The organism is Thalassovita litoralis (assembly GCF_900182725.1).
GTDB lineage: Bacteria > Pseudomonadota > Alphaproteobacteria > Rhodobacterales > Rhodobacteraceae > Thalassobius > Thalassobius litoralis.
The window spans coordinates 1-110983 of record NZ_FXTO01000004.1; the positions used below are offsets into that span (position 1 = coordinate 1).

At 59.1% G+C, this 110983-nt stretch carries 117 protein-coding genes, 1 tRNA gene and 2 pseudogenes (1 of these 120 cut by a window edge); 69 read left to right on the forward strand and 51 right to left on the reverse strand.

The annotated features are described in order from the left end of the window. Positions 1-173 precede the first annotated feature (173 nt). The 7 genes from FN828_RS04845 to FN828_RS04875 all read left to right on the forward strand — a co-directional run bounded on the left by FN828_RS04845 (position 174) and on the right by FN828_RS04875 (position 7167). Positions 174-857: an adenylate kinase gene (locus tag FN828_RS04845; RefSeq protein ID WP_142492281.1), complete on the forward strand. Its 684-nt coding sequence runs from the start codon at positions 174-176 to the stop codon at positions 855-857. A 66-nt stretch (positions 858-923) separates the two neighbouring features. Beyond that, on the forward strand, positions 924-1196 hold the full coding sequence (locus FN828_RS04850) for a DUF4212 domain-containing protein (RefSeq protein ID WP_142492282.1): 273 nt from the start codon (positions 924-926) through the stop codon (positions 1194-1196). Between the two features lie 5 nt (positions 1197-1201). Next, positions 1202-2929: a sodium:solute symporter family protein gene (locus tag FN828_RS04855; protein WP_142492283.1), complete on the forward strand. Its 1728-nt coding sequence runs from the start codon at positions 1202-1204 to the stop codon at positions 2927-2929. A 181-nt stretch (positions 2930-3110) separates the two neighbouring features. Continuing rightward, complete coding sequence (locus tag FN828_RS04860) at positions 3111-4934, forward strand: DUF294 nucleotidyltransferase-like domain-containing protein (RefSeq protein ID WP_142492284.1); 1824 nt, start codon at positions 3111-3113, stop codon at positions 4932-4934. Positions 4935-4961: 27 nt separating this feature from the next. Further along, on the forward strand, positions 4962-5465 hold the full coding sequence (locus tag FN828_RS04865) for a hypothetical protein (protein WP_142492285.1): 504 nt from the start codon (positions 4962-4964) through the stop codon (positions 5463-5465). Beyond that, positions 5462-6874 (forward strand): 3'-5' exonuclease, encoded by a 1413-nt coding sequence (locus FN828_RS04870; RefSeq protein WP_142492465.1) that lies wholly within the window; start codon positions 5462-5464, stop codon positions 6872-6874. Before FN828_RS04865 ends, FN828_RS04870 begins: the two co-directional genes overlap by 4 nt. 98 nt (positions 6875-6972) lie before the next feature. Next, on the forward strand, positions 6973-7167 hold the full coding sequence (locus FN828_RS04875; RefSeq protein WP_142492286.1) for a hypothetical protein: 195 nt from the start codon (positions 6973-6975) through the stop codon (positions 7165-7167). A 9-nt stretch (positions 7168-7176) separates the two neighbouring features. Here the strand turns inward: FN828_RS04875 and FN828_RS04880 are convergent, their stop codons facing one another. Further along, positions 7177-7887: an RlmE family RNA methyltransferase gene (locus tag FN828_RS04880; RefSeq protein WP_142492287.1), complete on the reverse strand. Its 711-nt coding sequence runs from the start codon at positions 7885-7887 to the stop codon at positions 7177-7179. A gap of 73 nt (positions 7888-7960) precedes the next feature. Beyond that, a complete protein-coding gene (locus FN828_RS04885; protein ID WP_142492288.1) occupies positions 7961-9073 on the reverse strand; it encodes a Ppx/GppA phosphatase family protein in 1113 nt (370 codons plus the stop codon). A gap of 239 nt (positions 9074-9312) precedes the next feature. On the opposite strand from FN828_RS04885, the gene FN828_RS04890 reads away from it, so the two are divergent. The 5 genes from FN828_RS04890 (at position 9313) to FN828_RS04910 (ending at position 13279) form a co-directional block, all read left to right on the forward strand. Further along, on the forward strand, positions 9313-9609 hold the full coding sequence (locus FN828_RS04890; protein ID WP_142492289.1) for a virulence factor: 297 nt from the start codon (positions 9313-9315) through the stop codon (positions 9607-9609). 26 nt (positions 9610-9635) lie between these two features. Continuing rightward, positions 9636-10562, forward strand: coding sequence for a methylenetetrahydrofolate reductase (locus FN828_RS04895; RefSeq protein ID WP_142492290.1), 927 nt, complete (start codon positions 9636-9638; stop codon positions 10560-10562). Between the two features lie 109 nt (positions 10563-10671). Further along, the gene (locus FN828_RS04900; protein ID WP_142492291.1) at positions 10672-11100 is read left to right on the forward strand and encodes a hypothetical protein; all 429 of its coding nucleotides are present in this window, start codon (positions 10672-10674) and stop codon (positions 11098-11100) included. A gap of 77 nt (positions 11101-11177) precedes the next feature. After that, a complete protein-coding gene (locus tag FN828_RS04905) occupies positions 11178-12251 on the forward strand; it encodes a methyltetrahydrofolate cobalamin methyltransferase (protein ID WP_142492292.1) in 1074 nt (357 codons plus the stop codon). Between the two features lie 95 nt (positions 12252-12346). Further along, positions 12347-13279 (forward strand): glucokinase, encoded by a 933-nt coding sequence (locus FN828_RS04910; protein WP_185958937.1) that lies wholly within the window; start codon positions 12347-12349, stop codon positions 13277-13279. Here the strand turns inward: FN828_RS04910 and FN828_RS04915 are convergent. Then, a complete protein-coding gene (locus tag FN828_RS04915; protein WP_142492294.1) occupies positions 13276-13884 on the reverse strand; it encodes a response regulator in 609 nt (202 codons plus the stop codon). The genes FN828_RS04910 and FN828_RS04915 overlap by 4 nt on opposite strands. Before the next feature lie 184 nt (positions 13885-14068). On the opposite strand from FN828_RS04915, the gene FN828_RS04920 reads away from it, so the two are divergent. Beyond that, the gene (locus FN828_RS04920) at positions 14069-14590 is read left to right on the forward strand and encodes a molybdopterin-dependent oxidoreductase (protein WP_142492295.1); all 522 of its coding nucleotides are present in this window, start codon (positions 14069-14071) and stop codon (positions 14588-14590) included. 33 nt (positions 14591-14623) lie between these two features. Beyond that, positions 14624-17152, forward strand: coding sequence for an ATP-binding protein (locus FN828_RS04925; protein ID WP_142492296.1), 2529 nt, complete (start codon positions 14624-14626; stop codon positions 17150-17152). A gap of 61 nt (positions 17153-17213) precedes the next feature. Here the strand turns inward: FN828_RS04925 and FN828_RS04930 are convergent, their stop codons facing one another. The 3 genes from FN828_RS04930 to FN828_RS04940 are packed head-to-tail and all read right to left on the reverse strand — an operon-like array spanning position 17214 to position 21036. Then, entirely contained in the window at positions 17214-18272 is a 1059-nt protein-coding gene (locus FN828_RS04930) for a CaiB/BaiF CoA transferase family protein (protein WP_142492297.1), read from the reverse strand. Continuing rightward, a complete protein-coding gene (locus tag FN828_RS04935) occupies positions 18269-19483 on the reverse strand; it encodes an acyl-CoA dehydrogenase family protein (RefSeq protein ID WP_142492298.1) in 1215 nt (404 codons plus the stop codon). The genes FN828_RS04930 and FN828_RS04935 overlap by 4 nt, the downstream gene beginning before the upstream one ends. Then, on the reverse strand, positions 19483-21036 hold the full coding sequence (locus FN828_RS04940; RefSeq protein WP_142492299.1) for an AMP-binding protein: 1554 nt from the start codon (positions 21034-21036) through the stop codon (positions 19483-19485). Before FN828_RS04940 ends, FN828_RS04935 begins: the two co-directional genes overlap by 1 nt. Positions 21037-21146: 110 nt before the next feature. On the opposite strand from FN828_RS04940, the gene FN828_RS04945 reads away from it, so the two are divergent. The 5 genes from FN828_RS04945 to FN828_RS20450 all read left to right on the forward strand — a co-directional run bounded on the left by FN828_RS04945 (position 21147) and on the right by FN828_RS20450 (position 25462). Further along, positions 21147-22094 (forward strand): LysR family transcriptional regulator, encoded by a 948-nt coding sequence (locus FN828_RS04945; RefSeq protein ID WP_142492300.1) that lies wholly within the window; start codon positions 21147-21149, stop codon positions 22092-22094. 88 nt (positions 22095-22182) lie between these two features. After that, positions 22183-23148, forward strand: coding sequence for a Bug family tripartite tricarboxylate transporter substrate binding protein (locus FN828_RS04950; RefSeq protein ID WP_142492301.1), 966 nt, complete (start codon positions 22183-22185; stop codon positions 23146-23148). 2 nt (positions 23149-23150) lie between these two features. Further along, entirely contained in the window at positions 23151-23597 is a 447-nt protein-coding gene (locus tag FN828_RS04955) for a tripartite tricarboxylate transporter TctB family protein (RefSeq protein WP_142492302.1), read from the forward strand. 39 nt (positions 23598-23636) lie between these two features. Further along, a complete protein-coding gene (locus tag FN828_RS04960; protein WP_235891402.1) occupies positions 23637-25130 on the forward strand; it encodes a tripartite tricarboxylate transporter permease in 1494 nt (497 codons plus the stop codon). A gap of 167 nt (positions 25131-25297) precedes the next feature. Then, a complete protein-coding gene (locus FN828_RS20450; protein ID WP_185958938.1) occupies positions 25298-25462 on the forward strand; it encodes a hypothetical protein in 165 nt (54 codons plus the stop codon). A 170-nt stretch (positions 25463-25632) separates the two neighbouring features. On the opposite strand, the gene FN828_RS04965 is transcribed toward FN828_RS20450, so the two are convergent. From FN828_RS04965 to FN828_RS04980, 4 genes are all read right to left on the reverse strand, one after another. After that, positions 25633-26979: a ferredoxin reductase family protein gene (locus tag FN828_RS04965; protein WP_142492303.1), complete on the reverse strand. Its 1347-nt coding sequence runs from the start codon at positions 26977-26979 to the stop codon at positions 25633-25635. A 166-nt stretch (positions 26980-27145) separates the two neighbouring features. Further along, entirely contained in the window at positions 27146-28333 is a 1188-nt protein-coding gene (gene arsJ, locus FN828_RS04970; protein ID WP_235891413.1) for an organoarsenical effux MFS transporter ArsJ, read from the reverse strand. A gap of 68 nt (positions 28334-28401) precedes the next feature. Continuing rightward, a complete protein-coding gene (locus FN828_RS04975) occupies positions 28402-29409 on the reverse strand; it encodes an ArsJ-associated glyceraldehyde-3-phosphate dehydrogenase (protein WP_142492304.1) in 1008 nt (335 codons plus the stop codon). 3 nt (positions 29410-29412) lie between these two features. Then, entirely contained in the window at positions 29413-30255 is an 843-nt protein-coding gene (locus FN828_RS04980) for a metalloregulator ArsR/SmtB family transcription factor (protein WP_142492305.1), read from the reverse strand. Positions 30256-30394: 139 nt separating this feature from the next. Between FN828_RS04980 and FN828_RS04985 the strand changes: the two genes are divergently transcribed. The 8 genes from FN828_RS04985 to FN828_RS05015 all read left to right on the forward strand — a co-directional run bounded on the left by FN828_RS04985 (position 30395) and on the right by FN828_RS05015 (position 34358). Next, positions 30395-30691, forward strand: a complete 297-nt coding sequence (locus FN828_RS04985; protein ID WP_142492306.1) for an ArsR/SmtB family transcription factor — start codon at positions 30395-30397, stop codon at positions 30689-30691. After that, positions 30688-31749 carry a permease gene (locus FN828_RS04990; RefSeq protein WP_142492307.1) on the forward strand — a complete coding sequence of 354 codons (1062 nt, stop codon included), beginning with the start codon at positions 30688-30690 and terminating at the stop codon, positions 31747-31749. Before FN828_RS04985 ends, FN828_RS04990 begins: the two co-directional genes overlap by 4 nt. A gap of 12 nt (positions 31750-31761) precedes the next feature. Beyond that, complete coding sequence (locus FN828_RS04995; protein WP_142492308.1) at positions 31762-31998, forward strand: thioredoxin family protein; 237 nt, start codon at positions 31762-31764, stop codon at positions 31996-31998. A gap of 12 nt (positions 31999-32010) precedes the next feature. After that, positions 32011-32136: a hypothetical protein gene (locus tag FN828_RS20965; RefSeq protein WP_268987198.1), complete on the forward strand. Its 126-nt coding sequence runs from the start codon at positions 32011-32013 to the stop codon at positions 32134-32136. Positions 32137-32255: 119 nt separating this feature from the next. Next, on the forward strand, positions 32256-32606 hold the full coding sequence (locus FN828_RS05000) for a hypothetical protein (RefSeq protein ID WP_142492309.1): 351 nt from the start codon (positions 32256-32258) through the stop codon (positions 32604-32606). 300 nt (positions 32607-32906) lie between these two features. Next, a complete protein-coding gene (locus FN828_RS05005) occupies positions 32907-33161 on the forward strand; it encodes a type II toxin-antitoxin system RelE family toxin (RefSeq protein ID WP_142492310.1) in 255 nt (84 codons plus the stop codon). 5 nt (positions 33162-33166) lie between these two features. Then, positions 33167-33523: a helix-turn-helix transcriptional regulator gene (locus tag FN828_RS05010; protein ID WP_142492311.1), complete on the forward strand. Its 357-nt coding sequence runs from the start codon at positions 33167-33169 to the stop codon at positions 33521-33523. A gap of 52 nt (positions 33524-33575) precedes the next feature. After that, positions 33576-34358 (forward strand): YdcF family protein, encoded by a 783-nt coding sequence (locus FN828_RS05015; RefSeq protein WP_142492312.1) that lies wholly within the window; start codon positions 33576-33578, stop codon positions 34356-34358. 3 nt (positions 34359-34361) lie between these two features. Here FN828_RS05015 and galU read toward each other — a convergent pair whose 3' ends face one another. The 3 genes from galU to nusG form a co-directional block, all read right to left on the reverse strand. After that, positions 34362-35186 (reverse strand): UTP--glucose-1-phosphate uridylyltransferase GalU, encoded by an 825-nt coding sequence (galU, locus tag FN828_RS05020; RefSeq protein WP_142492313.1) that lies wholly within the window; start codon positions 35184-35186, stop codon positions 34362-34364. A gap of 15 nt (positions 35187-35201) precedes the next feature. Further along, the gene (gene galE, locus FN828_RS05025; protein ID WP_142492314.1) at positions 35202-36218 is read right to left on the reverse strand and encodes a UDP-glucose 4-epimerase GalE; all 1017 of its coding nucleotides are present in this window, start codon (positions 36216-36218) and stop codon (positions 35202-35204) included. Between the two features lie 69 nt (positions 36219-36287). Further along, positions 36288-36800: a transcription termination/antitermination protein NusG gene (gene nusG / locus FN828_RS05030; RefSeq protein ID WP_142492315.1), complete on the reverse strand. Its 513-nt coding sequence runs from the start codon at positions 36798-36800 to the stop codon at positions 36288-36290. Positions 36801-37016: 216 nt separating this feature from the next. On the opposite strand from nusG, the gene FN828_RS05035 reads away from it, so the two are divergent. The 4 genes from FN828_RS05035 to FN828_RS05050 all read left to right on the forward strand — a co-directional run bounded on the left by FN828_RS05035 (position 37017) and on the right by FN828_RS05050 (position 39646). After that, the gene (locus tag FN828_RS05035) at positions 37017-38567 is read left to right on the forward strand and encodes a recombinase family protein (RefSeq protein ID WP_268987199.1); all 1551 of its coding nucleotides are present in this window, start codon (positions 37017-37019) and stop codon (positions 38565-38567) included. Between the two features lie 70 nt (positions 38568-38637). Continuing rightward, positions 38638-39051 carry a ParB N-terminal domain-containing protein gene (locus FN828_RS05040; RefSeq protein ID WP_221930529.1) on the forward strand — a complete coding sequence of 138 codons (414 nt, stop codon included), beginning with the start codon at positions 38638-38640 and terminating at the stop codon, positions 39049-39051. Positions 39052-39068: 17 nt separating this feature from the next. Continuing rightward, positions 39069-39260, forward strand: coding sequence for a hypothetical protein (locus FN828_RS05045; protein WP_142492316.1), 192 nt, complete (start codon positions 39069-39071; stop codon positions 39258-39260). Continuing rightward, positions 39257-39646: a hypothetical protein gene (locus tag FN828_RS05050; RefSeq protein ID WP_142492317.1), complete on the forward strand. Its 390-nt coding sequence runs from the start codon at positions 39257-39259 to the stop codon at positions 39644-39646. Before FN828_RS05045 ends, FN828_RS05050 begins: the two co-directional genes overlap by 4 nt. A 372-nt stretch (positions 39647-40018) precedes the next feature. On the opposite strand, the gene FN828_RS05055 is transcribed toward FN828_RS05050, so the two are convergent. Next, positions 40019-40108, reverse strand: a tRNA-Ser gene (locus FN828_RS05055). A gap of 134 nt (positions 40109-40242) precedes the next feature. Here FN828_RS05055 and FN828_RS05060 point away from each other — a divergent pair. The 8 genes and pseudogenes from FN828_RS05060 (at position 40243) to FN828_RS05095 (ending at position 47123) form a co-directional block, all read left to right on the forward strand. Continuing rightward, positions 40243-41079 carry a DUF2059 domain-containing protein gene (locus FN828_RS05060; RefSeq protein ID WP_142492318.1) on the forward strand — a complete coding sequence of 279 codons (837 nt, stop codon included), beginning with the start codon at positions 40243-40245 and terminating at the stop codon, positions 41077-41079. Positions 41080-41104: 25 nt separating this feature from the next. Further along, positions 41105-41926 carry a hypothetical protein gene (locus FN828_RS05065; protein WP_142492319.1) on the forward strand — a complete coding sequence of 274 codons (822 nt, stop codon included), beginning with the start codon at positions 41105-41107 and terminating at the stop codon, positions 41924-41926. 199 nt (positions 41927-42125) lie between these two features. Further along, positions 42126-42497 (forward strand): annotated as a pseudogene (gene rplU / locus FN828_RS05070) (50S ribosomal protein L21); the annotation flags it as partial. Positions 42498-42516: 19 nt separating this feature from the next. After that, on the forward strand, positions 42517-42786 hold the full coding sequence (gene rpmA / locus FN828_RS05075; protein ID WP_142492320.1) for a 50S ribosomal protein L27: 270 nt from the start codon (positions 42517-42519) through the stop codon (positions 42784-42786). A 319-nt stretch (positions 42787-43105) separates the two neighbouring features. Next, positions 43106-43645: a GNAT family N-acetyltransferase gene (locus FN828_RS05080; RefSeq protein ID WP_142492321.1), complete on the forward strand. Its 540-nt coding sequence runs from the start codon at positions 43106-43108 to the stop codon at positions 43643-43645. Positions 43646-43693: 48 nt separating this feature from the next. Beyond that, positions 43694-44734, forward strand: coding sequence for a GTPase ObgE (gene obgE, locus FN828_RS05085; protein WP_142492322.1), 1041 nt, complete (start codon positions 43694-43696; stop codon positions 44732-44734). After that, complete coding sequence (gene proB / locus FN828_RS05090; RefSeq protein ID WP_142492323.1) at positions 44722-45828, forward strand: glutamate 5-kinase; 1107 nt, start codon at positions 44722-44724, stop codon at positions 45826-45828. Before obgE ends, proB begins: the two co-directional genes overlap by 13 nt. 35 nt (positions 45829-45863) lie before the next feature. Beyond that, on the forward strand, positions 45864-47123 hold the full coding sequence (locus FN828_RS05095; protein ID WP_142492324.1) for a glutamate-5-semialdehyde dehydrogenase: 1260 nt from the start codon (positions 45864-45866) through the stop codon (positions 47121-47123). 2 nt (positions 47124-47125) lie between these two features. Here the strand turns inward: FN828_RS05095 and FN828_RS05100 are convergent, their stop codons facing one another. Beyond that, on the reverse strand, positions 47126-47722 hold the full coding sequence (locus FN828_RS05100; RefSeq protein WP_235891403.1) for a histidine phosphotransferase family protein: 597 nt from the start codon (positions 47720-47722) through the stop codon (positions 47126-47128). A 26-nt stretch (positions 47723-47748) separates the two neighbouring features. On the opposite strand from FN828_RS05100, the gene FN828_RS05105 reads away from it, so the two are divergent. The 3 genes from FN828_RS05105 (at position 47749) to FN828_RS05115 (ending at position 49650) form a co-directional block, all read left to right on the forward strand. Continuing rightward, positions 47749-47931 (forward strand): DUF3553 domain-containing protein, encoded by a 183-nt coding sequence (locus FN828_RS05105; protein WP_142492325.1) that lies wholly within the window; start codon positions 47749-47751, stop codon positions 47929-47931. A 115-nt stretch (positions 47932-48046) separates the two neighbouring features. Beyond that, positions 48047-48826 (forward strand): GNAT family N-acetyltransferase, encoded by a 780-nt coding sequence (locus FN828_RS05110; RefSeq protein WP_142492326.1) that lies wholly within the window; start codon positions 48047-48049, stop codon positions 48824-48826. A gap of 32 nt (positions 48827-48858) precedes the next feature. Continuing rightward, complete coding sequence (locus FN828_RS05115; RefSeq protein ID WP_235891404.1) at positions 48859-49650, forward strand: lysophospholipid acyltransferase family protein; 792 nt, start codon at positions 48859-48861, stop codon at positions 49648-49650. A gap of 56 nt (positions 49651-49706) precedes the next feature. On the opposite strand, the gene mnmA is transcribed toward FN828_RS05115, so the two are convergent. Continuing rightward, positions 49707-50846, reverse strand: coding sequence for a tRNA 2-thiouridine(34) synthase MnmA (mnmA, locus tag FN828_RS05120; RefSeq protein ID WP_142492327.1), 1140 nt, complete (start codon positions 50844-50846; stop codon positions 49707-49709). A gap of 121 nt (positions 50847-50967) precedes the next feature. Between mnmA and sciP the strand changes: the two genes are divergently transcribed. From sciP to FN828_RS20970, 5 genes are all read left to right on the forward strand, one after another. Continuing rightward, entirely contained in the window at positions 50968-51246 is a 279-nt protein-coding gene (gene sciP / locus FN828_RS05125; protein ID WP_142492328.1) for a CtrA inhibitor SciP, read from the forward strand. A gap of 97 nt (positions 51247-51343) precedes the next feature. Beyond that, positions 51344-52063, forward strand: coding sequence for a response regulator transcription factor CtrA (gene ctrA / locus FN828_RS05130; protein ID WP_142492329.1), 720 nt, complete (start codon positions 51344-51346; stop codon positions 52061-52063). A gap of 81 nt (positions 52064-52144) precedes the next feature. Beyond that, the gene (gene ligA / locus FN828_RS05135) at positions 52145-54556 is read left to right on the forward strand and encodes an NAD-dependent DNA ligase LigA (RefSeq protein WP_408033795.1); all 2412 of its coding nucleotides are present in this window, start codon (positions 52145-52147) and stop codon (positions 54554-54556) included. After that, positions 54553-56643, forward strand: coding sequence for an ATP-dependent DNA helicase RecG (gene recG / locus FN828_RS05140; RefSeq protein ID WP_142492330.1), 2091 nt, complete (start codon positions 54553-54555; stop codon positions 56641-56643). The genes ligA and recG overlap by 4 nt, the downstream gene beginning before the upstream one ends. A 104-nt stretch (positions 56644-56747) precedes the next feature. Continuing rightward, entirely contained in the window at positions 56748-56870 is a 123-nt protein-coding gene (locus tag FN828_RS20970) for a hypothetical protein (protein WP_268987200.1), read from the forward strand. A 204-nt stretch (positions 56871-57074) separates the two neighbouring features. Here FN828_RS20970 and FN828_RS05145 read toward each other — a convergent pair whose 3' ends face one another. Further along, complete coding sequence (locus tag FN828_RS05145; protein WP_142492331.1) at positions 57075-57527, reverse strand: iron-sulfur cluster assembly scaffold protein; 453 nt, start codon at positions 57525-57527, stop codon at positions 57075-57077. A gap of 66 nt (positions 57528-57593) precedes the next feature. Between FN828_RS05145 and hisI the strand changes: the two genes are divergently transcribed. Further along, the gene (gene hisI / locus FN828_RS05150; protein WP_235891405.1) at positions 57594-57953 is read left to right on the forward strand and encodes a phosphoribosyl-AMP cyclohydrolase; all 360 of its coding nucleotides are present in this window, start codon (positions 57594-57596) and stop codon (positions 57951-57953) included. Positions 57954-58065: 112 nt separating this feature from the next. On the opposite strand, the gene gluQRS is transcribed toward hisI, so the two are convergent. After that, on the reverse strand, positions 58066-58944 hold the full coding sequence (gluQRS, locus tag FN828_RS05155; protein ID WP_142492333.1) for a tRNA glutamyl-Q(34) synthetase GluQRS: 879 nt from the start codon (positions 58942-58944) through the stop codon (positions 58066-58068). Then, the gene (trmFO, locus tag FN828_RS05160; protein WP_142492334.1) at positions 58944-60287 is read right to left on the reverse strand and encodes a methylenetetrahydrofolate--tRNA-(uracil(54)-C(5))-methyltransferase (FADH(2)-oxidizing) TrmFO; all 1344 of its coding nucleotides are present in this window, start codon (positions 60285-60287) and stop codon (positions 58944-58946) included. Before trmFO ends, gluQRS begins: the two co-directional genes overlap by 1 nt. 108 nt (positions 60288-60395) lie before the next feature. Between trmFO and FN828_RS05165 the strand changes: the two genes are divergently transcribed. Continuing rightward, positions 60396-60581, forward strand: a complete 186-nt coding sequence (locus tag FN828_RS05165; RefSeq protein WP_142492335.1) for a hypothetical protein — start codon at positions 60396-60398, stop codon at positions 60579-60581. Here the strand turns inward: FN828_RS05165 and FN828_RS05170 are convergent. Continuing rightward, complete coding sequence (locus tag FN828_RS05170) at positions 60575-61885, reverse strand: cytochrome-c peroxidase (protein WP_235891406.1); 1311 nt, start codon at positions 61883-61885, stop codon at positions 60575-60577. The two genes, FN828_RS05165 and FN828_RS05170, sit on opposite strands and share 7 nt — an antisense overlap. Positions 61886-62039: 154 nt before the next feature. Continuing rightward, positions 62040-62834 (reverse strand): annotated as a pseudogene (locus tag FN828_RS05175) (enoyl-CoA hydratase); the annotation flags it as partial. Between the two features lie 48 nt (positions 62835-62882). Between FN828_RS05175 and FN828_RS05180 the strand changes: the two are divergent. Then, on the forward strand, positions 62883-63302 hold the full coding sequence (locus tag FN828_RS05180; RefSeq protein ID WP_142492337.1) for a PaaI family thioesterase: 420 nt from the start codon (positions 62883-62885) through the stop codon (positions 63300-63302). An 85-nt stretch (positions 63303-63387) separates the two neighbouring features. Here FN828_RS05180 and FN828_RS05185 read toward each other — a convergent pair whose 3' ends face one another. Further along, on the reverse strand, positions 63388-63621 hold the full coding sequence (locus FN828_RS05185) for a DUF1127 domain-containing protein (RefSeq protein ID WP_142492338.1): 234 nt from the start codon (positions 63619-63621) through the stop codon (positions 63388-63390). Between the two features lie 96 nt (positions 63622-63717). Between FN828_RS05185 and FN828_RS05190 the strand changes: the two genes are divergently transcribed. The 3 genes from FN828_RS05190 to rpsI all read left to right on the forward strand — a co-directional run bounded on the left by FN828_RS05190 (position 63718) and on the right by rpsI (position 66216). Then, positions 63718-65094, forward strand: a complete 1377-nt coding sequence (locus FN828_RS05190) for an aminotransferase-like domain-containing protein (protein ID WP_142492339.1) — start codon at positions 63718-63720, stop codon at positions 65092-65094. 171 nt (positions 65095-65265) lie between these two features. Next, entirely contained in the window at positions 65266-65727 is a 462-nt protein-coding gene (gene rplM / locus FN828_RS05195; RefSeq protein ID WP_142492340.1) for a 50S ribosomal protein L13, read from the forward strand. A gap of 3 nt (positions 65728-65730) precedes the next feature. Beyond that, complete coding sequence (gene rpsI / locus FN828_RS05200) at positions 65731-66216, forward strand: 30S ribosomal protein S9 (RefSeq protein ID WP_142492341.1); 486 nt, start codon at positions 65731-65733, stop codon at positions 66214-66216. 157 nt (positions 66217-66373) lie between these two features. Here the strand turns inward: rpsI and FN828_RS05205 are convergent, their stop codons facing one another. The 10 genes from FN828_RS05205 to FN828_RS05250 form a co-directional block, all read right to left on the reverse strand. Then, positions 66374-67003: a TorF family putative porin gene (locus FN828_RS05205; protein ID WP_142492342.1), complete on the reverse strand. Its 630-nt coding sequence runs from the start codon at positions 67001-67003 to the stop codon at positions 66374-66376. Between the two features lie 272 nt (positions 67004-67275). Then, positions 67276-67902 (reverse strand): TetR/AcrR family transcriptional regulator, encoded by a 627-nt coding sequence (locus FN828_RS05210; protein WP_142492343.1) that lies wholly within the window; start codon positions 67900-67902, stop codon positions 67276-67278. Next, complete coding sequence (gene ppk2, locus FN828_RS05215; protein ID WP_142492344.1) at positions 67895-68764, reverse strand: polyphosphate kinase 2; 870 nt, start codon at positions 68762-68764, stop codon at positions 67895-67897. The genes FN828_RS05210 and ppk2 overlap by 8 nt, the downstream gene beginning before the upstream one ends. 50 nt (positions 68765-68814) lie before the next feature. Then, on the reverse strand, positions 68815-69780 hold the full coding sequence (locus FN828_RS05220) for an alpha/beta fold hydrolase (RefSeq protein ID WP_235891407.1): 966 nt from the start codon (positions 69778-69780) through the stop codon (positions 68815-68817). A gap of 9 nt (positions 69781-69789) precedes the next feature. Then, complete coding sequence (locus FN828_RS05225) at positions 69790-70743, reverse strand: homoserine O-succinyltransferase (protein WP_142492345.1); 954 nt, start codon at positions 70741-70743, stop codon at positions 69790-69792. Positions 70744-70786: 43 nt separating this feature from the next. Further along, the gene (locus FN828_RS05230; RefSeq protein WP_142492346.1) at positions 70787-71647 is read right to left on the reverse strand and encodes an ATPase; all 861 of its coding nucleotides are present in this window, start codon (positions 71645-71647) and stop codon (positions 70787-70789) included. A 48-nt stretch (positions 71648-71695) separates the two neighbouring features. Then, positions 71696-72622 carry a DMT family transporter gene (locus FN828_RS05235; protein WP_456243321.1) on the reverse strand — a complete coding sequence of 309 codons (927 nt, stop codon included), beginning with the start codon at positions 72620-72622 and terminating at the stop codon, positions 71696-71698. Between the two features lie 98 nt (positions 72623-72720). Next, on the reverse strand, positions 72721-73593 hold the full coding sequence (locus FN828_RS05240; RefSeq protein WP_235891408.1) for a DMT family transporter: 873 nt from the start codon (positions 73591-73593) through the stop codon (positions 72721-72723). A 108-nt stretch (positions 73594-73701) separates the two neighbouring features. Further along, entirely contained in the window at positions 73702-75273 is a 1572-nt protein-coding gene (gene guaA, locus FN828_RS05245; RefSeq protein WP_142492347.1) for a glutamine-hydrolyzing GMP synthase, read from the reverse strand. A gap of 81 nt (positions 75274-75354) precedes the next feature. Continuing rightward, positions 75355-76623, reverse strand: coding sequence for an OmpP1/FadL family transporter (locus tag FN828_RS05250; protein ID WP_185958939.1), 1269 nt, complete (start codon positions 76621-76623; stop codon positions 75355-75357). A 331-nt stretch (positions 76624-76954) separates the two neighbouring features. Here FN828_RS05250 and FN828_RS05255 point away from each other — a divergent pair, with 331 nt between their 5' ends. After that, the gene (locus FN828_RS05255; protein ID WP_142492349.1) at positions 76955-78499 is read left to right on the forward strand and encodes a trimethylamine methyltransferase family protein; all 1545 of its coding nucleotides are present in this window, start codon (positions 76955-76957) and stop codon (positions 78497-78499) included. Here FN828_RS05255 and FN828_RS05260 read toward each other — a convergent pair. Next, entirely contained in the window at positions 78492-78803 is a 312-nt protein-coding gene (locus tag FN828_RS05260) for a DUF6477 family protein (protein ID WP_142492350.1), read from the reverse strand. The genes FN828_RS05255 and FN828_RS05260 overlap by 8 nt on opposite strands. A 236-nt stretch (positions 78804-79039) precedes the next feature. Here FN828_RS05260 and FN828_RS05265 point away from each other — a divergent pair, with 236 nt between their 5' ends. Further along, complete coding sequence (locus FN828_RS05265; RefSeq protein ID WP_235891409.1) at positions 79040-80176, forward strand: DUF6456 domain-containing protein; 1137 nt, start codon at positions 79040-79042, stop codon at positions 80174-80176. Positions 80177-80201: 25 nt separating this feature from the next. Here the strand turns inward: FN828_RS05265 and FN828_RS05270 are convergent, their stop codons facing one another. Next, complete coding sequence (locus FN828_RS05270) at positions 80202-80918, reverse strand: VIT1/CCC1 transporter family protein (protein WP_142492351.1); 717 nt, start codon at positions 80916-80918, stop codon at positions 80202-80204. Positions 80919-81134: 216 nt separating this feature from the next. Between FN828_RS05270 and FN828_RS05275 the strand changes: the two genes are divergently transcribed. Continuing rightward, the gene (locus tag FN828_RS05275) at positions 81135-82067 is read left to right on the forward strand and encodes a LysR substrate-binding domain-containing protein (RefSeq protein WP_142492352.1); all 933 of its coding nucleotides are present in this window, start codon (positions 81135-81137) and stop codon (positions 82065-82067) included. 116 nt (positions 82068-82183) lie between these two features. On the opposite strand, the gene FN828_RS05280 is transcribed toward FN828_RS05275, so the two are convergent. Beyond that, positions 82184-82735 (reverse strand): peroxiredoxin, encoded by a 552-nt coding sequence (locus FN828_RS05280; protein WP_142492353.1) that lies wholly within the window; start codon positions 82733-82735, stop codon positions 82184-82186. A gap of 255 nt (positions 82736-82990) precedes the next feature. Between FN828_RS05280 and lipA the strand changes: the two genes are divergently transcribed. Next, a complete protein-coding gene (lipA, locus tag FN828_RS05285) occupies positions 82991-83941 on the forward strand; it encodes a lipoyl synthase (RefSeq protein ID WP_142492354.1) in 951 nt (316 codons plus the stop codon). 15 nt (positions 83942-83956) lie between these two features. On the opposite strand, the gene FN828_RS05290 is transcribed toward lipA, so the two are convergent. From FN828_RS05290 to hpt, 4 genes are all read right to left on the reverse strand, one after another. Beyond that, positions 83957-84838, reverse strand: coding sequence for a c-type cytochrome (locus FN828_RS05290; protein ID WP_142492355.1), 882 nt, complete (start codon positions 84836-84838; stop codon positions 83957-83959). Positions 84839-84847: 9 nt separating this feature from the next. Then, on the reverse strand, positions 84848-85315 hold the full coding sequence (locus FN828_RS05295; RefSeq protein ID WP_142492356.1) for a c-type cytochrome: 468 nt from the start codon (positions 85313-85315) through the stop codon (positions 84848-84850). 93 nt (positions 85316-85408) lie between these two features. Next, positions 85409-85585 (reverse strand): hypothetical protein, encoded by a 177-nt coding sequence (locus tag FN828_RS20455; protein ID WP_185958947.1) that lies wholly within the window; start codon positions 85583-85585, stop codon positions 85409-85411. 3 nt (positions 85586-85588) lie between these two features. Further along, positions 85589-86134 (reverse strand): hypoxanthine phosphoribosyltransferase, encoded by a 546-nt coding sequence (gene hpt / locus FN828_RS05300; RefSeq protein WP_142492357.1) that lies wholly within the window; start codon positions 86132-86134, stop codon positions 85589-85591. A 70-nt stretch (positions 86135-86204) separates the two neighbouring features. Between hpt and FN828_RS05305 the strand changes: the two genes are divergently transcribed. Further along, a complete protein-coding gene (locus FN828_RS05305; protein ID WP_142492358.1) occupies positions 86205-86660 on the forward strand; it encodes a type II toxin-antitoxin system RatA family toxin in 456 nt (151 codons plus the stop codon). A gap of 84 nt (positions 86661-86744) precedes the next feature. Here FN828_RS05305 and FN828_RS05310 read toward each other — a convergent pair whose 3' ends face one another. From FN828_RS05310 to FN828_RS05325, 4 genes are all read right to left on the reverse strand, one after another. Then, positions 86745-87923, reverse strand: a complete 1179-nt coding sequence (locus tag FN828_RS05310) for an ammonium transporter (RefSeq protein WP_142492359.1) — start codon at positions 87921-87923, stop codon at positions 86745-86747. Positions 87924-88089: 166 nt separating this feature from the next. After that, positions 88090-88563 carry a CinA family protein gene (locus FN828_RS05315; RefSeq protein WP_142492360.1) on the reverse strand — a complete coding sequence of 158 codons (474 nt, stop codon included), beginning with the start codon at positions 88561-88563 and terminating at the stop codon, positions 88090-88092. After that, a complete protein-coding gene (locus FN828_RS05320) occupies positions 88563-89045 on the reverse strand; it encodes a phosphatidylglycerophosphatase A family protein (RefSeq protein WP_142492361.1) in 483 nt (160 codons plus the stop codon). Before FN828_RS05320 ends, FN828_RS05315 begins: the two co-directional genes overlap by 1 nt. Next, positions 89042-90181 carry a bifunctional 2-C-methyl-D-erythritol 4-phosphate cytidylyltransferase/2-C-methyl-D-erythritol 2,4-cyclodiphosphate synthase gene (locus FN828_RS05325; protein ID WP_142492362.1) on the reverse strand — a complete coding sequence of 380 codons (1140 nt, stop codon included), beginning with the start codon at positions 90179-90181 and terminating at the stop codon, positions 89042-89044. Before FN828_RS05325 ends, FN828_RS05320 begins: the two co-directional genes overlap by 4 nt. Before the next feature lie 193 nt (positions 90182-90374). Between FN828_RS05325 and dusB the strand changes: the two genes are divergently transcribed. The 5 genes from dusB to ntrX all read left to right on the forward strand — a co-directional run bounded on the left by dusB (position 90375) and on the right by ntrX (position 97590). Further along, positions 90375-91358 (forward strand): tRNA dihydrouridine synthase DusB, encoded by a 984-nt coding sequence (gene dusB / locus FN828_RS05330; RefSeq protein WP_142492363.1) that lies wholly within the window; start codon positions 90375-90377, stop codon positions 91356-91358. Beyond that, on the forward strand, positions 91355-92446 hold the full coding sequence (locus FN828_RS05335) for a two-component system sensor histidine kinase NtrB (RefSeq protein ID WP_142492364.1): 1092 nt from the start codon (positions 91355-91357) through the stop codon (positions 92444-92446). Before dusB ends, FN828_RS05335 begins: the two co-directional genes overlap by 4 nt. Next, positions 92446-93816 (forward strand): response regulator, encoded by a 1371-nt coding sequence (locus FN828_RS05340; protein ID WP_142492365.1) that lies wholly within the window; start codon positions 92446-92448, stop codon positions 93814-93816. Before FN828_RS05335 ends, FN828_RS05340 begins: the two co-directional genes overlap by 1 nt. Positions 93817-93905: 89 nt before the next feature. Further along, complete coding sequence (locus FN828_RS05345; protein ID WP_408033796.1) at positions 93906-96176, forward strand: sensor histidine kinase NtrY-like; 2271 nt, start codon at positions 93906-93908, stop codon at positions 96174-96176. A gap of 7 nt (positions 96177-96183) precedes the next feature. Then, entirely contained in the window at positions 96184-97590 is a 1407-nt protein-coding gene (ntrX, locus tag FN828_RS05350) for a nitrogen assimilation response regulator NtrX (RefSeq protein ID WP_142492367.1), read from the forward strand. Between the two features lie 6 nt (positions 97591-97596). On the opposite strand, the gene FN828_RS05355 is transcribed toward ntrX, so the two are convergent. After that, complete coding sequence (locus FN828_RS05355; RefSeq protein ID WP_142492368.1) at positions 97597-98043, reverse strand: hypothetical protein; 447 nt, start codon at positions 98041-98043, stop codon at positions 97597-97599. A 111-nt stretch (positions 98044-98154) separates the two neighbouring features. On the opposite strand from FN828_RS05355, the gene trkA reads away from it, so the two are divergent. The 4 genes from trkA to hflX all read left to right on the forward strand — a co-directional run bounded on the left by trkA (position 98155) and on the right by hflX (position 102709). Continuing rightward, positions 98155-99531 carry a Trk system potassium transporter TrkA gene (gene trkA, locus FN828_RS05360; RefSeq protein WP_142492369.1) on the forward strand — a complete coding sequence of 459 codons (1377 nt, stop codon included), beginning with the start codon at positions 98155-98157 and terminating at the stop codon, positions 99529-99531. 17 nt (positions 99532-99548) lie between these two features. Next, positions 99549-101066, forward strand: coding sequence for a TrkH family potassium uptake protein (locus tag FN828_RS05365; protein WP_142492370.1), 1518 nt, complete (start codon positions 99549-99551; stop codon positions 101064-101066). 129 nt (positions 101067-101195) lie between these two features. Beyond that, the gene (hfq, locus tag FN828_RS05370; RefSeq protein ID WP_136338821.1) at positions 101196-101435 is read left to right on the forward strand and encodes an RNA chaperone Hfq; all 240 of its coding nucleotides are present in this window, start codon (positions 101196-101198) and stop codon (positions 101433-101435) included. Beyond that, a complete protein-coding gene (gene hflX, locus FN828_RS05375; protein ID WP_142492371.1) occupies positions 101435-102709 on the forward strand; it encodes a GTPase HflX in 1275 nt (424 codons plus the stop codon). The genes hfq and hflX overlap by 1 nt, the downstream gene beginning before the upstream one ends. A gap of 6 nt (positions 102710-102715) precedes the next feature. Here hflX and FN828_RS05380 read toward each other — a convergent pair whose 3' ends face one another. The 4 genes from FN828_RS05380 to tkt all read right to left on the reverse strand — a co-directional run bounded on the left by FN828_RS05380 (position 102716) and on the right by tkt (position 108715). Continuing rightward, positions 102716-103048, reverse strand: coding sequence for an SMR family transporter (locus FN828_RS05380; RefSeq protein ID WP_142492372.1), 333 nt, complete (start codon positions 103046-103048; stop codon positions 102716-102718). 97 nt (positions 103049-103145) lie between these two features. Next, positions 103146-104360, reverse strand: coding sequence for a multidrug effflux MFS transporter (locus FN828_RS05385; protein ID WP_142492373.1), 1215 nt, complete (start codon positions 104358-104360; stop codon positions 103146-103148). A 109-nt stretch (positions 104361-104469) separates the two neighbouring features. Continuing rightward, complete coding sequence (locus FN828_RS05390) at positions 104470-106506, reverse strand: ASKHA domain-containing protein (protein ID WP_142492478.1); 2037 nt, start codon at positions 106504-106506, stop codon at positions 104470-104472. A gap of 193 nt (positions 106507-106699) precedes the next feature. Continuing rightward, positions 106700-108715 carry a transketolase gene (gene tkt, locus FN828_RS05395; RefSeq protein WP_142492374.1) on the reverse strand — a complete coding sequence of 672 codons (2016 nt, stop codon included), beginning with the start codon at positions 108713-108715 and terminating at the stop codon, positions 106700-106702. Positions 108716-108919: 204 nt separating this feature from the next. On the opposite strand from tkt, the gene FN828_RS05400 reads away from it, so the two are divergent. Beyond that, positions 108920-109423: a hypothetical protein gene (locus FN828_RS05400; protein ID WP_142492375.1), complete on the forward strand. Its 504-nt coding sequence runs from the start codon at positions 108920-108922 to the stop codon at positions 109421-109423. Next, entirely contained in the window at positions 109423-109821 is a 399-nt protein-coding gene (locus FN828_RS05405) for a cell division protein ZapA (protein WP_142492376.1), read from the forward strand. Before FN828_RS05400 ends, FN828_RS05405 begins: the two co-directional genes overlap by 1 nt. 14 nt (positions 109822-109835) lie before the next feature. Here FN828_RS05405 and FN828_RS05410 read toward each other — a convergent pair whose 3' ends face one another. The 3 genes in view from FN828_RS05410 to grxD are tightly spaced (at most 40 nt apart) and all read right to left on the reverse strand, a layout consistent with a single transcriptional unit that may run on beyond the window. Beyond that, the gene (locus FN828_RS05410) at positions 109836-110456 is read right to left on the reverse strand and encodes a DedA family protein (protein ID WP_142492377.1); all 621 of its coding nucleotides are present in this window, start codon (positions 110454-110456) and stop codon (positions 109836-109838) included. Then, positions 110453-110806: a hypothetical protein gene (locus FN828_RS05415; protein ID WP_142492378.1), complete on the reverse strand. Its 354-nt coding sequence runs from the start codon at positions 110804-110806 to the stop codon at positions 110453-110455. The genes FN828_RS05410 and FN828_RS05415 overlap by 4 nt, the downstream gene beginning before the upstream one ends. Positions 110807-110846: 40 nt before the next feature. Further along, positions 110847-110983 carry the 3' end of a Grx4 family monothiol glutaredoxin gene (gene grxD / locus FN828_RS05420; protein WP_142492379.1) on the reverse strand. Its footprint extends 226 nt past the window's final position, so the window shows 137 of its 363 coding nt (coding positions 227-363); its start codon lies beyond the right edge, outside the window; its stop codon occupies positions 110847-110849.

Below are 110983 nucleotides of genomic sequence, written 5' to 3' on the forward strand. Positions count from 1 at the left end.
CTGATCCAGTGGTCGCCGGGCCTGCCGAAAACCCGCTCGGGCAAAATCATGCGCCGCATCCTGCGCAAAATCGCCGAAAACGACTTCGGCAGCCTAGGCGACACATCCACACTCGCAGACCCGTCCGTCGTGGAAGAACTGATCGAAAACCGCGCGAATAGGGGCTAAGGGATATGGAAGCGACTGCAACTGTAACCCCCGCCGTTCTGATCCTTCTTGGCCCTCCGGGGGCCGGGAAGGGGACGCAGGCCCGGATGCTGGAACAGCAATTCGGTCTGGTGCAACTGTCCACGGGCGATCTGCTGCGGGCTGCCGTGGCTGCCGGGACCGAGGCCGGCAAAGCCGCCAAGGCCGTGATGGAAGCGGGCGATCTGGTCAGCGATGACATCGTGATTGCGATCCTGCGCGACCGTCTGGCCGAAGCCGATTGCGCCAAGGGTGTTATTCTGGATGGGTTCCCGCGCACCACGGTGCAGGCCGAAGCACTGGATGGGCTGCTGGCGGAAAGCGGCCAGAAGATCAACGCCGCCGTCAGCCTGGAGGTGGATGACGCGGCGATGGTGACGCGGATTTCGGGCCGCTACACCTGTGCGGCATGTGGCGAAGGCTATCACGACAGTTTCAAACAGCCCGCCACTGCTGGCGTTTGCGACAAATGCGGCGGCACGGACATGACGCGCCGAGCCGATGACAACGCGGATACCGTGGCCAGCCGTCTGGAGGCCTATCACGCGCAGACCGCGCCGCTGATTGCCTATTACCGCGATCAAGGAGTTTTGCAGGGGATCAACGCCATGGGCGAGATTGATGCCATTGCAAAAGAGCTTGCGAGCATCGTGTCCAACGCGATGACGTGAGATTTACCGCCCCCGCCGTCTCTCATCAATCCGGCGGGGCTTTGGAGGAAGAGGAGGACCCGCAGTATGGCGGATCAAAACACTACAAGCGCATCGGACAAGGCCTATTGGGCTGCGAACGTGCGCACGATTGTGATCATTCTGGTGATCTGGGCAGTCATTTCGTTTGGCTTTGGCATTCTGCTGCGGCCCGCGCTGTCGGGGATTCAGGTCGGCGGAACCGATCTGGGTTTCTGGTTCGCACAACAGGGCAGCATCATCGGCTTCCTGATCCTGATCTTTTTCTATGCGTGGCGCATGAACAAGCTGGATCGTGAATACGGCGTGGAAGAGGAATAAGCGACATGGATCAGTTTACCCTGAACCTGATTTTCGTGGGCGCGACCTTTGCGCTGTATATCGGGATTGCGATCTGGGCGCGGGCCGGATCGACCAGCGAATTCTACGCCGCAGGGCGTGGCGTTCACCCCATCCTGAACGGGATGGCCACCGGCGCTGACTGGATGTCGGCGGCGTCGTTCCTGTCGATGGCGGGGATCATTGCCTTTGGTGGCTATGATACTTCGGCCTATCTGATGGGCTGGACGGGTGGCTATGTGCTGCTGGCGATGCTGCTGGCGCCGTATCTGCGCAAGTTCGGCAAATTCACCGTGCCGGAATTCATCGGCGATCGTTTCTATTCCAAGGGCGCGCGTATGGTGGCTGTGATCTGTCTGATCGTGGCATCCGTGACCTATGTGATCGGTCAGATGAAGGGTGTGGGCGTGGCTTTCTCGGGCTTCCTGAACATGTCTTATTCGGGCGGTTTGTGGCTGGGTGCTGCAATCGTGGCAATGTATGCGGTTCTGGGCGGCATGAAGGGCATCACCTATACGCAGGTGGCGCAATATGTCGTGCTGATCACCGCCTATACCATTCCGGCGATCTTTATCTCGCTGCAACTGACCGGCAACCCGATTCCGGCGCTGGGTCTGTTCGCGGACACCACCAGCGGCGTTCCGCTGCTGGAGCAGTTGGACAAGGTTGTGCAGGAACTGGGCTTCCGCAGCTACACCGCGCAAAGCGACACCACGCTGAACATTTTCCTGTTCACCCTGTCGCTGATGATCGGGACCGCGGGTCTGCCGCACGTGATCGTGCGCTTCTTCACCGTGCCCAAAGTGTCTGATGCGCGTTGGTCGGCTGGCTGGGCGCTGGTGTTCATTGCCCTGCTGTACCTGACCGCCCCGGCTGTTGGTGCAATGGCGCGTATGAATTTCATCAACACCATTTACCCGAATGGCCTGACCGGCGAAACGCTGGCCGTTGATGAACAGCCCAACTGGATGCTGAACTGGGAACGCACGGGCCTGTTGCAGATCGAAGACAAGAATGGCGACGGTCACATCCTGTATTCGGCGGACAAGGAAACCAACGAAGTGGTGAAACTGGACCGTGACATCATGGTTCTGGCCAACCCGGAAATCGCAAATCTGCCGTCCTGGGTGATTGCGCTGGTGGTTGCCGGTGGTCTGGCGGCGGCATTGTCCACAGCGGCGGGGCTGCTGATGGCGATTTCGTCGGCTGTGTCGCACGACCTGATCAAAGGGATGCTGAACCCCGGTATTTCGGAAAAGGGCGAACTGATGGCGGCCCGTATTTCGATGCTGGTGTCGATCCTGCTGGCAACGTGGCTGGGTCTGAACCCTCCCGGCTTTGCGGCGCAAACCGTGGCTTTGGCCTTTGGTCTGGCGGCGGCGTCGATCTTCCCGGCGCTGATGATGGGTATCTTCTCGACCCGTGTGAACAACAAGGGTGCCGTGGCCGGGATGCTGGCCGGTCTGATCGTGACGCTGGTGTATATCTTCCTGCACAAAGGCTGGTTCTTTGTTCCGGGGACCAACAGCTTCACCGATGCTGACCCGCTGCTGTTCTCGATCAAGTCGACCTCGTTCGGCGCGGTTGGGGCCTTGGTGAACTTTGCCGTGGCTTATGTGATTTCCTCAATGACCGAGGACACCCCGGCCGAGATCAAGGCACTGGTCGAAAGCGTCCGCGTTCCGCGTGGTGCTGGCGGGGCCGTGGATCACTAAGACTTTGGGGCGGGATCGGCACCTCCTGCCGATCCTATCCTGACCTGATCCCGCCCGGCCTGTTCGGGCGGGATCGTTGTTTTAAAAGGGGCTGTCGCGCATGGGTTCCTGAGATGGATCAAGTCATCGCCCCCGTTGCCAGCGTATTGTGCGGCACGTTTGCCGCTTATCGGAGTTTTCCATGCCCCAGCGTTTGCCTGACCTGCACCGTTTTCTGACCTCGGTTCATCCATATGATGCCCTGACGCCTGACGCGCTGGCGGCGCTGACCGCCCGGTTTGAACTGCGCGAATACGCCAAGGGACAAGAAGTTTACCACGCGGGCGATCTGCTGGAAGGGCTGTATCTGGTCTATCAGGGCCAGATCGAGGTGCGTGATGAAAACGATGTACCGGTGTCGCTGTTGGGGGTGCGTAATTCGTTCGGGGAACGCGGGCTGACACGGGATGGGCGGGCCGCGACCAGCGCCCGCGCGACGGAACCCAGCGTGCTGCTGATGTTGCCCGCCGAAGATTTCGCGCAGCTATTGGACAGCCACGAACCGGCGCGGCGGTTTTTCGACCGATCCCGCGCGGCCAAGCCACGGGGCAACGATCTGGCAACCAGCCGCGTCGATACGTTTATGGCGCGGCAGCCGGAAACATGCGCGCCCGACACGGATATTCAAACCGCCGCGCGTGTGATGCGGGACAAACGGATTTCGTCGCTTTGCGTGACCGAAGGCGCGGCGCTGTCTGGCATTCTGACGGTGCGCGACCTGTCCGGCAAAGCCTTGGCCGAGGCGCTGCCGCTGGATACCCCCGTGGCGCAGATCATGACGCGCGACCCGCTGACATTGGCACCGGGGGCGATTGGGTCGGATGTGCTTCATGCGATGATGGAACACCGGATCGGCCATATTCCGATCTGCGAAAGCGGGCGTCTGGTGGGGATTGTCACCCAAACCGATCTGACCCGGTTTCAGGCGGTATCTTCGGCTGAGCTGGTATCAGAAATCGCCCATGCCACCAGCGCGGCGGAAATGGCCGCCGTGACCGCGCGCATTCCGCAACTGTTGGTGCAACTGGTCGCGGGCGGCAACCGGCACGAGGTTGTCACCCGTCTGATCACCGATATCGCCGACACCGCCACCCGCCGCCTGTTGGCGCTGGCCGAACAAAAGCTGGGCAAGCCGCCGGTGCCGTATCTGTGGCTGGCCTGCGGATCACAGGGGCGGCAGGAACAAACCGGCGTCAGCGATCAGGACAATTGCCTGTTTCTGGACGATAGCGTGAGCGATGCGGATATGGGCTATTTCCGCGATCTGGCACAGTTCGTCTGCGATGGGTTGAACGAATGCGGCTATGTCTATTGTCCCGGCGATATGATGGCGACCAACCCGAAATGGTGCCAGCCTGTGCGGGTATGGAAGGACTATTTCCAAGGGTGGATACGCAAACCCGATCCGATGGCGCAGATGTTGGCCAGCGTGATGTTCGATCTGCGCCCGATTGGCGGGGCGATATCCTTGTTCGCGTATTTGCAGGAGGCAACGCTGAAAGCCGCCCATGCCAATTCGATTTTCGTGGCGCATATGATCGGCAACTCGCTGAAACATACGCCGCCGTTGGGGCTGTTGCGGGGCTTTGCAACGATCCGGTCGGGGGAACATAAAAACACGCTGGACATGAAACATAATGGCGTGGTGCCGATTGTCGATCTGGGGCGGATTTATGCGCTTCAGGGGCAATTATCGGTGGTGAACACACGCGCCCGTCTGGAAGCCGCAGGTCAGGCCGGGGTGCTAAGCGTATCCGGGGCGCGGGATTTGCTGGATGCTTATGACCTGATCGCGGAAACCCGGCTGGCGCATCAGGCGCAGCAGGTCAAACGGGGGACAGCACCGGATAATTACATGGAACTGGCCGAACTGTCCGATTTTGAACGCAGCCACCTGCGCAATGCGTTTGTGGTGGTAAAAACGTTGCAATCGGCTGTTGGACACGGCAAGGGCGCAGTCGGCTGACAGGGCTGCACAGAAGGGAGGAACGCAATGCTGTTTGAACTGGTAGGAACCGCAGTGGCCGGTCTGGCGGCGGCGGGGCTGATGTGGGCGCTGAACCGGGGGCTGGGCGGGCGGCTGCCGCGCTGGCTGATCCCGGCCGCGGCGGGGTTGGCGATGCTGGCGGCCACGATTTCCAGCGAATACAATTGGTATGACCGCACGCGCAGCAATCTGCCCGAAGGGTTAGAGGTGGCGCAAACCGTACAGAATCGGGCTTTTTTCCGGCCCTGGACCTATGTGCATCCGTTTGTGCATCGGTTCGTGGCGGTGGATGTGCCGACGATCAAAACCGTGGACGCGGCCAAAGGCGTGCAATCTGCCGATCTGTATTTCTTTAGCCGCTGGCAGGCACCGCAGGGGGTGCCGGTGTTGTTTGATTGTGTGGGCCATCGGCAGGCGCCGCTTCATGCGGGGCAGGGGTTTGAAACCGCGCAATGGGCGGATGTGGCGGCGGACACGCCCGTGATGAAACGTATTTGCGGGGACGACTGATGACACGGCTTAGCCTGCGTTTGCGAAATTTTCTGTTCTTTGTGTTGCTGGGTGGCGGCGGCGTGGTGCTGTTTTGCGTGGCGTTATTCGCGGGCTATCAAAAAGCGGCGGCGGGGCAGGTGGGGTCTGGTTTCATCCTGTCCGGGGCGATTGGCGGGTTTGGCCTGTTGGGGCTAAGCGCGGGTATCTGGCTGCTGTTCGATGAAAACGTGGCCAAGCCGATCGAGCGTTTGGCAGCGGGCTTGCGCACCCGCGCCCATGCCGGGGCGGCGGGGGGCATGGATGCCAGCACGGCGAAATATCTGGGGGATCTGGCCCCCGCCGCAGCGGCCATGTCGCGCCAGTTGACGGATACCACGCTGAACACCGCCAGCCTGATCGCCAGTGAAACCGCGCGGATCGCGGCGGAACGGGATCGGCTGACGGCGCTGCTGACGGAAATCCCAGTGGCGACGGTGCTGGTAAATCCGGCGCATCAGATCGTGTTATATGACGGGCAGGCGGCAGCGGTTCTGGCGCAGGTTCATACGCCACGGCTGAACGCGCCGATCTTTGATTATTTCGACCGTGCGGCGATTGAAACCGCGTGGAACAAGGCGGCGAAGCAGGGCAAGGAACAAAGCTTTGACGCCGAAGGGACCGAAGGGGCGCAGTGCTTTGCTTTGCGGATGAAGCCGCTGGAACAGGGCGCGGGCTATCTGCTGATCATTGACGCCGCCGAAACGCATATCCCCCCCGAGGCCGCCCGCCCGTTGATCTATGATTTCGATCTGCTGGAACAACGCGCTGGCACCCGTGCGGATGCGACACCGCTGTCCGATCTGACCTATGTGGTATTCGATACCGAAACCACGGGGCTGTTGCCGCACAAGGACGAAATCGTGCAAATCGGTGCGGTGCGCGTGGTGCGGGGGCGGATCGTGCCGGGCGAACAGGTGGACACGCTGGTGAACCCGCAAATGCCGATCCCGCCGGGATCAACCAAGGTGCATGGGATCACTGATGCAATGGTTCGGGATGCGCCGCTGATCGACAGCGCGGCGCGGGATTTCCACCGTTTTGCCCGTGATGCGGTGATCGTGGCCCATAATGCGCCGTTCGACATGGCCTTTATGCACCGGCATGGCAAACGACTGGGGCTGGATTGGTCGCATCCGGTGCTGGATACGGTGCTGGTGTCGGCGGTGCTGTTCGGGGCCAGTCAGACGCATACGCTGGACGCGCTGTGTGACCGGCTGGGCGTCACCATCCCCGAGGCATTGCGCCATACGGCAATGGGCGACGCCTATGCTACCGCCGAGGTTCTGTGCAAGATGCTGCCGATGCTGAAGGCGCGGGGAATTGTGACCTTTGGCGATATGCTGGCGGAAACCCGCAAACATGGCAGGCTACTGGAAGATCTGAACTGATCCTTGCCCGCAGCGCCGTGGGATTTCCCCAAGGCCGCGCCAATTGCGCCGCATTCATGGGCCAACCTGTTCGGGAGATACCCCGAAGGAGAGGCCGAATGCGCCGCAAGGAGATGCCGACCGCGATCCGCACCAGTATGGACAGACATGCCCGCCTGTTTGAACTGATCCGGCAACAAAACCTTATTGCCACTCGCCGGGTGGGGCGCAAAATGCGCCCTATGGAGGCCGGGCACGAAGCCGCCTTTCTGGCTGCCGCCACGGCTTCGCTGACGAAAGCGGCGCAGGCGTAGCGCGCGCCGTTAGCCCCTGAACCCGGTGGCGACCACGAATTTTTCGGAACTGTCCGCGCGTGACGCCGGGGGTTTCACGTTGATCACCTTGGTGAACTTCTGCTTCAGCAGCTTTTGCAGATCACCTTCGGCCCCGCCTGCCAGCACCTTGGCAACAAAGGTGCCGCCTTCTTCCAGAACGTCAAACGCGAAATAGGCGGCGGCCTCGCACAGGGCGATGATCCGCAGGTGGTCTGTCTGTTTATGGCCGGATGATGCGGCGGCCATATCCGACATCACCACATCGGCCATACCGCCCAGCCAATCCTTGACCTTTATATCGGCGTCGTCAGACATGAAATCCAACTGGTGCGTTTCAGCCCCGGCGATGGGTTCGACCTCTTGCAGGTCCACCCCCAGCACGGTGCCGATCCGTTTACCGGATTTTTCCCCCAGCGCATTCACCCGCTGTACGGCGACCTGGCACCAGCCGCCGGGGGCACAGCCCAGATCGACCACACGCGCGCCGGGAACCAGAAAGCGGAACTTGTCGTCCAGTTCCAGAATCTTAAATGCCGCGCGTCCGCGATAGCCTTCGGCGCGGGCGCGTTTGACATAGGGATCGTTCAACTGGCGTTGCAGCCAGCGGGTAGAACTGAGGCTGCGGCCACGGGCGGTTTTCACCTTGACCTTCAGATCCCGCTGTCCGCGCCCGGATGTGTTTTTCTTTTTTTCGCTCATCTTGCTTCGACCGACATCATTTCATCTTGCCAAAAATACTCAAATTCCGACCGCGCGACCAGTGTCACGCCGATCAGAAAGGACCGTCTTCCAAAACGCCGTCCGCGCTCATCTGGGCGTACAGCAGCCCTTCGCGCAGACCCCGATCCGCAACAGACAGCCGATCCGTGGGCCAGCACCGCAACAGGGCCTGAAGGATCGCCGCGCCCGACATGATCAGCGCGTGGCGATCCTGCCCGATCCGGGGATCGCGGCGGCGGCCCGTGGGGCCAAGGTCCAGATAGCCCCGGATCACCTTGTCGATCTGGTCCGAGGTCATGCGCAGCCCGTCCACCTTGGTCCGGTCATAGCGTTTCAGCCCCAGATGGGACGCGGCGACCGTTGTCACCGTGCCGCTGGTGCCGACGATCTGGAACCCTTCGCGGGTCTGTTCATCGGCATAGGGGGCAAATTCGGCCAGATGTTCCTCGAAATACCAGCTCATCAGGGCAAAGCGGGCGGCGTCATCATCCACATCGTTGAAATGGTCGCGCAGCGTGGCCACGCCCAGCGGGACGCTGATCCAATCCACCACCTTGGCAGCGGGGAAGGGGCTGTTTTGCGGGTGAAACCCGGCGTGCAGCCGCATGATCGCACGGGGGCGGTCGCGGCGAGGGACCGAACTCAGGTCAATCCACACCAGTTCCGTTGACCCGCCACCGATATCCACCACCAGCAATTGTTCCGTGCGGGTACTGACCAGCGGCGCACAGGAAATCACGGCAAGGCGGGCTTCTTCCTCGGGTTGGATGATTTCCAATTGCAGGCCGGTTTCGCGGCGCACTTTTTTGATAAATTCCTGCGCATTGGTGGCGCGGCGGCAGGCTTCGGTTGCGACCAGGCGCATCCGTTCGACCTTGTGCCGTTTCAGTTTCTGCTGGCAGATGCGCAAAGCTTGCACCGTTCGCCCCATCGAGGCGCGGCCCAGCCGTCCCGTGCTCTCCAATCCAGCGCCAAGCTGGACGGATTTCGAGAAGCTGTCTACCACATGGAACTGGCTGCCCTTGGGTTGGGCAATCAGCATACGGCAGCTATTTGTCCCCAGATCCAGCGCAGCATACAGCTCCGCCGGGTCCGGTGGATTGGGCGCGGGGCTCTCAACCGGCTTCGGGAATGCGCCCGCACCTTTCGGACGCTTGGGCGCCATGACTTACGCCCTCCATATCAAGTTACCCCCAACGTAGTGAACTCCGATCATCCGCGCAAGGACTGCCGTGCGGCTCATCTTGATGTTTGGGATTTTTCCGACGCAGGGTTCTGGGCTTGGTCAAGAGGGATGGATAAAACGCAGAAGTCGCAGAGCGCGGCGTTTCTGTCGAAAACGGCCCATAGGTCGCATTCTGGCTGTTCTACAGATCGTTGCATGGAAATAGGGAATCAATCGCAATGCCTGACGTCACCATTGTTTATTGGCGGGACATTCCGGCCCAAGTGATCGTAGGCAAGGGCCGCCGCGGCGCAAAAAAGCCGCTGTCGGAGCGGTTTGAACAGGCGATTGACCGGGCCGCCATGAAGGTGGGCGCGTCGGACACCGATGCGTATCTGGCTGAATGGCGCAAGGCTGCCCCTTATCCGGTCGAGGGTGAACCCTCGGACATTGTCGTGGCCGAGGCCGAAAGGCTGGAAGCTGAATATGATCAACAGCGCCTGAAGGCGCTGATCGCCAATGACGGATGGGCATGACCCCCGCTGCGCTATGGGAGGCCGTGATGGCTTTGCTGAATTTCAGGAAACGCGTCGATCAGGTGAAAACCGTTGATCCGCAGGTCGAAGCCTTTTTGCAAGGCTATTCCATCGAGGTGATGCCGCGCACCGCTGAAAAGGTTGAAAATTTCCGCGATTTGCTGCCCGCAGGCACCCGCGTTTATATCGCCCATATCGACGGCACCCCGATCGAAGACATGGTGGCGACAGCCGCCCGGCTGACCGACGACGGGTTCAATGTGATGCCGCATTTCCCGGCGCGGATCATCAAGGATGCCGCCATGCTGGAGGATTGGATCACCCGCTATCAGCATGATGCCGGGGTCAAGCAGGCATTGCTGCTGGCCGGTGGCGTGGCCAACCCGGTCGGAGAGTTCCATTCGTCGATGCAACTGCTGGAAACCGGGCTGTTCGACAAGGCGGGCTTTACCAATCTGCACGTCGCGGGCCACCCCGAGGGCAACAAAGACATCGACCCCGATGGCAGCGACAAAATGGTGATGGAGGCGCTGCGCTGGAAGCAGGCGTTTAACGACCGCACCGATGCAGACATTGCGCTGGCCACCCAGTTTTGTTTCGACGCCAAGCCGATCATCGACTGGGCCAACCGCCTGACCGCCGAAGGTATCACCCTGCCGATCCATATCGGGATCGCAGGTCCGGCCAAGCTGCAAACGCTGATCAAGTTTGCCATTGCCTGCGGGGTCGGCCCGTCGCTGAAAGTGTTGCAGAAACGCGCGATGGATGTCAGCAAGCTGCTGCTGCCGTATGAACCGACTGACGTGATTGCGGAACTGGCGGCGCACAAGGCGGCCAACCCCGATTTCAACATCACCAACGTCCACTTCTTCCCGCTGGGCGGCATCAAGACGAATGCGCAATGGGCCATTGATAATGGCGGCGCGTCTGCCCGCCCGGCGAATGCTGACTGAGTGATGAAGATGCTGCGTGGCCATAGCTGTTCCGTCGTTGTGACGTTTGGTGAATTGGCCGCGCGGCGTTATGATGCTCCTGTTCTTTATCGAGTTTCAGGAGAAAATCATGACTTTCAGGCTGATCTTCGCCGTTCTGGCGCTTGTTGCCCTGCCTTCGGTTTCGATGGGGCAATCCCAGCAGACCTATCCGGTGCCCAATCTGGCCGGGGTCTGGCGCTGTGTGTCCAATTCGCCGGTTGTGTCGATAGATCTGTATCTTCAGGTCTATCCGAACCAGCAGCTTCAGGGGCAGGGCAGCATCGTCTATGCTGGCACCGGGCGCATTTACAACGTGCAAGGCGGCGGGGCGTGGTCTGTTTCGCCCCCCGATCCACAAGAAACGCAGTGGCTGATCCGGTTTCAGCTTATGCCGCAAAATCACGCCGTGTTCTCGATCTTCGCGCGTCCCACGGGCGATCCGAACGGGCTGTACAATATGTTCTATCACCCTCAGACCGGCGAAACCGTGGAAACAAGCTGCGCCCGCATAGGCTGAGACTGTCTTAAATTCGGTCCTGACCCCGCCGTTGCCGCGAGCGGGAGGGCCTGTTGCATCCACAAAAAGGATAAGAAATGACCCGCACTATCGTTGAATCCAAAACGAAAACCGCAATCATCGGATTTGATCAGCCGTTCTGTGTGATCGGCGAGCGGATCAACCCCACGGGCCGCAAGAAGCTGGCGGCCGAGCTGGAAATGGACGATTTCACCACCGTCGAAGCGGATGCCGTGGCGCAGGTGTTGGCCGGGGCGACGGTATTGGACATCAATTCCGGTGCTGTGTTTTCCAATAAAATGGCCGAAGACCCGCGCTATGCCGACAATAACTTTGTGGAGCCTGCGCTGATGAAGGCGCTGATCGAACGGGTTCAGGCGATTGTGGACGTGCCGTTGTGCATTGACAGCTCTGTTCCCGGTGCGCTGGAAGAAGGGCTGAAAGCCGCCGAGGGCCGCCCGCTGCTGAATTCCGTCACGGGCGAGGAAGAGCGGCTGGATCTGGTTCTGCCGCTGGTCAAGAAATACAACGTGCCGGTTGTGGCGATCTCTAATGACGATACCGGCATTTCAGAAGACCCCGATGTGCGTTTTGCCGTGGCCAAGAAGATCGTGGAACGCGCCGCCGATTTCGGCATTCCGGCGCATGACATCGTGGTGGACCCGCTGGTGATGCCGATTGGGGCGATGGCAACCGCCGGGCAACAGGTGTTCGCGTTGGTGCGCCGCCTGCGCGAAGAGCTGGGCGTGAACACCACCTGCGGCGCGTCGAACATTTCGTTCGGACTGCCCAACCGGCATGGGATCAACAACGCGTTCCTGCCGATGGCGATGGGTGCGGGGATGACCAGCGCCATCATGAACCCGGTGGCGCTGCCGGTGACGCAAAAAGCGATTGCCGAAAAGAAAGCGGCGGTGGAAGCGGCGGGCATTATTCTGCCTGCGGAAATTGACGACGAAACGTTTGTCACCCTGTTCGGGCTGGGCAGCACCAAACCGCGCCCCGGCAAGGAAATGGAAGCCATTCGCGCCGCCAACCTGCTGACCAACAACGACCCGCATGGCGGCGAATGGATCAGGTTCAACAAAGCCCCCGATGCCGCTGGCGAAACTGGCGGGCGTCGTGGTGGCGGGCGTCGTCGTCGCGGTTGAGGCTGATACCGATATGATATGCGAAGGCCCTGCATCTGCGGGGCCTTTTCCTTTGCTCTGAAGGCGATAGGATGCGGGCAGATAAAGGGGAAACGATGCTGGATCTTGTCGGGGATATTGGGGGAACCAATTGTCGGTTTGCGCTGATGCGGGGCGGCGTACTGGATCACAGCAGTCAGCGTAGTTATGCCAATGCCGATTTTCCGGCCCCGACGGACGCCGTGCAGCATTACCTGTCAGAGATGCGGGTGACAAAGCTGCGGCGTGCCTGTTTGGGGGTGGCTGGCCCGGTTCAACAGGGGCGGGCGCGATTGACGAATTATCCCTGGACGATTTCGGAAATGGACCTGGCCACCTGTTGCGGGGCGGCGGATGTGCGGTTGATGAATGATCTGCAAGCACAGGGCTATGCGCTGCATGATCTGGTGGGCGGTGTTTCAATCGTGGATGCCGTTGCTCACCCCGCGCCGAATGCGACACGAATGCTGGTGGCTATTGGCACCGGGATGAATGTTGCCGTGGCGCATTCGCTGGACGGGCGTGTGTTTGTTCCGCCTTCGGAAAGCGGCCATATTGCGCTGCCGGTGCAGGATGAAACCGATCTGGCCTTTGCCCGTTTTGTGCAGGCAGAACTGGGGCATTGCCCGGTCGAGGCGGCATTATCCGGGGCCGGGTTGGCGCGGTTGTGGCGGTTCTTTGGCGGGCCGGATCAAGCCGAAGGTACCGATGTTATTGCGGCCTGCGGGGCAGGGGATAAAGCGGCGGAACAGGCGGTGCAGCGTCAGGTTTTGGTGCTGGCGCGGTATTGCGCCGATCTGGGGCTGGTGCATCTGCCCTTTGGCGGGATTTACCTGTCTGGCAGTGTGGGGTGGGCGCTGGCCCCGTGGCTGGAAACTTTTGGCTTTGTCAGCGCATTTCAGCGACCGGGACCGTATCAACCACTGCACCGCGCCATGCCTGTATCTATCGCGCCACGGATAGAGCTGGGCTTGGCGGGCTGCGCGGCGTGGATTGCGCAGGCGTGTTAGATCAGGTCCAGATCGCGGCCCAGCATTGCGGCATGGGTGCGGTTGCGGGCATCCAGTTTCCGGCTGAGCGTTTTGACATGCAGCTTTACCGTGACTTCCTGTAAATCCAGATCGCGGGCGATTTCCTTGTTGGACTTACCGTCGCACAACCCACGCAGAACATCGCGTTCCCGCGGGGTCAAATGCGGCGCGTCGGGGTGGCTGGCGGTGCTTTCCAAAAACTGACGCGGCGTATAGGTGTCGCCCGCCAGAATATGCCGCACGGCGCTGATCAGCGTTTCCGAGGCCATAGTCTTCGGCAAGAACCCCTTGGCCCCGGCCTCGAGTACGCGGCGGGCAATGTCAGGGGACGCGGTGCCGGAAATCATCGCAACCGGCATCGGGGCGTTCGCTTCGATCACGGCATTTAGCCCATCCGGCAGGTTCATCCCCGGCATGGTATAGTCCAGCAATACCAGATCAAACGGACCAAGCGCCGCGATCTTGGCCAAGGCACCGTTCAGATCAGGGCATTGGAACAGCTGGAAACCAGCCGTGTTTTGTAAATAGGACGCGATGGTTTCGCGCACCAGTTCATGGTCGTCTGCAATCAGGATGCGTGTCATATCATCTATGTATCGGGCGGCCGCGGGGGCGAAAACATGAAAAACAGAACGCGAAAAAAAACAGGCTGCGCGTCCGAGTGAATTTAGACCACCTTAGACTATCCTAACGAATAGGGCTATAGACCTGTGTCATTTCCAGCGCCAATAGTTGTGTCAGGGATCAAAAATCGGTGTCGGGTTGGGAATGCTGCGGTTTGTTTTACTTTGGTTGATGGCGGTTACGGTAAGTTTTAGCGGTATAACCGCTGCGACCGTGGAAACAGAGCCAAAGCCAGCGCCAACACAGCCCCCGGTTCTGAATGTGGTGTTTCTGGATCAGAACGAAGCACAGACAGCCGACCGCGTTCTGACAATGGCGGATATTCAGGCGCTGCCAGCCGCAGAATTTACCACCACGACGATCTGGACCGAAGGCGAACAACAGTTTCGCGGTGTTTGGCTCAGTGATCTGATGACCTATCTGGAGGTCAGCGACGGCACGATCTTTTTCAGCGCCCTGAACGAATATATGATCGAAATTACATTGGCAGAGATGGTGCCGGGAGGGCCGATGCTGGCCTATGAATGGAACGGAATCCCCATGAGTCCACGCGATAAGGGGCCGCTTTGGATCGTCTTTCCGTATGATTCCGACCAGAAATTCCAATCCGAATCCGTTTATGCCCAAAGCATCTGGCAGTTGGACCGGATCGAGGTTTCCCGCTAAGCTTCCCAAGGGGAAGGAAGGGAACCGCACACCATGCTGACACAGAAATTGGGCCGAATGCGGGTGCGCAGCGTGCAGACTGCAATTCTGGCGGTGTTTGGGGTGCTGTCCCTGTCCTTGCTGATCCCGTTGTGGGTGATCGTGACGGATCGGCTGAATGAAATGCAATCGGCCCGCCGGGACAATGTGATCTGGACCATCACCCAGCTTGAAGTGGAATATCTGGAGCTGGAAAAAGCGATTCTGGTGTTGGAACTGAACGGGCCAGAGATGCTGCCGGAACTGCATCGTCGGTTTAACGTCTTTTACAGCCGGGTGGGGACGTTGCGCCAAAGCCCGCTTTATCGCACTGCAATTACCGAGGCAGGCGAGGCCGCTAATCTGGAACTGTTGCAGGTGCGGCTGGAACGGCTTTTGCCCTTGATGGATGGCCATGATGCCGAACTGATGAGCCAGTTGGGGGTGTTTCGGGCGCAGGTGGCCGCGATGCGTACGCCGATTCAGAGGATCGTAAAAAACGGCAATTTCGTGCTGGTCACACGTATCGAGGAGGCCCGCAAAGAGACAGCGGTTTTGGTGCGACGGTTGGGGGTGGCATCGCTGGTGCTGTTTGGGTCGCTGTTCGGCGCGGCTGTGCTATATGCGCGCCTGTTCGCTGTCTACAAACGCCGGGCCAAAGAAAACCTGCAAACCTCATTGCGCCTGTCTACGGTGATTTCTACCTCGCCTGATGCCATTATCGTTGCCGATAGTGCCGGGGGGATATTGGATTTCAACGATGCCGCAGAACGGTTGTTCGGGGTGGAACACAGCCATGCCATAGGACAGCGCATAGCCGAATTGGTTCGCCCTGATACCGACGAAGCCGATGTCCTGCCAGAACGTGAGAAAAACTTTTTCCGACGGCGAATGGCGGGGCAGCGGCAGGATGGCAGTACTGTGCCGCTGGAAGTGTCGCAGGGGTCAACCGCGTTCGAGCGGCGGCGGGTCTATGTCTATTTCCTGCGCGATATTACGGAACGTCTGCAATCCGAGGCGGCCTTGCAGGCATCATTGGATAAGGCGCGGGCGGGGGAACGGGCCAAGGCGCATTTTCTGGCAGTGATGAGCCATGAAATGCGCACGCCGCTGAATGGTATTCTGGGGGTGGTGGATTTGATGCGTGACAGCGTTACCACTGAAAAGGACCGTCACTATCTGGCGCTATTGGAAAAATCCGGTCAGGTATTGTTGGAACATGTCAACGAAGTGCTGGACATCACGGCCATCGAAGCTCAGGGCATTACCCTGAACGTCGCGCCCTTCCATCTGGACCCGTTGCTGGAAGAACTGATAAGCACCTTTACCCCTGTGGCCAAGGCACGGGGGAACCGGCTGGAGCTGTCCTGTTCGCCAGAGGTTCTGGGGTATTTTCAGGGCGATCTGATGCGGTTGCGCCAGATCATCGCCAATCTGCTGAGCAATGCGATCAAATTCACGGAAAACGGTCGGATTGATTTGGTCGTATCTGCCTGTCCCGTGAACGGGGGGCAAGAGATCGAAATTCAGGTGGCAGATACGGGCGTCGGCATTCCCGAAGAAAATCAGGCGTATGTTTTCGACGATTTTGTACGCGTGGGGCGGGGGCGGGCGTCGCAGGTCGAAGGTACGGGGCTGGGGCTGGGGATCGTGCGCCGGATCGTCACTGCAATGGGCGGGCAAGTCGGTCTGGATAGTATCAAGGGCGAAGGCAGCCTGTTTTGGGTGCGGTTGGTCCTGCCCGAAGCGCAGGTGCAGGCGGTGGAAACGGTGATCGAAACGGATCAGAACAAAGACCTGCGCCCGATGGAAATTCTGATGGTCGAAGACAATCCGACCAATCGTTTCGTGTTGCGGGAAATGCTGGAACAGGACGGCCATTTCGTGACCGAAGCAGAGAATGGCAAGATCGGAGCAGAACTGGCGCAGGACCGGCATTTTGATACGATCCTGATGGACATCAATATGCCGGTTATGGGGGGCGTCGAAGCGACGCGCCTGATCCGTGCCGGGGGGGCGTCTAAGGGCGTGCGCATTATTGCGCTGACAGCACATGTGTTGGATCAGGATACGCAGTTCTATCGCGAAGTGGGGATGAACGGGGTGGTGTCCAAACCGATCAGCCGCCGGAATATTCGCCGGGTTCTGGGCGGCAAGACGGCGCGCACCGAAGACGGACGCCGCAGCCGGACACTGGACCGGGTGGTGCTGTCGCAGCTTTGCAAGACCCTGCCGTCGGACCGGATGGCGCATACGATCTCGGGCGTGTTGACCGAAGGGGATGATTATATTGCCGCGCTCGAAGGGCGCTCTGCTTTGACGCAAGAAGAGGTGCTGGATATGACCCACACCTTTGCGGGGTCTTGCGCGATCATGGGCGCGACCCGGCTACGTAATACGCTTGCACGGCTAGAGGAAACCCTGCGCCGACAGCAGGATGTGGACCTGAACCCGTGGATTGCCCCGCTACAAACGCTGTGGCGCGAAACACGGGCCGAGTTGGAGGATTTTACCGCAGAAATCAGGGGGAACCGAAAGGGGTGATTGGCGGTGGTCCGGGATTGCCCCGGACCTCCAGTGTTTATCGACTGACATATCGTAGGTGTTATTCGCGGACCCCGTCGAAAGCAGCCGGGTAGGTTGGAATATCAAACGCCCCATGTTCATCGCAGCCTTGGCGAACCAATTGTCTGGCTTGCATTTGCGGGTCTGATAACAGCTCTTTGCCGCGCCACATCGGGGTAATGGGCAGGGTATGCTGATCCGCCAGTTCCGCCCAATATTCGCGCGGTTTGGTCAGGAACAGATCAGCCAACAAGCGGGCCAAGCCGGGTTTGTCCGCATCCCGCCCGGCGCGGGTGCGGTATGCCGGATCGCGCAGGGGGCTGTCCGCGGGCGTGGCGCAGTCGACGAAACCGGCCCAATATTTGTCCTCCAGCGTGGCGATACAGACATATCCGCTTCCGGCGCAGCGATATGGCGCACTGTCAGCCATCACCAGCCCAATCTGTTCTGGCGGGGCATCAGCATCATCGCGGGCCAGCAGCGACAGCAATACCGGGGCGGCGGTGGCCTCGAAGATCGAGGTGTCCACAACACAGCCCTGTCCGGTTTTGTCTGCCTGCACCATTGCCGCAAGGATCGACAGTGCCGCGCTTTGGGCGCACAGCACATCGGCAAGGCGGATATTGGGCCGGGCAATCGGGTCGGACAATTCAGAGGGCAGCGAAAAATATCCCGCAACCCCCAGCACGGACATGTCATGTGCCGGGTGATCCCGATAGGGTCCCGTCGCGCCATAGCCGCTGATCGACGCAATCACCAACCCCGGATACTCGCGCCGCAGCCGCTCTGGGGTAAAGCCCAGCCGTGCCAGCACACCGGGGCGGAACCCTTCGATCAGCGCATCCGCCCCGTCCAGTAAAGAGGCAAGCCGCGCTTGCCCCTGTGGTGTTTTCAGATCAACCCGTTCGATGGTTTTGCCCCGGTGCAGGATGCGGTGCAGGTCGGGTGACATACGCAGCACCGGATCGCCGTCTGGGGGTTCCAATCGGATGATTTCAGCCCCGAAACTGTGCAGCAACATCCCCGCATAAGGGCCGGGCAGAAACAGCGACAGGTCGATGATCCGCTTGCCTGCTAACGGCTTGGGAAAGGCGGTCATTTTCCGGCCCCTCCAAGGATGCCCTTGGCAATCGTGTTGCGCTGAATCTCGCTGGTGCCGGTGACGATGCGGAACATGCGCAGCCTGCGGAAAATCGCCTCGATCGGGTTGCCTTTCAGCGTGCCAACCCCGCCATGCACCTGCATTGCCAGATCGGCCACGTTGAAGCCCTTTTCACCGGCATATAGCTTGCACATTGATGCTTCGGTGCGAATGTCCTGCCCGGCCTCCAACCGGGTTGCGGCGTCATACATCATGGACCGTCCGGCATAGACCTCGGTGGCCATGTCAGCCAGCATATGCTGGATTGCCTGAAACGCCCCAATGGGTTTGCCAAACTGTTTGCGCGCGCCCGCACGGTCCTGCGACAGGGACAGCGCCAGCCGGGCCGATCCCCAGATGGTCGAGCAATGGATCAGGCGGTTCACATTGATCCGCGCCATCCCAAGCCCAAACCCCGCACCCTCCTGTCCGATCAGGTTTTCCGGCGGAATATGCACGTTGTCAAAGTGCAGATTGGCATGATCGCCCTTGCCGGTCAGAACCTCGTAATCGGTTTGCTTGGACGCACCTTCTGCGTGCAGATCGACAAAGAAGGCGGAAATCCCGCGCGGTCCTGCATCCGGGTCTGTCACCGCCAGAACAATTGCCAGATCGGCATAAGCCCCACCCGAGATAAACCATTTTACCCCGTTCAAAACCCAGCCGTTCCCGGATTTTTCCGCGCGTGTTTGAATCGCTGTTGCATCCGATCCGGCCCCCTGTTCGGTCAGGGCAAAACAGATGGCCTTATCCGCGGTACACACCGGGTTCAGAAAGGTTTCGACCTGATGGGGGCTGGCCACCTTGAACATGTGACCGATCCGGGGCGGGCCGGACAGATCGCCCATGACATGCGGCGCCATTGAAACGCCGGTCATGATTGCAGCCTCGCGGACGGCCAGCATATCAGGCAGGGATAGCCCTTGCCCGCCCAGCTTTTCGGGCAGCAGGTAGTTATAAAATCCCCGCTCGGCTGACAGTTTCCAGATTTTGCGCAGCAGCGTTTCGCTGCCGTGATCGCCCCAACCGGACCCTTCGGCCTGTTCCATCGCGGCGATATCCGTCAGCAGGAAATCCACCAGCGGTTCGGCTGCGGCAAGAGCCTTGGCAGAGCCGCGAAAATCGCTCAGCGCACGGGTGCGGGCGTGGTCATATGCGGATTGCGTCATCACACTTTCCTTTCGGCATCTTTCCAATATGCATCGCGCAACTGACGGCGCACGATTTTACCATTCGGGTTACGGGGCAGTTCGGTTGCGAAATCCACGCTGCGCGGGCGTTTGAAGCCGGGCAGATGCTCGCGGCAATAGTCCAAGACCTGCGCTTCGCTCAGATCGTGGCCTTTGCGGGTGACAACCACGGCCTTCACGGCCTCGCCCCATTCGTCATCGGGAACGCCGATCACGGCGGCCTCGAATACGGCGGGGTGGGTGTACAGCACTTTTTCCACCTCGGATGGATAGACGTTAAACCCGCCCGAGATGATCATCTCTTTTTTGCGGTCGACGATGAAAACATAGCCTTCGTCATCCGTTACGGCGATGTCCCCGGTGTGGTACAGCCCGTCCTGCAACACTTCGGCGGTCAGGTCGGGGGCATTCCAGTAGCCTTGCATGATTTCCGGGCCACGAATGCAAATCTCGCCCAGCTCGCCGGGTTTGGCCTCTGTGCCGTCCTCTTTCAGAACCAGCACTTCGTTTTCAAAATAGCTGCGCCCGCAACTGGCCAGTCGCTTGCCGTCGCCTGCCAGCGCGTCGATGTGATCGTCCGAGGTCAGGATTGTCACGGTCGAAGTGGTTTCCCCCGCGCCATAGCCCTGTGACAGGATCGGACCGAAGGTTTCCATCGCCTGCCGCACCACCGCCGGGGGCATCGGCGCCGCGCCATAGGTCAGGGACGTCAGGCTGGACAGGTCATATTTACCCACTAATCCCGATGCCAGGATGCGTGTCACCATCGTGGGCACGAAAAAAATGCGGTTGATGCGCTCTTTCTCGATGGTGCTTAGCACCTCTTCGACATCGAAACGGTCAAACAAGACGTTCGAGCCACCCATATAAATATTGGGCAGGATCATCATGCCGCTGGCATGGGTGATCGGGCCGACGTGCCCCAGCACGGTGTTGAATGCCTTGCCGGTGCCGCGTGGGTTGATCAGGTTCTTACGCAGCAATGCCCGGCGGTTGCCGTAGCTTTGCATCGCAGCTTTCAACACCCCTGACGACCCCGAGGTATAATGCAGCACCGCCAGATCATCGTCGGCGGGGTCCAACGGTTCAAAATCGTCCGTCCCCTTGGCCAGCAGATCGTCATAGGTCAGATCGCCGGGACCGTCGCCAATCACGATGATGGTTTTCAGGCGTGGCATCTCGGACCGGCGGCTTTCCAGCGCGGCGGCGTGTTGGGCCGAAGCAATCAGCGCAACGGCGTGTGAATCGTTGATCACATGCACGGTTTCTTCGCCCGAAAGACGGGCGTTGATCGGCACCTTGACCATCGCACCCTTGTAAAAAGCCAGTTCTGCCGACACCAGTTCGGTGCAGTTCGGGGCCTGAATCGCCACATGGTTGCCCGCCTGAAATCCCAGCGCCATCAGGCCGCTGACCAAGCGGTTCGTTTCGGTTTCAAGCTGGCGATACGTCAAACGCCGCCGTTTATCGACGGCTGCCTCTTGATCCGGCCAATAGGTTGCGGACCGTCGCAGGATACGGCCAAAATTCATTTGTTTCCTCCTCCTAACACCATTGCGATCAGAGTTAGAGAAGTGTTGGCTATTGTGGAAAAACAGAATAGCTTTGGCTTGTATAAAAAAATCAGATAGCAAGGTGGCCAATGAATTCCCGGCAACTTCGGTATTTTCAGGAAGTCCTGAAACAACAAAGCTTTTCCGGCGCGGCCCGCAGCCTGCACATCGCACAGCCTGCGCTGTCCGGACATGTGGCCGATCTGGAGGCGGAACTGGGTGTCAAATTGTTCGAGCGCACCAACCGGGGGGTGGTTGCAACGTCGGCGGGATTGCGGTTGGGGCAACATGCTCAAACCATTTTGCGCCAGATGGATATTGCGAAATCCGATGTCAGCAGCGGCGGCACGGACCCCAGCGGCGAGGTTCTGGTCGCGCTGCCGCTGACGGCGGCGCAACTGTTGGCGGGGCCGCTGATGCACCGGGTTCAAACCCATTTCCCAAAGATCCAGCTACACATCATCGAAGGGCTTAGCTTTCAAAGCGGCGATGTGATGCGATCAGGGCGGGGGGATTTGGGGCTGATCCCCAACGCGTCCGAGGTCAGTAATCTGGAGGCAGTTCCCTTGTTTTGGGAAAATCTGTACCTTGTGGGGCGCTGGGATGGCCGCCGTGATCGTACTGGCGAAATAGATTTCAGCAATGTCGCCAACTATCCGCTGGTGCTAAGTGGACGTCAGGTTCAGCTACGTCGCGCCATTGAAGAAGCGGCATTGCTGAACGGTGTCCACCTGCAAAAGAAATATGACTCGCCCGGCCTGAATTCGATGTTTTCGATGATCGAAGAAGGGTTGTGCCATACGATTTTCAACTGGGCCTTGATCCAGCCGCATTGGGAATATTCCCGCCTGTCCGCATGGAAAATCGTATCCCCGGAAATTCGACGCACCATTTCAATCGTATGGCCCAAGGACAGGCCAATGACAGATGCGGTGGTGTCGGTCAGACGCGTCATGATTGAATTGCTGCGCGAGGTCGTCGCCAGTGGTAAATGGCCCGGTGATCCGATCGGGTTGTATAACGATGGGTTGCTATAGGATTTTCAGATAGTCAAAATTCCGAACATGTATTTCCAGACTAACGATTTGCGTTTTAGCGTCAGCCCATGTTTTTGGGAGGAGACACATGAAAAATCTGCAATCGCGCAAGACCATTGTCGCTCATCTGGCCGTGGCCGGTATTGCCACACTGGGTTTTGCTACCCCCGCTTTGGCTGACTTTCCTGAAAAACCCATCACGATCATGGTGGGGTTTGGGGCTGGTGGTGGCACTGACACATTGGCCCGACTGGTCGCCAAGAATGCCGAAGCCGCGTTGGGCCAGCCCATCGTTGTGGAAAACGTCCCCGGTGGCGGCGGTATCGTTGCCGCGACCAAGTTGATGAACGCTGACCCGGATGGCTACACCATCGGCATGGCTGTGACGTCTACATTTTCTTATGCGCCGCAGGCGTCAGATACCGTGAAATACAATGTCGGCAACTTCGATTATGTGACGTCGGTCGCGGGGCTGCAAAACTGTGTTGTCGCCAGCAAAGATGCGCCGTTTAACACATGGGAGGACGTTGTTCGCCTGTCCAAAGAAGGTAAGAAGCTTTCCTTCGGCACGCCTTCACCCTCGGCATCGCTTGCGATTGATTATGCCAACCGTGAATCCGGGATCGAGATGAAAATGGTCCCCGTCAAAGGCGGGGCGCAGATCATGAAGGATGTGATGGGCGGCCATCTGGACATGGGCTGGAGCGCCGGGATTCACCAGAAATTCGGCGATCAACTGAAAGTTATCGTGACCACTGACTCGGCCCGCCTGAAGTCCGCGCCTGATGTTCAAACGCTGCGGGAATTGGGGATTGAAGTGGGGTCAAAGAACTATTTCATGATGTTCGCCCCCAAAGGTATCCCGGCGGATCGTCTGGAAAAGCTGATCAATGCGCTGTCAACGGCTGCCCGCTCGGATGACGTGAAATCGCTGGCCGAAGACAAAATGGGCTTTCCCATCGAAGTCGTCACCGGCGAAGACCTGCGCGCCCATGTTCAGGAAAGCGAAGCAGACTATAAACGGCTGATCGACCTTTCCAAGGCTGCCAAATAACAATGGCCAATCGTTTCACCGAAGCCACCTTGGGCGCTGGAATTTTCGTTCTGGCGCTTGGGGTTTATGTCTGGGGCATTCCGGCGTGGGTTGAACCCAGCGACTTTGCCATGATCCCCCCCGATCTGCTGCCACGGGTTTGCGTTGGCACGATTGCGGTCCTTGGCGGCTGGATGGTTTTGCATCGTCTGTTTTTGGATCGCAGCACGGGCGGCGCGGGCGTCGACTGGCCGCGTTTGGCCAAGGCGGCGGTACTGATCCTTGTGTTCGCCTGTGGCGTGGGCCTGATCCTGTGGCAAGGCTATCTGATCGGTGGCCCGTTTGTCGTGGCATCGCTGATGCTGTTCATGGGCACCCGTAACATTGGGGTCATTGCGGCAACGGCCTTGGGCGCGCCCTTTGCCCTGTTTGGGTTGTTCGACCTGTTGCTGGGCATTCCTTTGCCCTGATCCCGAACCTGACCGCCACATTGCGGAAAGTAAGACTTCATGCTGGATATCATCATCACCGCCTTTCAGGATGCTTTGACGGTTCAGACCGTTGTCCTGATCATTCTGGGCGTTTTCATCGGTCAGCTTTTCGGTGCGATACCGGGGCTAAGCGCGCTGACCGCCATAGCGATTGCCGTACCGATGACCTATTACTTCACCCCGGTGGGGGCGCTGGCCTTTCTTGTGGCAATGAACAAGGGCGGCACGGTGGGCGGGTCGATCTCGGCCATATTGCTGAATACCCCCGGTTCCCCCGAGGCGGCAGCGACAGCCTTTGACGGGCATCCCCTGGCCAAGCAGGGCAAAGGGCTGAAAGCGATGCGCATGGCGCTGTTTTCTTCGGTTTCGGGCGATTTGCTAAGCGATCTTGTTCTGTTCGCTGTGTCTGCTCCGCTGGCGGTTCTGGCGTTGCGGATGGGACCAACGGAAATGTTGGCGGTGATCCTGTTCGCCATGACGATCATCGCCGGGCTGGTTGGGAAATCCATGCTCAAAGGGCTGATCGCGGCGTTTTTCGGAATCTTGCTGGCCACAGTCGGGCTGGATCCGGAATCCGGGACCGGGCGGTTTTTATTCGACTCGCCCGACCTGATGGATGGCCTGCCGATTTCGGCGGTGGGTATCGGTATTCTGGCGATGGGCGAGGTGTTGCGCCAGTTGATCCTGATGCGCAATCAGGGCAACGTCAGCCATTTGCCAATGGGCAGCGGCCGGAAAGAGGACGAAACCGTTTCATGGGCGGAATACCGTAGCAATATCCCCACCATCCTGCGTTCTGCCGGGATTGGCACCTTTATCGGGGCTTTGCCGGGGATCGGTTCCAGCGCGGCGGGGTTCATCGGATATAACACGGCGATGCGCAGATCGAAAAAACCCGAAAGCTTTGGCAAGGGGAACATCACCGGGGTTGCCGCAACCGAAGCTGCCAATTCAGCCGTGGTTGGGTCGAATTTCATCCCGTTGCTGTCGCTGGGCATTCCGGGCAATGTTGCTGCCGCGCTAATCCTTGGGGCGTTTGTGGTGCATGGGATCACTCCCGGCCCGAACCTGATGCAGGAACAGGGGCGTCTGGTCTATGCCGTATTCGCCGCGATGATGCTGGCGAACGCGACCAACCTGATTTTGGGGTATGTCGGGATGCGGTTCTTTGCGCTGATCGCCCGCACCCCCGCGCAGATCATTTTCCCGGTGATCGGTTTGCTGTGTCTGACCGGAGCATTCATCACAACGGGCGAATTCGGTATGAAACTGGTGGTCGGCTTTGCCGCGCTTGGGTTCCTGTTCCGTATCTTCGACTTTTCCTTTGTGACTTTTATCATCGGCTTTGTGCTTGGTCCGATTTTTGAACTGGCGTTTCGGCAAACCTATATTCTGGCGGATGGGGATATTTCGTATCTGCTGGATCGTCCTGTGGCGTTGATCATTTTCGGGTTTTCTATCGTCACCCTGTTGCGCACGATGTATCGGCACATGAAACGCCGGGCAGGGTAGGTCAGGGGGCATTCTGCCGCCCTTGGACTGGACCGATGGCGATACGCTTGGTAACATCCTGCCGATGATATAGGTCAGCCTTGCCCACCATGTCCCGGAGTTTCAACGTGCGCGATACGACTTCCAAACGAGAACCTTCCGAACTGGTGAAGGCCAGCCCCTTACTGATGGAATGTTACGCTCTTGGTGAGGACATCGACGAATTAGAGCGGCAGGCGCGGGGGGCCGAACGCTTAAAAGAGGTATACTCCTCGATACCGTGGCACGCGCAACGCGCGGCGAAAGACCCGGATTACTGGAACGATCTCTACGGCAGTCGGATTAACTGGTAAGCGGCCTGACCGATACCTTCAATCAACACGATCTGACCGACCTGAAATCCCGCCTGTAACGAATGCGGGTTTTCTTGCCTTTGCAAATCAAGGCTGGGGGCCGCCATTTGGGAACGGCCAGTATGAGAGAGGGGCAGCATATTGCTGCCCCTGCCATGAAGCACGGCACATCACCGCATTTCAAAAAGCTCCTGATGAAAGCGGTTTTCCATATCCATACCCTGTTTGGTGAAATCGGTGCGCAGAGCTTGACCAAAGGCGCTGGGGCCGCAGAACCACAGACTTGCCTTGCGCCATTCCGGTACGGTTTCGCGAATGCGATCCGCGCTCAGGGTGCCGTCTTGTGCGTCAATCAATACGTGCAGGCGGACATTCGCCGCGCGTGCATCTGCGGCAAGGCGGCTTAGGGCGGCCTCGTCGACCTCTCGTGTGGAATGGAACAGGTCGATTTCCGGCGTTGGCGTATCGGGGTCAGCGGCGGCCATCTCTTTCAGGCGGGCAATGAATGGCGTGATGCCGATACCCGCACCCACCCAGATTTGATGTGACAATCCATCGTCGAACGTGAAGCAGCCATACGGCCCTTCGACGGTTACTTTCTGTCCGGTCTTTAGCTTTTCAGAAAGCTTTGACGTGTGATCCCCTAATCCTTTTGTAATAAATGTTATTTTTGGATTATCCGCGCGCCATGCCGAGGCGATGGTATAGGGGTGCGCCCCTTCGATCCGGTTCGAGGTCACAAAGGCAAACTGTCCGGATTTGTGGCCGGGCCACCCGGCAGCAAGCTGTATTTCGGTTTCCAGCGAATGTACGCCCGGATATTTCCGCATGGTGACGATCTCGCCGGAAACCCGGCGGTTTCCACCGATCGCCCCCAACAGGGACAGAACCGCCGCATAGCTGCCACCCAGCAACAGAAGCGCAAGGATCGGGCCAAGCGGGGTAAACCACATGTCATAATCAATCAGCACGACCGAGTGAAACACCAGCACAAGATAGGCCACCGGAAAAATGCGGTGCGTTTGCCGAAACAGATGATAGGGAACAAGCTTCACCAAGGCGATGACAAGCAAAACGACAGAGGCGTAAAAGGCCCATTCCCCGATGCCCTCGGCTGTGCCGCGCAGCGAGCCGAAAAGAGCGCGCACCGGATCGGTGATTTCCGGGCGCGGGCCGCGTACCGGCGGGGAAAGCCAACCGGCACCCACGGCCCATTTGGGGCCTTGGGACCAGAGCCAGTGAAATACCGACACCCCCAAAGCCCCGATCCCGAGCCACTTGTGAATGCGATACATTTTATCCAGCCCGTCGATACGCTTTTCCAGCCAACGCGGGCGCAGTGACAGGATCATTGCAACGCTCATTGCGGCCATCGCCAGAAGACCCGACAATTGCACGATATGGCCCCGAATGGCGAACAGACCACTGGCCGAGAAGATTTCGGGATTCAGCAGCAGCCAGCCCGCGCTGACAATGAGCCAGAAGCCCCAGAATAGTCGTATGTTAAACCGCGACATTTTTAAAAATCCTGTCTTTTACACCACGCAGAAAGGCGTTGACCGTCTGAAACGACAACACCGTCCTGCACATACCGGAACCTTATACGTACATACTGTCCTTTTCCGTCGCGTTGGTGCGGACAAACCGCATTCAGGACGCGGGCAAAGGGCGCATTTCCGGCGATCAAACCACTCGGAGCCGCTTGGCAGCCAGCCAGCTTGCCAGTGCCATCGCCCCGGCGGTAGCAAGGCAGAGCGGTAGCCCCCCCAATTGGAAGCTCGCGCCAGAGAGTAGCGTGCCGATCAGACGACCTGCCGCGTTGGCCATGTAGTAGAAGCCCACATCGCGGGTGATCCGCTCGGCCGATCCGAAGGCAAGGATCAGATAGGAATGGACGGACGAGTTCACCGCGAAGATGAAACCGAAGACCAGAAGCCCCGCAACCAGCAGGATTGTGAGCCAAAGCGCGGTGCCACCGGCCACCCAGGCCGCAAGCGCCAGCACGAAAGGCACAGGCACAAGAAGCCCGGACCAGAACACTGCTTTATGGACTGTTTCGGCCTCGGGCTGGCCTTTTCGCCCCAGCAGGCGCGGTGCGAACCCCTGCACCACGCCATAGGCAATGATCCAGAGCGCCATGAAACCGCCCACAAGAAAGAAGGCCTCGCGTCGCCCCCCGGCGGTGCCATCCGACAGTACCGCCTGAAAGTAGACCGGGATACCGACAACGAACCACACGTCCCGCGCCCCAAAAAGGAACATCCGCGCCAGAGACAGACGGTTCACGCGGATGTCCTTTGATCTCCAACCGGACCAGCTTTCTTCGGATTTCATCCGTCCGGGCAGTCCCGCAGGCAGGAACAGCATTACCGCGATCAGGATCACCGCCAGAACGACCGCCATGCCCCAGACAGCCGCTTTGAACCCGGCAAGGCCCAGCAGCGCCGCGCCGAGAAAGAAGCCGAAGCCCTTCACGGCATTTTTCGATCCGGTGAGTGCCGCCACCCAGCGGAAAAGCCCGCCGTCCTCGGTTGGTGCAAGCAGCTTTACCGCTGATTTCGATGACATCTTGGCCAGATCCTTGGCCACGCCCGACATGCCCTGAACCGCCATGACGAAGGCGACTGACGCCGCGACGGACCAAGCCGGATCAAGCTGCGCCAAAGCGACCAGTGCGCCGATTTGCAGGGCCAGCCCACCGTAAAGGGTGGCGGCCAGTCCGAACCGCGCCGCAAGCCAGCCTGCCGCTAGGTTGGTGATGATGCCCGCGACCTCGTAGAGCAGGAAAAGCCATGCCAGTTGCACGGGTGAAAAGCCAAGGGCGTTGAAGTGCAACAGCACCAGCATCCTGAGCGCACCATCCGACAGCATGAACGCCCAATAGGCCGCCGTCACTGCCGCATAGGCGCGCAAAGGGTTGGGCAGAACGGTTCCGTCGCTCACATCGACCCCGCGACCATGCGGGTGATGTCGGCCAGACGGCACGCATAACCCCATTCGTTGTCGTACCACGCGTAGATTTTCACCTGCGTGCCATTGATCACCATTGTTGACGGCCCATCAATGATGGATGAGCGCGGATCGTTGGTGAAATCGCACGACACCAGCGGTCGTGCCTCGAAACCCAGAATATCCTTGAGCGATCCCTCGGCGGCGGCCTTGAACAGGGCGTTGACCTCTTCGGCAGTGGTTTCGCGCTCTACCTCGAACACGCAATCGGTCAGAGAAGCGTTGAGCAACGGCACGCGCACGGCATGGCCGTTCAATCGGCCCTTGAGTTCCGGATAGATCAACGTGATCGCAGTGGCCGAGCCTGTAGTCGTCGGGATCAGGTTCATCAGCGCCGAACGGGCGCGGCGCATGTCCTTGGCTGGGCGGTCGAAGATGGTCTGGGTGTTGGTCACGTCATGGATTGTGGTGATGGAGCCGTGCTTGATCCCTAGGTTTTCGTGGATCACCTTTACGACCGGCGCGAGGCAGTTTGTCGTGCAAGACGCCGCGGTGACAAGGTTTTGCGATCCGTCGTACAGGTCATGGTTCACGCCATAGACGATGTTCAGCGCCCCACCGTCTTTTACGGGTGCGCTGACCACCACTTTTGCTACTCCGGCCGCATAATAGGGGGCGACTTTTGCGGCGGTTTTGAAGACACCTGTACAGTCAATCACCAGATCAACGCCCAATTCCTTGAGGGGCAGGGCTTCGATGGTTTTCTCATGCGTCAGGCGGATGCGTTGGCCGTTCAGGTCCAGTGCGCCATCGGCTGCGGCCACCGGCGTGCGCCAGCGGCCATGAACCGAGTCGAACTCTATCAAGAGTGCGTGCTGCTCGGGATCACCGACAGGGTCGTTGAGCAGAACGATGTCACCCCCCGCGCCAGTGTCGATAAGGTCGCGCAGGACGAGTTTGCCAATCCGACCGAGGCCGTTAATAGCGATACGAGGCATGGATCAGTCTTTCGCTAGGGCGTCAGCATCAATGGCATCGACGCGGGTTTGCAGGGCCAGCCGGTCGAGGCTGCTAAAGGGAAGTTCGACAAATGCCGAGATACGACGGCGCAGAGCGCCGTAGGTTTGCGCAAAGACCAAAGCCTTTTCAGAGTCGGTGCCGGTGGCCTTTACCGGGTCTGGCAAACCCCAATGGCCGGTGAATGGCTGACCCGGCCACGGAGGGCATTCTTCGGCTGCTGCCGTGTCGCAGACGGTAAAGACAAAATCCATCACCGGGGCGCCGGGCTGTTGAAATTCGGAGATGTCCTTGGCGTGCAGGGTCGCGGTGTCATGCCCGTTTCGCTCTAGCACTTCCAGCGCGAAGGGGTTCGGGGCGGTGCCGGGGCGGGTGCCGGCAGAGAAGGCGTTGAACTTGTCTTTCCCCAGATCGCGCAACAGCGCCTCGGCAAAGAGCGAACGGGCCGAGTTGCCCGAGCAGATGAAGAGGACGTTCCAGATCTTGTCACCCATGATCAGGGTCTCCTTGGCGGTCGTGGTGAGCGATGAGAGCAGTTCTGGCCGTGCGCGCCCGACATCAAGCGCCAGATAGCCGATCAGCCCCTCGGTTGTATCAAGGTTCACGGAATAGAAGAGTGAGCGCCCCTGTCGTTCGACCTGCACAAGCCCTGCGGATGTCAGGTCCGAGAGGTGGTGCGAGAGCGTATTGGCCTTTAACCCAAGCGCCCCGGCGATTTCGGTCGGACGCACGCCCCGAGGGGCAAAACGCATCAGCAGCCGAAACACGGTGAGGCGGTCGGGATGACCGAGGATTGCGAAAGCATGGGCGGCATTAATCTTTTCCATAATTCCGGAAAATAGGAATTAGTAAGCCTGTAGTCCAGTGAAAGTTTTATGACAAAGAAGGGGTGGGCCGTGCCTATCTGATTCAAATCAAGGCCGCCGTCCCCGCATATGCGCAAATGCGCATAAAGGGAGTATGACAATGATTCTGCCTGTTCTTCTGGCGATAGCAGAGCCAACCCGTCTTCAGGCGCTGCGCTTGCTGGCCGATGGCTCCGAGCATTGCGTGTGCGAGTTGATGTGCAAACTTGATGCTACGCAAAGCCGTATGTCCCGGCACATGCAAACTCTGAAACAGGCAGGGCTGGTGGTGGATCGACGCGATGCGCAATGGGTCCGCTATCGCTTGAATTCGGACATGGCACCGGACGTTCGTACCGTGATCGACGCGGTCCTTGCTGCTGGCGCAGGTGAAGCTGACGAAAGGAAAGTCGCATGAGCGCCGATGTTTCTCATCCCGTCCGTCCGGTCCGCCGCGACTGGCTTTGGCACGCTGGCGTTGCCGCCTTGCTGGCGGCGTGGTGGGTGATCTATCACCAGCTCATTCCCGTTTCGGAATGGGTGACGACCCTGTTCCCGGTCGACAGGCACAGCCACACCGGCGAGGCCATCGCGTTTTTCTTTTATGACGTGCCTAAAGTGATGCTGCTGCTGACGCTCATCGTGTTTGCGATGGGGATTGTGCGTAGTTTCTTTAGTCCTGAAAAGACTCGGGTGCTGCTATCGGGCAAGCGTGAGGGCGTTGGGAATGTCCTGTCTGCCGGGCTTGGTGTGCTGACGCCGTTTTGCTCTTGCTCGGCAGTGCCGCTTTTCATCGGGTTCGTTTCGGCGGGGGTGCCGCTTGGCGTGACCTTTTCGTTTCTGATCGCTGCGCCAATGGTGAACGAAGTGGCGCTCGTGCTGCTTTTTGGCCTTGTTGGCTGGCAGGTGGCGCTGACCTATCTGGCCTTTGGCCTTGGGATTGCCATCGCGGCGGGCTTCATCATCGGCAAACTGCGGCTTGAAGGCTGGCTTCAGGATTGGGTGCGCGACATTCATTCCGGGGCGAACGCACCTGTCATGATGGACGACGAACGCCTGACGATGGTGGACCGCTACAAGCTTGGTATCGAGGCGGTACGAGAGATATTCGGTAAGGTCTGGATCTGGATTATCCTGGGTATCGGTATGGGGGCGCTGATACATGGCTATGTCCCCGAGGATCTGATGGTGCGGATCATGGGGGCTGATGCCTGGTGGTCGGTGCCTGCTGCCGTGATCATGGGCATTCCCATGTACACAAACGCGGCTGGTGTGATCCCGATCATCGAGGCGCTCTTGGGCAAGGGCGCGGCGCTTGGCACTGTGCTTGCCTTCATGATGAGCGTGATCGCCCTCAGCCTGCCTGAAATGATCATCCTGCGGCAAGTCCTGACGTTGCGCCTGATCGCCGTCTTTATCGGCGTTGTGGCAAGTGGCATTCTTGCCGTTGGATTCCTCTTCAACGTGATCTTTTGAAAGGATAACCCTATGAAAACCGTCAAAGTTTACGGTCCCGGCTGCAAACGCTGCGAAACCACCGAACTCATGGTAAGGGAGGCGGCTGCGAAACTGGGCATTGAGGTCGAGATCGAAAAGGTATTCGACCCCAAGTCGATCGCCATCGCGGGCGTCATGTCTACCCCCGGCATTTCGATCGACGGGAAGCTGGTTCATGCTGGCGGCCTGCCGGATGCAGAGAAGCTGGACAGATGGCTTTCGGCATGATCGGCGCAGTTCTTGCGCCAAGCCTCCGCCGCCGCTGGCGTTGTCCCTGACACCGACCGGGCCGTGATCTGCCTTTCGCTTTACATCATGCCGCCCGGCGTGGCGCTGAATCTGCGCCCGCTGTTGCTGGTGCGCTGACCCCATCCGTCAGGGCCGTGGATAACCTGAAAGGCCCCGGTGCCTTCGGGGGCGGGGCTTTTTTCGTTGTGATTATCCAGATATGATCGAAGCAGAAACTGCAATTCGGGAAGTCTTCGTTGAATATTCTATCGCTACTTACTGCGTTCGGGCTTGGGTCAATCGTTACGGCGCTTGTTCAGGCGTGGCTGTCGAACAGGTCTAAGCGCGATGAACGAAGCTTCCGCGAAAAGCAGGCAGCATACATCGGGTTGCTGGAAGCTTATCACCGTGCCGCTGTGGAAGGGACAGATGAGGCGGCGAAAAACTTTGCGTATTGGCAAATGCGTTGTGAGTTGGTCGCGTCGGAAGCTGTTCGCAAAGCAATCGAACGGATTATCGATACGAACGATGATAAGGTCGGTCGCTCGCAAGCCCACGAAGCACTGAAAATTGCTCTGCGCACCGATTTGGGTATCACGAAAGTGTGACGCGAGGCGAGGCTGGCTTGAAAAGGGTGTGTCCCGATACTAGCGAACACAGCCTAAATATGCACTGTAATATGCAAATCTCATGTATAACAATAAATTATTTATAGAAACAGTCACTTACAAGAGTAAGTGGCGGAGGGAATGGGTCTGGGATCGGATCCTCTCTACCACCTAAGTCATTGTAATTATTGATACAGGTCTGAGTTCGAAGGTCATCCGGTTCGAATGCCACCGGGAACAAACTCTATGATCAAGATTGGTAGCCGTTGACTACACTGTTGCCACAGGCTACATAAGGCTATGAAGGAAATCGTCTACTCGAAAACCGCCCAGAAGGCGCTTGTGCGAATGCCTCGGAACTGGGCCATTCGAATTCGCGATAAGATCAGCGCGTACGCCGACGACCCGGCTTCGCAGGCGAATAATGTCAAAGCGCTGCAGGGCATGGATGGAATGCTTCGGTTGCGGGTGGGCGATTGGCGAATTGTGATGTGCGATGGTGTTGTCCTCGAGATCTTGGACATCAAGGCACGCGGCAGTGCCTACAAGGAGTGAGCGAAATGAATGAAATGGTGACCATTCCCAAAGACGAATACCTCCGCCTCAAGGCGATCGAAGAGGATATGGCCGATCTGACTAGTGCAGCCGACATCTTGTCTCGGATCAAAGCTGGAACTGAAGAGCTGATCCCCTCCGCTGTTGTCGACCGTTTACTGGCCGGTGATCCGCCCCTGTCCGTTTGGCGCGAGCACCGCAGGCTGTCTCAAGCAGAATTGGCGCGCCAGTCAGGTGTTAACCGCATCCAGATCATCGACATCGAGGCGGGGCGTAAGACCGGGTCTGCTGCCACCCTAAAGAAACTGGCCACCGCGCTGCAGGTTGACATGGATGACCTGTTCGATGACCAAGACCAGTGACATGCTGAGCAAGGGCACCGCTTCACCACCTCAAGGTAAGACTTAAAGCTCGATGGACACCCTTTTCTTCATCATTTCCAAGCTAGTCGGACTATGTCTTCAAGTCGAAACTTGGCTTGTAGTTACTCTGGCGCTTGCTGCTCTAACCGGTTTTCTAGGCCGTAAACGTCTTTCAGCTTCACTCTCAGCAGCAGCGTTTCTTGCCGTCACCTTGATCAGCATTTTCCCGATTGGCGAAGTTCTCCTCGCTCCGCTTGAAGCTGAGTATGCGAACCGAAACATTCCCGAGCAGGTCAATGGGATCATCGTTCTTGGCGGCGCCGAGTCCCCTCGGAAAACTCTGCGATGGAACCAGCCACAACTGAATGATGCATCCGAGCGCCTGATCGCGACGGCGAGCTTGGCCATCGCGCACCCTGAATCCAGGATTGTCTATGCCGGCAGAAGCGGCAGATTGCTTGATACTGTTTCAGGGCGCGCACCTCTTCCGCCAATTGCGATTGAAGTCTTCAGTTCGCTCGGGATCGATCCAGAGCGTATCATTTGGGAAGATCAGTCGCGGAATACAGCGGAAAATGCTCAGCTTTCATTCGACTTGGTCCAGCCTGCGCCGGGTGAAATTTGGGTCCTGGTCACAAGCGCTTTTCACATGGGCAGAGCCATGGAGAGCTTCGGGGCCGCAGGCTGGCGTAACGTCGTTCCCTATCCCGTCGATTACAGAACCGGCAGTTTCACGGGCGGGGTCGGTTGGGATTTCTCATCCAACCTGGAAGACCTGAACACTGCCATCAAGGAATGGGTGGGGCGACTGGCCTATCGCTTGACGGGCCGTTGAAGATCAAACCAAGCCGTCCCGCTCTGCCACATGCATGATGGCCTGCAAAAACCCTTTCACAGACCCGCAGTCGAACCGCTGGCCATTCAGCGTTACGGCCTCCACCTGTCCGGCAGCGGCTTGGGTGTTGATCGCGTCTGCCAATTGGATTTCACCGCCCGCACCGGGCGCTTGACCACGCAGGATCTCGAAAATGTCAGGCGTCAGGACATAGCGGCCGATTGAAGCCAGATTTGACGGCGCCTGCTCAAAGGCGGGCTTTTCCACGAGGCCCGCGACACTGCCAGCGGCCGCGCCGGGCTGCACCACACCGTATTTCGAGATGTCCGGTCCATTGACCTCCATGACCGACAGTTGCGTGCGGCCTGAGGCCTCGTAGCTTTTTACAAGACCAGCGGTCACACTCGCCCCCTCGTAGGTCAAGAAGTCGTCGGCCAAGAGCACCGCAAAGGGATGATCCCCCACAGCGCGCTCGGCACACAAGACGGCATGCCCCAAACCCAACTGCTCCGGCTGACGAACAAAGATGCATTCTACGCCAGACGGCAGGATGTTGCGCACCATGTCTGCTTGGTCCATCTTGCCCTTGACTCGTAGTGCGGCCTCAAGCTCCTGATTGCTGTCAAAATGATCCTCGATCGCCCGCTTGTTGCGCCCCGTCACAAAGATCAGCGTGTCGATCCCTGCCGCGATGGCCTCTTCGGCCGCATATTGGATGAGCGGCTTGTCGACGATCGGCAGCAGCTCCTTCGGCATAGCCTTGGTGGCCGGCAAGAAACGGGTGCCGAAACCGGCAACGGGAAACACAGCTTTGCGAACGGGTTTCATAATAAGGGTTCTCAATTATTTCTGGGTGTAGCCATTGGGATTGGTGGATTGCCAGTTCCAGGTGGTCCTGCACATGTCGGCAACGTCCAGCTTGGCTTTCCACCCGAGAAGGCGCTCGGCTTTGTCTACCGCCGCTAAACTGCGCGCCACATCGCCTGCTCGGCGTGGCCCAATCTTATAGGGCACCGCGCGCCCGGAGGCATGCTCAAACGCTTTCACCATCTCAAGCACCGTGGCGCCGTGGCCCGTGCCAACATTTATGGCCTCGCACCCCGTGGCGGTCGCAGAAAAATCAATAGCGGCCAAATGGGCCCGCGCCAGATCTTCGACATGGATGTAATCGCGCTCCCCGGTTCCATCTCGAGTTGCATAATCCGCGCCAAAAACATTCAGGTACTTCAAACGCCCAACCGCGACCTGCGAGATGTACGGAACGAGATTGTTCGGAATGCCATTGGGATCTTCACCGATGCGGCCCGAAGCATCCGCTCCCACCGGATTGAAATACCGCAGCAACACTGCACTTGCGTCTTTCCAGGATGCAGCCCAATCGCGAATAATTTCCTCGATAAAATACTTGGTGCGACCGTAAGGGTTCGTCGGCTGCAGCGGGTGTTGCTCGTCGTAAGGTAAATATTTTGCCTCCCCATAGACTGTCGCTGACGAGGAAAAGACGATCCGGCGACAATCGTGCCGTTGCATGGCTTTCAACAACTCAATCGAACCAGAAACATTCTGCGCATAATATTCGAGCGGCCTTTCGTTGGATTCCCCGACAGCCTTTAGACCCGCGAAATGAATAACAGCCTCAGGTCTGAAGCTTCCAAATGCTTCGCACAGTTTATAAGCGTCCTGAATATCACCTTCACAGATTTCGAAGTCGGCATTTGCCAGCTGTTTAACGCGACTCAACGCCTCTGGGGAGCTGTTCGAATAGTTATCGTACACGAGAACGTCATGGCGCTCCCGCAGGAGCTGCAGCAACGTGTGGCTTCCAATATAGCCTGCTCCGCCAGTGACCAAGATTTTCATTTGAGCTCTGCCAATATTTTCAATGTTATGTGCCGTTAGCGTGGGAGGCTCCAGCAGTTCAATGCTTTGTTACACGGACCGCAACTGATCCGCACCGACGGCCACGCGGGTCTGACCGCCCATGATCTCCATCAGCACCCAAACGCGCCGGTCTGGAGCGATCTTTTCCACCTCTGCCACAAAATTGGCAAAGGGTCCCTTGGTCAGCGTCACCTGGTCACCCGGCTTGAGGAGCTTCGGCGGCAGCAGCTTGCCCTTCGCATCGCAGCGAAGCATCAGCTGCGAGACAAGATCCAGCGGCACGGCCGTCGGCTCTTTCCCGAAGCTCACCAGCCGGGTGATGCCGTAGGTTGAGTTGACCGTCCGCCAGAACCCGCGGGCCGCATCGAAGGCCACAAAGATGTAGCCCGGGAACAGTGGCCGCATGGCGGTGACGAACTTGCCATTGCGCTGGCGTGTCTCCTCTTCCATCGGCAGGAAGGTTTGGAAGCCTTGGCGCTTGAGGTTCTTGTCCGCGATGTTGGCGCAGTTCGGCTTCAGCTGCGCCAGAAACCAGCTTGTGCCGCGATCATGGAATGTCATCTCGAACCCTCATTAAAACTCTACCGCCCACATATCGCTCGAACTTGAACAGATGCAAGTATGGTTTTCCGGGTGTGATGTGACATTTTGATGAAGATAATGGCGCCTTCACCGCGCAGGACGTTGATATAATGGAATAATCCAGCACTATCAGCTTGATACGCTTTGAAGCCCGAGCAAACGTCCGACCGACTTGACGACGGATCGGAGGCTGAGTTGGACGGAAGCGGCGAGATTACCGAGTTTCGGGCGGCGCAATATGTGCGCATGTCGACGGAGCACCAGCAGTATTCAACGCACAACCAGTCCGACAAGATCCGCGAATATGCCGAAAAGCGCGGCATCGAGATCATCAAGACCTACGCCGATGACGGCAAGAGCGGTCTTTCCATCGGCGGGCGCGCTGCCCTGCAGCAGCTGATTGCGGATGTAGAATCCGGCGCGGCCGACTTCAACGTGATCCTGGTCTATGACGTCAGCCGCTGGGGCCGGTTTCAGGACGCCGATGAAAGCGCCTATTACGAATACATCTGCAAGCGCGCCGGGATAAACGTCGCCTATTGCGCCGAGCAGTTCGAGAATGACGGCTCGCCCGTTTCGACGATCGTCAAAGGCGTCAAACGCGCCATGGCGGGAGAATACAGCCGGGAGCTTTCGGTCAAGGTCTTCGCCGGCCAGTGCCGTCTGATTGAGCTGGGCTTCCGCCAGGGCGGCGCAGCCGGGTTCGGGTTGCGCCGGGTGCTTGTGAACGAGCGCGGCGAGATCAAGGGCGAGTTGAAGCGCGGCGAGCATAAATCGCTGCAGACCGACCGCGTCATCCTGATGCCCGGGCCCGACGAAGAAGTGGCCTGGGTCAACAAGATATATCGCTGGCTGATCGAGGAGGACCTGTCCTTCCGCGAGATCGCCGACCGCCTGAATGAGGAAGGTGTGACCACCGATCTGGATCGGCCTTGGAATTCCGGCACGGTGCGCACGGTTTTGACCAATGAAAAATACATCGGCAACAACGTCTACAACCGGTCCTCCTTCAAGCTGAAGAAGCTGCATGTGGAAAACCCGCCCGACATGTGGGTGCGCAAGGAAGGCGCGTTCGAGGGGATTGTGCCTCTCGAGTTCTTCCTAACCGCCCAGGAAATCATCACGGCGCGATCTGCCCGCCTGTCAGACGAAGAACTGCTGGATCACCTGAAACGGCTTTATGCGGACGCGGGTCAGCTTTCTGGGGTACTGATCGACCAGACACCGGACATGCCCTCCTCTTCAGCCTATCGAAACCGGTTTGGCTCGCTCGCCCGAGCCTATGAGATGATTGGCTATCGCTCGGATCGGGATCAGGAGCGGATCGCGCTGAACAAGCGCTTGCGCGGGATGCATCCGGAGATCATCGCCCGCACGGAGGCGGCGATCGCGGAGGTGGGCGGAACGGTGGTGCGTGATCCCAAGACCGACCTGCTGATCATCAACGATGAAATGGTCGTCAGCCTGGTTCTGGCGCGTTGCCAGCCTCAGGGCGACGGCCGCCTGCGCTGGCGGATCCGGTTTGATCCGATGCGCTATCAGGCTGACGTCACACTGGCGGTGCGGCTCGATCCCAACAACCGCGAGGAGCTCGATTACTACCTGCTGCCTTGGCTCGATCTGCCCCGGCAGGAAATCCGCCTCTGCAATCGCACCAGCATCGCCTTCGAGGCATTCCGGTTTGAGGACCTCGGCTTTTTCTACGGCATGGCCGAACGGGTCGGCATACGTCGGAAATGGGGGTGAGGATTGGGATGATGAAAATCAACAAGAGCACAAATCATGAACAATTGCGCAAGAAAAGGAAACCACACCCATGATGACAGACACACCCGAGAGCGTCACACTGGTCCCCATCGACCGGATCGAGGTCCTGAATTCGCGGGACCGCAACATGAAGGTCTTCGAGGAGATCGTCGAAAACATCCGCTCCATCGGCCTCAAAAAGCCGATCACCGTTACCGAGCGCGAAGGCGCCGATGGGGCGCCCGCCTATTTGCTGGTCTGCGGCGAAGGGCGATTGAACGCCTTCCGGCTGCTGGGCGAAAGCCACATCCCGGCGTTGGTGGTCAATGTCAGCGATGAAGACGCCTTCATCATGTCGCTGGCCGAAAACATCGCCCGGCGGGGCCACCGCCCGCTAGAGATCCTGGCCGACATCGAGCTTTTGCTGGCGCGGGACTACACCATCGATGACATCATCACCCGCACGGGGCTTCTCGCGACATAACTCTAGACGATGCGCGCATGGCGCTACAGCAATTCGATCCGTTGTGGGATGAACTCTTCCCGGCCGAGCAGACACGCATCATCGCCCTGAGCGTTAAGCGAGTCGACATTGGCACCGATGCCATCAGCGTCCGGATGCGCATCGATGGGCTCGCGGAGTTGGCCCAAGAACTGATGCAAAGCGCTGAAGATAAGGATGCTGCTGCATGAGCAAGAAACCCATTATCCCCGAAACTGTGACCGTCACCATTCCATTCCGCGTGGCAAAGCGCGGTGGTCGCAAGGAGGTCCAACTTCCGGCAGGTACGAACAATCGCAGCCCTGACTACACACTGATCAAGGCGGTGGCGCGCGCCTATCGGTGGCGCCAAATCCTTGAGGATGGCGACATGGGAACGATCGCCGAATTGGCGAAGTACGAGAAGATCTCACCATCATATCTAACGCGTGTGATGCGGCTCACTTTGCTGGCACCGGACATCATCGAAGCGATCCTGGACGGAAACCCGCCGTCAATAGGCATGACGGAACTGCTTGATCCGATGACGCACGTTTGGGCCGAGCAACGGTCGGCGCTTGGCTACAAAGGCAGATAGCAATCGGCAAACCCTCACCAAAAAGCCGTTTCAAGTCGATGATTTGGAACGGCTTTTGTATTTTCACGAAAGCAAAATAGGCGCTGCGTGATCAAAGATTTGGACGCGAGTCGCTGGGGCCATTCGCATGACTCTGCTCGGAGCCCGCGAAAGTGGGACATTTTTTTGATTCAGTTCCAGCAAGTTACTGAAACCGTATTGAAAAATGTGTGGTGAACAGGTCCGGAGAAAATAGGGGGGAGAGAGCGCTTATGTGGGGTCGCCAAGGGGATTTCGGTGTATTATCCACCACCACCCAAGCGCCATAACCCTTTAATATAAGGGAAAATTTTGGAGTCTGGACCGCCTGGAGAAAGGGTCCCATAAGCAGGGTGGCGGAGAGACAGGGATTCGAACCCTGGGTACCCTTGCAGGTACAACGGTTTTCGAGACCGCCCCGTTCGACCACTCCGGCACCTCTCCGCGGGGGTCTGTGGAAGGTGCGTTTAATGGCTCTTTCTGGTGGTGGCAAGGCGATTTGCATTGTTTCCGCAAAGTTTTTTTCTAACTCTGTTTTATGAGGCGAAAAAAGCGAAGGAAAACAGCGGGTGGCGGCTATGATACAAAGGGTTTTTGCGGGGTTCGTCCTGTGTTTGGTGCTGTTGGCGGGCAATGGGGCCGTTGCGGCGGATCGGGCGGCGGTTCTGACCTTTCTAAAGGTGACTGGCTTTGATGCGGCTTTGGATTCGATTGGTATCGGGGCGGAAAACGCCCCGGCGATTCTGGGGCAGGAACCGGGTGAGTTCGGTATCGTCTGGCAAAAGATGGTGGCCGAGGTGATGGACCCGCAGGATATTCAGGACACCGCCGTGTCGATGTTGGAACAAACGCTGGACCCTGGGTTACTGGATCATGCAATGGCGTTTTACGGGTCCGATCTGGGGCAACGGCTGGTGGCGGCAGAAAACGCCGCCCATCTGGAGAAAGGTGAGGATGGCAAGGACGAGGCGGGCGCGGCCTTGGTTGCGGCCTTGATGCGGGCCGGAGAGGCGGGGCGGGCGCGGCTGGAGTATTTTCAGCGCATGAACGATGCGATCGATTCCAGCGATATGGCCCTGAAGGCCATGCAGGAAATCCAGATACGGTTTTTGATGGCGGCGGCTGCGCATGGGGTGATCGAATTGCGCATGGACGAGGCTGATATGCGCGAATTGTTTCACCGGCAAGAACCGCAGATGCGGGCCACGATGAAGGCGTCGGCGCTGGTAAATGCGGCCTATACCTATCAGGCGTTTTCAGATGATGAGGTGCGGCGCTATACCGACGCGCTGGAAACCGCCGACATGCAGCGCGTCTATGAGTTGATGAATTCCGTGCATTACGAGATTATGGCATCGCGGTTTGAAATGCTTGCGGCGCGGATGGCGGGGCTTCGGCCCTCGCAGGAACTGTGACGACGCGGGTCTTGGTTCGGGGTGAATGGTGCGAAGGTTGCTATTGGGGATCATGGTCTGGCTGGCGTGGGGGCCGGTTGGGTATGCGGATGATGTGACCGGGGTTGCCCGGCTGATGCAGCTTTTGCGGATGGACGAAACCGTCGAAGTCATGCGGCTGGAGGGGCTGAAGTTCGGTCACGATCTGGGGCGGGACATGCTGCCGGGCGGCGGCGGGACAGTCTGGGCCACGCAGGTCGAGCGGCTGTATGATGTGGATAGAATGCAGCGTCTGGTCGAAACGACCTTTGCCGCGGCGCTGGACGGGGTGGATACCGCGCCGCTGACTATGTTTTTCGCCAGCGATTTGGGGCAGCGTATCATCGAGGGCGAGTTATCGACCCGGCGCTTGTTCCTGTCCCCGGAAGAAGAGCAGGTCGCGCGCGAGGCGTTTTCACAACTGGACCCCGACACAACCCCGATGATTGCGGCGATTGCCGCGTATATGCGGACGAACGATCTGGTGGATTATAATGTCGTCGGGGTAATGAATGCCAATTACGCCTTCTATCGCGGTTTGGCGGATGGCGGGATGATACAGATGAGCGAGGATGAAATCCTGTCCGAGGCCTGGGCGTCCGAGGCTGAAACCCGCACCGATACCCGCGAATGGCTGTTTGCGTATCTGCTGCAATCCTATTCCGGTCTGACGCCCGAAGACATGACGCGGTACACCGAATTGTCCGCCACACCCGAAGGGCAGGCGTTGAACCGGGCCTTGTTCGCCGGGTTCGATCAGATGTATGGCGAATTGTCATTCGGCTTGGGGCTGGCCATATCCGCACAAGGGCAGGGCGAAGAACTGTGATTGGTGGAAATCGCGTTGTTTTTCAGGCGCAGGCTTGACTTGTGGGGCAATCCTGTGGATAAGCGCACATCTCGGGCAGGGGATTCCTTGCCCGTATTTATTGTCAATGACGCCCTAAAGGGCGCGCTGTTCGAGGTGGCTTTGGCCGGAAATTCCCCAAAAGGGAAACCACAGAACGCGGGAAATGAAGGAAAAGCAAATGTTTGCGGTCCTCAAAACCGGCGGCAAGCAGTACAAGGTTCAGGCGGGCGATGTGCTGCGCGTTGAAAAATTGGCTGCCGACGCAGGTGAAAAAATCCAGTTCAACGAGATTCTGATGCTGGGCGGCGATAACCTCGTCGTTGGCGCGCCTCTGGTTGATGACGCTGCCGTGCAGGCCGAAGTCGTGGATCAGATCAAGGGTGAGAAAGTCATCCATTTTGTGAAGCGTCGCCGGAAGCACAGCTCGAAGCGTACCAAGGGTCATCGTCAGCAACTGACGCTGATCAAAGTCACCGATATCCTGGCCTCGGGCGCAGGTGCATCGGGTGTCAAAGCTGCTGTTGGTGCGGGTTCCGCGCCCGTAGCCGCAGAATAAGGAGTAACGAAAGATGGCACATAAGAAAGCTGGCGGTTCATCCCGGAACGGTCGCGACTCTGACGGTCGCCGCCTTGGCGTGAAACTGTATGGCGGTCAGGCCGCTATCCCCGGTAACATCATCGCTCGTCAGCGCGGCACCAAATGGTGGCCGGGCGAGGGCGTTGGCATGGGTCGTGACCACACGATCTTTGCAACGACCGAGGGTAAAGTGACCTTCCACAAGGGCCTGAAAGGCCGCACCTTTATTTCGGTCCTGCCAGTGGCGGAGGCCGCTGAGTAAGCCGAACCTAAGGGCTAAATGCATAAGGGGATCGGCAAAACGCCGATCCCCTTTTTCGTTCAAGGAGGCAACCCATGCACGTTGCCGGACTGTTTGACAATCTGACCTGCCCCCGGCGCGCCGCATTCGGCGCGGGCTGGTATGGGATTGCGCCCTTGGACCTTTTGGATATGGCGATGGGGCGGGGGCTTGTTTCCCGCGCAAAAATAGCCATCTGTTTGACATTCTTTGGTTTTACCCTTGGTGCGGGCACTGTTGGAGGAGCAACGGCACGGACCGACGGGACATTTTCCTCAGTGCTTTTAAGAGGAGTAAGAGCATGATGCTGGACAAGATCACCAATCAGGCCGTGATTGAAACGGAACGGTTCGACCTGCGCCCGTTGCGCAAATCGGATCAGGGATTGATTTCGATGTATGGCGGCGATGCACGCGTGGCGAAAAACACGCGTTCCATCCCGCATCCCCTGCCACCGGGCGCGACCGAGGCGTTTATCACCCGTGCGCAGGCCGATGACCGGACCGCCGATGTCTGGGCGATAGACGGCACGAAATCCGGCGACCCCGAGGTGATGGGCCTGATTGAACTGGAACGTATGGACCGCGACCAGTCGGAAATCGGCTATTGGGTGGCACCGGCCTTTTGGAATACGGGGCTTGCCTCTCGGGCGGTGGCGGCGCTGATCGACGCCAATCCGCAATCGTGCAAAACCATCTTTGCCGAGGTGTTTCAGGAAAACGCCGCCTCGGCGCGGGTGCTGACGAATTGCGGCTTTGAATATCTGGGCGACGCTGAAACCTTTTCGGTTGCCCGCAATGGCAAGGTGCCGACCTGGACCTACAGCCGAAAACTGGATTGAGCAAAGACCGGATTGCGGAATGCCGGGCCTTTGCGATAGGAGACGACCATGAAATTTCTTGATCTCGCAAAGGTCTATATTCGCTCTGGGTCGGGCGGGGGCGGCTGTGTCAGCTTTCGCCGCGAAAAATTCATCGAATATGGCGGCCCCGATGGGGGCGATGGTGGCACTGGCGGGTCCGTCTGGGCCGAAGCCGTGGATGGGCTGAATACCCTGATTGACTTCCGGTATCAGCAACACTTTTTCGCTGATAATGGCCGCCCCGGCATGGGGCGGCAACGCACAGGTGCGGATGGTTCGGATATCGTGCTGCGGGTGCCGGTCGGGACCGAGATTTTGGACGAGGATCAGGAAACCGTGATCGCCGATATGACCGAGGTCGGGCAGCGTGTGCTGCTGGCCAAAGGCGGGAATGGCGGTTGGGGCAACCTGCATTTCAAAACCTCGACCAATCAGGCGCCGCGCCGGGCCAATCCGGGGCAAGAGGGCGTGGAACGTACCCTGTGGCTGCGGCTGAAGCTGATCGCAGATGTGGGGCTGTTGGGCCTTCCGAACGCAGGTAAATCCACCTTCTTGGCGGCCACGTCCAACGCACGACCCAAGATTGCGGATTACCCCTTTACCACGCTGCACCCCAATCTTGGGGTTGTGGGGATTGACGGCGTTGAATTCGTCGTGGCCGATATTCCGGGTCTGATCGAAGGCGCGTCCGAGGGGCGCGGTTTGGGCGATCTGTTTTTGGGCCATGTGGAACGCTGCGCGGTGCTGCTGCATCTGGTGGATGGCAGTTCCGGCACGCTGATCGAGGATTACCACACCATCATCGGCGAATTGGAAGCCTATGGCGGCGGCCTGGCCGAAAAGCCGCGCGTGACGGTGCTGAACAAGATCGACGCGCTGGACGACGAAGAACGCGCCTTCCTGAAGGAAGAACTGGAAGACGCCTGCGGTGGGCCGGTCATGCTGATGTCCGGCGTGTCGCGCGAAGGGGTGGATCAGGTGCTGCGTGCGCTGCGATCCCGGATTGACGCCGACCGTTTGCGTCAGAAAAAGTCCGAGGAAGACGAGGGCGAAACGTGGCATCCCTGACAGCCGCACAGCGTTTGGTGATCAAGATCGGCTCGGCCCTTTTGGTGGACCGGGCGACGGGCAGCTTGCGGGCGGATTGGTTGAAGGCGCTGGCCGAGGATGTGGCTTGGCTCAAGGGGCAGGGCAAGGATGTGATCCTTGTGTCCTCTGGCTCTATCGCGCTGGGGCGCGGGGTGCTGGGCCTGCCGCGCAGCGATCTGGCGCTGGAACAATCGCAGGCCGCAGCGGCTGTGGGGCAGATCCGTCTGGCCCGCGCCTACGAAGAGGTGCTGGCCCCGCATGGGATCACCACGGGACAGGTTTTGGTGACGCTGGAAGACAGCGAAAACCGCCGCCGTTATCTGAACAGCAGGGCGACGCTGGAAACCCTGATCGGGTTGGGCGTGGTGCCGATTGTGAACGAAAACGATACCGTGGCCACCGATGAAATCCGATATGGCGATAATGATCGTCTGGCGGCACAGGTGGCGGTGACGGTCGGGGCGGATCAGTTGATCCTGCTGTCGGATGTGGATGGGTTCTATTCCGCCAATCCGCAGACCGACCCCGATGCCAAACGGTTTGAAATCGTCGATACTATCACGCCCGAGATCGAGGCGATGGCGGGCGAAGGTGTGTCTGGCCTGTCCAAGGGCGGCATGATCACGAAGCTGATGGCGGCCAAGATGGCGATTGCCGGGGGCTGTGCGATGGCAATCACCGAAGGGTCCGCCATGCGCCCGCTGACCGCGCTGGAAAACGGGGCGAACGCCACATGGTTCTTGGCGCAGGACGATCCGCATCAGGCCCGCAAACGCTGGATTCATTCGATGAAACCTAAGGGGGAAATCGCGGTGGATGCCGGGGCAATGGAAGCCTTGGGAAAGGGCAAAAGCCTTCTGCCTGCGGGCGTGAAGGGCATTACAGGAGTTTTTGGCCGTGGTGACCCCGTGGCTATCCTTGGCCCAGACGGGCGCAAGCTGGGGCAGGGGTTGGCGCGATATACCGCCGCCGAAGCCTTTCGGATCAAGGGCCACCGTTCGGACGAGATCGAGGATATTCTGGGCTATCCGGGCCGGGCCGCGCTGATCCATCGTGATGACATGGCGTTGTAACGCCGTTTACTGACAGGGAAACCGGAGGTCAGATTATGAAAGACGCAACCGATATTCACGCGCTGATGACCGATCTGGGCAAGCGCGCCAAAGCCGCCGCTGCCGAATTGGGCTATGCCAGCGCGGAACGTAAACATGCGGCCCTGATCGCGGCCGCCGATGCGGTTTGGGCGAACCGCGCCGCAATCATTGCCGCCAATGCCAAGGATCTGGAGTATGGCCGCGATAAGGGGTTAAGCCCCGCCATGATGGACCGTTTGATGCTGGACGAGGACCGCATTCAGGGGATCGTCAACGGGCTGCGGGCCGTGGCAGAGCAGGCCGATCCGGTGGGCGCGGTGATGGCGGAATGGGACATGCCCTCGGGGTTGCATATCCGCCGGGTGCGCACGCCGTTGGGGGTGATTGGCGTGATCTATGAAAGCCGCCCCAACGTGACCGCCGATGCCGGGGCACTGTGCCTGAAAGCGGGGAATGCGGTGATCCTGCGCGGCGGATCGGAAAGTTTCCATTCTTCGGGGGCGATTCACGCCTGTCTGGTCGAAGGACTGAAAGCCGCCAATCTGCCCGAGGATGCAATTCAACTGGTCCCCACCCGTGACCGGGCGGCGGTGCAGGAATTGCTGACCATGACGGATTATGTGGACGTGATCGTGCCGCGTGGCGGCAAGGGGCTGGTGGGGCTGGTTCAGCGCGAAGCGCGGGTGCCGGTTTTTGCCCATTTGGAAGGTATCGTTCATATTTTCGTGGACAAGGACGCCGACCCGGAAAAAGCGCTGCGCGTGGTTCTGAACGCTAAAACCCGCCGGACGGGGATTTGCGGGGCGGCGGAATGTCTTCTGATTCACAAGGACATAGCCGACACGCTGGGCGCGGATCTGCTGCGTGCATTGGTGCAGGCCGGGGTCGAGGTGCGGGCCGAAGGGCTGTCTGTGGACGGCACCGTTCCCGCCAGCGCTGATGACTGGGGCAAGGAATATCTGGATTCGATCATCGCCGCGAAGCTGGTGGATGATGTGGATGGGGCGATTGCCCACATCCGCCGCTACAGTTCCAGCCACACGGATTGCGTGATCACCGAAAACGATGCCGTCGCAGCGAAGTTTTTTGAACGGTTGGACAGCGCGATCCTGATGCGCAATGCCTCGACCCAGTTCGCGGATGGCGGCGAATTCGGGATGGGCGCGGAAATCGGCATTGCCACCGGCAAAATGCACGCGCGTGGCCCGGTTGGGGCCGAACAACTGACCAGTTTCAAGTATCTGGTCGAAGGGGACGGATCGGTTCGCCCCTGAGCCTAAAACTGAATCGTGGCCAAGGTGTCGGTAAACGTTACCTTGGCCTGTTTTCCCAGTTCCGCCAGCAACCCCGGCAGGATTGCGAACTGTACCTGCCCGGCGGTCAGGCCTGTTGGCGTGTGGGGGGCTTGCAGATGCGCCCATAAGTCCGGCTGTGGAGTTATGCGCCGTCCGGTGGCGTGCAGGGTCCAGTGATCACCGCTATGGGACAGCGCGATTTCCCCGCCCAACGGCAGGGCCGTTTCCAGACACATCGCTGCCAGAAATGCTGCCCGTGCCGTAGCGCGGTTTGGGGCGTCGGTGCCGGTCCAACGCATTGCAATACGTCCACCGCGCGACACATCGTTCAGAATTTTTTCGATTTCAGAAGGGGTTACATGCTGGCCCTGCGATGCCTTGCCAAAGGCCACCCGAAAGAACTGCACCCGCGCATTGGCATTGTCGACGCTTTCGGCGATCAGGGACAATTCCGGTGATGCGGGCAACTCCATCAAAAGCAATTCCAACCCGTTCCCAATCGCCCCAATGGGGCTGATCAGATCGTGACAGATGCGCGACCCTATCAATGCCCCCAGATCAAGGTTATCGTGTGGCAAAACCAACCCTCCGAAAGTGGACCCTTATGGACGATCTGAACGCCTTCTTGGAACCCGGTATGCGCGTCTTGCACCCCGAATGCCCCGAATGGGGGATCGGGCAGGTACAATCCAACATCCACGGAAAAATCACCGTGAACTTCCCCGAGGCCGGTAAGGTCGTGATCAACGGATCGCGTATATTACTGACTCCGGTGTTTGATGACTGATTGTGGTTTACGAAAGGTTAACACAACCAAGGGTTTGGTAAACCCCCGCCGGTGTCTGTTGCTTTTCTGCCCCGGCTTTTCTACAAGCGAGTAAAGCTTTCCGGGATCAGGACGCATGACGGAACAGGCGCCGCAATTCATTGTAAAACTTGCACAATCCTCAGAGGAGTTGCAGGCCGCACAACGCCTGCGCTACGAGGTTTTCGTGGCCGAACTGGGGGGCGGCGGTCCGTTGGTGGATCACGCGGCACGGTTGGAAAAGGATCATTTCGATCCGTTTTTCGATCACTTGATCCTGTTGGATCAGGCACGGGCCGGGGATGTCGCGGATCAGATTGTTGGGGTTTACCGGGTGTTGCGCGACGACCAAGCCGCACAGGCGGGGCAGTTTTATTCCGAAGATGAATATGACCTGACCATGCTAAAATCCAGTGGGCGGAAGCTGCTGGAACTGGGACGGTCCTGCCTGCACAAAGATTATCGCGGCGGTGCGGCGATGTTCCACCTGTGGAATGCTTTGGCGGCCTATGTCCTTGAACATGAAATCGAAATTCTGTTTGGCGTAGCCAGCTTTCATGGCACCGATCCGGCGGAATTGGCGCAACCGCTTTCCATGCTGTATCACAACCATCTGGCCCCCGCCGATCTGCGCGTGACTGTGCGGCCTGAACATGGGGCGCGGATGGACCTGATCCCGCGGGATCAACTGGACCGTAAGGCCGCGATGCTGGAAGTTCCCGCGCTGATCAAGGCCTATCTGCGGCTGGGGGGCTGTGTTGGCGACGGCGCTTTCGTTGACCGGGCATTCAACACCATTGACGTCTGTCTGATCATGGATACGAAACAGTTGAACGAAAAGCAGAAAAACATTTATTCCAAGGGTCTTATGGCGTGAACCTAAGTTGGGATATGCCGCCGGAACCGAAGATGCCCCCAATTGGGGCTATGGGCTGGGTGCGGGCCTTGGCACGGGGGATTCCCTTGGCGTTTCTGGTGTTCGGCGGGCTGTTCATCCTGTTGTTGGTGCGGTTGGCAGAGCAGCCGATTTACGGTCTGCATCGTCCGATCACGCCCTTCATTACGCAATTTGTCTGCCGCAATGCGTTTCGCATTTTAGGGATCAGATTTGAAAGCCAAGGCCAAGTCATGAAAGAACGCGGCGCTGTGGTCGCTAACCATTCGTCGTGGCTGGATATTTTTACGTTGAACGCCCGGAAGCGGATTTATTTCGTGTCCAAGGCCGAGGTGGCAAAATGGCCCTTTATCGGCTGGCTGGCGCGGGCAACGGGGACGGTGTTTATCAACCGCGACCCGAAAGAGGCAAAGGCCCACCAAGACCTGTTTGAAAATCGGCTGCTGGCGGGACATAAACTGCTGTTTTTTCCCGAAGGGACATCAACGGATGGTGTTGTGGTTTTGCCTTTTAAATCAACGCTTTTTCAGGCGTTCTTCACTGATCACTTGCGGCATGAATTGCATATCCAACCCGTTTCGGTGATCTATCGTGCACCCGTCGGGGCGGACCAGCGGTTTTATGGCTGGTGGGGAAATATGGAATTCGGCCCGCATCTGCTGAAGGTGCTGGCGGCTCCGAAACAGGGGTCGGTTCTGGTGAAATATCACGCGCCTGTGCGGGTGGATGATTTTCCGAACCGCAAAACATTGGCCGCGTATTCAGAAAAAACTGTGCGCGATGGGGTGGAAACCGCCGCCCGTTAACGGATTGGTAAGGGGCGAACCGGCATGATCCGCCCCATGTACCATTTATCCTGTTTTCAGCCCTTCCAGATCCAGCCTCCGCCCAGAATCCGCGATCCTTCGGTTTCATAGAATACGCAGGCCTGTCCGGGGGATACGCCTTCCTCGGCGGTCAGCAACTCAACCTGGGCGGTGGTGTCGGTTAGCGGGCGAATGATCGCATCACGCGGGGGGCGCGTTGACCGGACCTTGACCCGCACATGCCATTCGGGCTGTGACGTCAGCGGGGCATCGCCCAGCCAGTTGATTTCCCGCACAGGGATGGTGCGGGTGGCCAGCAGTTCCTTGGGGCCAACGACAACCTGCTTGGCGTCAACGTCCAGCTTGACCACATAAAGCGGCTCGGACAGCCCGCCAATGCCCAGACCGCGGCGTTGCCCGATCGTGTAATGGATCACACCGTTATGGTCGCCCAGCACCCGGCCATCGGCGTGAACGATCTGACCGGGTTCCGCCGCGCCGGGGCGCAGCTTTTCGATGACCGAGGCATAGTTGCCGTTCGGCACAAAACAAATGTCCTGACTGTCGGGTTTATCCGCCACGGCCAGCCCATATTTAGCAGCCAATGCGCGGGTGGCGTCCTTGGATGGCAGATGCCCCAGCGGGAAGCGCAAAAACGCCAGTTGTTCCGGCGTGGTAGAGAACAGGAAATAGCTTTGATCGCGGTTGGCATCCGCCGCGCAATGCAGTTCCGGCCCATTTTCGCCCATCTTGCGCTGGATATAATGGCCGGTGGCCATGCAATCGGCCTCCAGATCCTTGGCGGTTTCCAGCAGATCCTTGAATTTCACGCGCTCATTGCAGCGGATACAGGGCACCGGGGTCGCGCCTGCCAGATAGCTGTCTGCGAATTCGTCAATCACGGCTTCCTGAAAAATGTTTTCATAATCCAGAACGTAATGGGGGAAACCCATTTCCTCGGCCACGCGGCGGGCATCGTGGATGTCGATCCCGGCACAGCACGCGCCCTTTTTCGCCAGCGCGGCCCCATGATCATACAGTTGTAGCGTGACGCCAACTACATCATAGCCTTCTTCGGCCAGCATCGCTGCCACCACGGAACTGTCCACACCGCCGGACATCGCCACGACAACGCGCGTTTCCGATGGCGGTTTGGCAAAGCCCAAAGAGTTCAGTTTGGTCGTATCATCCAGCATTGGCGGCATCCCCATCAAAGTACGCGAGAATATAGGAAAATCCTAATTACTCTCAAGCCCCGGTTTCACCTGCTGTTAAACCCTGCGGCCCAATTTGGCCGAAAGAACAAGGAAAACCGACATGTATCTGAAAAAAGTCGATGGGTTGCGGGCGGTGACGCTGCCCGATGGTACGGTGATGACGCAGGCGGATTTGCCCCCGGCGGAAACCCGGCGCTGGGTGGCGCGGCGCAAGGCGGCGGTTGTGCGTGGGGTTTTATACGGGCTGATCACACAAGAGGAGGCGCTGAAACGCTATGCGCTGAGCGAAGAGGAGTTTTATGAATGGTGTCAGGCAATTGCCAACCACGGAGAGGAGGCGCTGAAGACGACATCTATTCAAAAGTATAGACAACTTTAGCGATAGTGTTGTAATTAATATCCGACGATAACGAGTGATTAACCTTTATTGGTCAAGGTTGAATCGAATTAACGGGCAATTTGCGGAGAAATTAACAATGCGCGTGCTGCTGGTAGAGGATGATCCGACAACCTCGAAAAGTATCGAAATGATGCTGACCCATGCCAATCTGAATGTGTACACCACGGACCTTGGGGAAGAGGGAATCGACCTGGCGCGGTTGTATGATTACGATCTGATCCTGCTGGATCTGGGGCTACCGGATATGCACGGGCACGAGGTTTTGCGCCAGATTCGCCTGTCCCGCGTGGATACCCCCATCCTGATCCTGTCCGGTTCAGATGATGCCGACAACAAGATCAAGGGCTTTGGATTCGGGGCAGACGATTACCTGACCAAACCGTTCCACCGCGAAGAACTGGTGGCGCGTATTCATGCGATCATTCGACGGTCCAAGGGACATGCGCAATCAGTAATCCGGACCGGCAAAATCAACGTGAACTTGGATGCCAAAACGGTGGATGTAGGCGGCAAGGCGGTACATCTGACCGGCAAGGAATATCAGATGCTGGAACTGCTGAGCCTGCGCAAGGGTACCACGCTGACCAAGGAAATGTTCCTGAACCACCTGTACGGCGGTATGGATGAACCGGAACTGAAAATCATCGACGTCTTTATTTGCAAGCTGCGCAAGAAGCTAAGCCAGGCCACCGATGGGGAAAACTACATCGAAACGGTATGGGGGCGGGGCTATGTGCTGCGCGATCCGGTGCCGATGGCAATGGCGGGCGGGGATCGTCTGGCAATCGGGGCCTGAGGCGCGAAAATCCTGCGCGGCGTCTGGACCTTGGCCCAGTGCGCCCCTATCACTTTGGGCAAGTGAACAGGGGAATACGCCGTGACCGCAGATATCGCCGCAGAGTTGCTGACCCAAGCGCAAGCAAAGGCCGAACTGGCCCGTCTGGCTGCGCTGATTGCAGACGCGAACGAAGCCTACCACGGCAAAGATGCGCCCCGGATATCGGACGCGGCCTATGATGCGCTGAAACTGCGCAATGCCGCGATCGAGGCACGGTTTCCCGCGTTGAAACGCGCGGACAGCCCCAGCGAACAGGTGGGGGCCGCCGCTGCCGAAGGGTTTGGGAAAGTCACCCACGCGGTGCGGATGATGTCCTTGTCCAATGCCTTTGCGGACGAAGACGTGGCCGAATTTGATGAAACCGTGTGCAAATTTCTGGGGCAGGCGGCGGGCAGTCTGGCCTATACGGCTGAACCCAAGATTGACGGGCTAAGCCTGTCGCTGCGCTATGAGCAGGGCCAATTGGTGCAGGCGGCCACGCGGGGCGATGGCGAGGTGGGCGAAAACGTCACCGAAAACGCCCGCACCATCGCGGATATACCCCAATCGCTGACAGGTGCCCCCGACGTGCTAGAGGTGCGCGGCGAAGTCTATATGAGCCACGCCGATTTCGCGGCGCTGAATGACCGGCAGGCCGAGCAGGGTGGAAAATCCTTTGCCAACCCGCGCAATGCGGCGGCGGGGTCATTGCGGCAACTGGATGCGGAAATCACCCGGTCGCGCCCGTTGCGGTTTTTTGCCTATAGCTGGGGGGAACTGTCCGAGCCGTTGGCCGATACGCAGATCGGCGCGATTGAACGGCTGGCAAAACTGGGATTTCAGACCAACCCGCTGACCCGGATGTGTCCCACGACGCAGGACATGCTGGCGCATTACCGCCAGATCGAGCAGCAACGGGCGACGCTGGGCTATGATATTGATGGCGTGGTTTACAAGGTAAACGACCTGTCGCTTCAGGCGCGGTTGGGGTTCCGGTCAACCACCCCTCGCTGGGCGATTGCGCATAAATTTCCCGCCGAACTGGCCTGGACGAGGCTGGAGGCAATCGACATTCAGGTTGGCCGCACCGGGGCGTTATCCCCCGTGGCGCGGTTGCAGCCGGTGACGGTGGGCGGTGTGGTGGTCAGCAACGCGACCCTGCATAACGAAGATTACATTGCCGGGCGCGATTCCAAGGGGAGCGAGATTCGCGGTGGCAAGGATATTCGCGTGGGCGACTGGGTGCAGGTCTATCGCGCGGGGGATGTGATCCCGAAACTGGCCGATGTGGACCTGTCTAAACGTAATGCTGATGCGGTGCCTTTCGTTTTTCCCACCACCTGCCCGGAATGTGGATCGGATGCGATCCGCGAAGAAGGCGACGCCGTGCGCCGCTGTACGGGGGGGATGATTTGCCCCGCGCAAGCGGTTGAGAAGTTGAAGCATTTCGTCAGCCGCGCGGCCTTTGACATCGAAGGGCTGGGGGCAAAGCAGGTTGAATTCTTCTATGTCACCTGTCGGATTTCCGAACCGGCGGATATTTTCCGGCTGCGGGATCGTGATGGGAATGTGGATCATCTGACTGCCGATCCCGCCCAGCGGACGCACCAACAGCTTAGTGATCCTGAACGGCGCAGCGATGTGCTGACCGGGTTGGCCGATATGCTGCGCAATTCCGGCATTACGGTCGAGGATGATGTGCCACATGTTATTGCCGGGATACGCCATCTGGCGGGCAAACCGCTGGCGCAGGTCAAGGGCTGGGGTGAAAAATCGGCGCAGAACCTGTTCGCGGCGATTGACCAGCGGCGCAGCATTCCGCTGAACCGGGTGATTTTTGCGCTTGGCATCCGCCATGTGGGCGAGGTTGTGGCCGCCGATCTGGCCCGCCATTTCGGGACATGGGACGCCATGATTACCGCACTGGACGCCGCGGCCCCGGCGATGGAGCGGCATTTGCAGGCCGAAGCCGCCGTATTGGATGAACGCGCCGCCGCAACCGCACAGGGGCGGCGGGCGCGGATTGCGGATACCAAAGCGGCGATTTGGGCGGCGGACCCTGCCTTGGCGCAAACGGCCCGCGAGGCATGGGACGAACTGGTGGGCGTGGATGGGATCGGGACGATTGTCGCGGTGGAACTGGTGTCCGCCTTTGCGCAATCCGCCGAACGCGCGTCTATCAATCGGCTGATGCAGGAACTGGACATTCAGGCAGTCGAAGCCCCGGACACCACAGGCAGCCCCGTGGCGGGTAAAACCGTGGTGTTCACTGGCACGCTGGAAAAAATGACACGGGCCGAGGCCAAGGCCCGCGCCGAAGCCTTGGGCGCGAAGGTCGCGGGATCGGTCAGCAAGAAAACCGATATTCTGGTGGCCGGGCCGGGGGCGGGATCGAAGGCGAAAAAAGCCGCTGAACTGGGGATCATGACGCTGGACGAAGACGGCTGGCTGGCGCTGATCGGCGACGCATGAGCGGGCGGCCCGAAGCCCTGTTCCCGCTTTTCGCGGAGCTGGAAACGCTGCCCGGCGTGGGGCCGAAATCCGCGCAGCATTTGGCGCAGATCGGTATCAGTAAACCGCGCGATTTGCTGTTTACCTTGCCCTATTCGGGGGTGGACAGGGCCATGCGGGCCAGTGTGCGGGGGGCGGTGCTGCCGGATGTGATCACGGTGCAGGTCACGGTGGGCGCGCATAAAGCCCCGCGAACCAAGGGCGGGGCCTATCGCATCACTGTCGAAGACGCGGAAACCGCATTTCAGTTGGTGTTTTTCCACGCGCGGGGGGATTACCTGCAAAAACTGCTGCCCGTTGGGGCGCAGCGCATCGTGTCCGGTAAGGTGGAAATGTTCGATGGCATCGCCCAGATGGTGCATCCCGATCATGTCCTTCCGCCCGAGGAGGCGGCAGATATTCCGGCCTTTGAACCCGTTTACCCGCTGACAGCCGGGGTGACGCAAAAGCAGATGGTCAAGGCAGTGGCTGGGGCGTTGCAGCGCGTGCCGGACCTGCCGGAATGGATTGATCCGCAACAGGTGGCGCGGGCCGGATGGCCGGATTGGGCCAGCGCAATCCGCGCCGCACACAGCCCTCAGGCCCCCGAAGATCTGGCTGCCAGCGCCAAGGCGCGGGAACGTCTGGCCTATGATGAATTCATGGCGCATCAGGTGACGCTGGCATTGGCGCGGTCGCGGTTGCGCAAATCCAAGGGGCGACAAACCAAGGGTTCAGGCGCGTTGCAGGCGCGGGTGCTGGCCTCGCTGCCGTATCAACCCACCGGGGCGCAGCGCCGCGCCATCGAAGAAATCGCAACGGATATGGCCGCGCCGGTGCGGATGAACCGATTGCTACAGGGCGATGTGGGCGCGGGGAAAACGCTGGTCGCCTTTATGGCGCTGCTGATTGCGGTCGAAGCAGGCGGGCAGGGCGTTATGATGGCCCCCACTGAAATTCTGGCTCGTCAACATCTGGAAGGGCTGCGCCCGCTGGCCGAAGAGGCGGGCGTGGTGCTGGAAATCCTGACGGGTCGGGACAAAGGGGCCGAACGCCGCGCCAAACTGGCGGCGTTGGCGCGGGGCGATATTCACATGCTGGTCGGCACCCATGCGGTGTTCCAGAAAGACGTGGAATTTCATGATCTGCGGCTGGCGGTGGTGGATGAACAGCACCGCTTTGGGGTGCGGCAGCGGTTGGAGCTGGGAAAAAAGGGCGCGATGGCCGATGTGCTGGTGATGACGGCCACGCCGATTCCGCGCTCCTTAGCGTTGGCGCAATATGGCGATATGGACGTGTCGGTGCTGGATGAAAAACCGCCGGGGCGCAAACCGATCAAAACGGCGATGGTATCCACCGCTCGGATGGACGAAGTGATCAATCACCTGCGCCGCGCCATTGCCGAGGGGCGACAGGCCTATTGGGTCTGCCCGTTGGTAGAAGAAAGCGAGGTCATGGACCTGACCGCCGCCGAGGAACGGTTCAAAATCCTGCGGGCTGCATTAGGCGAAGGTCGCGTGGGGTTGGTGCATGGCCAGATGCCCCCGGCGGAAAAAGATGCCGCAATGGCCGATTTCGTGGCCGGGCGCACCAGTGTTCTGGTGGCAACTACAGTGATCGAGGTGGGGGTGAACGTCCCCAACGCATCCATCATGGTGATTGAACGGGCCGAATATTTCGGGCTGGCGCAATTGCATCAGTTGCGCGGGCGGGTTGGTCGTGGATCGGCGGAATCGACCTGTCTGCTGTTGTATCAGGCCCCGCTGAACGAAGGGGCACAACGCAGGCTTAGCACCCTGCGCGATACCGAAGACGGGTTTCGCATTTCCGAAGTGGATTTGGAAATGCGCGGGGCGGGGGATTTGATCGGCACCGCCCAATCCGGCCTGCCGCGATTCCGGGTGGCCGATATGGAACGGCAGGCTGCGCTGATGGAAGTGGCGCAAAGCGACGCGCGGGCGTTGCTGGCGATGGACCCCACGCTGGACAGCCCCCGTGGGCGGGCGGCCCGTGTTCTGCTGTGGCTGATGGAACAGGATCAGGCGATCCGTTTGATTTCAGTGGGTTAGGTTTAGTGTTCCACTTTGTTCGCAAATGTTCTCAAAAAGTTCTTGATCCGACTCGGTGGATATGAGAACAAATGAGCAACAAAGGTTAACAAGGAGTTGCCGCCATGATCCGCCAGATTGCAGATATCGTGACCCGCGCCGAAGATACCCTGTTGGGGGATGTTCTGGGGCTGGCGTCGCTGGTTGTGATGACCGTGGCCGCGCTTCACCTGCCTGCGTTGTTCTGAGTTTCTGCCTGCGGTCTGACCTGTTCCGCCTGACGCGCCAACATGTCCCAAGTTTCGGCGCTGACTTTACTGCCTGTCCCAAGTCCTCGGTTGTTGCCTCTTCCGATGTCGGTGGGCGTCCCCGGTCAGACACGCGACTTTGCCGCCGCCTTCCATATCGGAAGTGCGGCGGTTTTTTTATTCACGGTAAACGAAACAGGAAAATCAGGCGCAGGCGGTTTCGGCAGCCTTGTCCATCGCTTCCAGCGTGGCTTCGATTGCCAGCATGATTGACGCGTGGCGGTTTTTGTAATCACGGGCGGGGCGCAGCACCTCGAACCCGTCAAATGGCGCGTCGGGGGTGGGGCCGTCCTGTTTCAGCAAGGCTTTGAGCTGATCGCGGGCCGTGGCGATCTGTTCACGGGTACAGCCCGGCGCAGAAGCCCCCACAACGGCAGCGGCAGCCTGTCCCAAAGCGCAGGCTTTGACATCCTGCCCATAGCGGTCAATCTTGCCGTCCTTCACGGTGATATCCACGGTCACGGTTGACCCGCAAAGCGGCGAGCGTTTCTTGACCGTTGCATCGGGATGATCCAGCCGTTCATCATTGGGAATATCCGCCGCAAGCGCCAGAATCCGGCTGGAATAAAGTTTGATCAGGTCTGTTTCGCCGCTCATGGCTTTTCCTTCGTGGTTCTGTGGCATAGATAGGGGGCCAAACCGCAGATGCAAAAGGTTTATCCCATGTCATTCGATCCCGCCACGCTGAAATATACCGACCAAGGTCTGATCCCCGCCATCGCGCAGGATCACGAAACCGGCGAAGTGCTGATGATGGCGTGGATGAATGCCGAATCCGTGGCGCGGACGCTGGACACCGGGCGCGTGACCTATTGGAGCCGGTCGCGGCAATCGTTCTGGGTGAAGGGCGAAAGCAGCGGGCATGTGCAGGAATTGGTGGATTTTCGCGTTGATTGTGATCGCGATTGTCTGCTGGTCGTGGTGAAGCAAAACGGCCCTGCCTGCCACACCAATCGGCGCACCTGTTTTTATACCGCCGTGCGGGACGGGGCCGAAGTGGAGCTGATGAAGCCCGAGGTGTGACCGCAATCGGGGGTGGGGGCGCTGCCCCCGGCCTGCGGCCTCCCCCGGAGTATTTCAGATCAGAAAGAAGCGGCAGGGGCGTGAGCTGCGTTAAGGTTAATCTGTGGACAGGTTAATCAAGGCCAACCATTTTTCGGATGTCATGGGGGCTTGCGCCCTCGGCCCGGTATTTGGCGATGGCGCGGGCATCATCGCGTTTGGCCAGCCGTTTGCCCGTATCATCCCGGATCAGCCGGTGGTGGTGATAGGTTGGGGTTGGCAGGTCCAGAAAATGTTGTAGCACCACATGGATTTGTGTAGCTTCAAACAGATCCCGCCCGCGTGGCACCAGCGTGACGCCCTGTGCCGCGTCATCCAGCACGACGGACAGGTGATACGACGTTCCAATATCGCGCCGCGCCAGAATGATATCGCCGACCCCGTTCAGCAGGGTTTCCGGGGATAGGGGGATCAGGCCGGTTTCCCCCGCCGGGCCAGCGCCGGTTTCTGTGAAACACAACGGACGGCGCAGGGGGCGGTTGCGCAACACGGCCAGCGCCCGCGCCATGTTCAGACGCAGCGCGCTGTCGGGCAGCGGTTGGCGTGGATCGGGGATATGGCGGCAGGTGCCGGGATAGACGATCCCATCGGGACCATGCAGCGGCGCGCCTTCTTGGGGCGCGGAGGCGGCTGCCAGAATATCCCGCCTGTTGCAGATGCAGGGGTATAACAGCCCTCGTGTCCACAAATAACGCAGCGCCGTGCGATAGATCGGCAGTCGGTCAGATTGACGCAGCACCGGGCGGGGCCAGTTCAGCCCCAGCCAATGCAGATCGTCATAGATGTGTTGTTCCCATTCCGGGCGGGCGCGGCTTTGGTCGATGTCTTCGATCCGCAGCAGGAAACTGCCGTTTTGTGCCTTGGCCATGTCATGGGCCAGCAGTGCGGAATAGGCGTGACCCAGATGCAGCGGCCCGGTGGGGCTGGGTGCAAAACGGGTCACGTAATGCATTAGATTTGCGCCTCAAGCCATTGATTAAATTCTTCTTTGGCGCGATCTGTGTAGGCTTTGTAGCGGTCTTTGCGTCCACGCCGCCCGCCCTTTAGTCCATCCACCGGACGGAACAGGCCGAAATTCACGTTCATCGGCTGAAAGGTCTTTGCCTCGGCCCCGCCGGTGATGTGGTGGATCAGTGCGCCCATAGCGGTGTCCTGCGGGGCGGTGGGCAGCGGTTTGCCCAGAATTTCAGCCGCCGCCAGGCGCCCGGCCAGCAGGCCCATCGCGGCGGATTCCACGTAACCTTCGACGCCCGTAACCTGACCGGCAAAGCGGATATTGGGGCGCGATTTCAGGCGCATCTGATCGTCCAGCAAAGTGGGGGAGTTCAGGAATGTATTGCGATGAATCCCGCCCAGACGCGCGAAAGAGGCATTTTCCAGACCGGGGATCATTTTGAACACCTCGGTCTGTGCACCGTATTTCATTTTTGTCTGGAAACCCACGATGTTATAAAGCGTTCCTAATGCGTTGTCGCGGCGCAGTTGCACCACGGCATAGGGCTTGTTTTCCGGGGTGTGGGCATTGGTCAGGCCAACGGGTTTCATCGGCCCGTGGCGCAGGGTTTCGCGGCCACGTTCGGCCATCACCTCGATTGGCAGGCAGCCATCGAAATAGCCTGCGGTTTCGCCTTCGTGGAATTCTGTCTTATCGGCGGCCAGCAGCGCATCAATAAACGCTTCGTACTGGTCTTTGGTCATAGGGCAGTTCAAATAGGCTTTCTGCTCCGCCTCGGTTTCGCCCTTGTCATAGCGCGATTGCAGCCACGCCACATCCATGTTCACGGTGTCTGCATAGACGATGGGGGCGATAGCATCGAAAAACGCCAGACGTTCGGCCCCGGTTTCGCGCTGGATCGCCGCGCCCAACGCCGAAGACGTCAGCGGCCCCGTGGCAATGATCCAATGGCCATCACTGGGCAATTCGGTGATTTCGCCCGGTTCAACGCTGATATTGGGGTGTGCCAGCAGCGCCTGTGTCACGCTTTCCGAAAACGGATCACGGTCCACCGCCAACGCCCCGCCCGCAGGCAGCCGGTGGCGTTGCGCCATTTGCATAATCAACCCGTTCGCGGCCCGCATTTCCCAATGCAACAAGCCCACGGCATTCTGTTCGTCATCGTCCGACCGGAACGAATTGGAGCAAACCATTTCGGCCAGATTGCCGGTGCGATGCGCAAAGGTTTCCACCTGTGGCCGCATTTCGTGAATGATGACGCGGACGCCCATATTGGCGGCCTGCCAGGCGGCCTCGGACCCGGCCATGCCGCCGCCGACGATATGAAGTGTGTTTTCCATGCGCCGCGATGTAGGGCAGGCGAGGCCGTTTGGAAAGGGGTTTCATCTGCGTGCATTTGGCGATTTTGCTAAGTCAGTGAGCCTGCCTCCAAAGAAAGGAGGCCCAAAATGGCAGATGGATTATTTCAATATGGGGCGGCTCGGCAGCTAGCAATTGCGGGGGTGCCCGCGAATCTTGCGTTTGGGATAATGAAGCAATTTCTGGTGTCGATTGATCCCGAGCTAGCGGTCGACGAGTATCGTTTGAGGGCGTTGCTTCATAGGGCCTATGATCCAAGAAGTGTCGGCTACTGATCCACTGGCAGTCCCGATGGCACGGTTTTTGGCACACCCAGCCGCCCCTTGGCGGCGGTGGTGTCGGTCAGCGCGGACAGGAAGGCCACCAGATCGTTGATTTCTGCATCGCTGAGCGGGGTGTCGGGCAATTCATTTCCTGCGGCAATGTCCAGCAGTTCGTTCTGATCGTCCAGCGCCTGCCAGTCCGCAAAGGGATAATCCGTCAGGATTGCCTGCGTTCGGTCATAGCGCAGCAGCGATCCGACGGGTGCGGCATGGTGGCGGATGATGGCTGGCAGCGTGGCAAACGCCCCGCTATGGCCGTAGGGCGCGGTTTGCGTGACATTGCGCAGCGATGGCGTGCGGAACCGATACAGGTCGTCGGGATCGCCCGTCACATATGCGCGCCCCCGGTCGATATAATCGCCCGGTTCCTTGCCGGGGCCGATTTGCGGCATGGCGATGGCGTGAAATCCGTGATCGGTTTGGAATGGGCCAGAATGGCAGGTGTTGCACCCGGCGGGACCATAAAACAGCGCCATGCCACGGGTTTGCGCGGCATTCAGCGCCGTCGTGTCGCCGTTCAGATAGGCATCAAGCGGGGCGTTGATGGCCTGAAACTCAAAGGTGATGAATTCGGCCAATGCGGTGGCAATATCGGTGAAATGCACCGGCGCGTCAGGCCCGATCATGGCATCAAACCGGCTGCGATAGGCGGGGATGTTGTTCACGCGGGCCGCCAGATGCGCCCAAGCGGCGGGGGCATCGCCCCGCGCCACGGCATCGGCCACCGGGTTTTCGCCCAGTTGCCCGGCCATTTCATCCGCAGACAACGGCGGCAACATCGCCTGCGCCGACAAGGGCGAGGGCAGGGCGCGTTCCAGTGGGCGATCAGCGGGCATCCGCAGCCCAAAATCGGCATCGTCGCTCAGCTCCACCCGGCCATCGTGGAACATCACCGCATATTCATAGGCCCCGGTATTCCACAGCGCGGGGGCATTGCGGGGGATGCGGGCTTGCGGTTCCTGCCCGGCGATTATGCTGCGATCCGGGCCAAGCCCCGTGCCGCCTTCGCCGACGGACAATGACATGCCGTCAGACGTGCCCAATCGCGGGTGGTGGCAGGTGGCGCAGGAAATGTTCAGATTGCCGGACAGGATCGGATCGTAAAACAAATCCCGGCCCAGCAGGGCCAATTCCATATCCGTGTCAGGGAAGGACGAGAGGGTCGCCCGTTCGGGCAGTTCAGCGGCCAGAGAGAGATTGGCCGAGAGAGAAAGAACGCCAAGGGCGACCCACACTCGCATGATCAAGAGGTTCATCACTTCCTCTTCTCGTTCTGTCTAACAAAAGCATTTACGGCAGAAAAGTGGCAAATGCGAAAACAATAAGGCACGTTTTGGAAACGACGTGGTTTTTTACCGTAAAACCCCTGAAAACCCTACCGAAATTGGCAGGGTTTTCGGGGGTGTGGCATTATTGTTGCCAGTTGGGCGGGCGCTTTTCCAAAAAGGCGGCGATTCCTTCGGCGGTGTCGCGGTACAGCATGTTTTCCACCATCACATCGCCGGTATATGCATAGGCTTGATCCTGCGGCATCTGGATTTGGTTGTAAAACGCCTCTTTGCCGATTTTGACGGCAGCCCCCAATTTGTTGGCGACTGTTTCGGCCAGATCTTGCGTGGCGGCGGCCAGTTGGTCATGCGGTACAACCCGGTTGATCAGCCCCAGAGTTTCGGCTTTCTCTGCGGCGATAAATGCGCCGGTGCTGAGCATTTCAAACGCTTGTTTGCGTGGAATATTACGCGACAGCGCCACCATTGGCGTGGAGCAAAACAGGCCGATATTCACGCCATTGACGCCGAATTTCGTGCCTTCTGCCGCGACCGCCATATCGCAAGAGGCCACCATCTGACAGCCTGCGGCGGTGGCAATGCCATGCACCTGCGCAATCACCGGCTGCGGCAATTTCTGGATCGACATCATCATCCGGGCGCAACGGTCGAACAGGTCTTTGAAATAGGCCTTGCCGCCGTCTTCGGCCTGACGACCGGCGGTCATTTCCTTCAGGTCGTGGCCTGCGCAGAATACTTTGCCTTCGCCGGACAGGATCACCGCGCGAATCGTGCTGTCCGTGGCCAGCCGGTCAAATTCGGTTTGCAGTGCTTCCAGCATCGCGTCTGACAGGGCGTTCAGCGATTGGGGGGCGTTCAGTTTCAGGTGGGCAATCGCGCCCGTGTCGTGACGTTCCAGTAATGCCATCTTGTTCTTCTCCTCTTTCCCGGCAACTTTAGGGGGAACAGGAAAGGGAGGGAAGCGATGGCTGTGAAAATGTCAGCGCAGGAATTGATGGACTTCATGGCGCGGGAATTTCCGCAGGTGAAGAACGATTTTATCGTCGAAGATGTGCGCGATATGGGGGTCACTGTGCGGATGCCCGTGGCGGATCGTCATTTGCGGCCGGGGGGGACGGTATCGGGGCCAAGCATGTTTGGGCTGGCCGATTGTTCCATTTACTTTGCGGTGCTGGCGATGATCGGTCCCAAGGGGCTGGCGGTGACGACCAATTGTTCGCTGGATTTCATGCGCAAACCCGAAGCAGGGCGCGACCTGATCGCGGAATGTAAGCTGTTGAAACTGGGCCGTGTTTTGGCCGTGGGCGATGTGCTGATCTATTCCGAGGGCAAGCCGGAACCGGTGGCCCGCGCCACCATGACCTATTCGATTCCGCCGAATTGATGCGGGGCGCACGGGGCGCAACGGATAAGAAAAAAAGCCGGGGACAGGCCCCGGCTTCCAGTACATTCCAACGCGGACGGGGTCGTTACGCGCGCCAGAATGGGCGACGGGCCTCCGTATAAGCCACGTCGCGTTCCACGCCGATGTCCCGCAGTTGCGCGTTCGTTAGTTTCGACAGCGCCTTTCGGGTGCGGTATCGGCTGTCCCATTTCGTCACAGTCACCGCAAATGCCACCGCCCAACGGGCCACGACAGGGGCCGGATGCCCCAGATCGTAGGTGATGACTTGTGCGGCAAGCAGGGCTGGCTGCTGTGACATAGGACAAATCCTTTGATTGTATTGACACAATGTAGCGTGATTGCTACGTCATTATAGATACAATTCCGGATACAAAGCGTCTAGGAAAACATTGTTATGGGTACAAATTGGCGCCCTGAGCTGTCGATGGCGGGTCGGTCGAAATACAAGACCTTGGCGGATGAAATCCGTAGCGCGGTTGCTGATCAGCGTCTTGGGGCGGGGGAACAATTGCCGCCTGTGCGGGAACTGGCCTATCAATTGTCGGTCACGCCGGGGACTGTGGCGCGGGCTTATTCGCTACTGACCGAAGAAGGTGTGCTTCAGGCCGGTGTTGGGCGTGGCACCTTCGTGGCCGAGGCGACGACACAGGCAGACGATGCTATTGCTTGGCCGCAGGTGTTGAACCTGCGCAGCCCCTTGTTGCCTGATATGGGGCAAAGCCAGCTTTTGCGGGATGCGATGCGAAAAACGGCGGATCACATGCCCGCCGAAGAATTCATGAACTACCCGGATCGCCGCATGGATTTGCCGCTGCGCCGGGCCTTGCGGCGCTGGATGGCGGATTTGCCGATTGGCAATTTCACCGCCGAGGACATCGTGCTGGCGCATGGGGCGCAAAACGCCCTGATGCTGGTGATGCAAACCGTGCTGAATGGCCCGGACCCGGCCGTTGCTGTCGAGGGGCTGACCTATCCGGGGTTTCGCCGGGCGGCGGAATTGTGTCGGGCGCGGGTGGTTGGGGTTGCGTGTGACGACCAAGGGCCAATCCTGTCTGAATTGGAACGGGTGGTGCGCGAAGAAGGGGTACAATTATTTTGTACCTCTTCCGAAGTGAACAATCCCACCGTGCGGTTCACCAGCGACACCCGGCGGCGTGAAATTGCGGTGCTGGCGCGGCGTTTGGGGCTGAATATTCTGGATGACGATTGTTATGCAATCGGCCCGCATGGGGCGGAAAGCTATCATTCGCTGCTGCCTGAATTGGGGTGGTATGTGTCATCGCTGTCCAAGGCGCTGACCCCGGCCTTGCGCGTTGGCTATGTGGTGGCCCCGCGCGAAAGGGTACAGGAATTGGCGCGAACCGCAGCGTTCAGCTTTTTCGGGATGTCGCGGCCTTTGACGGAAATGACGCTGGAATTCATGTCCGATCACCGTTTGCTAAGCGTGGCCGCCAAGGTCCGGGCGCGGATGAACGACTTGATCCGTGATACGGTAAACCATCTGGGGGGGCATCAGGTGGCGTGGCGCGAAGATGTGCCATTCCTGTGGGTGATGCTGCCGGGGGGGTGGCGGTCCGCCAGTTTCGTTCGCGCCGCCGAGGCACAAGGCGTTGTCCTGAAAAGCGCCGAAGACTTCGTTTTACGCGACGCTCGTGCGCCCCATGCGGTGCGCATTGCCGTGAACGGGCAGGTCGATACCGCCCGGTACGAGGCCGGAATCGTGCAGCTTCGTGCCTTGTTGGATAACCCGCGGGATGAATTCACGGTCTGAGGGCGGTGAAAATGTGGGGTATTTTGATACCTATTTTTTAACCATTTGAAAACGCTTATAAAATTCACGAATGGCGCGCTTGACTGTGGTTTTAGTCCCTATATAACGCCGCAATCGAATTCGGATGGGGGCCTGTGCCGCCATCTTCAACTGAACAAGGGTAATCCCGCGATGAAAACCTTCTCTGCTACTCCGGCAGACATCGAGAAAAAGTGGATCATCATCGACGCCGAAGGCGTGGTGCTGGGTCGCTTGGCTTCGATCGTCGCCATGCGTCTGCGTGGCAAGCATAAGCCGTCGTTCACCCCGAACATGGATATGGGCGACAACGTTATCATCATCAACGCCGACAAGGTGCAGATGACTGGCAACAAACGCGCTGACAAAAAATACTACTGGCACACTGGCCATCCGGGCGGCATCAAGCACCGCACCGCCGGTCAGATCCTGGAAGGCGCATACCCCGAACGCGTGGTGACTGCCGCCGTGAAGCGTATGCTGCCGGGCAACCGCCTGTCGCGTCAGCAGATGACCAACCTGCGCGTTTATGCCGGGGCCGAGCATCCGCACGCCGCCCAGAACCCCGAAGTTCTGGACGTCAAGTCCATGAACTCCAAGAACACCCGGAGCTGATAAATGGCCGATCAAATCAATTCGCTGGAAGAGCTGGGCGCAGCAACCGGTGCCGCTGCTGTGGTCGAAGTTGAAGCCCCCCGTGAACCCGTTCGTGACGAACTGGGCCGTTCCTACGCCACCGGCAAGCGTAAAGACGCTGTTGCCCGCGTTTGGATCAAGCCGGGTTCGGGCAAAGTATCCGTGAACGGCAAAGAGATGAATGTCTACTTTGCGCGTCCGGTGCTGCAAATGATCCTGCGTCAGCCGTTCACCGTGGCTGGCGTCGAAGATCAGTTCGACGTTGTTGCCACCGTCAAAGGCGGCGGTCTGTCCGGTCAGGCCGGTGCCGTGAAGCACGGTATCTCGAAAGCCCTGCAACTGTACGATCCGTCGCTGCGTGGCGCACTGAAAGCCGCTGGCTTCCTGACCCGCGACAGCCGCGTTGTGGAACGTAAAAAATACGGTAAGGCCAAAGCCCGCCGTTCGTTCCAGTTCTCGAAGCGTTAATTTTCGCTTTATGGAATACGGAAAAGGCCGCCTTTGGGCGGCCTTTTTTGTGTGTTGTGGCGGGGGTTGGCTGGTCGATCTCCGTAGCCACATAAAAAGGCGGACCCCGAGGAAGCCCGCCTTCTGACGCCGGATTGGAACGGCGCTGCCTGTATTCTTAGCCTGCGATCGAGAAATCGTAGTAAGCCGTGAAGGTGATCATCGGCGATGCGCTTTCGGAATCTTCGAACAGCACTTCGAAGGATACCTCGTCGGTCAGACCGTAAAGGAAGGACAGTTCGCCATAGGTATCGTCTGCGCCGTCAATCCCGACCAGCGGGGTGATGGTCCATTTGTCGTTGACGGCAAATTCCACAGCGATGCTGTTGTCGAACGTGTCGGCATCCGGGTCCCAGATCAGTTCGTAGGTGGCTGCAACAGAATCGCTGAACGCATAGGTCAGGTCGGTGGTTACGTCATACGTCCAGTAACCGCTGTCGTCGCCCCAGTAGCCGGTGACATAGACATCGTAGCTGAAGTTGTCGTTCACATCGCCTGCGTAACCGATGTACAAGTCGTATTCCACATCATCGGCTGGATCGTCCAAAGAGCCGATCCAGATACCGCCATACAGGCCACCATAGGCGGCTTCGACATAGCCTTCGACGGTTTCGCTGGTGTGGTCCAGATCTTTGTCAAAATACAGGCTGGCCGCAAGGCCGCCGGACAGTTCTACCGATCCTGCATAAGCGCCCATCGGCAGAAGGCACAGCGCGGTGGCTGCGCAAAGGTTTTTGGGGGTGAACATACGTTGTCCCTTCTTTCCGTATATCGTTATTTTATGCCCGACTGTTGCCTAGTCCGTTCCCGGCAGAAGAGGCCGGTCCGTTTGGGTAAGGGGTCGAAGCCCGAGTCTTTTACTCTGTCTTCTCGCCATTGTCCCGCCCAGTCGTCATAAATATGTGATGCTGCGATGCGGAATTAGTAAATGCTGCACAATGGCAACAGGGACAGCATTCTTGACCTGCTTAAATATGATGCTGATTTAATGCTGTGATGTCTAAGGGATGGGCGGCAATGCTATGATGCACTGTCCGCAGGCACCAACCCCAGTCCCCGCAAATAGATACCGATTCCGCTTTCCAGCAGGTCTTCGGGGGAAAAGGGCGATTGGGTGCCGGGGGAATTACGGGCGTAAAGTTCCACAACACCGTGGCTCATCGCCCAGATATGGGCGGAAAACATGCTGGCGGGGGGGCGCTTTTCGGGCGGGATGTGCTGTGACAGGTCGCTGGCCGCCTTTTCCAGCACTCCACGCGCCTTTTGCGCGATGGCTGCCAATTCCGGGGTGCGGTTCACCGAAATCCCGGATTCGAACATTGCGATATAGTGACCGGGGTGTTTGCGTGCAAAGGCCAGATAGGCGCGTCCGGTTGCCTCGAACGCGGCCAAGGCCGATGGTTGCCCGGTGTCATAGGCGTATTGCATCACGTCCGCGAAAATCGCGTATCCCTGCCGGGCGGCTTCGGCGATCAGATCCTCGCGCCCCTCGAAGTGGCGATAAACAGCCGCAGGGGTCACGCCCGCCTGTTTCGCCGCTTCGGACAGGGTGAACCCGGTCGGGCCTTTGGCTTCGATCAGGTCCAGCGCGGCCTCGACCAGCGCCTGCCGCAGGTTGCCGTGATGATATCCACGTTTTTTAGGCATCCCACAGGTCCGGGCCGCCACAGATCAGGGAATCGCATCCGCCAATGGCCTTATCGTCCTTGCGGTCATAGTCGATAGCGTGCAGCACATGGCGGATCGCGGCCAGACGGGCGCGTTTTTTGTCATCGGACCGGACGATGGTCCACGGGGCGGCATCGCTGTGGGATCGGTCCAGCGTTTCGCGGATTGCAGTGCTGTAGGCATCCCATTTGCGCAGCCCGTCCACATCTATCTGGCTTAGCTTCCATTGTTTCAGCGGGTCTTGTTCGCGGTCCAGAAACCGCTTTAGCTGCTCGGCTCGGCCTACGTTCAGCCAGAATTTGAACAGGATAATCCCTTCATCCACCAGCATTTTTTCAAAATCTGTCACCTGCGCAAAGAAATGTTCGCGTTGTGCATCGGAACAGAAGCCAAACACATGTTCCACCACGCCACGGTTATACCATGACCGATCATAGAACACGATTTCACCGCCAGCGGGCAGATGGTCAATATAGCGTTGGAAATACCATTGGGTTTGTTCGGTGTCTGACGGTTTCGACAGCGCCACCAACCGCGCGCCGCGTGGATTCATGTTTTCACGAAACCGCTTGATCGTGCCGCCCTTGCCAGCGGCATCGCGGCCTTCGAAGACCATTGCAATCCGCGTCCCCGAGGTTTTGGCCCAGGCTTGCAGCTTGGCCAGTTCCACCTGAAGCTTCTTCATGTCCTTGTCATAGGGCTTGCTGGCCAGACGTTCGGAATGGGGATAATCCGGGTTCAGAATATCGCCCTTTTCCGCGCGTTTGATCGCATCGCGCACCTCTTTCGGGGCGTCATTTTCATAAAACGCACTGATGGCACCGTCAAAGGGCAGCTGCATGGGCTTCTCCATTTGTTTTCAAAGTAATATGGCGATGCGGGGCGGTTTGTTCAATCCGGCTGTTGCAGCCCGGCCCGTGTCGTTGCGCGATCAATGGCGGCCATAACCTGTGGTTTGGCGTTATGCTGCGGGGTGTGGCCAATGCCGGGCAGGGTGGTCAGATGGGCGTTTGGGATTTGCCGGGTCAGTGGTTCGGAATGGATATGCAGCCCCACAATCGTATCGGCATCGCCATGCAGGATTTCCACCGGAACGCTGATCTGCGGATAGTGCGGCACCTGCGCGCGAATTTCCTGTTTCAGATTGGCGCGTTGCAGCGCATTGGCCCGCAAACTGGCGCGGCGCAGCGTCAGACCTGCGCCGATATGATGGTTATACCCTTTGGGGGGGTGTTGCGGGGTAAAGATGGATTCTAATTCGCGGGTCACGCGCGCTTCAGGGACAAAGGCGGTCAAATAGGGGGCGGCCAAAGGCCCAAGGATCGGATGCGACAGCGTGCGGTAATACCGATCCAAACCGCCGTCCCATATTTGCGATGCTGCCGACAGCAACACCAGCGCGGCGATATTGGCGGGGCAATAAACGGCCCAAGCCAGCGCGACTGCCCCGCCATAGGATTGCCCCAGCACCACGGGCCGTTGCGCCCCCAGTTGCATCGCCGCCTCGGCCAGTATTTCCGCCTGTTGCCAGATCGTAGCCCCCCGGCGGTTCACGGGATCGGAATATCCCAATCCGGGGCGATCAAACACGATCACGCGATACCGCGCGGCCAGTTGATGCGCCAGATCATGTGTGAAGTCGCGGGTATTGCCCGAAGCGCCGTGGATCAGCACCAGATCAGGACCAGCGCCCAAGACCACCGCATGAATGCGGTGGCCCTGCACGGTCAGAAACTGCCCCTCGGGGGGAAATGCGGCCTCGGCCCGGCGTTCATGCCGTTCGGCACGCAGATGCGTCAGGCCATGCGCCAGACCAAACAGGCCCAGTGATGTGCCTATCATCCCCAGCAAGGACATCCGCGCGCCTTATTTCCGCCAGTCGGTCGAGGCGCTGCCGATCTGATCCATATCATAAGGCGTGGTCAGATAGATTTCTGAAATCCAGTTGCCATACAGCAAATGCGCATGGCTGCGCCAACGGTTCTGCGGCTGTTTGCTGGGGTCGTTATCGGGGAAATAGTTCAACGGTAACTGAATTTCCGCGCCTTCGATCTGGTTGCTGGCCAGATCACGCTGATATTCCTCGTTCAGCGTGCCGCTGTCATATTCCAGATGGTTGAAGATATAGATTGCCCGATGCGCCGGGTCTTCGACCAGCGCGGGGCCAACCACATCGGAATGCAGCAGGATCGGCAGGCCAGCGGCTTCGATCTCGTCACGGCGCATTTCCGTCCAACGGCTGACGGGCATAATCAGATCATCAGAAAATCCACGCAAATAAGGGCTTTGCGGGGCAAAGTTCATGTGGCGATAACAGCCGAACAGTTTCTTATCCAGAACGTATTTATGGACGTTGTGGAAATAGTGGATCATCGCCATGCCACCCCAGCACACGCCAAAGGTGGAATGCACATGGGTTTGGGTCCAGTCGAACACCTGTTTCAGCTCGTCCCAATAGGTCACGTCCTCGAACGGCAGGTGTTCGATCGGGGCGCCGGTGATGATCAGCCCGTCGAATTTTTCGCCGCTGGCCTTCACCTCGGAAAACGGGCGGTAAAAGCTTTCCAGATGGTCGGCCCCGGTGTTTTTCGATTCATGTTCGCTCATGCGGATCAGCGAAAATTCGATCTGCAAGGGCGTGGCGCCGATCAGCCGGGCGAACTGATTTTCGGTCTGAATCTTCTTTGGCATCAGGTTCAGCAACCCAATCCGCAGCGGGCGAATGTCCTGATGGGCGGCCATCTCCTCGGACATGACCATCACGCCTTCTTGCGTCAGCACGTTATAGGCAGGCAGATCACGAGGCAGTTTGATGGGCATGGTTCTCAGGCTCCGAAGGTAAAAGGATCAGATAGGGCGGGGATCAGCGCCGCTCAAGCGCGGCGGCAATCAGGGTATCAAAATCATCGGCGGTTTTGACCTGTGCGATTTCATCGGCGGTCACGGTCACACCCCAGTTCCGGGCCATCGCGTCATAGCGGGGCTGCCGGTGTGCCAACGCCTGTGCATATGTCCAGCGGATAAACGCATCGGGGTCCACACGGGTTTCATCGCCATCGTGGCGGTTTAGGTATTCGTCCCAGACGCGGGTCAGGAATGCCCCCTGATAGGACATCGGCTTGGGTGCCTTGTCAAAGCGGCGGATCAGTTCGGCGGTATGGGCATCATCGCCTTTGATCCACACCATCAGCGTATGGTCCGACAGGGTTTTCAGCACCAGATCATCGGGATCGACGGGGTTGACCCATTCACAAATCGACCCGCCCGTATCGCAGATGAAATGCGGATAATTGTACAACGCTTCGGCCCGGTCGATGAAATAGGGCGTGTCCAGCAGGGCCTTGATCTCGGCCTGCCGGAATTGTTCCTGACGGCGGGTATATTCCACATAGTCCAGCCCACCCTTAGCCGGATTACCGGGTTTGCCCAAATAGGACGACACAGGGGTCAGGTTATGAAAGGTGATGTTCGATCCGATATAGATCGAATCCGACATCAACAAATCGCGCAGGAACGGCACTTTCATCGCCTCGCGCTTGGCGTTATCGGCGATATATTCGCCCATGTAGCGGGTGCCGATCCGATAGTCGATCGAGTAGTGAAACCAATCCCCCTGATCGCGCAGCATGTTCGAAATATGGGTTTTGCCCAGCCCGGACATGCCGAAAAACAGCACTTTCTTTTTCGGCGCGGCCAGCCAGTCTTTTGCGGTATCGTAGATCATCGAACTTCCCCTTGCGCCGCAAACTCCTAGCCGTGCAGGGCGGGGGGGTCAAACCCTATTGCGGATGCGCCGGGTGCGCAGCTTGCGCAGTACCCGCCCGTCAATCACGATCAGCCCCGCCGCCAGTAGGGCAAACCCACCATAGGCCCGTGGCGGCAGCACCTCTTGCAGCGCGATCGCGCCCAGCAGGATCGCAAAAGGCGCGACCATCAGCGTCACCAGCATCAGGTTCCCCGATCCCGCCATGCCCAGAACCCGGTAATACAACAGGTAGGCCCCTGCCGTGGCGACCAGCGCCAGATACCCCAGTGCGGCCCATGTCTGGGGCAGGGTGGGCAGATGCGCTGCGCCCTCGGTCCACAGTGCCAGTGGCACCATGATCAGCGTCGACCCGGTCAACATCCCCGCCGCGGCCAGTTGCGGCGTTTGCCCGCCCAATGTTTTACGCGCCCACGCCCCGGCCAAGGCATACGACAGCGCGGCCCCCAGAACTGCCAACTGTCCGGCGGATGCAAGGTTCAACTGTTTCAGCGCGGACAGCCCGATAATCACCGTTGCCCCGCTAAATCCCAGCGCAACGCCCCACAGCTTGTTCGCGGTCAGGCGTTCGTCTGAAAACACCAGTGCCGCGATCAGCACCCCAAACACCGCCGTCACCGCATTCAGGATCGAGGCCAGACCGGAACTGATATGCTGCTGCCCCCATGTGATCAGGGTGAACGGAATGGCATTGTTCAGCAGTCCCATAATCAGAAACGCCCCCCAAACCCGCGCCTGCCGTGGCACCGCAATGCCCCGCCACGCCACATACCCCCACAACACCAGCGCCGCGATCAACACCCGCAACGCCACGGTCCACATCGGCCCATAGTCCCGCAGGATCACCGCATTGGACAAAAAACTGCCGCCCCAGATCAGGGCCAGCAAGGTCAACTCGGCCCAGGCACGCGGGGCAATGGATTTCTGTGTCATCATGGCGCGACATTAGAAGCGGTTCACAGGCCCGCCAATCCGAAAGCTGCGGAATGTGGGGATGGGCGTTTGGCTACGTCGGATGATCCGTGTGGTAGGGATCACACCCGCTTGCGGGTTTCGGCCCAGATGTTCAGGTAGTTGCCCCCGAAAATCACCAGCGCGCCGATGATGATCCACAGATCCAGCGCCTCGCCATACAGGGCCATGCCCACCAGCGCGATCAGCGGCAGGCGGGTGAAATCTATCGGCATGACCACCGTTGCCGGGGCCAGCCCCAATGCTGTGGTCAGGCAGAAATGCGCCACCAGACCGGCGCAGCCGATCAGCGCCAGCCAGGGCAGCGACGCCGCCGAAGGCAGTGCAATATCGCCATCGTACCCGGCGCAGATCAGGCCGAAAACGGCTTGCATGACCGTCAGATAAAACAGAATGCAGGTGATGGTTTCAGTCCGCGTCAGCTTGCGGGTGAAAATGGCCGACCCGGCGAACCCAATCGCGGCCAGCGCCGCCGTGACCTGTCCGAATTGCAGGGTTTCGGGGGTGGGGCGGGCGACGATCAGAATCCCGATAAATCCGATGACGGCGGCCAGCGCCCGCACTGGCGTTAGCCGTTCGCCCAGCACCAGTGGCGACAAAACGATTACCCACAGGGGCGAGGTGAACTCCAGCGCAAAGACCTGCGCCAGCGGGATGACGGTGATGGAATAGAACCACAGGTTTTGCCCGGCGAAATGCGACAGGTTCCGAACCAGATGCAAACCCAGATTGCGCCGCGTGATCTGCCCCCAGGTTCCTGCCACCCCGGACACCACCAGCACGATCACCACGCCCACAAAGCTGCGGTACATCATGATTTCGAACGTATCCAGCTCAAAGCTGACAGCCCGCCCGGCAATGGCCATCGCGGTGAATGAGGCAATCGCACCGATCATCCACAGCGCTGCATTGAATACATTTGCCCGCGGGTCCATCGTTGCGTCCGTTCTTTCTTGGGGGAAATATTCCGGGGGTGAAGGTTGGAAATCTTAGATTTTCAACCGAGGGGGCAGCGCCCCCTCGACCCGCGCGCCGCAGGCGGCTTATTCCAGTTCGATCGTTCCCGGCGGTTTCGAGGTGCAGTCATAGAACACACGGTTCACGCCCTTCACCTCGTTGATGATCCGGGTCGAGGTTTCCCCAAGGAAGTCATGCGTGAACGGATAATAATCCGCCGTCATCCCATCGACCGAGGTCACTGCCCGCAATGCCAGCGCGTAATCATAGGTCCGCCCGTCGCCCATGACCCCCACGGTGCGCATCGGCAGAATCGCCGCGAAGGCCTGCCAGATGTCATCATACAGCCCGTGTTTGCGAATTTGGTCGATATAAACCGCATCCGCCTTGCGCAGGATTTCCAGCTTGTCGCGGGTGATTTCACCGGGGCAGCGGATCGCCAAACCCGGACCGGGGAAGGGGTGGCGCCCGATGAAGCTGGCGGGCAGGCCCAGTTCGTGACCCAAGGCACGAACCTCGTCCTTGAACAGTTCGCGCAGCGGTTCCACCAGTTTCAGGCCCATCTTTTCCGGCAGGCCACCGACATTGTGGTGCGATTTGATCGTGACCGACGGCCCGCCGCTGAAGGACACCGATTCAATGACATCGGGGTACAGCGTACCTTGGGCCAAAAATTCGGCATCTTTGATTTCGCTGGCGTATTTCTGGAATACGTCGATGAACAATTTGCCAATTGTTTTGCGCTTTGTTTCCGGGTCGGAAACACCTTCCAGTTCACCCAAGAACAGATCGCTTTCGTCGGCGTGGATCAGCTTCAGGTTATAATTTTCGCGGAACATCTGAACGACCTGCTCGGCCTCGTTCAGACGCAACAAACCGTGGTCCACGAAAACACAGGTCAACTGATCGCCGATCGCTTCGTGCAGCAGGATTGCGGTGACAGAGCTGTCCACCCCGCCTGACAGGCCGCAGATCACCTGTTTGTCGCCAACTTGTTCGCGGATTTTCTGGATCATTTCCTCGCGGTAGGCACCCATTGTCCAGTCACCGCTGAAACCGGCCAGCTTGATGAAGTTTTCATACAGCGTGGCACCGTTGGGGGTGTGGTGTACTTCGGGGTGGAATTGTACCGCGTAGAAACGGCGCTCCAGATCGGCGACCATAGCAAACGGTGCGCCGGGCGAGGTGCCGAACACCTGAAACCCCGGTGCCAGTTCTGCAACGTGATCGCCGTGCGACATCCAGACTTGTTCTTTGCCCGTCGGGTCCATGAACCAGCCATTGAAGAAATCGGTGTGCATGTCCGTGGCGGTGACATAGGCCCGCCCGAATTCGGCGGTGTGGCTTTCGCCCGCTTCGATCCGGCCACCAAGATCCTGCATCATGACCTGTTGGCCATAGCAGATACCCAAAATCGGCACGCCCAGCGTATAGGCCGATTGCGGCGGTCGGGGGCTGCCCTTGCGCGTGACGGAATCCGGCCCGCCCGAGAAGATGATCGCCTTGGGGGCGAACTCGGTCAGGAAGGCGTCCGATACGTTCTGATAGGGGTGGATTTCACAATAGACATTCAGTTCGCGCAGGCGGCGCGCGATAAGCTGCGTCACCTGAGAGCCGAAGTCGATGATAAGAAGGCGGTCATGGGTGTCTTGGGTCATGTATGCCCAATACGGCGGGTCGGTTTCCCGCGCAAGAGGCTCTGCGCGGGATCGGGCGCAGAGCCATCATTTTAACGGTGTTTACCAGCGATAAGTCATGCCAAGGGCAAATTCATTCTGGTTCATCCGCAGCGTTACGGGCTGGGTCGGTGCAAGGGACGGGTTTGTGCCTGTCACTTCGGCATCCGGCACATGGGTGAAGCTGGCCGTCATGCCCCAGCGCTCGTTGATTTTGTAGCTGGCACCCACCGAGATGTGCCATTGCGGCGTGGCCGGGGCCAGAATGTTCAGCAAGGCTTCGTCATTCTTGATGAACTTGCTGGAATAGGACACGCCGCCACGCAGCGTCAGCTTATCTGAATAGCGATAAATAGCGGCCAGACGGATCACATCCATGTCGCCCCAGCCAAAGCCGGGACCGTTGTCTGCGCCAAACGGGGTAGAGATCACGGCACCGGAATTGGAAATGGATGCCACATCGCTGTAGAAAATCCGCTGATATTCCGTGCTGATCGTCCATTGCGGGGCAGATGGCGGCGTATAGGCCGCGCCAATGGTTGCCACCGCGGGAATATCGAAATCGCCTTGTTCGGCAAACAATCCCGCGTATTTGTCGAATTTGCTCATCTGCATTTTCGACCGATAGGCCAACCCAAAGCTCCATGCGGCGTTGGGTTCATATAGCAAGCCCAGATTGAAACCGCCGCCAGTGGACCAGTCGTCGCCGTTATTTGTCAAACTGGCGGGGTCCATTGAAAAGCCCGAGAAGTTTTCCAACCCGGTCGCGCTGAACCTTTGGACGGCAAAGACCGGGGCCGCGCCGATGCTAAGCTGATCATTCACCTGATAGGTATAGTTCACAGCGATGAAAAGCTGTTCCAGATTCACACCCAGCGGGGTGGTGCCTGCGACGCCGAAGCCGGGGACGAATACGTTATTGCTGTATTCCGTGTTCATGCCGCCATTGCCGAACATGAACAGGCCCACGGCAGAGCGGTCATTCAGTTTGAAATTCACCCCACCGCAGGGGATCGCAAATAAGTCATTGCGGCTGTCATAGCTGCCGGGGGCCAGACCGCCTGCGCCCGACACGTCGAAACCACGATCCGGGGCGAATAACGTCAGGCAGAATCCGGCCTGATTGCCGACTTTCATCCCCATCGCCGGGTTCTGGGCCAGCCCCAGAACGCCAGTGGGAACGGCCACGCCAGACCCGGCCATGCCCTTTGATCCGCCGCCATAGCCATTGGCGAAATAGCCGTTAGTCGCCTGTGCTGTGCCTGCTGTCATCAGGCCAAGCAGGGCCATCGCGCCGGCAACAGCGTTGCGGCGCAAGGTTTTGATTTTCATGAAATTTCCTCTCCCTTGGTGGCGCATCCTTCTCCTCTTGATGCGCCCGGTTTTATTGAATCCGCCCCTGTTGCGCCGGGGCTTGGCGCTTCCTTTTATGTGTGTCCTGTTCGCATTCCGTATTCCGGTTTAAAGATATTTGCATATCAGAATGTGATGTGTCACCCCCCTTTTGCGTCAAAACGGCGCAAGGGATACCGGGCAGGTTGCAGATTGGCGCACAGCACCGGGCAAAGGTCGCTTTTGCGCCGGAATGGCCGCATTCCATCCAAGATTGGCAAACTGCACATCGTAAAAAGAAGCCTGACCATCAATTCCAGGAGAATCAGGGATGAGCGAACAGGCGGTACGCAGACGGACCAGAGGCGGCGGCGGGGCAGCCCGGCGGGCAGAGCGCAGCGCAGTGTCTTTTGAAACCGCGCGTTTCATCGAACGCAACATCCCCAATCTGGAGATGCTGAACGAAGAGGCGCTGGAAATCATCGAAACCAACGCCGAAACCATTCTACAGGAAATCGGCGTTAATTTCGTCAACAACCCCGGTGCCTTGGCGCTGTGGCGCGAGGCCGGGGCCGATGTGGATGGCGAACGGGTGCGTATTCCGCGCGGATTGGCGCGGGAATTGTGCAAAACCGCGCCGTCATCGTTTACGCAACACGCGCGTAACCCCGAGCGCACGGTGGCAATCGGCGGGCGCAATCTGGTGCTGGCCCCGGTTTATGGCCCGCCGTTCGTGCATGACGCCAAAGGCGGACGCCGCTATGCCACGATGGAAGATTTCCGCAATTTCGTGAAGCTGGGCTATATGTCCAAATGGCTGCACCATTCCGGCGGCACGGTTTGCGAACCCACGGATATTCCGGTGAACAAGCGCCATCTGGATATGCTCTATGCCCATATGACCCTGTCTGATAAGCCGTTCATGGGATCGGTGACGGAACCCAGCCGCGCACAGGATTCCGTGGATATGTGCGAGATTCTGTTTGGCAAGGAGTTCGTACAGCAAAACACAGTGATGACATCGCTGATCAACATCAACTCGCCCCTGACGTTTGACGATGTGATGATGGGCAGCCTGGAGGTCTACGCCCGCAACAATCAGGCCTCGATCATCAGCCCGTTCATTGTGGGCGGGGCGATGGCCCCGGTGTCTGTTGCCGGTACGTTGACGCAGGTCATGGCCGAGGTGCTGGCAGGGATCGCCTATAGCCAGTTGGTGCGCAAAGGGGCGCCGGTGATCATGGGGGCGTTTGTGACCTCGATCGACATGAATTCGGGCGCACCCACCTTTGGCACCCCGGAAGCGGCGCAGATTACCTATGGTGTGGGGCAACTGGCGCGGCGCATGGGGCTGCCGTATCGGTCCTCGGGCGGGTTTACCGGCTCGAAGTTGCCGGATGCACAGGCCGGATATGAAAGCGCCAATTCGCTGAACATGGGGCTGATGTCTGGCGTCAACTTCATGCTGCACGCCTGTGGCTGGCTAGAGGGCGGACTGGTGTCGTCCTACGAAAAATTCGTGATGGATGCCGATCAGTTGGGAACGCTGCATAAAATGGCGGCGGGCATTCCCGTGGATGAAAACGCTCAAGCGATGGATGCGATCCGCGAGGTCGGCCCCGGTGGGCATTATCTGGGTTGCGCCCACACGCAGGAGAATTTCAAAACTGCGTTCTGGCGCACCGGCGTTCTGGATTACAAACCCTACGAAGCCTGGGCCGAGGATGGCGCGCGTGACACGATGGCGCTGGCATCCGTCAAGGTTGAAAAGATGCTGGCCGATTATGTGCAGCCCGCGATTGACCCGGCCACCGCCGAAGCGCTGGCCGCATATGTTGCGCAGAAAAAAGCATCCATGCCGGACGCATTCAGCTAACTGGGTTTTGGGCGCGGGCGTTGTAAGAGCTGCGTAAAATCTGTGCCTCGCCCATCATGGCGATCAATAATTCTACATGCCGCGTGGGGGAATACCGCGCGGCATTTTCTTTGCGCAGGTCGTTCTGTTCGGTTTCCAGATCCATTAATTTGGCCAGCGCTGCGCCGCTGCGTGGCAGGGTGGCATCCCCCAGAATGCGGCGCAGATGAATGTCGCGGCGATATTCGGTAACTCCGAACCGGGCTGCCCGGATCAGCAAACGGGGGCGGCGGATGGTGGTCAGCAGGCTTAGCAGGTCCATCATGGCAAAATCCTTTTTCAGCTTTGACGGGAAACAGAATTGCACATGTTTTCGGGTGTTGCGTTCCCGGCCGTTGGGGCGAACGCAATGTTTGAGAGTTGTTCACCTTTTGGAAACAATTATTGATAAATCGGAAACTGTTAACCAACAGGTAACAATTACACGCGTAGGTTGCGTCCTGTTCTGGGGATAAATTCGTGGAAATCCCGGACAGTATGAATGACCTAAATGGAGTCGACATGCCCCGTAGTATGATGTCCGAGTTGTGTGCCTCGTCCCTTCCGTCATGGGTGCCAGAGGATGCGTTGCGGTATCTGGCCCATACGGAAACCGGCCTGCCGATCCGGGCGCTTGCGCGTCAGGCGGGCTGCCATGCGTCTACCGTGTTGCGACAGATCCGAAAATTGGAAAACCGCCGCGAGGATTACCTGGTGGATGAGGCGCTGTGCCGCCTGAGCCGCGAGCATTTCCAGCGGTTGCGGAAAAAGCCTCAGACCAAGGAAACGGAGACAGTCCCCATGACCGCCCCTTTGCGTATGTCACTTCCCACCGAGACCGAGCAATTTGAAAAAGAAGCTCATCGCATCTTGCGCCGCATGACGGAATGCGGGGCGGTTCTGGCGGTGGCACAGGAAATGGAAAAAGCCGTTGTCGTGCGTGATAATGCGGATAGCGGCACCACGACACGCACGGCGGTGGTGGATCGTGAAATTGCACAGGCTATGGCGCTGAAAGGCTGGATTTCGTGCAAGGCCCCGAGCCGTATTTCGCGCTATGTGATCACGGCCGAAGGGCGCACCGCGTTGACCGAGCTGATGGCCCGGATGGAAAACCGCGCACAAAGCGGATTTGCCGAAGCACAGGCGGGTTTTGCCCCGGCGTCCTCGGGGTGGCAGGGGGACAGCACAGAGGATCGTCGAGGTTCCGGGCGATCCCGTTACGGTGTACCGGATTCGCCGTTGATGTTGCTGGCACGGCGGCGCGATAAAGATGGGCAGCCCTTCCTGTCCGATGCCTTGGTTGCAGCAGGGGAGCGGCTGCGTGAGGATTTTGAGCTGGCTCAGATCGGTCCCAGCGTTACCCAAAACTGGGACCGTTTTCTGACCGGGCGCGACAGGTCTGGTTCGGGGCGGGGGCGGGATGTTGATGCCGGGCCTGCGGCGGCACGGGATCGGGTTGCGGCGGCACTGCGGGATCTTGGGCCGGGGCTTGGGGATATTGCCCTGCGGTGCTGTTGCTATCTGGAAGGACTGGCCAGTACGGAAAAGCGTATGGGGTGGTCCGCGCGATCCGGCAAGATCGTGCTGCGCATCGCCCTGCAACGGTTGCGCCGTCACTATGATGAACAAGGTCAGTCCGGGCAGATGATTGGCTAAGCGGCGGTGTTGGGCGGTGGTGATCCTATCCGCCCACCAGCCACCCCACGGCATAGGCCACCCCGGCGCAAAGCGATCCCACCCCGACCGTTTCCAGCACAGCCAAGCGTAGGCGGGTGCCAGTTGCCAGCCAGCGCAACAGACCAAGGGCCGTTAGCGCGGACAGCGTGGCAAAGGCCGACCAGTACAGGCTGCGTTCTGATGCCTCTTCCAGAAAATAGGGCAGTAGCGGCAAGCAACCGAAAGCCACGAAAGACAAAAAGGTAACAATCCCGTTCAGGGCCGGGTTGTCGTCCTCTGGGGGATGTACACCATGTTTGTGGCATAGCAGAATTTCGGCCATCAATTGTGGTGCGTGGCTCAGGCGGTTGGCCACCTCGGTGGCGTCGGTTCCCGGCAGGCCACGGGCGCACAGCAATTCCCGCATCATGGCGATTTCATCTTCGGGGGCGACAGTCAGCCGTTGAATGTGCTGCGCCCGGCGCACGCGGTATAAATCCTGCGTGGATCGGGACGATAGGAATTCCCCCAATCCCATGCTGACGGCATCGGCGAACAAGTTCGCAAGGCCAAAGATCAGCACAGCCAGACCGCCGATCTGGGCGGCCCCTTCGGCATTGGCACCGGCAAATCCGGCTACAATGGCAAAGGTCGTGACGATCCCGTCATTTCCGCCATAAATGATCTCTTTCAGGTAGTCGCGCAGGCTGGAAAGCGGGGACGGGCGGGGGCGTGTGGTCATGAAATATCCTGAGGGTTGGCGCGTCCAGCATACAGCGCAAACGATTGCCCGCAATGACACGCCCACAGGGACGTCCGGTTTCCCGAACGTCCCCCGACAATCCACAGGCCGCACCTGCCCGGAACTACCGTCCCCGTGGTGGGGATGCGGTGGTTGTGATCGGTTTGATTGATAAATTCCAATTGTAGTTTCTTTTAGGTGGTATAATTTTGAGTTATGAATATCACCTTGCGCCAGTTGTCTTACTTCAATGCCTTGGCTCAGCACCGGAATTTCGGGCGGGCGGCTGAATCTGTGCATATCTCTCAGCCTGCGCTGTCCGTGCAAATCAAGGAATTGGAAACAAGCTTGGGGGGCGCGTTGGTCGAACGTCAGGCCCGCGATGTGCTGCTAACCCCGTTCGGACGCCGTATTCTGGCACAGACCCGTAAGGTGCTGGAGGACGTGCGTGTTTTGGAAGAGGCCGCGCGGTGGAAAGGCGGGTTGTCGGGGCGGCTGGCGTTGGGGGTGATCCCGACCATCGCGCCTTATCTGTTGCCGGGGGCGCTGGCGGCATTGCGGGCTGGTGACATCCATCTGGATGTGCAGATCCAAGAAGGCAAAACCCTGCGCCTGATCGAGGCGCTAAAGGCGGGGATGCTGGATGCGGCTGTGATGGCGCTGCCCGCCGGGGAACCCGGCCTGGTCGAGGAGCCCCTGTTCGAGGATCGGTTTCTTCTAGCGGGGACGGCGGCGCGGCTGACCTCGGCAGGTAATCCCGAAACCCTACGCCCGACCGAGTTGGAGCCGGGGCATCTGCTTTTGTTGGAGGATGGCCATTGTCTGACAGAGCAAGCGCTGGAGGTCTGTGGGCGTGACCGGGAAAATGCTCAGATCAATATGGGGGCATCGTCGCTGGCAACATTATCGCGCTTGGTGGCTGCAGGGTTCGGATTGACCCTGATGCCGGAAATGGCGGCCCTGTCGGAACGCCGTGCTGCCCCCGACATGCAACTGATGCGATTTTCCGGGCCAGAACCGTTTCGTACCATCGGATTGGTTCGGCGGGCATCGTCCATTGATGATGGATGGTTCAGCGATCTGGCAGGGGTGTTGCGGCAGACCGGCCAAGCGTTGATCGGTGAGCTGCGGCAATCGGACGTGGCGTAAGTGGCACACGCCGGGGCGCTGCCCCGGACCCCGGAATATTTGGGCCAAGAAAGAGCCGGAACAGCGAAAGGCCCGAAAGTCTGTCCGGGCCTTTGAAGTCTGAAATCAGGCGGCGCTTATTCCGCAGCGACGGCAGCGTTTTGGGCGTCCAGATATTTCATCAGATTTTCCGGCGAGCTTTCGCCATACGGATCTTCGCCGTGGTTGTCGCCGCGACCGGGTTCTTCGAACCATGCTTCGACGATGCCGTTATTCACGATGGCCGCATAGCGCCACGAGCGCATCCCAAAGCCCAGATTATCCTTGGCAACCAGCATCCCGACCTTGCGGGTAAATTCGCCCGATCCATCGGGGATGACTTTGACGTTGTTCAGGCCTTGGTCCTGCGCCCATTTGTTCATCACAAAGCTGTCATTGACCGACATGCAGTAGATGTCATCAATGCCTTTGGCGCGGAACTCATCCGCCATTTTTTCAAAGCCGGGCAATTGGTAGGTCGAACACGTCGGTGTGAAGGCGCCGGGCAGCGAAAACAGAATGACGCGTTTGCCTGCAAAATAATCCGCAGTGGTCATGTCCTGCCAGCGGAACGGGTTAGGGCCACCCACGGCTTCGTCGCGGACACGGGTGCGAAAGGTAACATCGGGCAGTTTCAGGCCAGCTTGCATTCGTAGATTCCTTTTGGTGCGTTATTTGGGTGATTTAAAACGATTCCAGATTGATACCAAGTGAAATTTCTGCATCGCAGTATTCAGAAAATCATATGTTTTTCGATGGTTGTGGGGATAAGTTCATAATGAACAGGGGGTTATGCTGTTGTGCAGCGTCACCGTTATGCGCCTGTCGCAATGCGGTATTGCGCCGCTGGCGTTTGCGAGGCGTCAGCTTTATAGTAAGGGGATCAAAACAACAGGATGACCAACGTGCGTGACCTCAAGATCCCCGAGCAACGGCACCCGGAAAAAGCGCATCGCGCCGATAATGCGCAGCCTAAAAAGCCAAGTTGGATTCGCGTAAAAGCGCCTGTGTCTGATGGGTATAAGCAGACGCACAAGATCATGCGCGAAAATAAGCTGGTCACGGTCTGCGAAGAAGCGGGATGCCCGAACGCGGGGGAATGCTGGTCGCAGGGCCATGCCACCATGATGATCATGGGGGAGATTTGCACGCGCGGCTGTACCTTCTGCAATATTGCCACCGGGAAACCGCAATCGTTGGATGCGTTTGAACCGGGTCGGGTGGCGGATGCGGTGGCCAAGCTGGGGCTGAAACACGTTGTCATCACCAGCGTCGACCGCGACGATCTGGAAGATGGCGGGGCGGAACATTTCGCGCAAACCATCCGGGCGGTGCGGCATCGTTCGCCGGGGACGACGATTGAAATTCTGACCCCCGATTTCCTGAAATGTGCGCCTTCGGTTCTGGAAACCGTGGTGGCCGCCAAACCGGATGTGTTTAATCACAATCTGGAAACCGTGCCGGGGTTGTACCCCGAGGTTCGGCCCGGTGCGCGCTATTTCCATTCGCTGCGACTGTTGCAACGGGTCAAAGAATTGGACCCGACCATGTTTACCAAATCCGGCATCATGGTGGGGCTGGGCGAAGATAAGCAATCCGTGCATCAGGTGATGGACGACATGCGCGCGGCAGAGATTGATTTTCTGACCATCGGCCAATACCTGCAACCCACGCCAAAGCACCACGCGGTTGATCGGTTCGTGCATCCCGATGAATTTGCAGCCTATGAAAAGGCGGCCTATGGCAAAGGGTTCCTGATGGTTTCCGCGACGCCGCTGACGCGGTCATCCTATCATGCCGGGGATGATTTCGCGCGGTTGCGGGAAAACCGGTTGGCGAAGCTGGGGATGAACTAAGCGCCGTTTGGGCGCTTAGGGCAGGGCTTTCAGATAGGCTGCGATGGCTTGCCTGTCCTCTTTCGGCAGTTTTGACAGGTTTTGAACCACATCGGCCATTTCACCACCGGCGCTGTCATAGTCGGGGGTGAAACCGCTGGTGAAATACTCCACCAGATCGGCCTGCGACCATGTCAGGCTTGCGGGGGTGATATCGGGGATAGTGCCACGCCCGGATGGGTTTGGCGCACCCTGTAGCCAACGAGATTTATCCAGACGCCCCAAAGCGTTACGCGGGGTATGGCATTCGGCGCAATGCCCCAATGCCTCGACCAGATAGCGGCCACGGGCGATTTGGTCTGTCGTGTCTGGCCCGATCCAGTCATCCGAGAAAAACAGCACCTTCCACCCGCCCAAAGATCGGCGGATATTGAATGGAAAACTCACATCATGCGCTTTGCTGGGGGTCGGATCGGTGGGCAGGGTTTGCATATAGGCAAACAGGTCCGTGACATCCTGCGGCGCGGCATGGGTATATGTGGTGTAAGGGAAGGCCGGGTAATAATGCTGGCCGTCGGGCGAGGTGCCTTTGATCATGGCATTTGCCAGATCGGTCAGCCCCCAAGCCCCAATGCCATGCGTTGTATCGGGTGAAATATTCGGCGCGTAGAACGTGCCAAAATCACTGGCGAAGGCGCGGCCGCCGGATAATACCGGCGGGCCGTCATGTTTACTGTCTGGCGCAGTGTGGCAAGACGCACACCCCGCCGCATCAAAGACAAGCTTGCCGTGTTCGGCGTTGCCGTTCAGGCCGCTATACAGCCCGGCATTCACAGTTTGCGGGGCGGTGATAAACCAACCGGCCACCCCGCCCGCAACGGCCAGACCGATCACTGTTGTAACGATTTTACCGGGCATGGGCGTGCCTTAGCTTTCAGGTGCGCGATAGGCTTTGTGGCAGGCACCACAGGCCCCCCCCAGCGGACCCATTGCCGCTTGCAGGGATTCCAGCCCGTTTCCGGCTGCGGCTTCCATCGCGGCGGCTGCCTTGGCCAGATCACCGCCTTTGGCCATCACATCGCCCATGTTTTCCCACATGGCGGGCAGGGCGCGGGTGTTGTCGGCGCTCATGTCATCGGACCCTTCGGGCCACATGCGGGATTGATCCAGCTTGGTCAGCATTGCCAGATTGCCTGCTGCTTTCGATGCGGCATCGGCATCATAGGCCACGGCCCCTTTGGCCATTGCACCCAAAGCGCCCAGATTAAAGGCGTATAAATCCATTTGGGCCTGCCGGGCCTTGATGGCGGCCTTGGCGGCGTCATCCTGTGCATAGGCGCCGGTGGCGGCTACGGCAGACAGGGTAAGGGTCGTCAGAAAGGCGCGAAGGGTCATTTGGCAATACTCCTTGGGTATGATCCTATACAAAAGGATACAGGCATATATGCAAACGGTCATCGCTGCGGTTTTGACTTTTTCGTGATCGGTTCAGCGCGTGGGGCCACCGCGCGGCAGGTTGTGCGCCGTCAGCCAATCGGGCCAGCCGATCCAGCGTTCGATGACATACAGCCCCAGACACAGCGCGATGACAACCAGCACTAAGACAACACGTCTGGCCGAGGGCGGCTTGCGCGCCCACATGGCCATGCGCAGCAGCCAATGCACGGCTCAGGCATCCTCGGTAAAGCGGACCTTACCGATAAAGGGCAGGTTGCGGTTGCGTTGGGCAAAGTCGATGCCATAGCCCACCACAAATTCATCGGGGATGGAAAAGCCGATCCAGTCGGCCTTGATGTCCACCTCGCGGCGGGCGGGTTTGTCCAGCAGCGCGATGATCTTCAGCTTGCGGGGGCGACGCCCCGAAAGCAGGTGGCGGACGTGCGACAGGGTGTATCCGGTATCGACGATATCTTCGACCACCAGCACATCACGGCCTTCGATTTCGCCGCGCAGGTCTTTCAGAATGCGCACCTCGCGCGAGCTTTCGGTGGAATTCCCGTAAGAGGATGCTTCCAGAAAATCCACCTCGACCGGCAGGTTCAGTTCCCGCACCAGATCCGCGATGAAAACGAAACTGCCCCGCAGCAGCCCCACCACGACCAATTTATTGGTGTCTGCGTATTCGCGCCCGATTTCGGCGGCCAGTTCCTCGATCCGGGCGGCGATTTGTTTGGCCGAGATCATTTCATCAATGACATAAGGACGCTGTGGCATGTCTTCCCCTTGAATTTTCGGCCACAGTCTACGAAATATCCCCCCACTGTCACGCGAAAAAAGGGGCGACATGCCGACCCACTCCGAGACCCGCAAACTGCCATATTCGGCACAGCAGATGTATGATCTGGTGGCCGATGTCGCGGCCTATCCTAAATTTCTGCCGTGGTGCGCTGCGGCACGGATACGATCCGTGACCCCGCAAGCGGACGGATCACAGATCATGGCGGCGGATCTGGTGATTTCCTTCAAGGTGTTTCGCGAACGGTTCGGCAGCCGGGTGACGCTGTGGCCGGACCAGAAAAAGATCGACACCGAATATCTGGACGGGCCTTTCCGTTACATGAAATCGAACTGGGCCTTCCGTGATGCCGATGGCGGGTGCGAGGTGGATTTTTTCGTGGATTTTGAATTCCGCAATGCCGTGTTGCAGGGGATTATTGGCGTGGTCTTTAACGAAGCCATGCAGCGTATTGTCCGCGCGTTTGAACGGCGTGCTGCGGATTTATACGGCACTGGGGCGTAACTGGGACGTGACAGCAGCGCGATCGTCGCACAGCAAAAAGGCCGCCCGGTTCAGGGGCGGCCTTTGGTTTTGTGTCATGCGTATTTATGAACTGTGGTCGTAGGCGCGTTCGCCGTGAACGCTTAGGTCCAGACCATTGGTTTCGGTTTCCAGATACACCCGCAAGGGGGTGATCAGCGCCACCAGTTTGGCCAGCGCGACCGATACCACCAGCGTGAAGACCCCGACAATCGCCAGCGTTCCCAATTGCGCGGTCCAGCTTCCGGCGCCAAAGGCCGCGATCATGATGGTGCCAAAGATACCGCCCACGCCATGCACGGCGAACACGTCCAGCGTATCGTCGACGCCGATCTTGTTGCGGACCAAATTAACCGCCTCCTGGCACCCGATCCCGGCAATGGCTCCGATGATCAGCGCCTGAACCGGCGTTACAAACCCCGATGCCGGTGTGATCGAGGCCAGACCCGCAATCGTTCCCGTGACGATCCCAACAAGCGAGGCTTTGCCGTATTTCACCTTTTCCCACAGCGCCCATGTCAGCGATGCCGTTGCGGCGGACAGATGGGTGACGGTCAGCGCCATCGCCGCGCCACCATCCGCAGCCAGTTGCGACCCACCGTTAAAGCCAAACCAGCCGACCCACAGCATCGCGGCGCCGATCATGACGTAACCGGGATTATGTGGCGGGGTGGTTTTGTGTTTGCGCTGCCCCAGCATGACCGCGATCACCAGCGCGGCGATGCCTGCGGTTTCATGAACCACGACACCACCCGCGAAATCCTTGACCCCGACAGCCCCGAAAATGCCGCCATCCGACAGAAACCCGCCGCCCCAGATCCAGTGGGTGACAGGGGCATAGACCAGCACCATCCACAATCCTGAAAACAGCAGGACAAAGCCGAACCCGATCCGTTCCACATAGGCACCAACGATCAGCGCCGGGGTGATAATGGCGAATGTCATCTGGAAGGCGAAAAACAAAACCTCGGGCAGGGTGCCTGATACGGTGTCGGCCGTGATGCCGCCCAGAAACATTTTGCCCAATCCGCCCCAATAGGCCCCGCCATCGCCAAACGCGATCGAATAGCCGATGATGAACCAAAGCACGCTCATCAGGCAGGCAATTGCGTAGACATGCATAAAGACGCTGAGCACATTGCGCGCCCGCACAAGGCCGCCGTAAAACAGCGCCAGCCCCGGCAATGTCATGAATAGCACCAGCGCCGTTGCCACAATGATCCAGGCGGTGTCCGCTCCGTTCATGTGTTCCTTCCTTTCGATCCCGTTGGTTTTTTAGTTGGCGGGGATCAAACGGAAACGCGATGCAAAAGAAAGCGGCAAGGGTGGCTGAGGCTGGTGAAAAAGGGGGCGATTCACAAATTGCGTATAAATTAGGCTTAAAATGGTAGGAATGACGCGTTTTTGCGCGTCATGTGTCTGCTGCCATTTTCAGCAGATTGAGCGCTTTTTCAACAGATGCGGCGCGGACATTGCCGCGCCCGATTGCGCCAAATTCCACCGTTTCCGTGTGGGTGGGGCGGTTTTTTATGGCCAGCCCGAAGCAAACCCGGCCTTCTGGTTTGAACTCGGACCCGCCGGGACCGGCGATACCTGTGATGGCTACGGCGATGTCGGCATCGGAATGGGTCAGCGCCCCTTCGGCCATTTCCTGCGCCACCTGTTCAGAGACTGCGCCGTGCGCGTCCAGCGTGGCGCGGCGGACGCCCAGCATTTGTTCCTTGGCGTCATTCGTATAGGTGACGAAACCGCGTTCAAACACGGCGGACGATCCGGCCACATCGGTCAGCGCGGCAGACACCATGCCGCCCGTGCAGCTTTCGGCGGTGGCAATCCGCAGCCCTTTGGCGCGGGCGACGTTCAGGATCTCGGCGGCCAGTGTCATCAGAACAACACGATATGATACAGGGCTGCGGCGATAATCGTGGCGACCCCGGCAAAGAGCCCGGCCCACAGGTCATCCAGCATCACGCCGGGCGCATCGCCGCGCCGGTCGGCCTGACCCACCAGCCACGGCTTCCAGATGTCGAACAGGCGGAAAAACAGGAATGCCCCAATCGGGCCGGGCCACACCATCGACATATCCCGCATCCAGAACCCGGCAGCCGGGAACAGCATGGCCAGCCACAGACCGGCCACTTCGTCGATCACGATATGGGACGGGTCTTCGCCGGGTTTGTCCTTTAGTTCAACCCCGATGGACCAGAACCCGATTCCAATCGCCAGCACAGTCGCAATCACCAGCGGGATAAAGCCCAGATAGCGTTCAATCCCCCAGCCCACGATCAGCGCGGCCAAAGACCCCCACGTCCCCGAGGCTGGACGCAACAGGCCCGAATAAAAGAATGTGTTGATCAGTTTAATCATAGTTTCACCAATGCGGCTGTGGCCAGTGCGGCAATGCCTTCTTCGCGGCCTGTGAATCCAAGGCGTTCGCTGGTTGTGGCCTTGATGGATACGCGATCCGGTGTCAGCCCCATGATCCGGGCCATTTCCGCCTGCATCGCGGCGGCATGTGGTCCGACCTTGGGGTATTCGCAGACCAGCGTACAGTCGATATTGCTGATCTGAAAGCCGCGTTCGCGCACCAGATCGGCGGCATGGCGCAGGAAGATTTCACTGGCCGCGCCTTTCCATTGCGGATCGGACGGGGGGAAATGGCGGCCAATATCGCCTTCGGCCAAGGCACCATACAGCGCGTCTGTGACTGCGTGCATCCCCACATCGGCATCGGAATGCCCCTGAAGGCCGCGTCCGTGCGGGATTTTCACCCCGCACAGGATCACATGATCCCCGTCACCGAAGCGATGCACGTCATAGCCATTGCCCAATCGTATATCCATCTGTCCCCGCAGTATTTTTTCGGCCCGGTCAAAATCGCCGGGGTGGGTGATTTTCAGATTATCCTCGTGTCCGTCCACGATTTGAACGGACAGGCCAGCCGCGCGGGCGACCTGTACATCATCCGCCGCATCGCCCTGAAATGCGCGGTGCGCGGCAAGCAGATCGGCAAAGCGAAACCCCTGTGGGGTCTGGGCGCGAAACAGCCCGGTGCGATCCTGCACGCCGCTGACCTGCCCGTGATCCCCACGCCACAGCGCATCGGTGACAGGCAGGGCCGGGGCCGCGCCGGGGGCGTCAGACAGGGCATCAATCACGGCGTCAATCACGCTTGCCGGAACACAGGGGCGGGCCACATCATGAATCAGCACCAGATCGGGGGCGGTATCGGCCAATGCCTCTAACCCGTTGCGGACAGACCCGTTGCGGGTATCGCCGCCGTGAACCCCGGTGACACCGGGCAGTGCCAACAGCGGAGCGGCCAGTTCCATATCGTCCGCGTGATGCACCAGAACCACCTGACTGATCGCCGGATGACTGGCAAAGGCCTGAACCGTCCAGTCCGCCACGGGGCGTCCCGCGATGTGCCGCCATTGCTTTGGCAGGCCGCCGCCTGCGCGACTGCCCCGTCCGGCTGCAACGATGATGGCCGCGATCCGCATGAAATCCCCTTGGGTGTGTCCCATCTAAAGGTGCATATGCGCTGTTGCGACCAAGGGCAATGCGACAGGCGGCTCGGGCGGTCTGATTAAAAAATGGGCAAATGCACCGCCGTGGTCTGAATTCTGGGCGCGTTTCATTGAAGCGACACGGGGGATCAGCTAGGCCATAGGCAAATGCACAAGGATTAAGCATGTGTCTTTGACGCTTTCGGACAACATATTAACGCCGCCAGTGTTTCTGGCCCCCTTGGCGGGAATCACGGACCTGCCGTTCCGCGATTTGGTATCGCGTTTTGGGGCGGGGCTGGTGGTCAGCGAAATGGTGGCCAGTCAGGAAATGGTGCAGGCCAAGCCGGGGGTGCGTGAACGGGCTGAATTGGGGTTCGAGGCGGACAATACCGCCGTACAACTGGCCGGTCGTGATGCCGAATGGATGGCGCGGGCGGCCCGGATGGTGCAGGATAACGGTGCGAAAATCATCGACATCAACATGGGATGCCCCGCCAAAAAGGTGGTGAACGGCTATTCCGGGTCTGCGCTGCTGAAAGATTTGGATCACGCGCTGACCCTGATCGAGGCGGTTGTGAACGCGGTTTCCATTCCGGTGACGCTGAAAACCCGGCTGGGATGGGATGACGATTTGCTGAACGCAGCCGATCTGGCGCGGCGGGCGGAAAATGCCGGGATACGGATGATCACGATTCACGGGCGGACCCGCTGCCAGTTCTACAAAGGGCAGGCCGATTGGGCCGCGATTGCCAATGTGAAACAAGCGGTTTCCATCCCGGTCATTGCGAATGGTGACATCGTGGACAGCGCAACTGCGCGGCAGGCGATGGATCAATCCGGCGCGGATGGCGTGATGGTTGGGCGCGGTGCGCAGGGGCAACCGTGGCTGTTGGCGCAAATCGCGCATGATCTGTTCGGCACCCCCGCGCCGGACATTCCCGAAGGACAGGCGTTGGCGGATATGGTGTGCGACCATTATCAGGCGATGTTGCGGTTTTACGGCCCCGATCTGGGGCTGCGTGTCGCCCGGAAACATCTGGGTTGGTATATGGATCGGGCCGGAACCGATGCGCCGGTGCGGCGCGCGGTATTGACGGCCCGCGATCCGGCTTTGGTTTTGCGGCTACTGCCGCAGGCCTTGTTGGATGCTGAAAGGGTTGCGGCATGATGGACGAATGCGCAGTCTGGTCATCGTTGCCTGTGCCGGGCGTTTTGGTGGCACCCGATGACACCATCGAAGACATTAACCCCGCCGCCGAGGGGTTCCTGAATGCCTCGGCCAAGTCGATCAAGGGGCAGCCGGTCTGGGATCGGATCATGATCGACGCCCCGCTGGAAGAGGCATTTTTGCGGGCGCGGGAAAGCAACACGCCGCTATTCGTCAATGACGTGGACGTTGGCACCGGCGAACGTGCGCCGCTGCATTGCAATCTTCAGATTGCACCGATGCAGGGAATGGAAGGGCATATGCTGTTCCTGATTTCCCCGCGTGAACTGGCGGGGCGGATGACGCAAAATCATTCGGTCAAATCGGCGGCTAAATCAGCGATCGGTATGGCGGAAATGCTGGCGCATGAAATCAAGAACCCGCTGGCCGGGATCACCGGCGCGGCGCAGCTTCTTTCCATGAACCTGACGCCCGAGGATCAGGAGCTAACGGATCTGATCGTGGCGGAAAGCCGCCGGATCGTGAAGCTGCTGGAACAGGTGGAACAGTTCGGAAATCTGACAGCACCGGAACGCAAGCCGGTGAATTTGCATGATGTTCTGGATCGGGCGCGGCGTTCGGCGCTGTTGGGGTTCGGGGCGCATATGAAGATCATCGAGGATTATGACCCCTCGCTTCCGCTGGCCTATGGCGACCCGGATCAGTTGCTTCAGGTGATCCTGAACCTGTTGAAAAACGCATCCGAGGCGGCGGATAAATCCGGTGGCACGATCCGCCTGCACACGTTCTATGAACACAGTTTCCGGCTGCGGCGCAGCGATGGCACCGGGCAGGCGCTGCCGCTTCAGATCGAAATCATCGACGATGGCCCCGGCCTGCCCGAGGACATCAAAGGCGATATTTTCGATCCTTTCGTGTCCGGGCGCGAAAATGGCACCGGGCTTGGGCTGGCCTTGGTCAGCAAGATCATTTCCGATCATGACGGCTGGATTTCGGTGAATTCGGTTCCCGGTCGCACGGTGTTCAAAATTTCCCTGCCGATGGTGCCGGAAGGCAAGAAACGGCATAAGAAGAAGGAGAGCCAGTAATGGACGGTACAGTACTTGTTGCAGATGATGACCGCACGATCCGCACGGTTCTGACCCAAGCCCTGACTCGGGCCGGGTGCAAGGTTCATGCGACCTCTTCCTTGACGACGCTGATGCGCTGGGTGGCCGAGGGCAAAGGCGATGTGGTCATTTCCGATGTGGTTATGCCCGACGGTAACGGTTTGGAAATGCTGCCTAAAATCGCGCAGGATCGGCCTGGTTTGCCGGTGATCGTGATTTCGGCGCAAAACACCATCATGACCGCCATTCAGGCGGCCGAGGCCGAGGCCTATGATTACCTGCCGAAACCTTTTGATTTGCCCGATCTGATGAAACGCACGGCGCGGGCGTTGGAACAACGCCGCCGCGCGGCACCTGCGGCCCGTCCGGTAGAAGATAACGAACGGCCCGACGATTTACCGCTGGTGGGGCGCACCCCGGCGATGCAGGCGCTTTATCGTCTGGTGGCCAAGGTGATGAATACCGATCTGCCGGTGCTGATTGCAGGGGAATCGGGCACGGGGAAATCGCTGATTGCGCGGGCGATCCATGATTTTTCGGATCGGCGGACTTTGCCCTTTGTGACTGTGACCGCAGCGGACTTGCAGGACATCGAAGGCCCGGCGCGTGTGCTGGCGCGGGTCAAGGGCGGCACGCTGCTGTTCGATGAAATCGGTGATGTCGACCCCGAGGTGCAAGCCCGGATTGTGCGGATGATGGACAGTCCCGGCGATCATGTTCCGCGCTTCATGGCTACCAGTCAGAGCGATCTGTCGGACGCGTTGGAAAGCGGCAGGATGCGGCAGGATTTGTATTATCGCCTGTCTGGTGCAACGCTTCGGGTGCCCAGCCTGCGTGAACGGGTCGAAGACATTCCGCTGTTGGCCGAACATTTCCTGACCCGCGCGGAACGGGACGGTGCGCCAAAACGGGTGCTGTCCAAGGACGCGCTGGAACTGATGCGGGCCTATAGCTGGCCGGGCAACGTGCGCCAGTTGGAAAACGCAATCAAGCGGCTGGTGCTGACATCGCGCGCCGATGAAATCACCCGGCCCGAGGTCGAGGCGGTGCTGGGCAATCAGCCGGAAATGGAACCCGTGCTGGGCGGGGGCGATACCGAAAAACTGTCTGCGTCCGTCATGCGGCATTTGCGGCGCTATTTCGATCTGCATGGCAATATGTTGCCCCCCCCCGGTTTGTATGGGCGCATCCTGAAAGAGGTCGAACAGCCGCTGATCGAAATCGCGCTGGAGGCAACAGGCGGAAATCAGGCCAAATGTGCCGATCTTCTGGGGATCAATCGCAATACTTTGCGCAAGAAGATCACCGATCTGGATATTCGCGTGACACGCCGCCGGAAGTTGATGTAAAACCGCAACAGAACAGTGGCCCGGCTGCATCGGGCCACAATATTTTGCGGTACAGGCGCATTTGCGCCACATCAGGAAGAGGGTGGCGGGTGGCAACCCGGACACGACACACATCAACCTGGCAGCGGTTCCAGCGGCTTAGGCGTCAGCGGCGGGTGCAGAATGCGGCCACGTTTTCGCTGGTGTTTCTGGGGCCTGTGCTGGCGTTGTCGACGTTCCTGATTCTGGGACCGCTGGATCAATCCTCGTCCTCGCTCAGCCTGCGGCTGATCCTGCTGGCGGATTTCGTCTATGTGCTGGTGGTTGCGGCGCTGGTGTTGCAGCGGATCGTTGCCTTGGTTGCGGCCCGGCGCGCGAAATCGGCCGGATCACGGCTGCATTTACGGCTGACGATGGCCTTTGCCATTCTGGCGTTGATCCCCACAGTTTCGGTGGCCATTTTCGCGGCGCTGACGGTGAACGTGGGGTTGGAAGGCTGGTTTTCGGATCGGGTGCGGCAGGTGGTCGGCAGTTCGTTGGATGCCGCCGAAGCCTATGAGGAGGAACACCGCCGTGATTTGCGTCAGGATGCGCTGGCGCTGGCGGGGATTCTGGACGCCACCCGAATGGCTACGTTTTTCATGACGGATGCCGATGTGCGCCGGGTTCTGGCGCAGGGGCAGGCCCAAATCCAGCGTGGCCTACGCGAAGCCTATGTGATTGATGGTACAGGGGAAATTCGGGCGCGGGGGGATCGGTCCTATCTGTTCGATTTTGAAAAGCCCGCAGCACAACAAATCAGCGACGCGACGAAAACCGATCTGTTGATTATCGAGGACTGGGAAAATAATGAATTCCGCGCCTTGGTTCGGCTGACGGCTTTCGTGGATCGGTTTTTATATGTCAGCCGCGCGGTGGATGGCGATTTGCTTAGCCTGCTGGATGAAACCAAGGAAACCGCGAAATTCTATCAGCAGCTTGAAAGCGAACGCGGGCGGGTGCTGTTTGAATTTGGTCTGATTTATCTGGGTTTTGCGGTGATCCTGATTCTGGCGGCGATCTGGCTGGGACTGTGGTTTGCCGAACGCCTGTCGCGCCCGGTGGGGCGGCTGACCGGGGCGGCGCAGCGTGTGGGCGCGGGCGATCTGGATGTGCAGGTGGTCGAAGAAGACGGCGATGACGAAATCGCCATGCTGGGTCGTTATTTCAACCAGATGACCAAGCAACTGAAGGTGCAGCGCGAAACGTTGTTGGAAAGCACCCGGCAGATTGAACGGCGGCGGCGGTTGTTTGATTCCGTTCTCAGTTCCGTGACCTCGGGTGTGGTGGGGCTGGACCCCGAAGGACGGGTGGCCTTTGTGAACCGTTCGGCGGAACGCCTGCTGGATTGGACGGATGAGCAGCAATCGCTGGCCTTGGAATTGGCTGTGCCGGAATTTGGCGGTCTGTTTCAGCGGTTGCAGAGCGGCGACAGCGCAGCGGTTCAGGACGAAATCAAGGTCAGCCGCAACGGGCGGATGGAAAATCTGCTGGTGCGCATGTCCCCCCGTCGCAGCGATGATGGGCGGCTAGAGGGGTATGTGGTGGCCTTTGATGACGTGACAAATCTGGTGGCTGCGCAACGGATGGCGGCGTGGGGCGATGTGGCCCGCCGGATTGCCCATGAGATCAAGAACCCACTGACCCCGATCCAGCTTAGCGCGGAACGGATTAAGCGCAAATTCAGCCGCCATCTGGACGATTCTCTGGTGACTGATCTGGAGCAGTTGACCGAGGTTATTGTTAGGCAAACCAATGACTTGCGGCGAATTGTTGATGAGTTTTCCAAATTTGCCCGAATGCCGGAGCCCGAACGCCGTCTTATCAGCCTGACCAAGCTGGTTCAGGATGCGGTGGTGTTGCAGCAGGCTGGGCAACCCGATGTGAGGATACACGCGGATCTTCTGGAAGATCCGCTGATGGCTGATCTGGATGCAACCATGATCAGTCAGGCGTTGACAAATTTGATTAAGAATGCCGGGGAAGCTATTGAAACCTTGAAAGAAAAAGGCGTTTCAGATGGGTTTGTTCCTGAAATTCGGGTTCAATCCCGGCGGGACGGGCGTTGGGCTGAAGTGACCATTGCCGATAACGGTATTGGCCTGCCCGAAGATCGCGCCCGGTTGTTTGAACCTTACGTCACGACACGATCAGAAGGCACGGGACTTGGCCTGCCGATCGTGCGTAAGATTGCCGAAGAACATGGCGGCACGCTGGAGCTGGAAGACGCGCCCGCATTTGACCCATCCGGTCGATGCGGTGCGATGGCTGTTATCCGGCTGCCCCTGAGCGAAGACACCCCAATCACGGGGTCAGACCAAGAACAAGAACAAGTGATTTGAGGACGATATGAGTGATATTCTGATCGTTGATGATGAACGCGATATTCGGGAACTGATCTCGGATATTCTGGAGGATGAGGGCTATACCACTCGTCTGGCCGGTAACTCTGACGATGCGATGAAAGAAATCAACTCGGAATCACCGGCGCTGATGATTTTGGATATTTGGCTGAAAGACAGCCGGATGGACGGGATCGACATTCTGAAAACGGTGAAACGGGATAACCCGGATGTGCCGGTGGTGATCATTTCAGGCCACGGGAATATTGAAATCGCCGTGGCGGCGATCAAGCAGGGGGCGTATGATTTTATCGAAAAGCCCTTTAATATTGATCAGTTGCTTGTTGTGATCCGTCGCGCGATGGAAGCATCGCGGTTGCGCCGCGAGAATCAGGAATTGCGGCGGCGGGATGTGGCCTCGTCCGATATGGTAGGGGGATCGGCGTCCTTCCGGGCGCTGTTGGCGCAGTTGGACAAGGTCACGAAATCCAATGGCCGCGTCATGCTGACCGGCCCCGCAGGTGCGGGCAAAGAGGTGGCGGCGCGTTATATCCATGCCAAGTCCAACCGGGCGTCCGGGCCGTTTGTGACGGTCAGTTGCGCCACGATTGAACCCGACCGCATGGAAGAAGTGCTGTTTGGCCGCGAAAGCCCGGAACGCGGACTGGAACCGGGACTGCTGGAACAGGCGCATGGCGGTGTGGTGTTCTTTGACGAGGTGGCGGACATGCCCCCCGGCACCCAATCGAAAATCCTGCGCGTGTTGGTGGATCAGCAATTCACCCGTGTCGGTGGCACGGATAAAGTACGGGTCGATATGCGGGTGATTTCATCCACCAACCGCAATCTGGAACATGAAATTGACGCGGGCCGGTTCCGTCAGGAATTGTATCATCGTCTGAACGTGGTGCCGATTGCCGTGCCGTCATTGGAAGAACGGCGCGAGGATATTCCCGAATTGGCCACCCATTTCATCGAGATGTTCCACCGCACACAAGGCCTGCCCCAGCGCAAATTGTCCGAGGATGCGGTTGCGCTGATGCAAACGATGATCTGGCCGGGCAACGTGCGCCAGCTACGCAATCTGATTGAACGGGTGCTGATTTTGGGCGAAGGCTCGGGCGCCATTCAGGCCCGTGAATTGCCGCAGGACAGCGAGAGTGGCGGCGAAGAAGGCAGGGTTGTGCTGACCGGCGCCTTGGCCACGCTGCCCCTGCGCGAGGCGCGGGAAGTGTTTGAACGCGAATATCTTCTGACGCAGATCAATCGTTTTGGCGGCAATATCAGCCGGACCGCGAATTTCGTGGGTATGGAACGGTCCGCTTTGCACCGGAAACTGAAATCGCTGAATGTTGTGACCTCGAACAAGGCCGGGGCGCGGGTGGCCTATGTTGAAGGTGATGAAGACGAATAAGGCGGATTAGCCGGGCGTGGCCGCCCGGTAGCCGGTTTTCGTTTTCACCGCACAGGAATTGGTTGTCAGGCCGGGCATCGTGCCGGGCAGCGTGGTGGGGCGGTTTTCGCAAATCGGCAGTTCGATCTGCTGATACCCTTTGTTGATCATGCACTGCGCCTCGACCTTTTGGCGCAGGGGCAGGTTGGCGTCATAGGTTTCCACGTCGCCGCCAAATTCCATATAGACGATCCGGCAATGGCCCCTGCTATTACAGACCTCCCGCGGGAGCGTGCGAATGGGGGTGATCCGGGTGATTTTGTTGACAGGCACCTTTTGCAGCGCCTGCACCTGACAGTTCACCTCGTCATTCTGAAGCCGTGTCAGGGTGCCGCCCGCCTTGTGATAGACGGAAACCGGCACACAACCGGCCAGCAAGATAAGTGTCGCGGAAACAAGCAGATATGGGCGCATGGTATCCTCCTTCGCGGATATGCTAAGGGTAGGGCGGAAGCGGCGACAAATCAATTGACCGTACGCTGGGGGCATGTCATCCAAAGCCCCTGACAACAGGGGATCGTTGGCATGAAAGTCATCATTTGCGGGGCTGGTCAGGTCGGGTGGCAAATCGCGCGCCATTTGTCCGGGGAACGCAACGACGTGACCGTGGTGGATAACAACCCGGATCTTGTGCGCCGCGCGACCGATACGTTGGACGTGCAGGGGATTGCGGGCTTTGCCTCTTATCCCGATGTGCTGGACCGGGCCGGGGCGCGGGACGCCGATATGATCATCGCCGCCACCTATTCGGACGAGGTGAATATGGTCACCTGTCAGGTGGCGCATTCGGTGTTTTCGATCCCGCGTAAGATCGCCCGCTTGCGCAGTCAAAGCTATCTGAACGCAATTTATTCGGACCTGTACCGCCGGGATCACCTGCCGATTGATGTGGTGATCAGCCCCGAACGCGAGGTGGCCGAGGCCGCGTTGCAGCGTTTGGCCTCGCCCGCGGCGTTCGATACGGAACGGTTTCTGGGCGGGCGGGCGCAACTGCTGGGCATCACCATTGAGGACGATTGCCCGGTGGTGAATACGCCGTTGCGGCAGTTGAATGAGCTGTTTTCGACCCTGCGCATCGTGGTGGTCGGCATTCGCCGCGAGGGTTCGCTGTTTGCGCCGGAACCGGGCGATCAGATTTTCGTGGGCGATGAATGCTATATTTTCGCCGTGAACGAAGATGTGCCGCGCACGATGGAAGTGTTCGGCAAGGTGTCGCAAAAACAGGAACGCGTGGTCATTATCGGCGGGGGCAACGTTGGGCTGGCAGTGGCGCGGGCCTTGGAAGTGCGGGCTGATCGTGTCCGGGCCAAGGTGATTGAAAAAAATCGCAAAATCGCCGAACGGGCCGCCGATGCGCTGGAACGGACGATTGTGCTGAACGGCGATGGGCTGGATTCCGCGCTGCTGGCCGAGGCGAATATCAGCCGCGCCGATGCGGTGCTGTGCGTGACGGATGACGATAAAACCAACATGCTGGCAGCCGTTCGGGCCAAGACCGAAGGGTGCCCGATGACCATTGCGCTGATCAACGACCCAACGCTGACAACGATGATGGGACCGCTGGGGATTGATGCCTATATCAACCCGCGCGCGACCACGGTGTCATCCATTCTGCGCCATATCCGGCATGGTCGGGTGCGCGGCGTATATTCCATCGGCGATGCCGAAGCCGAGATGATCGAGGCCGAAGTGTTGTCGACCTCGCCCATCGCGGGGCAGCGTATCCGCGATATTGATTTCCCCGAAGGGGTCCTGGTCGGGGGCGTTCTGAAAGGGGAGAAAGTCGTAAAACCGCAGGCGGATACCCGTGTGGACGAAGGCGATGTGATCGTCATCTTCTCGATGGCGAATGACGTCCCCGAGGTCGAGCGGCTGCTGCAAGTCTCGATCGACTTTTTCTAAGGCCGGGGCGCAACGCCATGTGGGCAAGCATTCGTAACCAACCGCTTTTCCTGTTGCTGATGGGGATCAGCGCGGTGTCGATGTATGTGCCCGCGTTTCACGCGCTGGTCCTGAAAGAACATTTTGAAGCGCGTGCATTCTTCTATTCGGGGACGCTGTTTTTATTGCTGGTGTCGCTGATCGGATTGGCGATGCTGGGGCGAAAACGGCACCGTGGGGCGATGGGCGATCTGCTGGCGTTATTCGCCTGTTTTTCGCTGTTGCCGGTGATGTTGGCGGTTCCGTTTCACGAAGCGGTGCAAACAACCAGCTTTCTGAATGCCTATGTGGAAATGGTGTCCAGCCTGACCACAACCGGCGCAACCCTGTTCGATGCGGATCGCCTGACGGCCACACAACATCTGTGGCGGGCGCAGGTTGGCTGGATGGGGGGGCTGCTGATGTGGGTGGCGGCTGCGGCCATTCTGGCCCCACTAAATCTGGGCGGTTTCGAGGTCACAGCCTCGGCCGAGCCGGGGCAGGGTGACAGTCTGGATATGGGGCTGGATGCGGCGAATCCGCAGCGGCGCATTTTGCGGATCACGTCGCAACTGTTCCCGATTTATGTGGGGCTGACGCTGGCGCTGTGGATCATGTTGGTGATCAGCGGGGATACGCCGCTGGTGGCGATTTGCCATGCTATGTCTGTGATGGCGACCAGCGGTATTTCGCCGGTGGGCGGCGCGGAAATGGCCCAGTCCGGTATTCCGGGCGAAGCGGTGATGGCGTTGTTCATGCTGTTCGCATTGTCGCGCCTGACCTTTTCCAGTGACACAATCACCACCGCGCGGCGCGGTATCCATCACGACCCGGAATTCCGTTTGGGGCTGGTGCTGGTTGTGTGCGTACCGTTGCTGCTGTTCCTGCGGCACTGGGTTGGCACGTTCGAGGGGGAAAACAATGGTGACGGTTTCCTGATGGCGTTGCGGGCGCTGTGGGGCGGGGTTTTCACAACGCTGTCTTTCCTGTCGACCACCGGATTTGAAAGCGCCGAATGGGCTACGGCCCAAAATTGGTCAGGTCTGAAAACGCCGGGGCTGATTTTTCTGGGGCTGGCGCTGATCGGCGGCGGCGTTGCGACCACAGCGGGCGGAGTGAAACTGCTGCGGGTTTGGGCGCTGTATCTGAACGGTCTGCGGGAAATGGAGCGTCTGGTGCATCCATCATCTGTTGGGCGGTCCGGTGGGTATTCGCGGCGGCTGCGCAAGCAGGGGGCCTATATCGCGTGGATTTTCTTCATGCTATTTGCCCTGTCGATTTCGGCCTTTACCGTGGCCTTTTCCGGGCTGGGGCTGGATTTTGAAAATGCGATCATCCTGTCGATTTCGGCGCTGTCTACAACGGGGCCGCTGATCGGGCTGGCCCCCGAAGATCCGATCAGCCTGTTGTCTTTGGGCGCGGCGGCCAAGGCGGTTTTCTGTGCAGGCATGGTATTGGGACGGCTGGAAATGCTGGCGATCATTGCTCTTCTGACAAGCGATGTGTGGCGGTCTTGATCCTTTTCGCAATCTACACCGATAACGATTTGATTTTTGGGCTGGAAACTCCCTCGATGGCGCGACATACTTGCCCAGAGGAAACGAGGACCGGACCGCGGTCCCACGCAAGAACAAAGGTCTGAATTCATGGCTTCCGATAAGCAAAACTTGCAGGATGCATTTCTGAACCACACGCGGAAGACCAAGATTCCGGTCACGATCTTTTTGATCAATGGCGTGAAATTGCAGGGTGTGATCACTTGGTTTGATAATTTCTGCGTTCTTCTGCGCCGCGATGGCCAATCCCAATTGGTCTATAAACATGCGATTTCGACGATCATGCCGGCGCAGCCCATCAACCTGTACGATGGCGACGACACCAATTGATGACGCATGAGCGGGAGGCGACCCGAGCTTGGGCTCTGCACCCCGATATCAAATCCGAACGCGACCGCCGGGGGGCTGAATTTGCCCTTGCTGAAGCTGTGTCCTTGGCTGCGGCCCTGCCTGATCTGGATGTGGTCGGCGCTGAATCCGTGCGCGTCAGCCGCCCGCATCCGGGGATGCTGTTCGGATCGGGGAAGATCGACGAGCTGAAAGCCAAGTTTCAGGACGCCGAGGTGGATCTGGTGCTGGTTGACGGCCCGGTGACGCCGGTGCAGCAGCGAAATCTGGAAAAAGAGTGGAAAGTCAAACTCTTGGACCGGACGGGTCTGATCCTTGAAATCTTCTCCGACCGGGCGCGTACCCGCGAAGGTGTGTTGCAGGTCGAAATGGCCGCGCTGAGCTATCAGCGCACGCGTCTGGTGCGGGCGTGGACCCACCTTGAACGCCAGCGCGGGGGATTGGGGTTTGTTGGCGGTCCCGGCGAAACCCAGATCGAAGCAGACCGCCGCGCGATTGATGAACAGCTTGTTCGGCTGCGGCGGCAATTGGATAAGGTGGTGAAAACCCGCGAACTGCATCGTGCAGCGCGGGCCAAGGTGCCGTTCCCGATCGTGGCCTTGGTGGGCTATACCAACGCCGGAAAATCCACCCTGTTCAATCGCCTGACCGGGGCGGATGTGATGGCCAAGGATATGTTGTTCGCCACATTGGACCCGACCATGCGCCGTGTGCAATTGCCGGATGGCGGGCCAGAGGTGATTCTGTCCGATACGGTGGGATTCATCAGCGATTTGCCAACCGAACTGGTGGCGTCCTTCCGTGCGACGCTAGAAGAGGTGCTGGCCGCGAACCTGATCCTGCATGTCCGCGATATTTCGCATCCTGAAACCGAAAATCAGGCGCGGGATGTTGCGGAAATCATGGACTCTTTGGGTGTGTCCGAAGATGTGCCAGTTCTGGAATTGTGGAATAAAATAGATAACTTCGGTGACGAAGTTAAAGCTGCGCATATTGGGCGGGCCGCGCGCGAGGATGATGTTTTCGCCATTTCCGCCGTAACCGGCGAAGGTCTGCCTGATCTGATGGAGCGCATCACCCGCGCCTTGGCATCCGAGCGGCATCTGAGCCAGTTCCATCTGGATTTTTCCGAAGGAAAAAAACGCGCGTGGCTGTTCGCCGAAGAGGTGGTTGAAAGCGAAGAGCAGGACGAGACAGGGTTTAACCTGACCGTGCGCTGGACGGATCGTCAGGAAAAACGCTTTCGCGAAATGTGATAGGCGTCAGTGCGGGGCGGTGTTTGAAAACAGGTGGATGATCAATATCCCGCCAAGGATCAGTCCCATGCCCAGAACGGCGGGCAAATCCAGCTTTTGGCCAAATACGGTTAACCCGATCAGGGCAATCAACACGATTCCGGTGCCGGACCAGATCGCATAGACGATCCCCACAGGCATGACCTTTAGTGTCAGGGACAGCAGCCAAAAGCTGAAGCCATAGGCCAGCACCACCAGAACCGAGGGCCACAGCCGGGAAAATTGCTGGCTGGCCTGAAGCGCCGTGGTGCCAATGGTTTCGGCGGCTATGGCCAGGAACAGGATCAGGTAGGTTTGCATATAGTCTTGTCCATAAAGTGTAAGTTTCCCGACAGACTGCCGCGCGGCAATGATATGGGGCTTAAGGGGCGGGGTGGTAGCCCCGCCTAAATCTGGCTTAGCCAGTCAGTTGTTCAACCCGCCGCATATGCAGCATCACCAAAAAGGCCGCGAGTGACGACAGGCCAATGCCGATCGACAGCGGCAAAGGGGTATCGGTGAAGCTCAGGCCGACGGGGATAGCCAGCGCCGCGCCAAAAACAGTGGCAACCGCGCCGGACACGCTTGCGGCCATGCCTGCGATATGTCCCATCGGTTCCATCGTAATGGCATTCAGGTTGCCTAACGTCAGCCCGGTTTGGAAAAAGACCGACGTCATCCAGAACAGAAAGACAAAGAACATGATCCCCTGCGGTAGCCCGGATACCCATGCCAGCGTCATAAGTGAGGACAGGACAACCTGCGCCGCAAGCGCCGTTGTGGCCAGTTTCCGCATTCCCAACCGCATCACCAGAGCCGCATTCAACAGGCTGGCCGATCCGGCAACCAGCGCCATACCGGCAAACCAGTATGGAAAATTGACGCTTTCATCAAAGGTGACGTCAAATATTGGCTGAATCAGGGTGATAGACATAAAGAGCAGCGAAAAACACAAGGTTTGCGCCAGAATGGACAGGCGCACAGTGGGGTGGGCAAACATTTCTTTTACGGCGGCCCACATGATCGACCAGCGCAACGGACGGCGATTTTCGCGCGGCAGGGATTCGGGTTGGCGCATTGCCAGCCAGCCCGCAGCGCACAATGCGAATAAAATGAACGCAAGGAAAATGCCTCGCCAGCCGGCCATAGCAATGATGACAGACCCCATAAGCGGCGCGACCGCTGGCACCAGCGTAAAGACCATCATCACAAAGGACATGATCCGCGCCATTTCACGGCCTGCGTAAACGTCACGGACGATGGCCAACCCCACAACCCGAGGCCCGGCAGCCCCCAATCCGCCCAAGAATCGCGCGAACAGGACCAGTTCCAACCCCTGCGCGAAATAGGCCAATATGGCCCCGACGATATACAGCGCAGCACCCCCCAGAATGATCGGCTTGCGCCCGAATGTGTCAGACAGCGGGCCGGTAAAAAAGGTGCCGATGCCCATGCCCAGCACGAAACTGGTCAGGATCAACTGCGCCCGATTGATGTCATCGGGGCTAAGTTCCTGCGCAATTTCCGGCAGGGCGGGCAGCATGGAATCGATAGAGAACGCAATAGTCGCGAAGAGCATAGCCATAAGGGCGATGAATTCGACGCGAGACAGCGCGGGGCGTGTCTTGGGCATGGGAATGATCCTGTCAAATTACCTGATGCCGCTAACACGTCCGACCGCGAAGGGCCAGACGTGGGGACTACGGTGTTTAACAGATGAACAGGATGACCTAACGCAAAGTTCAGCGCCGCCGCCGTCTGCGGCCGGTTTCGTCCTGTCCCTTGGTGTTAAAGGACGGGGCGGGCAGGGTGACGGTTTTCGACAATTCCGGGAACGGGTCCGTGGCATGGGGGATCGCATTGGCCGCCACGAAATGTTCCTGAAAACGCGGTTCAATCGCGGTTTCCACCTTGGTGATCTGGTGAACGGTTTGTTCGATTTCGGACCGGGCAGCGATATTGCACAGCGCAATCCGCGCCCCAGTACCGGCGGCATTGCCTGCGCTTTGGACCTTATCCAGCGGGACATCCGGGATCATCCCCAGCACCATCGCGTGTTTAGGGCTGATATGGGCGCCGAACGCCCCGGCCAGAACCACGCGGTCCACTTTGTCCACGCCCATTTCATCCATCAACAGGCGCGCCCCGGCGTATAGTGCGGATTTGGCCAGTTGGATCGCGCGAATGTCGCCTTGGGTCACTGTGATCAGGGGACCACCATCCGCTGTGCCATCCCACAGTACATAGGCATTGGTCCGGCCCTGCGGAATGCAACGGGGCGTGCCGGTTTGTTCGGCTGATCCGATCAGGCCAGACGGGTCCAGCAGGCCCGCCATCCGCATTTCGGCCACGGCCTCGATAATGCCGGACCCGCAAATGCCGGTGATGCCGGTTGCGGTTGCGGCCTGCGCAAAGGCGGGATCGTCAGACCACATATCCACGCCGATGATACGGAAACGCGGTTCCTTGGTGGCGGGGGCAATCTCGACCCGTTCAATCGCGCCGGGGGCGGCACGCTGCCCCGAACTGATTTGCGCCCCTTCAAAGGCGGGACCAGTGGGGGACGAACAGGCCAGCACGCGGGTTTCATTCCCCAGCAGGATTTCCGCGTTGGTCCCGACATCAACAATAAGCGCCAAATCTTTGGATTTGTTTGGTTCTTCTGACAGGGTAACAGCGGCGGCGTCTGCGCCGACATGCCCCGCGATACAGGGCAGGATATAGACCTGCGCACGAGCGTTCAGCGCGCTGAGGTCCAGTTGCGTCGCTGGCATGGATATTGAATCCGAAGTCGCCAGCGCAAAGGGTGCTTGCCCCAATTCAACCGGATCAATGCCCAGCAACAGATGGTGCATCACGGGATTACAGACAAAGACCGCTTCGACCAGCAGGCTTGGGTCAATCTGCGCTTCGTCCGTCAGCGATTTGGCCAGATCGTTTAGCGCCCCGCGCACCGCGTTGGTCATTTCACGATCCCCGCCGGGGTTCATCATGGCATAGCTGACGCGGCTCATTAAATCTTCGCCAAAGCGGATTTGCGGATTCATCAACCCGGACGAGGCAATGACATCCCCGGTTTGCAGATCGCACAGGTGGGCCGCGATGGTGGTGGACCCCAGATCAATCGCCAGACCATACAGCCCGTTTTCATGCAGGCCGGGCCAGATTTCGATCAACCGCGCCGGGCCGCCATGATGATCCTGATGCAATGCAACCGTGACCTGCCAGTTCCCCTTGCGCAGGGTGGGCTGCAACTTTGCCAGCACCGACAGATCGGCCCGCATGTCGCCAATCTGCCATTGATCGTGCAAGGCCCGTTTCAGACGTTCAAAATCGCCGGTCGGGGTGTGCATGTCGGGTTGTGCCACCTCGACGAAAAACAGCCGGGTGGCGGGGTCCATCGTGATGGCGCGGGCGGTGGCAGCTTTGCGGATCACCTGCTTGTGGACCTGGCTTTCGGGCGGCACGTCAATCACGACATCGCCCTGAATCGTCGCCTGACATCCCAGACGGCGGCCCGGTTTCAGGCCGCGTTTATCCTGATAGCGTTGTTCGACCGCGTTCCAGTCAGATAATGCACCATCGGCGACGGTCACGCCATGTTTGGGGAAATCCCCATAGGACGGCGTGATCTGGCATTTTGAACAAATCCCGCGCCCGCCACAGACCGAATCCAGATCGACCCCCAATTGACGGGCGGCGGTCAGCACCGGGGTTCCGACAGGAAAGCGCCCGCGTTTGCCGGACGGGGTAAAAATCACAAGAGGATCAGTCATGATATATCTGCTTTGGGTGTTCGCGTTGCGCCCGAGCATAAGGCGACAGGGGCGGAAGGAAAGCCAAGAAGCGGCGTTTTGGGATAGCGTCGCGTCATTGGGATGTGTGTTGGACACAAAAGGGAAAAAGGCCGCGCGGATGGCGCGGCCTTTGGAAAAGGTGGGGGACCGGTGGGCGATCCCCCTGTATTCGGGATCACAGCAGGGCTTTGACCTTGGCGGCCACGGCCTCGGCCGTGATTCCGAATTTTTCGTACAGCACTTCGGCCGGGGCCGAGGCACCAAAGCTGGACATGCCGACGAAATCGGCCTTGGCTTCGCGGCCACGTTCGCCCAGCAGCCATTTGTCCCATCCCTGACGCACGCCTGCTTCGACCGCGACGCGAACCGGACCGGCGGGCAGGACGCGCTTGCGATAGCTGTCTTCCTGTTCTTCGAACAGTTCCATACAGGGCATGGATACAACGCGGGTGCCGATGCCTTCAGCCTGCAACAGGTCGCGGGCTTTCAAGGCGATTTCCACCTCGGACCCGGTGGCGATCAGGATGGCCTGACGTTTGCCTTCGGCTTCGGCCAGAACATAAGCCCCCTGTGCAACAAGGTTTTTCTGGGTGTGGTTGGTGCGCACCGTCGGCAGGTTTTGCCGCGTCAGCGACAGAACCGAAGGCGTTTCTTTGGTCGTCAGGGCGATTTCCCAGCTTTCGGCGGTTTCCACGGTATCGCAGGGCCGGAACACATAGGTGTTGGGCGTCGCGCGGGAAATGGCAACATGTTCGACCGGCTGGTGGGTTGGACCATCTTCGCCCAGACCGATGCTGTCATGGGTCATCACGAACACGGACGGAATGCGCATCAACGCAGCCAGACGCATCGCAGGGCGGGCATAATCAGTGAAGGCCATGAAGGTGCCGCCATAGGGGCGCATCCCGCCATGTAGGGCCATGCCGTTCATGGCGGCGGCCATGCCGTGTTCGCGGATACCCCAGTGGATGTACCGCCCACCACGGTTTTCAAGGTCAAAAATGCCCAGATCGCCGGTTTTGGTGTTGTTCGATCCGGTCAGGTCAGCCGAGCCACCAACGGTTTCGGGCATGATCGGGTTGACCACTTCCAACACCACTTCGCTGGATTTGCGGGTGGCGTATTTGGGCTGTTCCTCGGAAATCTGCTTCTTCAGGGCGCGGATGGTGCTGGACAGCTTTTTGGGCGCGTCCAGCGCGTACATGCGGGCGAACTCTTCTTGTTTGCGGCCCGAAATGGCGGCAAGCCGATCTTCCCATTCGGCGCGGTCGGCGGCACCACGGCTGCCGATGGCTTCCCACGCTTGTTTGATGTCGGCGGGCACCTCGAACGGGCCGGACGCCCAGCCATAGGCTTCCTTGGCATCCGCGATCAGTTTGGGATCGGTCAGTGCGCCATGCCCCTTGGACGTGTCCTGTGCCGACGATCCCAGCGCGATATGGGTTTTGCAGGCAATCATGGAGGGTTTGTTGGTCGATTTCGCCTTGGTGATGGCGGCGTCGATTTCTTCGGGGTTATGGCCGTCGATTTCCTGCACATGCCAACCTGCGGCTTTGAACCGCTGAACCTGATCGGTGCGGTCCGCCAGATCAACGGTGCCGTCGATGGTGATGTTGTTGTTATCCCAGAAAACGATCAGTTTACCCAACTGGTGACGCCCGGCCAGACCGATGGCTTCGTGGCTGACGCCTTCCATCAGGCACCCGTCACCGGCGATCACATAGGTATAGTGATCGACGATTTTCTTGCCAAAGCGCGCACGTTGGATTTCTTCGGCCATCGCAAAACCGACCGCGTTGGAAATACCCTGACCCAGCGGGCCGGTGGTGGTTTCGATCCCTTCGGCATGGCCGTATTCGGGGTGGCCTGCGGTTTTCGCGCCCCATTGGCGGAAATTGCGGATTTCCTCTAGTGTGATGTCTTTGTATCCGGTCAGGTACAGCAGCGAATACAGCAGCATCGAGCCATGACCCGCAGACAGAATGAAACGGTCCCGGTCCGGCCAGCGCGGGGCGGATGCGTCGAATTTCAGGTGCTTTTCAAACAGCACGGTGGCGACATCAGCCATGCCCATCGGCATACCCGAGTGGCCGGAATTGGCGGCATGGATGGCATCCAGCGTCAGGGCGCGGATGGCGGCGGCTTTGAACCAGTGGTCGGGATTGGTGTTACGCAGTGTAGTGATGTCCACGGCGAGTGTCCTTTGATCCGGGAAACAGGGTGTTTCCTGCTCAATACCAGTCCGGGGCCAGAGTGCAAGACTACCGACTAACCCATTGGTGTAGAAGGGGGCGCATTTTTCGAGGTGTTTGGGTACACTTGACCGAAAGCAGAGCAAAATTGATTCGTCTGCCCCGAGGGCGGGCGTCCTGAAAAGACTTGAAGGTTACAGGCAATGGGCGACATTACCGAATATGAAAGCCGGATCACAGCGGCGCTGGATCGGATCGCAAAGGGGCTGGATGGGCTGGAGGCTCCGCAATCCGGCCCTTCCGAGGCAGCAGAAGCCGAAATTACCCGGTTGACGCAAGCGCTGGAGGATGAGCGCACCGTGACCGCGCAACTGGAAGAGCGGATCAAAGGGATCAAGGACAAGCTGGAAGATCGTGTTTCCGGTATGGAAGCCGCGCTGGAGGAGGCGCGGGCCTCGGTTACTGCGGTGGACACCGAATTGCAGCAATTGCGCGAAGTGAATGAAAAACTGCGCGAAAGCAACGTGGCGCTGCGCGATGCCAATGCCGAAGGTCTGGCGGATGCCGAACTGATCAACGCATCCTTGATGGCCGAGGTCGAGGCGCTGCGCGCAGGCCGCGAAGCCGATGCCGCCGAAATGGGGGCTGTGCTGACGCAACTGGATGCGATCCTTGAAGCAACTGCCATGAAAGAAGAGGACGCGTAATGCCCGAAGTTGAAATCAAGATCGGCGGTCGTGGGTTTGAAGTGTCCTGTCAGGCGGGTGAAGAACATTACCTGCATTCTGCGGCTAAAATGCTGGATGACGAGGCACAGGTTCTGGCGGCACAGATCGGACGTTTGCCCGAGGCGCGAATGCTGTTGATGGCGGGGTTGATGCTGGCGGATAAAACCGCCGGTGTCGAAGATCGGCTGACCGAAATGACGGCGCAGCTTGAAGAGCTACAGGCCGAAAATGAACGGCTGCGCAACCAACCCGCACCGGAACCGCAGCGCGTAGAGGTTCCCGTTATGCCGCAAGGTGTGACCGAAGCCTTGGCCGAGGTTGCCGCACGGGCCGAAGCCTTGGCGGGGCAGGTCGACGATAAGCTGCGACAGGAATAAACAGGGAAGGGGGCTTAGCCCCCTTTTTCCATTTTATGCGCATGGAGCAGGTGGCGCAGGCGCAACGCCAAAAGACCGGCCACCGCCAATGTCACCAGAATGCCCGAGGCATCGCTGATCAACGGCCACAGCGTTTCCAATTGCTGCGTGGCTCCGGCGCCGATCCCGATATACAGGACCACCCAAACGCTTTCGCCAGCGACGCTGGCCGCAGAAAAGCCGCGCCAACCCATGCGGGCGGCCCCGGCGGCAAAGTTTACATATGGTCCCAGTGGGCTAAGCAACCAACGGGTCAGGAAGACCGCAACACCGCCGCGCTGGCGGGTCAGGTGGCTGGCGCGGGCCAGGGCATGCGCCTGCTTGCCGCCACGGTTTTCCATTCGTTTCAGGATGTCGCTACCGCTGCGCCCCAACCAGAACCCAAGTTGATCCCCTGCGACAGCCCCCAGCAGGGCTGCGCTGATAACGGCGGTGTAGCTCAGATCACCGGCAGCAGCAAAACCGCCTGCTGCCATCATCACCAGCGATGACGGGACCGGCAATGCCAGACAGCTTAGCAATGTGATCGCCGCCAGAAATGGCGCGCCATAATCAGGTAAAAGCGCCAGCAAGCTATCGCCAAGGCTTTGCGTCATGATGGCGGGGCCATGTGGCTGTGTAGAAAGACCGTCAGATCGGATAGCAATGCCTCGACCGGGCGGCCTTGGGATTTGGCAATATCCTCAAGGGTTTGTCGGCGGGAGTCGTCGGGCAGGTGCAGCGCGGCACGGATGTCATCGGGCGGGATATGCCATGCCTTAGCGATATAGCGCGGGGTCATCCATTCTTCGATCTGGGGGCGGGTGCCTTGCATCTGGTGCCAATAGGCGACGTGCAGCACGAACCGCGCCGCGAAAAACAGGGCAAAGACCAAGGCCACGACCAGCAAAAGCAGGGTCGGCTTATGATGCGCCCATAATACGCGAAGGGGCGCGGGATGTTTCATACCCTCGCGCCCCATCTGATCGCATTCATCCGCATCGGGATCAGGCGTTTGCCTCGCGGATTTTATCCGCAGCGTCCTTGGAATATTCCACGCCGTTCTGATCGAACAGGGTGTCCAGTTCCCCCGAAAGGGTCATTTCCGTGATGATGTCACAGCCGCCAACGAATTCGCCTTTGA

Coding starts and splice junctions, on each gene's coding strand:
- FN828_RS04895 (WP_142492290.1), top strand. CDS start 9,636: ATGGCTTTGCTGAATTTCAGGAAACGCGTCGATCAGGTGAAAACCGTT.
- FN828_RS05145 (WP_142492331.1), bottom strand. CDS start 57,527: ATGAGCGGCGAAACAGACCTGATCAAACTTTATTCCAGCCGGATTCTG.
- FN828_RS05110 (WP_142492326.1), top strand. CDS start 48,047: ATGACGGAACAGGCGCCGCAATTCATTGTAAAACTTGCACAATCCTCA.
- FN828_RS04985 (WP_142492306.1), top strand. CDS start 30,395: ATGATTCTGCCTGTTCTTCTGGCGATAGCAGAGCCAACCCGTCTTCAG.
- FN828_RS05315 (WP_142492360.1), bottom strand. CDS start 88,563: ATGACACTGGCCGCCGAGATCCTGAACGTCGCCCGCGCCAAAGGGCTG.
- obgE (WP_142492322.1), top strand. CDS start 43,694: ATGAAATTTCTTGATCTCGCAAAGGTCTATATTCGCTCTGGGTCGGGC.
- FN828_RS05260 (WP_142492350.1), bottom strand. CDS start 78,803: ATGATGGACCTGCTAAGCCTGCTGACCACCATCCGCCGCCCCCGTTTG.
- FN828_RS04920 (WP_142492295.1), top strand. CDS start 14,069: ATGCTGCGGTTTGTTTTACTTTGGTTGATGGCGGTTACGGTAAGTTTT.
- FN828_RS05355 (WP_142492368.1), bottom strand. CDS start 98,043: ATGCGCCCATATCTGCTTGTTTCCGCGACACTTATCTTGCTGGCCGGT.
- FN828_RS04960 (WP_235891402.1), top strand. CDS start 23,637: ATGCTGGATATCATCATCACCGCCTTTCAGGATGCTTTGACGGTTCAG.
- FN828_RS04885 (WP_142492288.1), bottom strand. CDS start 9,073: ATGGCGCCCAAGCGTCCGAAAGGTGCGGGCGCATTCCCGAAGCCGGTT.
- FN828_RS05255 (WP_142492349.1), top strand. CDS start 76,955: ATGAGCGAACAGGCGGTACGCAGACGGACCAGAGGCGGCGGCGGGGCA.
- FN828_RS05105 (WP_142492325.1), top strand. CDS start 47,749: ATGGACGATCTGAACGCCTTCTTGGAACCCGGTATGCGCGTCTTGCAC.
- FN828_RS05210 (WP_142492343.1), bottom strand. CDS start 67,902: ATGCCTAAAAAACGTGGATATCATCACGGCAACCTGCGGCAGGCGCTG.
- FN828_RS04880 (WP_142492287.1), bottom strand. CDS start 7,887: ATGAGCGAAAAAAAGAAAAACACATCCGGGCGCGGACAGCGGGATCTG.
- FN828_RS20970 (WP_268987200.1), top strand. CDS start 56,748: ATGATCCGCCAGATTGCAGATATCGTGACCCGCGCCGAAGATACCCTG.
- hpt (WP_142492357.1), bottom strand. CDS start 86,134: ATGCCACAGCGTCCTTATGTCATTGATGAAATGATCTCGGCCAAACAA.
- guaA (WP_142492347.1), bottom strand. CDS start 75,273: ATGACCCAAGACACCCATGACCGCCTTCTTATCATCGACTTCGGCTCT.
- FN828_RS05385 (WP_142492373.1), bottom strand. CDS start 104,360: ATGCCCAAGACACGCCCCGCGCTGTCTCGCGTCGAATTCATCGCCCTT.
- FN828_RS20450 (WP_185958938.1), top strand. CDS start 25,298: ATGGAATGTTACGCTCTTGGTGAGGACATCGACGAATTAGAGCGGCAG.
- FN828_RS04845 (WP_142492281.1), top strand. CDS start 174: ATGGAAGCGACTGCAACTGTAACCCCCGCCGTTCTGATCCTTCTTGGC.
- FN828_RS04850 (WP_142492282.1), top strand. CDS start 924: ATGGCGGATCAAAACACTACAAGCGCATCGGACAAGGCCTATTGGGCT.
- FN828_RS04950 (WP_142492301.1), top strand. CDS start 22,183: ATGAAAAATCTGCAATCGCGCAAGACCATTGTCGCTCATCTGGCCGTG.
- FN828_RS05095 (WP_142492324.1), top strand. CDS start 45,864: ATGAAAGACGCAACCGATATTCACGCGCTGATGACCGATCTGGGCAAG.
- FN828_RS04905 (WP_142492292.1), top strand. CDS start 11,178: ATGACCCGCACTATCGTTGAATCCAAAACGAAAACCGCAATCATCGGA.
- FN828_RS04855 (WP_142492283.1), top strand. CDS start 1,202: ATGGATCAGTTTACCCTGAACCTGATTTTCGTGGGCGCGACCTTTGCG.
- rpmA (WP_142492320.1), top strand. CDS start 42,517: ATGGCACATAAGAAAGCTGGCGGTTCATCCCGGAACGGTCGCGACTCT.
- gluQRS (WP_142492333.1), bottom strand. CDS start 58,944: ATGCATTACGTGACCCGTTTTGCACCCAGCCCCACCGGGCCGCTGCAT.
- FN828_RS05225 (WP_142492345.1), bottom strand. CDS start 70,743: ATGCCCATCAAACTGCCTCGTGATCTGCCTGCCTATAACGTGCTGACG.
- FN828_RS05410 (WP_142492377.1), bottom strand. CDS start 110,456: ATGACGCAAAGCCTTGGCGATAGCTTGCTGGCGCTTTTACCTGATTAT.
- FN828_RS04940 (WP_142492299.1), bottom strand. CDS start 21,036: ATGAATTTTGGCCGTATCCTGCGACGGTCCGCAACCTATTGGCCGGAT.
- FN828_RS04945 (WP_142492300.1), top strand. CDS start 21,147: ATGAATTCCCGGCAACTTCGGTATTTTCAGGAAGTCCTGAAACAACAA.
- FN828_RS05045 (WP_142492316.1), top strand. CDS start 39,069: ATGGCGCTACAGCAATTCGATCCGTTGTGGGATGAACTCTTCCCGGCC.
- FN828_RS04975 (WP_142492304.1), bottom strand. CDS start 29,409: ATGCCTCGTATCGCTATTAACGGCCTCGGTCGGATTGGCAAACTCGTC.
- FN828_RS05040 (WP_221930529.1), top strand. CDS start 38,638: ATGATGACAGACACACCCGAGAGCGTCACACTGGTCCCCATCGACCGG.
- FN828_RS05280 (WP_142492353.1), bottom strand. CDS start 82,735: ATGCAAGCTGGCCTGAAACTGCCCGATGTTACCTTTCGCACCCGTGTC.
- rpsI (WP_142492341.1), top strand. CDS start 65,731: ATGGCCGATCAAATCAATTCGCTGGAAGAGCTGGGCGCAGCAACCGGT.
- ppk2 (WP_142492344.1), bottom strand. CDS start 68,764: ATGCAGCTGCCCTTTGACGGTGCCATCAGTGCGTTTTATGAAAATGAC.
- FN828_RS04875 (WP_142492286.1), top strand. CDS start 6,973: ATGCGCCGCAAGGAGATGCCGACCGCGATCCGCACCAGTATGGACAGA.
- hisI (WP_235891405.1), top strand. CDS start 57,594: ATGTCATTCGATCCCGCCACGCTGAAATATACCGACCAAGGTCTGATC.
- FN828_RS04925 (WP_142492296.1), top strand. CDS start 14,624: ATGCTGACACAGAAATTGGGCCGAATGCGGGTGCGCAGCGTGCAGACT.
- recG (WP_142492330.1), top strand. CDS start 54,553: ATGAGCGGGCGGCCCGAAGCCCTGTTCCCGCTTTTCGCGGAGCTGGAA.
- FN828_RS04865 (WP_142492285.1), top strand. CDS start 4,962: ATGCTGTTTGAACTGGTAGGAACCGCAGTGGCCGGTCTGGCGGCGGCG.
- FN828_RS05405 (WP_142492376.1), top strand. CDS start 109,423: ATGCCCGAAGTTGAAATCAAGATCGGCGGTCGTGGGTTTGAAGTGTCC.
- galE (WP_142492314.1), bottom strand. CDS start 36,218: ATGAAAATCTTGGTCACTGGCGGAGCAGGCTATATTGGAAGCCACACG.
- FN828_RS05240 (WP_235891408.1), bottom strand. CDS start 73,593: ATGGACCCGCGGGCAAATGTATTCAATGCAGCGCTGTGGATGATCGGT.
- FN828_RS04995 (WP_142492308.1), top strand. CDS start 31,762: ATGAAAACCGTCAAAGTTTACGGTCCCGGCTGCAAACGCTGCGAAACC.
- ntrX (WP_142492367.1), top strand. CDS start 96,184: ATGAGTGATATTCTGATCGTTGATGATGAACGCGATATTCGGGAACTG.
- FN828_RS04915 (WP_142492294.1), bottom strand. CDS start 13,884: ATGACACGCATCCTGATTGCAGACGACCATGAACTGGTGCGCGAAACC.
- FN828_RS05365 (WP_142492370.1), top strand. CDS start 99,549: ATGTGGGCAAGCATTCGTAACCAACCGCTTTTCCTGTTGCTGATGGGG.
- FN828_RS05230 (WP_142492346.1), bottom strand. CDS start 71,647: ATGATCTACGATACCGCAAAAGACTGGCTGGCCGCGCCGAAAAAGAAA.
- trkA (WP_142492369.1), top strand. CDS start 98,155: ATGAAAGTCATCATTTGCGGGGCTGGTCAGGTCGGGTGGCAAATCGCG.
- FN828_RS04860 (WP_142492284.1), top strand. CDS start 3,111: ATGCCCCAGCGTTTGCCTGACCTGCACCGTTTTCTGACCTCGGTTCAT.
- ctrA (WP_142492329.1), top strand. CDS start 51,344: ATGCGCGTGCTGCTGGTAGAGGATGATCCGACAACCTCGAAAAGTATC.
- FN828_RS04980 (WP_142492305.1), bottom strand. CDS start 30,255: ATGGAAAAGATTAATGCCGCCCATGCTTTCGCAATCCTCGGTCATCCC.
- rplM (WP_142492340.1), top strand. CDS start 65,266: ATGAAAACCTTCTCTGCTACTCCGGCAGACATCGAGAAAAAGTGGATC.
- FN828_RS05415 (WP_142492378.1), bottom strand. CDS start 110,806: ATGAAACATCCCGCGCCCCTTCGCGTATTATGGGCGCATCATAAGCCG.
- FN828_RS05325 (WP_142492362.1), bottom strand. CDS start 90,181: ATGCGGATCGCGGCCATCATCGTTGCAGCCGGACGGGGCAGTCGCGCA.
- FN828_RS05060 (WP_142492318.1), top strand. CDS start 40,243: ATGATACAAAGGGTTTTTGCGGGGTTCGTCCTGTGTTTGGTGCTGTTG.
- arsJ (WP_235891413.1), bottom strand. CDS start 28,333: ATGCTGTCGGATGGTGCGCTCAGGATGCTGGTGCTGTTGCACTTCAAC.
- FN828_RS05275 (WP_142492352.1), top strand. CDS start 81,135: ATGAATATCACCTTGCGCCAGTTGTCTTACTTCAATGCCTTGGCTCAG.
- FN828_RS05170 (WP_235891406.1), bottom strand. CDS start 61,885: ATGAACCTCTTGATCATGCGAGTGTGGGTCGCCCTTGGCGTTCTTTCT.
- FN828_RS04990 (WP_142492307.1), top strand. CDS start 30,688: ATGAGCGCCGATGTTTCTCATCCCGTCCGTCCGGTCCGCCGCGACTGG.
- FN828_RS05270 (WP_142492351.1), bottom strand. CDS start 80,918: ATGACCACACGCCCCCGCCCGTCCCCGCTTTCCAGCCTGCGCGACTAC.
- FN828_RS04930 (WP_142492297.1), bottom strand. CDS start 18,272: ATGACCGCCTTTCCCAAGCCGTTAGCAGGCAAGCGGATCATCGACCTG.
- FN828_RS05340 (WP_142492365.1), top strand. CDS start 92,446: ATGGACGGTACAGTACTTGTTGCAGATGATGACCGCACGATCCGCACG.
- FN828_RS05010 (WP_142492311.1), top strand. CDS start 33,167: ATGAATGAAATGGTGACCATTCCCAAAGACGAATACCTCCGCCTCAAG.
- FN828_RS05380 (WP_142492372.1), bottom strand. CDS start 103,048: ATGCAAACCTACCTGATCCTGTTCCTGGCCATAGCCGCCGAAACCATT.
- FN828_RS05165 (WP_142492335.1), top strand. CDS start 60,396: ATGGCAGATGGATTATTTCAATATGGGGCGGCTCGGCAGCTAGCAATT.
- FN828_RS04900 (WP_142492291.1), top strand. CDS start 10,672: ATGACTTTCAGGCTGATCTTCGCCGTTCTGGCGCTTGTTGCCCTGCCT.
- FN828_RS05205 (WP_142492342.1), bottom strand. CDS start 67,003: ATGTTCACCCCCAAAAACCTTTGCGCAGCCACCGCGCTGTGCCTTCTG.
- FN828_RS04935 (WP_142492298.1), bottom strand. CDS start 19,483: ATGACGCAATCCGCATATGACCACGCCCGCACCCGTGCGCTGAGCGAT.
- FN828_RS05115 (WP_235891404.1), top strand. CDS start 48,859: ATGCCCCCAATTGGGGCTATGGGCTGGGTGCGGGCCTTGGCACGGGGG.
- sciP (WP_142492328.1), top strand. CDS start 50,968: ATGTATCTGAAAAAAGTCGATGGGTTGCGGGCGGTGACGCTGCCCGAT.
- hfq (WP_136338821.1), top strand. CDS start 101,196: ATGGCTTCCGATAAGCAAAACTTGCAGGATGCATTTCTGAACCACACG.
- FN828_RS05015 (WP_142492312.1), top strand. CDS start 33,576: ATGGACACCCTTTTCTTCATCATTTCCAAGCTAGTCGGACTATGTCTT.
- nusG (WP_142492315.1), bottom strand. CDS start 36,800: ATGACATTCCATGATCGCGGCACAAGCTGGTTTCTGGCGCAGCTGAAG.
- galU (WP_142492313.1), bottom strand. CDS start 35,186: ATGAAACCCGTTCGCAAAGCTGTGTTTCCCGTTGCCGGTTTCGGCACC.
- FN828_RS05335 (WP_142492364.1), top strand. CDS start 91,355: ATGATGGACGAATGCGCAGTCTGGTCATCGTTGCCTGTGCCGGGCGTT.
- FN828_RS04910 (WP_185958937.1), top strand. CDS start 12,347: ATGCTGGATCTTGTCGGGGATATTGGGGGAACCAATTGTCGGTTTGCG.
- FN828_RS05310 (WP_142492359.1), bottom strand. CDS start 87,923: ATGAACGGAGCGGACACCGCCTGGATCATTGTGGCAACGGCGCTGGTG.
- trmFO (WP_142492334.1), bottom strand. CDS start 60,287: ATGGAAAACACACTTCATATCGTCGGCGGCGGCATGGCCGGGTCCGAG.
- FN828_RS05295 (WP_142492356.1), bottom strand. CDS start 85,315: ATGACCCTTCGCGCCTTTCTGACGACCCTTACCCTGTCTGCCGTAGCC.
- FN828_RS05400 (WP_142492375.1), top strand. CDS start 108,920: ATGGGCGACATTACCGAATATGAAAGCCGGATCACAGCGGCGCTGGAT.
- FN828_RS04965 (WP_142492303.1), bottom strand. CDS start 26,979: ATGTCGCGGTTTAACATACGACTATTCTGGGGCTTCTGGCTCATTGTC.
- FN828_RS05220 (WP_235891407.1), bottom strand. CDS start 69,780: ATGTCCTTGCTGGGGATGATAGGCACATCACTGGGCCTGTTTGGTCTG.
- mnmA (WP_142492327.1), bottom strand. CDS start 50,846: ATGCTGGATGATACGACCAAACTGAACTCTTTGGGCTTTGCCAAACCG.
- FN828_RS05005 (WP_142492310.1), top strand. CDS start 32,907: ATGAAGGAAATCGTCTACTCGAAAACCGCCCAGAAGGCGCTTGTGCGA.
- FN828_RS05320 (WP_142492361.1), bottom strand. CDS start 89,045: ATGATTAAACTGATCAACACATTCTTTTATTCGGGCCTGTTGCGTCCA.
- FN828_RS05180 (WP_142492337.1), top strand. CDS start 62,883: ATGGCTGTGAAAATGTCAGCGCAGGAATTGATGGACTTCATGGCGCGG.
- FN828_RS05290 (WP_142492355.1), bottom strand. CDS start 84,838: ATGCCCGGTAAAATCGTTACAACAGTGATCGGTCTGGCCGTTGCGGGC.
- FN828_RS04955 (WP_142492302.1), top strand. CDS start 23,151: ATGGCCAATCGTTTCACCGAAGCCACCTTGGGCGCTGGAATTTTCGTT.
- FN828_RS05250 (WP_185958939.1), bottom strand. CDS start 76,623: ATGAAAATCAAAACCTTGCGCCGCAACGCTGTTGCCGGCGCGATGGCC.
- hflX (WP_142492371.1), top strand. CDS start 101,435: ATGACGCATGAGCGGGAGGCGACCCGAGCTTGGGCTCTGCACCCCGAT.
- FN828_RS05265 (WP_235891409.1), top strand. CDS start 79,040: ATGCCCCGTAGTATGATGTCCGAGTTGTGTGCCTCGTCCCTTCCGTCA.
- FN828_RS05080 (WP_142492321.1), top strand. CDS start 43,106: ATGATGCTGGACAAGATCACCAATCAGGCCGTGATTGAAACGGAACGG.
- FN828_RS05235 (WP_456243321.1), bottom strand. CDS start 72,622: ATGATGACACAGAAATCCATTGCCCCGCGTGCCTGGGCCGAGTTGACC.
- FN828_RS05065 (WP_142492319.1), top strand. CDS start 41,105: ATGGTGCGAAGGTTGCTATTGGGGATCATGGTCTGGCTGGCGTGGGGG.
- FN828_RS05305 (WP_142492358.1), top strand. CDS start 86,205: ATGCCGACCCACTCCGAGACCCGCAAACTGCCATATTCGGCACAGCAG.
- FN828_RS05190 (WP_142492339.1), top strand. CDS start 63,718: ATGGGTACAAATTGGCGCCCTGAGCTGTCGATGGCGGGTCGGTCGAAA.
- FN828_RS05185 (WP_142492338.1), bottom strand. CDS start 63,621: ATGTCACAGCAGCCAGCCCTGCTTGCCGCACAAGTCATCACCTACGAT.
- FN828_RS04890 (WP_142492289.1), top strand. CDS start 9,313: ATGCCTGACGTCACCATTGTTTATTGGCGGGACATTCCGGCCCAAGTG.
- FN828_RS05050 (WP_142492317.1), top strand. CDS start 39,257: ATGAGCAAGAAACCCATTATCCCCGAAACTGTGACCGTCACCATTCCA.